This is a genomic window from Caulobacter sp. CCUG 60055, from assembly GCF_022750545.1.
Classification (GTDB): Bacteria; Pseudomonadota; Alphaproteobacteria; order Caulobacterales; family Caulobacteraceae; genus PUIC01.
Genome location: NZ_PUIC01000005.1, coordinates 438,067 through 520,202 on the forward strand (window position 1 = coordinate 438,067; position 82,136 = coordinate 520,202).

The 82,136-nt window shown below is 70.3% G+C and carries 69 protein-coding genes (1 of these 69 running past the window's edge); 31 read left to right on the plus strand and 38 right to left on the minus strand.

Translation table 11 applies throughout. The annotated features are described in order from the left end of the window. Positions 1 to 56 carry the 3' end of a helix-turn-helix domain-containing protein gene (locus C5708_RS11005; protein ID WP_242920951.1) on the plus strand. Its footprint begins 442 nt before the window's first position, so only the last 56 of its 498 coding nucleotides appear in the window; the start codon falls outside the window, past its left edge; its stop codon occupies positions 54 to 56. Between the two features lie 9 nt (positions 57 to 65). Here C5708_RS11005 and C5708_RS11010 read toward each other — a convergent pair whose 3' ends face one another. Further along, positions 66 to 596: a phosphoribosyltransferase family protein gene (locus C5708_RS11010; protein ID WP_242920953.1), complete on the minus strand. Its 531-nt coding sequence runs from the start codon at positions 594 to 596 to the stop codon at positions 66 to 68. Further along, complete coding sequence (locus C5708_RS11015; RefSeq protein ID WP_242920955.1) at positions 589 to 1,566, minus strand: DUF3426 domain-containing protein; 978 nt, start codon at positions 1,564 to 1,566, stop codon at positions 589 to 591. The genes C5708_RS11010 and C5708_RS11015 overlap by 8 nt, the downstream gene beginning before the upstream one ends. A gap of 73 nt (positions 1,567 to 1,639) precedes the next feature. Here C5708_RS11015 and ftsE point away from each other — a divergent pair, with 73 nt between their 5' ends. The 4 genes from ftsE to C5708_RS11035 are packed head-to-tail and all read left to right on the plus strand — an operon-like array spanning position 1,640 to position 4,632. Next, positions 1,640 to 2,365, plus strand: a complete 726-nt coding sequence (ftsE, locus tag C5708_RS11020; RefSeq protein ID WP_347567015.1) for a cell division ATP-binding protein FtsE — start codon at positions 1,640 to 1,642, stop codon at positions 2,363 to 2,365. Continuing rightward, positions 2,362 to 3,258, plus strand: a complete 897-nt coding sequence (locus tag C5708_RS11025; RefSeq protein WP_242920957.1) for an FtsX-like permease family protein — start codon at positions 2,362 to 2,364, stop codon at positions 3,256 to 3,258. Before ftsE ends, C5708_RS11025 begins: the two co-directional genes overlap by 4 nt. A gap of 4 nt (positions 3,259 to 3,262) precedes the next feature. Next, a complete protein-coding gene (locus C5708_RS11030; protein ID WP_242920959.1) occupies positions 3,263 to 3,898 on the plus strand; it encodes a YdcF family protein in 636 nt (211 codons plus the stop codon). Positions 3,899 to 3,918: 20 nt separating this feature from the next. Then, complete coding sequence (locus C5708_RS11035) at positions 3,919 to 4,632, plus strand: lysophospholipid acyltransferase family protein (RefSeq protein ID WP_242920961.1); 714 nt, start codon at positions 3,919 to 3,921, stop codon at positions 4,630 to 4,632. On the opposite strand, the gene C5708_RS11040 is transcribed toward C5708_RS11035, so the two are convergent. Further along, entirely contained in the window at positions 4,629 to 5,219 is a 591-nt protein-coding gene (locus tag C5708_RS11040; protein ID WP_347567013.1) for a gamma-glutamylcyclotransferase, read from the minus strand. The two genes, C5708_RS11035 and C5708_RS11040, sit on opposite strands and share 4 nt — an antisense overlap. A 40-nt stretch (positions 5,220 to 5,259) precedes the next feature. On the opposite strand from C5708_RS11040, the gene C5708_RS11045 reads away from it, so the two are divergent. The 4 genes from C5708_RS11045 (at position 5,260) to C5708_RS11060 (ending at position 9,182) form a co-directional block, all read left to right on the plus strand. Then, positions 5,260 to 6,210: a DUF2125 domain-containing protein gene (locus C5708_RS11045; RefSeq protein ID WP_242920963.1), complete on the plus strand. Its 951-nt coding sequence runs from the start codon at positions 5,260 to 5,262 to the stop codon at positions 6,208 to 6,210. A gap of 80 nt (positions 6,211 to 6,290) precedes the next feature. Beyond that, positions 6,291 to 7,085 (plus strand): chorismate mutase, encoded by a 795-nt coding sequence (locus C5708_RS11050; protein ID WP_242920964.1) that lies wholly within the window; start codon positions 6,291 to 6,293, stop codon positions 7,083 to 7,085. A 45-nt stretch (positions 7,086 to 7,130) separates the two neighbouring features. Further along, positions 7,131 to 8,237, plus strand: a complete 1,107-nt coding sequence (gene hisC / locus C5708_RS11055) for a histidinol-phosphate transaminase (protein WP_242920966.1) — start codon at positions 7,131 to 7,133, stop codon at positions 8,235 to 8,237. Between the two features lie 9 nt (positions 8,238 to 8,246). Continuing rightward, positions 8,247 to 9,182, plus strand: a complete 936-nt coding sequence (locus tag C5708_RS11060; protein ID WP_242920968.1) for a prephenate/arogenate dehydrogenase family protein — start codon at positions 8,247 to 8,249, stop codon at positions 9,180 to 9,182. Between the two features lie 222 nt (positions 9,183 to 9,404). Here the strand turns inward: C5708_RS11060 and C5708_RS11065 are convergent, their stop codons facing one another. The 5 genes from C5708_RS11065 to C5708_RS11085 all read right to left on the minus strand — a co-directional run bounded on the left by C5708_RS11065 (position 9,405) and on the right by C5708_RS11085 (position 13,962). After that, positions 9,405 to 9,887: an SRPBCC domain-containing protein gene (locus C5708_RS11065; protein WP_242920970.1), complete on the minus strand. Its 483-nt coding sequence runs from the start codon at positions 9,885 to 9,887 to the stop codon at positions 9,405 to 9,407. Positions 9,888 to 9,900: 13 nt separating this feature from the next. Next, positions 9,901 to 10,386, minus strand: coding sequence for an SRPBCC family protein (locus C5708_RS11070; protein ID WP_242920972.1), 486 nt, complete (start codon positions 10,384 to 10,386; stop codon positions 9,901 to 9,903). Further along, the gene (locus tag C5708_RS11075) at positions 10,383 to 10,691 is read right to left on the minus strand and encodes a metalloregulator ArsR/SmtB family transcription factor (RefSeq protein WP_242920974.1); all 309 of its coding nucleotides are present in this window, start codon (positions 10,689 to 10,691) and stop codon (positions 10,383 to 10,385) included. The genes C5708_RS11070 and C5708_RS11075 overlap by 4 nt, the downstream gene beginning before the upstream one ends. Positions 10,692 to 10,721: 30 nt before the next feature. Further along, positions 10,722 to 11,003, minus strand: coding sequence for a hypothetical protein (locus C5708_RS11080; RefSeq protein ID WP_242920976.1), 282 nt, complete (start codon positions 11,001 to 11,003; stop codon positions 10,722 to 10,724). 127 nt (positions 11,004 to 11,130) lie between these two features. Beyond that, entirely contained in the window at positions 11,131 to 13,962 is a 2,832-nt protein-coding gene (locus C5708_RS11085) for an ATP-dependent DNA helicase (RefSeq protein ID WP_242920978.1), read from the minus strand. Positions 13,963 to 14,043: 81 nt separating this feature from the next. Between C5708_RS11085 and C5708_RS11090 the strand changes: the two genes are divergently transcribed. Genes C5708_RS11090 through pdeM form a run of 3 tightly spaced genes read left to right on the plus strand, consistent with a single transcriptional unit; the run spans position 14,044 to position 18,202 of the window. Continuing rightward, positions 14,044 to 14,841, plus strand: coding sequence for an SIMPL domain-containing protein (locus C5708_RS11090; RefSeq protein WP_242920980.1), 798 nt, complete (start codon positions 14,044 to 14,046; stop codon positions 14,839 to 14,841). Then, positions 14,838 to 17,480, plus strand: a complete 2,643-nt coding sequence (locus tag C5708_RS11095; RefSeq protein WP_242920982.1) for a ligase-associated DNA damage response DEXH box helicase — start codon at positions 14,838 to 14,840, stop codon at positions 17,478 to 17,480. Before C5708_RS11090 ends, C5708_RS11095 begins: the two co-directional genes overlap by 4 nt. After that, positions 17,477 to 18,202, plus strand: coding sequence for a ligase-associated DNA damage response endonuclease PdeM (gene pdeM, locus C5708_RS11100; RefSeq protein ID WP_242920985.1), 726 nt, complete (start codon positions 17,477 to 17,479; stop codon positions 18,200 to 18,202). Before C5708_RS11095 ends, pdeM begins: the two co-directional genes overlap by 4 nt. On the opposite strand, the gene C5708_RS11105 is transcribed toward pdeM, so the two are convergent. The 4 genes from C5708_RS11105 to C5708_RS11120 form a co-directional block, all read right to left on the minus strand. Then, entirely contained in the window at positions 18,199 to 18,972 is a 774-nt protein-coding gene (locus C5708_RS11105; protein ID WP_242920987.1) for a TIGR02186 family protein, read from the minus strand. The two genes, pdeM and C5708_RS11105, sit on opposite strands and share 4 nt — an antisense overlap. Next, on the minus strand, positions 18,972 to 19,892 hold the full coding sequence (locus C5708_RS11110; RefSeq protein ID WP_242920989.1) for a sulfite exporter TauE/SafE family protein: 921 nt from the start codon (positions 19,890 to 19,892) through the stop codon (positions 18,972 to 18,974). Before C5708_RS11110 ends, C5708_RS11105 begins: the two co-directional genes overlap by 1 nt. 96 nt (positions 19,893 to 19,988) lie before the next feature. Beyond that, positions 19,989 to 23,144 (minus strand): peptidoglycan-binding protein, encoded by a 3,156-nt coding sequence (locus C5708_RS11115; protein ID WP_242920991.1) that lies wholly within the window; start codon positions 23,142 to 23,144, stop codon positions 19,989 to 19,991. Positions 23,145 to 23,358: 214 nt separating this feature from the next. Beyond that, positions 23,359 to 24,027 (minus strand): TetR/AcrR family transcriptional regulator, encoded by a 669-nt coding sequence (locus C5708_RS11120; RefSeq protein ID WP_242920993.1) that lies wholly within the window; start codon positions 24,025 to 24,027, stop codon positions 23,359 to 23,361. A gap of 96 nt (positions 24,028 to 24,123) precedes the next feature. Between C5708_RS11120 and C5708_RS11125 the strand changes: the two genes are divergently transcribed. Continuing rightward, a complete protein-coding gene (locus tag C5708_RS11125) occupies positions 24,124 to 25,203 on the plus strand; it encodes a zinc-binding dehydrogenase (protein WP_242920995.1) in 1,080 nt (359 codons plus the stop codon). On the opposite strand, the gene C5708_RS11130 is transcribed toward C5708_RS11125, so the two are convergent. Together C5708_RS11130 and C5708_RS11135 are read right to left on the minus strand one after the other, a co-directional pair. Beyond that, entirely contained in the window at positions 25,200 to 26,366 is a 1,167-nt protein-coding gene (locus tag C5708_RS11130; RefSeq protein WP_242920997.1) for a serine hydrolase domain-containing protein, read from the minus strand. The two genes, C5708_RS11125 and C5708_RS11130, sit on opposite strands and share 4 nt — an antisense overlap. Next, positions 26,363 to 26,518: a hypothetical protein gene (locus C5708_RS11135; RefSeq protein ID WP_242920999.1), complete on the minus strand. Its 156-nt coding sequence runs from the start codon at positions 26,516 to 26,518 to the stop codon at positions 26,363 to 26,365. The genes C5708_RS11130 and C5708_RS11135 overlap by 4 nt, the downstream gene beginning before the upstream one ends. 101 nt (positions 26,519 to 26,619) lie before the next feature. On the opposite strand from C5708_RS11135, the gene C5708_RS11140 reads away from it, so the two are divergent. Then, positions 26,620 to 27,192 carry a DUF2975 domain-containing protein gene (locus C5708_RS11140; protein WP_242921001.1) on the plus strand — a complete coding sequence of 191 codons (573 nt, stop codon included), beginning with the start codon at positions 26,620 to 26,622 and terminating at the stop codon, positions 27,190 to 27,192. A 20-nt stretch (positions 27,193 to 27,212) separates the two neighbouring features. Continuing rightward, the gene (locus C5708_RS11145) at positions 27,213 to 27,452 is read left to right on the plus strand and encodes a helix-turn-helix transcriptional regulator (protein ID WP_242921106.1); all 240 of its coding nucleotides are present in this window, start codon (positions 27,213 to 27,215) and stop codon (positions 27,450 to 27,452) included. 10 nt (positions 27,453 to 27,462) lie between these two features. Here the strand turns inward: C5708_RS11145 and C5708_RS11150 are convergent, their stop codons facing one another. Then, complete coding sequence (locus C5708_RS11150) at positions 27,463 to 28,275, minus strand: SDR family oxidoreductase (RefSeq protein ID WP_242921002.1); 813 nt, start codon at positions 28,273 to 28,275, stop codon at positions 27,463 to 27,465. A gap of 4 nt (positions 28,276 to 28,279) precedes the next feature. Next, entirely contained in the window at positions 28,280 to 29,494 is a 1,215-nt protein-coding gene (locus C5708_RS11155; RefSeq protein WP_242921005.1) for an LLM class flavin-dependent oxidoreductase, read from the minus strand. 175 nt (positions 29,495 to 29,669) lie between these two features. Here C5708_RS11155 and C5708_RS11160 point away from each other — a divergent pair, with 175 nt between their 5' ends. Beyond that, entirely contained in the window at positions 29,670 to 30,842 is a 1,173-nt protein-coding gene (locus C5708_RS11160; protein WP_242921007.1) for an acetyl-CoA C-acetyltransferase, read from the plus strand. Positions 30,843 to 30,863: 21 nt separating this feature from the next. On the opposite strand, the gene C5708_RS11165 is transcribed toward C5708_RS11160, so the two are convergent. Beyond that, a complete protein-coding gene (locus C5708_RS11165; protein WP_242921009.1) occupies positions 30,864 to 32,099 on the minus strand; it encodes an NAD(P)/FAD-dependent oxidoreductase in 1,236 nt (411 codons plus the stop codon). Between the two features lie 158 nt (positions 32,100 to 32,257). On the opposite strand from C5708_RS11165, the gene C5708_RS11170 reads away from it, so the two are divergent. Continuing rightward, complete coding sequence (locus C5708_RS11170) at positions 32,258 to 33,151, plus strand: dihydrodipicolinate synthase family protein (RefSeq protein WP_242921011.1); 894 nt, start codon at positions 32,258 to 32,260, stop codon at positions 33,149 to 33,151. A 63-nt stretch (positions 33,152 to 33,214) separates the two neighbouring features. Here C5708_RS11170 and C5708_RS11175 read toward each other — a convergent pair whose 3' ends face one another. From C5708_RS11175 to C5708_RS11195, 5 genes are all read right to left on the minus strand, one after another. Continuing rightward, on the minus strand, positions 33,215 to 35,215 hold the full coding sequence (locus C5708_RS11175) for an SPFH domain-containing protein (RefSeq protein WP_242921013.1): 2,001 nt from the start codon (positions 35,213 to 35,215) through the stop codon (positions 33,215 to 33,217). Between the two features lie 141 nt (positions 35,216 to 35,356). Further along, a complete protein-coding gene (gene nagE, locus C5708_RS11180; protein WP_242921015.1) occupies positions 35,357 to 37,123 on the minus strand; it encodes an N-acetylglucosamine-specific PTS transporter subunit IIBC in 1,767 nt (588 codons plus the stop codon). A 2-nt stretch (positions 37,124 to 37,125) separates the two neighbouring features. After that, positions 37,126 to 39,621 (minus strand): phosphoenolpyruvate--protein phosphotransferase, encoded by a 2,496-nt coding sequence (gene ptsP, locus C5708_RS11185; RefSeq protein WP_242921108.1) that lies wholly within the window; start codon positions 39,619 to 39,621, stop codon positions 37,126 to 37,128. A gap of 50 nt (positions 39,622 to 39,671) precedes the next feature. Next, positions 39,672 to 42,074 carry a family 20 glycosylhydrolase gene (locus C5708_RS11190; RefSeq protein WP_242921017.1) on the minus strand — a complete coding sequence of 801 codons (2,403 nt, stop codon included), beginning with the start codon at positions 42,072 to 42,074 and terminating at the stop codon, positions 39,672 to 39,674. Positions 42,075 to 42,278: 204 nt separating this feature from the next. Then, positions 42,279 to 45,017 carry a TonB-dependent receptor gene (locus C5708_RS11195; protein WP_242921019.1) on the minus strand — a complete coding sequence of 913 codons (2,739 nt, stop codon included), beginning with the start codon at positions 45,015 to 45,017 and terminating at the stop codon, positions 42,279 to 42,281. A gap of 267 nt (positions 45,018 to 45,284) precedes the next feature. Between C5708_RS11195 and C5708_RS11200 the strand changes: the two genes are divergently transcribed. The 7 genes from C5708_RS11200 to eda all read left to right on the plus strand — a co-directional run bounded on the left by C5708_RS11200 (position 45,285) and on the right by eda (position 52,945). Further along, positions 45,285 to 46,028 (plus strand): GntR family transcriptional regulator, encoded by a 744-nt coding sequence (locus C5708_RS11200; protein WP_242921021.1) that lies wholly within the window; start codon positions 45,285 to 45,287, stop codon positions 46,026 to 46,028. Positions 46,029 to 46,112: 84 nt separating this feature from the next. After that, entirely contained in the window at positions 46,113 to 47,129 is a 1,017-nt protein-coding gene (locus C5708_RS11205) for an SIS domain-containing protein (protein ID WP_242921110.1), read from the plus strand. Then, positions 47,129 to 48,259 (plus strand): N-acetylglucosamine-6-phosphate deacetylase, encoded by a 1,131-nt coding sequence (gene nagA / locus C5708_RS11210; protein ID WP_242921023.1) that lies wholly within the window; start codon positions 47,129 to 47,131, stop codon positions 48,257 to 48,259. Before C5708_RS11205 ends, nagA begins: the two co-directional genes overlap by 1 nt. 53 nt (positions 48,260 to 48,312) lie before the next feature. After that, the gene (gene zwf / locus C5708_RS11215; protein ID WP_242921025.1) at positions 48,313 to 49,755 is read left to right on the plus strand and encodes a glucose-6-phosphate dehydrogenase; all 1,443 of its coding nucleotides are present in this window, start codon (positions 48,313 to 48,315) and stop codon (positions 49,753 to 49,755) included. Next, entirely contained in the window at positions 49,752 to 50,456 is a 705-nt protein-coding gene (pgl, locus tag C5708_RS11220; protein ID WP_242921027.1) for a 6-phosphogluconolactonase, read from the plus strand. Before zwf ends, pgl begins: the two co-directional genes overlap by 4 nt. A 30-nt stretch (positions 50,457 to 50,486) precedes the next feature. After that, a complete protein-coding gene (gene edd, locus C5708_RS11225; RefSeq protein WP_242921029.1) occupies positions 50,487 to 52,292 on the plus strand; it encodes a phosphogluconate dehydratase in 1,806 nt (601 codons plus the stop codon). Between the two features lie 11 nt (positions 52,293 to 52,303). After that, positions 52,304 to 52,945, plus strand: coding sequence for a bifunctional 4-hydroxy-2-oxoglutarate aldolase/2-dehydro-3-deoxy-phosphogluconate aldolase (gene eda, locus C5708_RS11230; RefSeq protein ID WP_242921031.1), 642 nt, complete (start codon positions 52,304 to 52,306; stop codon positions 52,943 to 52,945). Positions 52,946 to 52,953: 8 nt separating this feature from the next. On the opposite strand, the gene C5708_RS11235 is transcribed toward eda, so the two are convergent. Further along, positions 52,954 to 54,810 (minus strand): ATP-binding protein, encoded by a 1,857-nt coding sequence (locus tag C5708_RS11235; RefSeq protein WP_242921112.1) that lies wholly within the window; start codon positions 54,808 to 54,810, stop codon positions 52,954 to 52,956. Positions 54,811 to 55,202: 392 nt separating this feature from the next. Between C5708_RS11235 and C5708_RS11240 the strand changes: the two genes are divergently transcribed. Continuing rightward, positions 55,203 to 55,544: a hypothetical protein gene (locus tag C5708_RS11240; protein ID WP_278253875.1), complete on the plus strand. Its 342-nt coding sequence runs from the start codon at positions 55,203 to 55,205 to the stop codon at positions 55,542 to 55,544. Positions 55,545 to 55,721: 177 nt separating this feature from the next. Continuing rightward, positions 55,722 to 56,081, plus strand: coding sequence for a hypothetical protein (locus C5708_RS11245; RefSeq protein WP_242921032.1), 360 nt, complete (start codon positions 55,722 to 55,724; stop codon positions 56,079 to 56,081). Between the two features lie 49 nt (positions 56,082 to 56,130). Here C5708_RS11245 and C5708_RS11250 read toward each other — a convergent pair whose 3' ends face one another. Next, positions 56,131 to 57,114 (minus strand): cation diffusion facilitator family transporter, encoded by a 984-nt coding sequence (locus tag C5708_RS11250; protein ID WP_242921034.1) that lies wholly within the window; start codon positions 57,112 to 57,114, stop codon positions 56,131 to 56,133. A gap of 249 nt (positions 57,115 to 57,363) precedes the next feature. Between C5708_RS11250 and egtB the strand changes: the two genes are divergently transcribed. Beyond that, positions 57,364 to 59,580, plus strand: coding sequence for an ergothioneine biosynthesis protein EgtB (gene egtB, locus C5708_RS11255; RefSeq protein WP_242921042.1), 2,217 nt, complete (start codon positions 57,364 to 57,366; stop codon positions 59,578 to 59,580). Here egtB and C5708_RS11260 read toward each other — a convergent pair. From C5708_RS11260 to C5708_RS11275, 4 genes are all read right to left on the minus strand, one after another. Beyond that, positions 59,577 to 60,764, minus strand: a complete 1,188-nt coding sequence (locus C5708_RS11260) for an AGE family epimerase/isomerase (protein WP_242921044.1) — start codon at positions 60,762 to 60,764, stop codon at positions 59,577 to 59,579. The two genes, egtB and C5708_RS11260, sit on opposite strands and share 4 nt — an antisense overlap. A 124-nt stretch (positions 60,765 to 60,888) precedes the next feature. Continuing rightward, a complete protein-coding gene (locus C5708_RS11265) occupies positions 60,889 to 61,512 on the minus strand; it encodes a TetR/AcrR family transcriptional regulator (protein ID WP_242921046.1) in 624 nt (207 codons plus the stop codon). Further along, a complete protein-coding gene (locus C5708_RS11270) occupies positions 61,496 to 62,686 on the minus strand; it encodes an FAD-dependent monooxygenase (protein ID WP_242921048.1) in 1,191 nt (396 codons plus the stop codon). The genes C5708_RS11265 and C5708_RS11270 overlap by 17 nt, the downstream gene beginning before the upstream one ends. Positions 62,687 to 63,024: 338 nt before the next feature. Further along, positions 63,025 to 63,306: a methyltransferase domain-containing protein gene (locus C5708_RS11275; RefSeq protein WP_242921050.1), complete on the minus strand. Its 282-nt coding sequence runs from the start codon at positions 63,304 to 63,306 to the stop codon at positions 63,025 to 63,027. A gap of 112 nt (positions 63,307 to 63,418) precedes the next feature. On the opposite strand from C5708_RS11275, the gene C5708_RS11280 reads away from it, so the two are divergent. The 3 genes from C5708_RS11280 to C5708_RS11290 all read left to right on the plus strand — a co-directional run bounded on the left by C5708_RS11280 (position 63,419) and on the right by C5708_RS11290 (position 65,702). After that, positions 63,419 to 63,643: a hypothetical protein gene (locus C5708_RS11280; protein WP_242921052.1), complete on the plus strand. Its 225-nt coding sequence runs from the start codon at positions 63,419 to 63,421 to the stop codon at positions 63,641 to 63,643. A gap of 255 nt (positions 63,644 to 63,898) precedes the next feature. Continuing rightward, the gene (locus tag C5708_RS11285) at positions 63,899 to 64,648 is read left to right on the plus strand and encodes an isocitrate lyase/phosphoenolpyruvate mutase family protein (protein ID WP_242921053.1); all 750 of its coding nucleotides are present in this window, start codon (positions 63,899 to 63,901) and stop codon (positions 64,646 to 64,648) included. A 208-nt stretch (positions 64,649 to 64,856) separates the two neighbouring features. After that, positions 64,857 to 65,702, plus strand: a complete 846-nt coding sequence (locus C5708_RS11290) for an alpha/beta hydrolase (RefSeq protein WP_242921055.1) — start codon at positions 64,857 to 64,859, stop codon at positions 65,700 to 65,702. Between the two features lie 95 nt (positions 65,703 to 65,797). Here C5708_RS11290 and C5708_RS11295 read toward each other — a convergent pair whose 3' ends face one another. Beyond that, entirely contained in the window at positions 65,798 to 66,946 is a 1,149-nt protein-coding gene (locus tag C5708_RS11295) for an acyl-CoA dehydrogenase (RefSeq protein WP_242921057.1), read from the minus strand. Between the two features lie 15 nt (positions 66,947 to 66,961). Beyond that, positions 66,962 to 69,259 carry an iron-containing redox enzyme family protein gene (locus C5708_RS11300; protein ID WP_242921059.1) on the minus strand — a complete coding sequence of 766 codons (2,298 nt, stop codon included), beginning with the start codon at positions 69,257 to 69,259 and terminating at the stop codon, positions 66,962 to 66,964. 53 nt (positions 69,260 to 69,312) lie between these two features. Here C5708_RS11300 and C5708_RS11305 point away from each other — a divergent pair, with 53 nt between their 5' ends. Continuing rightward, positions 69,313 to 70,227 carry a hypothetical protein gene (locus C5708_RS11305; protein ID WP_242921062.1) on the plus strand — a complete coding sequence of 305 codons (915 nt, stop codon included), beginning with the start codon at positions 69,313 to 69,315 and terminating at the stop codon, positions 70,225 to 70,227. Positions 70,228 to 70,270: 43 nt separating this feature from the next. On the opposite strand, the gene C5708_RS11310 is transcribed toward C5708_RS11305, so the two are convergent. From C5708_RS11310 to C5708_RS11345, 8 genes are read right to left on the minus strand one after another with little or no spacing between them, the layout of a single operon-like run. Then, positions 70,271 to 71,302: a C45 family peptidase gene (locus C5708_RS11310; protein WP_242921063.1), complete on the minus strand. Its 1,032-nt coding sequence runs from the start codon at positions 71,300 to 71,302 to the stop codon at positions 70,271 to 70,273. Beyond that, positions 71,299 to 71,970: a GNAT family protein gene (locus C5708_RS11315; RefSeq protein ID WP_242921065.1), complete on the minus strand. Its 672-nt coding sequence runs from the start codon at positions 71,968 to 71,970 to the stop codon at positions 71,299 to 71,301. Before C5708_RS11315 ends, C5708_RS11310 begins: the two co-directional genes overlap by 4 nt. Beyond that, positions 71,927 to 72,181: a phosphopantetheine-binding protein gene (locus C5708_RS11320; protein WP_242921068.1), complete on the minus strand. Its 255-nt coding sequence runs from the start codon at positions 72,179 to 72,181 to the stop codon at positions 71,927 to 71,929. Before C5708_RS11320 ends, C5708_RS11315 begins: the two co-directional genes overlap by 44 nt. Further along, positions 72,178 to 73,689, minus strand: a complete 1,512-nt coding sequence (locus C5708_RS11325) for an AMP-binding protein (protein WP_242921070.1) — start codon at positions 73,687 to 73,689, stop codon at positions 72,178 to 72,180. Before C5708_RS11325 ends, C5708_RS11320 begins: the two co-directional genes overlap by 4 nt. A 1-nt stretch (position 73,690) precedes the next feature. Beyond that, positions 73,691 to 77,053, minus strand: coding sequence for an amino acid adenylation domain-containing protein (locus C5708_RS11330; RefSeq protein WP_242921072.1), 3,363 nt, complete (start codon positions 77,051 to 77,053; stop codon positions 73,691 to 73,693). Continuing rightward, positions 77,050 to 79,359: a class I tRNA ligase family protein gene (locus C5708_RS11335; protein WP_242921074.1), complete on the minus strand. Its 2,310-nt coding sequence runs from the start codon at positions 79,357 to 79,359 to the stop codon at positions 77,050 to 77,052. Before C5708_RS11335 ends, C5708_RS11330 begins: the two co-directional genes overlap by 4 nt. Positions 79,360 to 79,386: 27 nt before the next feature. Further along, entirely contained in the window at positions 79,387 to 80,424 is a 1,038-nt protein-coding gene (locus C5708_RS11340; protein ID WP_242921076.1) for an FAD-dependent oxidoreductase, read from the minus strand. A 10-nt stretch (positions 80,425 to 80,434) separates the two neighbouring features. Further along, positions 80,435 to 81,751, minus strand: a complete 1,317-nt coding sequence (locus tag C5708_RS11345; RefSeq protein WP_347567014.1) for a SidA/IucD/PvdA family monooxygenase — start codon at positions 81,749 to 81,751, stop codon at positions 80,435 to 80,437. Between the last annotated feature and the right edge of the window lie 385 nt (positions 81,752 to 82,136).

Consider the following 82,136-nt stretch of genomic DNA (forward strand, 5'->3'; position numbering starts at 1 on the left):
GCGCCGAACTGCAGGCGGCCTACGAGGCGCTGGCCGCCGAGACCGGGGCGGCCTGAGCGGAGGCTTCAGTCCATCGCCAGCACGGCCGGCTCGCCGCGCCGGCGGCCGGCGACATCCATGCCGTAGCCGACCAGGAACCGCGCGGGCGCCTCCCAGGCGACGAACTCGGGGTCGGCGGCGCGCGGCTCGGGCCACGGCTTGCGGGCGAACACGGCCGAGACCACCTCGCGTGCGCCGGCGTCGCCGACGATCTTGGCCGCCTCGGCGATCGACAGGCCGGAATCGAACACGTCGTCGAGCAGCAGCACCTGCCGCCCTTCGACCGAACGCTGCAGTCCGGCCCGGACGATGACCCGGCCGGAGGTGCGCTTGTCGTCGCCGTAGGAGGCGATCCACAGGGCGTCGAACAGCGGATGGCGGCCGCGCCGCGCCAGGGCCCGCATCAGGTCGGCGGCGAACCACAGGCCGCCGGTCAGCAGGCACACCGCCACCGTGTCGTCGTCGATGCGCGGGGCGATGCGGTCGGCCAGGGCCTCGACGCGCGCGGCGATTTCGTCTTCGTCGAGCAGGACGGTCGGGACGGCGGCGTCAGCCATGCGGTCGGGCCTCGGCGGATTGCGGAAGGGCGTAGGGGGAATCGGCCGGAAGCGGCTGCGCCTGGGCCGCGGGCCGCGGCGGCGGTGCGGCGGCGGCGGCGGCGGCGGGAGGCGGCGGCGGCGGGGCGGGCGGCGACGTCCCGGGCGGGGCCGCATGGGCCTCGGCGTCGAGGTCGCGCAGCCGCACCTTGGCGCTCGGCGGCGCGGCGGCCGGGCCGGGCTTGTTGGTCATGACGAAGGTGACGTTGACCCCTTCGGTGCTCACCGGCGGATCGAACAGCACCACCGAGAAATGCCGCATCTCGCCCGGCGGTATCCTGGCCGCCTTGGGGTCGGCGATCTTGCCGGCGGCGACGCGGCCGTCCTTGTCGAGCACGTCGATGCGCACCGGCGGCGCGGCGATCGGCCGGCCCTCGATGTTGCGGATGGCGCCGGAGATCACCAGGGCGGCATGGCCGTCGCGCAGGGCCGGCTGGGCGCGCAATCCCTCGAAGGTCAGGCCGACTGGATTGACCGGCAAGCCGACGGCGGCGTAGGCGCCGGCCGAGCGCGGCCACATCGCCACCACGTCGACCCGGAACAGCACCGCCGCGGCGATCACCACCGCCAGCACCGCCGCCGTCGCCGCCCAGATCACCCCGGAGGCGGCGGCCTCGCGTTCGCGCTTGCGCGTCTCGGCCCTGGCGCGGAACGCCCGGGGCAGGTCCTGCGGCGGCGGTTCGAGCTCGGTCGTCGCCGGCTCGGCCGCCAACGCGCCTTCTTCAGGGGATTGCGCCAGCTCGATGGGCGCTTCGGCCGCCGCCGTCCAGCGCGCCCCGCAGTGGGCGCAGCGCACCGTCCGCCCCGCCGAGCCCAGCTTGGCGTCGTCGATGAAATAGCGGGTGGCGCACTCTGGACAGGTCAGTATCATGGCCGGCGAATCGGAAGCTTCAGCGTCCTCTTCTTCGAGGTCGCCGATTTCGGCCCCCATGTCCAGAACCGCCGGCGCACACGCGGCCAAGACCGCGGCACAGATCCTCGCGGACACGCCGAGCGACCAGGCCGTGGTCCGCTTCGACGGCGTGAGCATGCGCTATGGCCGCGCGCCCGAGGTGCTCCGCGACGTCACCTTCGACCTGGCGCCCGGCTCGTTCCATTTCCTGACCGGCGCGTCCGGGGCGGGCAAGTCGTCGCTGCTCAGCCTGATCTACCTGGCCCAGCGCCCCTCGCGCGGGCTGATCGACCTGTTCGGCCGCAGCGTCGCCGGCGCTCGCCGCAACGAACTGCCGTTCCTGCGCCGCCGCATCGGCGTGGTGTTCCAGGAGATGCGGCTGCTGGAGCATCTCAGCGCCTTCGACAACGTCGCCCTGCCGCTGCGCATCGCCGGCCGCAAGCCGGAAGGCTATCGCACCGACGTCGCCGAGCTGCTGACCTGGGTCGGGCTGGGCGAGCGGATGCACGCCATGCCCGCCACCCTGTCCGGCGGCGAACGGCAGCGCCTGGCCATCGCCCGCGCCGTGGTCGCTCGCCCCGACGTGCTGCTCGCCGACGAGCCCACCGGCAATGTCGACCAGGCCATGGCGCTGCGCATCATGCGGCTGTTCGTCGAGTTGAACCGGCTGGGCACCACGGTGCTGATCGCCACCCACGACGAGGACCTCGTGGCCCGCTCCGGCCGGCCGGTGCTCCACCTGGAGCAGGGGCGCCTGGCCAAGGCCGGGCCGACGCCGATCGAGCCGCCGTCGGCCTACGCCGCCGAGGCCCCCCCGCCGGAAGAGACGGCCCCGTGACCACGCCCGCCTTCGACACCGCCCGCTGGAAACCCGCCGCGCTGCTGCCGCGCGAGGACGCCCGCGACGGCGCCCTGACCTTCGTGGTGGCGGTGCTGTGCTTCATCGCCTGCCTGGCCGGCATGACGGCCCTGTCGGCGGATCGCGCCGCCCAGGGCTGGCGCGCCCAGCTGACCGGATCGGCCACCGTGCTGGTGCGGCCCAAGGGCGACGAGACGCCGGACGCCGCCGCCGCCCGCGCCGCCGAGACCCTGGCCGGGGTGCGGGGCGTGACGCAGGCGGCCGCGCTGGAGAAGGCCAAGGCCGAGGCCCTGCTGGAGCCCTGGCTGGGCCGCGACGGCCTGCTCGACGACCTGCCGGTTCCCCGGCTGGTGACGCTGGACCTCGACCCCAAGGCCCCGCCAAGCGCCGACGACCTGGCCAAGGCGCTGAAGACGGCGGGGATCGACGCCACGGTCGACGACCACAGCCTGTGGATGAAGGACATCGCCCGCGCCGGCCGCATGGCCGGCCTTGCGGCGCTGGGCGTCGCCGCCCTGGTCGGCGCGGCGGCGGCGGCGGCGATCGCCTTCGCCACCCGGGCCGGCCTGGCCGCCCGCCGCGACATCGTCGAGGTGCTGCACCTGTCCGGCGCCGAGGATCGCTTCATCGCCGGGCTGTTCCAGGCGCGCTTCGCCCGGCTGGCGGCCACGGCGGGCTTGTTCGGAGCGCTCGGGGCTGTGATCATAGGGGCCGCCGTGCGGGCTCTGGGGGGCGCGGACGGGCTGACGCCGGCCCTGCCGGTGTCCTGGCTCGACCTGCTGGCGCCGATCCCCTGCCCGCTGATCGCCGCGATCGTGGCCGCCCTGGCGGCGCGCTCGGCGGCCATGAGCCTGCTGAGGGGCATGAACTGACCGGATGAAGAGCATCGCCGCCCTTCTGATCCTGCTGATGATCTGGACCGTGGGCCTGGCGGCCTTCGCCGCCCGGGCCGACCGCGCGACGCCGGCCCCCGCCCCGCCCACGGCCGACGCCATCGTCTCGCTGACCGGCAACTCGTCGCTGCGCATCACCGCCGCCCAGAAGCTGCTGGAGCTGGGCAAGGGCCGGCGCATGCTGATCAGCGGCGTCAACCGCGAGGCCTCGCGCACCGACATCCGCGACGTCACCCGCGGCGCGCGGCGCATCTACGACTGCTGCGTCGACCTGGGCTTCCAGGCCGAGAACACCGTCGGCAACGCCCGCGAGATCGCCGCCTGGACCGAGGCCAAGGGCTACAAAAGCCTGATCGTGGTCACCGCCGACTACCACATGCCGCGCGCCATGCTGGAGATCCACGCGGCGATCCCGCACGTGAAGCTCTACCCCTATCCGGTCAAGACCGAGGAGGTCGACGCCCGCCGCTGGTGGCGCACCCGGCTGGGCGCCCGGCGGATGATCGTCGAATATTGCAAGTACCTGGCCATCCTGGGACGGGAGGCGATCCTCAGCCTCGGCCCCAAGGACGCCCCCGAAAGGGACGCGCCTGAAAAGGCCGAGCCCAAGCCGGCCTGACCTTCGGAGAGCCCCGCTTCGTGACCCTGATCCGCTCCATCCTGTTCATGATCGTCTTCTATGCCTGGTCGACGTTCGCGGCCCTGTGCATGACGCCGCTGCTGCTGTGCCCGCGCCGCTGGACCGTGGTCGCCATCGGCGTCTGGGCGCGGGTCACCATGGCGCTGCTCCGCGCCGTCTGCGGCGTGCGGGTCGAGGTGCGCGGCCGCGAACACATGCCCAAGGGCTCGGCCCTGATCGCCGCCAAGCACCAGTGCATGTTCGACACCATCGCCCCCTTCACCTTCCTGCCCGACATGGCCTTCGTGCTGAAGAAGGAGCTGCTGGTCATCCCGTTCTACGGTTGGTACGCGCTCAAGGGGGGCATGATCGTCGTCGACCGCGAGGGCCACGCCAAGGCGCTGAAGAAGCTGGTGGCCGACACCCGCGACCGCCTGAAGGAGGAACGCCAGGTGGTGATCTTCCCGGAAGGCACCCGCGGCCTGCCCGGCGCCGAGCCCGACTACAAGCCGGGCGTGGCCGCGCTCTATCGCGAACTGGGCCTGCCCTGCCATCCGGTGGCGACCAATTCGGGCGTGCACTGGCCCGCCAAGGGCCTGATCCGCCGCCCGGGCGTCATCGTCTTCGAGTTCCTGGAGCCGATCCCGGCCGGACTGAAGCGCGCCGCCTTCATGCAGGAGTTGCAGGCCCGCATCGAGACCGCCTCGGACGGCCTGCTGGTCGAAGGGCTCTAGCCGCCCGCCGTCGCCGGCTCGCGCGCCTCGACCATCGCCAGCAGCCGTTCCATGGCCGGGTCGCCGACCCCCTGCTCGCGCAGGTGGACGACGAGGTCGCGCAGGTAGTCGATGTTGCGGCCCGACAGGCCGCGCGCGCCGGCGATCAGTTCGGCCTGCTGCTCCAGCGTCAGGTCGCCGGCCCACTGGGCGTGGTCCTGGTCGGACAGGAAGACCAGGGCCTGAGCCTTGCCGTCGCCGTCGATGCGCACCGGCGCCCAGGCCTCGAAATAGGTCTCGGTCGGCTGTTCGCGTTCGCGCAGATAGGCGTAGGTCTCGGGCCAGGCCGCGGCGGCGACCCGGAAGGCCACGCCCCGCACCGCTCCGCCGGGCGCCAGGCCCAGCACCAGGCCCGGCCGCTCGTAGGTGCCCCGGTGATGCACCGAATAGATGCAGAACGCCCGGCGGCGGCCGTGCAGGACCGCGGGCCGCCGCTCGACGTGGGCGAAACCGGGCCGCCACATCAGCGAGCCGTAGCCGAACACCCATTTGTCGCCGTCCGCGCCTGTCCCCGACGCGACCGCGCTTGACTCTTGGCTCGCGCCCACTTGAAACCGCCGTACTGAAAACGCCCTTCCAGTCGAGACCATGCCCGAGCCCGACGCTCCCCGCAAACCGCCCAAGCGCTTTTGGCTCTACGCGCCCTATGTCCTCCTGGCCGTCGCCGCTGTCGGCTGGAGCGGCTGGTGGGTCTACGGCCGCGGCCGCATCGCCGCCGGCCTCGACGCGGCGGCCGCCAGCGCCCAGGCGGCGGGCGGCGAGCTGAGCTGGCGGACGCGACGGATCGGCGGCTATCCCTTCCGTTTCGACGTCACCCTCGAAGGCGCGCGGGCCGCCGAGGCCTCGGGCTGGTCCCTCGCCGCGCCCGAGCTGAAGGCCGAGACCTACGCCTACCGGCCCGACCGCTGGATCGCGGTCGCCCCGCGCGGCGTCGTGCTGACCCGGCCGGGCAAGGGCGCGGCGGCCATCGCCGGCGAGGCGCTGCGCGCCAGCATATCGGATCTCGCCGCCTCGCCGCCGCGCGTCGCCGTCGAGGGCGTCAACCTGACCTTCACGCCGCAGGCCGGCGGCGCGCCCCTGCCGATCGCCGCCGCCCGGCGGATCGAGCTCTACATGCGCCCCCAGGCCGGCGACCAGGCCGGGGTGCTGTTCAAGCTGGAGGGCGGCAAGGCCGCCGACGGCCCCCTGGCCCGCATCGCCGGGGACAAGCCGGTCTCGGCGGCCCTGGAGGGGCAGTTCGAGCGGTTCGGCGCCCTGCGGGGCGGCGGCTGGGCGCAGGCGGCGCGCAACTGGGCCGGCGCGGGCGGCGCCTTCACCCTGATCCAGGGCGGCCTGACGGCGGGCGACGCCTCGCTGTCGATGCGCCGGGCCACCTTGACCGTCGGGGGCGACGGACGGCTGCGCGGCGTGGTGCCGACCGACCTGCACAAGGCCGCCGGCGCCCTGCCGGGCCTCAACGCCTCGGTCAACCTGACCTTCGAGGCGGGACGCACCACGCTCGGCCCGGTGGCCGTCGGCGACGCGCCTCGCCTTTTTTGAGCAAATTCCTTTCTTGAAAGGCCGACTATTGCGCCTTTCGCGGCAATCTTTATGTTCCGCGGCTCCTCCCGGGGGATGAAATGAACGAGCAGTCCGCCCAGCCGGCGCAAACGCTGGACGCGGTGCGCGAGCGCATCGACCAGATCGACTCCGAGTTGCTGCGCCTTCTGGACGAGCGCGCCGACCTCGCCCGCGCCGTGGCCGCCGCCAAGCAGGCCTCCGGCCAGGGCGGACAGTTCGGCCTGCGCCCCGCCCGTGAAGCCCAGATCGTCCGCAAGCTGATCGACGCCCCGCGCAAGTCCGCCAGCGCCGCTCTGGTGGTGCGAGTGTGGCGCGAGCTGATGGCCGACAGCCTGTCGCGCCAGGGGCCGTTCCACCTGACGGTCTGGGGCGGCGCGCGGGCGGTCGAGCTGGCCCGGCTGCGGTTCGGGGCCGCCCCGCCCCTGCGCATCGCCGGCCGCCCCGAGGAGGCGGTCGCGGCCGCCAAGACCCAGGGCGGCGTCGGCGTCCTGGCCCTGACCGGCGAGAGCGCTTGGTGGGGACGGCTGCTGGCCGAGCCCCGGCTGCGGGTGTTCGCGGCCCTGCCGTGCCTGGCCGCGTGGGGGCCGCAGGCGGCCCTGGCCGTGGCCGAGGTCGAGGTCGAGCCCTCGGGCGGCGACGAGACCTTCTGGGTCACCGACGCGGGCGGCCATGCCGACACGGTGATCGAGGCCCTGTCGCGGCAGGAGGTGGCCGCGCGGCTGGTCTGCGAGGCCGGCGGCCTGAGGCTGTTCGCCCTCGCCGGCTTCTACCAGCGCGACGACGCCCGCCTCGCCCGCGCGCCCGGACGCCTTTCCGGCGTAATCGGGGCTGCGCCCGGCCCGTTCGACGTGTAAGAGGCGAGATCGTTACAAATGGAACTATCTTCGGAGCTCGCCCTCATGGATCGATCCGCCGCCGACCGCCCGCTGGCCAAGCCGGGCATCCTCGACATCACGCCCTACAAGCCCGGCAAGGCCCAGGCCGACGGCGTCGAGAACCCGGTCAAGCTGTCCGCCAACGAGAACATCCTGGGCTGCAGCCCCAAGGCCAAGGCCGCCTTCGCCGAGGCGGCCGGCAAGCTCAACCTCTATCCCGACGGCCGGGCGGGAATCCTGCGCGAGGCCATTTCGCGCAAGTACGGCCTGGAGCCCGAGCGCCTGATCTTCGGCTGCGGCTCGGACGAGATCTTCCAGATCCTCAACCAGACCCTGCTCGAGCCCGGCGACAACATGGTCCAGGGCGAATACGGCTTCGCCGCCTATTCGATCGGGGCCCGCGCCTGCCAGGGCGAGGTGCGGATGGCCAAGGAGACCAACCTGCGCATCGACGTCGACGAGATGCTGAAATGCGTCGACGAGCGCACGCGCCTGGTCTTCGTCGCCAACCCGGCCAATCCCACCGGCACCTGGCTGCCGGGCGCCGAGATCCGTCGCCTGCACGCCGGCCTGCCGGCCCACGTGGTGCTGGTGCTCGACGGCGCCTACGCCGAGTTCGCCGGCGATCCGAACTACGAGGACGGGATCGCCCTGGCCCGCGAGGCGGCCAACGTGGTGGTCACCCGCACCTTCTCCAAGCTGCACGGACTGGCGGCGCTGCGGGTCGGCTGGGCCTACGGCCCGACGGACCTGCTGGAGGCCATGGACCGCATCCGCCTGCCGTTCAACGTCAACATTCCCGCCCAGCTCGCCGCCGTCGCCTCGCTCGAGGACGCCGAGTTCCAGGCGCGGTCGCTGGCCCTGGTCGAACAATGGCGCCCATGGCTGGCCCAGCAGATCGGCGGCCTCGGCCTGGAGGTCGCCCCCTCGGCCGCCAACTTCGTGCTGGCGCGCTTCGCGGCCGTCCCCGGCAAGACGGCGGCCGAAGCCGAGGCCTTCCTGGCCTCGAAGGGGTTGCTCACCCGCGGCGTGGCGGGCTACGGCCTGCCGGATCATCTGCGCATCACCGTCGGCCTCGAAGAACACAATCGCGGCGTGGTCGACGGCCTCGCGGAGTTCTTAAAAGGATAACGACGGGTCATGTCCGGGGTGGTGTTCGAACGTCTTGCGGTGATCGGCTGCGGCCTGATCGGCTCGTCCGTGGTCCGCGCGGCCCGGACCCACGGGACGGCGGGCGCCATCGCGGTCTATGACGCCAGCCCCGAGGTGCGCGAACGGGTGCGGGCGCTGGGCATCGCCGACGCGGTGTTCGACGACCCGGCCGAGGCCGTGCGCGACGCCGACCTGGTGATCTTCGCCGTCCCGCCCGCCGCCATCGGCGAGGCCGCCCGCGCCGCCGCGCCCGGCCTCAAGCCTGGCGCCGTGGTCAGCGACGTCGGCTCGGTCAAGGGCGTCATCGGCGCGGCCCTGACCGAGGCGGCGCCGGCCGGCGTGTTCGTCATCCCCGGCCACCCCATCGCCGGCACCGAGCAGTCGGGGCCGGACGCCGGCTTTCCCGAGCTGTTCGACGGGCGCTGGACCATCCTGACCCCGCTGCCGTCCGACGATCATCCCGCCTACGAGGCGGCGGTGGCCAGGCTGGCGGCGTTCTGGCGCGGGCTGGGCGCCCAGGTCGAGCTGATGGACGAGGCGCACCACGACCTCGTGCTGGCGGCCACCAGCCACCTGCCGCACCTGATCGCCTATTCGATCGTCGGCACCGTCGCCGACCTGGAGCAGGTCACCCGCGCCGAGGTGATGAAGTACTCGGCCGGCGGCTTTCGCGACTTCACCCGCATCGCCGCCTCGGACCCGACCATGTGGCGGGATGTGTTCATGCTGAACAAGGATGCGGTGCTCGAAATCCTGGGCCGGTTCACCGAGGACCTGCAGGCCCTGTCGCGCGCCATCCGCTGGGGCGAGGGCGACAAGCTGCACGAGCTGTTCACCCGCACCCGCGAAATCCGCCGCGGCGTCATCGCCCTGGGCCAGGAAAGCGCCGAGCCGAACTTCGGCCGCGACCGCGGCAAGCACTGAGGCGCGGCGTCAGCGGTGCGCCTGGGGGCCGGCGCGCCGGACGGGGCCGTTGCCGACGCGGACGGCCAGCCAGGTGGTTCCCACCGCGGCCAGGACCGTTCCGGCCAGCATCAAGATGAGCATCGGGACCTCCTCAAAAGATCCCTCCCGACACGGTCAGTATTTACGGTGATTCGTAATATTCGATAAATTACGCCGAGCCGATTTTCAGCTTCGCCGGCGTCAGTCGATTTTATTCAGGCGCTCGCGGGTCGGCTGCCCCACCTGCGTCAATTTGCCGACGCCGCCGGCGCGTAGGTCGATACCGTATTCGAGCCAGGCCTTCATGCACAGGATCATGTGGGTCCAGCCCTGCGCCTGGCCCACGCAGGCGGCGAGGCCCGCCGCGCCCTCGCCCAGGCCGCGCTCGACGACCCCGACCGTGGCGGAGTCCTCGCCGCAGGGCTCGAAGGTCATCTCGACCTCGCTGCGCCGCGCGCCGCCCCACAGGAAGACCAGCCGCCGCCCGGTCTCGACGGCCGTGACCTCGACCGGGATCTCGACGCCGAACTCGGCGAAGCGCCAGTTCACGCGGGCGCCGGGGACCAGCCGCCCGGTGGCCGCGTCGGCGAAGTAGCGCGTCATGCGGTCGGGATCGACCACGGCCTCGAACACCTCCGAAGGCGGACGGGCGATGCGGGGATGAAAGTCTGCGACAAAGTCCATGACGACCTCCCGGTCAGTCCGCCGCGCGGACGTCGTAGTCGGGGCGCAGCTGGTGATAGACCGCCATGTGCGCCTCGAAATCGATGGGCTCGCCTTCGGCCAGGACCCTGGCCAGGATGTCGAGGTGCGAGTGCCAGCCGGCGCCGAAGCTGGCCGCTTCGCCCGCCGGCAGGCGCATGTGGGTCAGGACCAGCCGCACTTGCCCCGCCGCCTCGGGCGTCAGGTCGAAATTGACCAGCGATTCCGCGTCGGCCTCGCGCCAGATGTAGGCCAGCCGGCGCGGCGGCTCCCAGGTGACGACCTCGCCGCTCAAGCCGTGCTCGTTTCCGAAGGTCAGGGCGACCTGGCCGCCGGGCCGGCCCTCGAGCACGCCGCCGGCCAGCCAGCCGGCCAGCAGTTCGGGACGGGTCAGGTGGTCCCAGACCCGCTCGATCGGGCCGGGCAGCAGGCGGTCGAACCGCACCGTGCGGGCGGCGGGGTATTGGCCGAAATCGCTCATGCCTCATCGGCCTCCTTGAGCATGCGTTCGAGGGCGTCGAGCCGGTCGTTCCAGAAGCCGCCCATGCGGGCGAGCCATTCGGCCATCTCGGCCAGGCCCGCCGGCTCGACGGCGTAGAACCGCTGCTGCCGGACCGGCCGCACCCGCACCAGCCGCGCCTCGCGCAGCACCTTCAGGTGCTGGGAGACGGCGGGGGCGGAGACGTCGAACCGGGCGGCGATCTCGCCGGCCGAGCGCTCGCCGTCGGCCAGAAGCGTGACGATGCGGCGGCGGGTAGGGTCGGCGAGGGCGGCGAAACCGTGCATGGCGCTAATTTGCGCCATTGCTTATTTAAGTCAATTTTTAAATGACCGAGGCTCGGTCAGGGCGTCGCGGATGGCGGCGGGAGCCCGGTCGATCAGGGCGAGATAGGCCAGGAAGGCGACGTCGGGTTCGACGCGTTCCAGCTCGACGTCGCGCAGCTTGTCGGGATTGATGCGGTAGACGCGGGCGAACTCGGCCTGGCTGAGGCCCAGATGCCAGCGCACGCGCTGGACGGCGGCCTTGGTCGAAACCGCCGCCAGCGGCGCGGCCTGGTCGTCGAAGGAGATCTGTTCGGCAAGGGCGTGTTGGATCATCGGAGCGGCTGCCTTCTTGTCCGTGCCTGTCCCCCGCCGGCCGTTCTGATACCCCGCGAACTTTGCAGAATTTCGACGCCAATGCGTCATCGCCTGGGTTTGACGGCGGCGACGGCGCGGCGGCGCCTCACGCCTCCGCGGCCGGCGCGGTCCCCGAAGCCCCCAAGAAGGCGGCCGTCGCCTCGATGGCCTCGACCAGGGTGACGCGCTCCAGCGTCACCCCCTCGGGCAGGCTCGAGAACAGCCGCGTCGGCGCGGCCGCGTCGAGCATGACGAACACCCCCTTGTCGTCGGCCCGGCGGATCAGGCGGCCGAACGCCTGGGCGATGCGCCCCCGGGCGATGGCGTCGTCGTAACCCTTGCCGCCGAACCGCTCGCGGCGGGCCTTGTGCAGAAGGTCGGGCCGGGGCCACGGCACGCGGTCGAACACCAGGAGCCGCAGCGAGCGGCCCGGCACGTCGACGCCGTCGCGCACGGCGTCGGTGCCCAGGAGACAGGCGTCCTCCTCGGCGCGGAAGATGTCGACCAAGGCGCCGACCTCCAGCGGATCGACATGCTGGGCGTAGAGCGCCAGGCCCTTTTCGCCCAGCGGCCCCGCCGCCCGGTCATAGACCGCCCGCAGGCGACGGATGGCGGTGAACAGCCCCAGCCCGCCGCCGCCCGAGGCCAGGAACAGCTCGCGCATCGCCGCCGCCACCTGCCTGGGATCGTCGCGGCCGACGTCGGTGACCACCAGCGCCCGGGCGTTGGCGGCGTAGTCGAACGGCGAGGCCAGGCGCAGGGTCTTGGGCCGGTCGGGCAGCCGCGCCGCGCCGGTGCGCATCTCGGCCAGGGCGAAGGGATCGTCCAGGGTCGGGTCGGCCAGGGTGGCGCTGGCCACCAGCACGCCGTGGGCCGGAGCCAGGACGGCGGCCTGCAGCGGCTCGGTCGGGTCCACCCAGTGGCGGCGGCAGGCGGCGTCCACCACCCGGCCGTAGAGATAGGTCGCCTCGAACCAGTCGACGAAGTCCGGATCGTCGCCGAACTCGCCCGGCGCGTCCTCGTCTATGGCCCGCAGCATCGAGCGCCAGGCGGGCAGGGTCATCCGCGCACGCTTGTCGAGGCCGCGCAGCGCCCCCTCGATGCGGGAGCGGTCGCCGACGGGCAGTTCGCCCGCCTCGTCGTCGAGCAGGTCCTCCAGATGGCGGGCCAGGGCCAGCAGCGGTGCCTCGACCGAGGCCAGGGCGGCGGCGGCCTCGCGGGCGGTCTGGCGCACCAGGTCCAGGGCCGGGCGGGCGGCGCACTCCTGGCCGACGTCCGAGGGCGCGGCGCGGGCGCGCAGCTGCTCCAGCACGGCGGTGAGGAACTTCTCGATCGGCCCGATCGGGTTGACCTCGCCCGAGGGGGGCGCGATCCGTCCCGACCATCCCTCGCCCGGCAAGGCGGCGGCGGCGTGGACGGCGGCGTCCAGGGCCTCGCGCGCGCTCTCGCGGTCGCCGACCATGTCGGCCAGGCGCTGGGTCAGGCCCCGCCCCCGCCGCCCGCGCCCCTCGGGCCCGCGAATCCAGCGGCGCAGCTCGGCCGATTCGGCCCCCGACAGCGCCGCCGAGAACGCCGAGTCGGCGGCCTCGAACAGGTGGTGGCCCTCGTCGAAGACGATGCGCCGGGGCGCGGCGGTCTCGACGTCGGTCTTCAGGCCCTTGGCCGCCCGCGCCCCGTCGAAGGCCGCCTGGCTGAGCACGAGGGCGTGGTTGGCGATCACCAGGTCGGCGCGCCGCGATCCGCGCACCGCCTTCTCGATGAAGCAGGCGCGATAGTGCGGACAGCCGGCGTGGACGCATTCCCCCCGCCGGTCGACCAGATTGCCGGGCGAGGCCTGGGCCGCCGGCGCCACCGCGAACAGCCCCGGCAGCCAGGCGGGAAAGTCGCCGCCGGTCATGTCGCCGTCGCGGGTGGCCCGCACCCAGCGCACAGTCAGCGCCGTGCCGACCAGATCGCCGCCGCCCAGCATGGCGGCGTTGACCTGGTCCTGCAGGTTCAGCAGGCACAGGTAGTTCTCGCGCCCCTTGCGCACCACCGCCTTGCGGGCGCGCACTGCCGGGTCGGGAAAGACGGCGTGGCTCTCGCGCTCGATCTGGCGCTGCAGGGCGCGGGTGTAGGTCGACACCCACACGGACGGGCCGTTGGCCTCGGCCCAGACGCTGGCCGGGGCCAGATAGCCCATGGTCTTGCCGACGCCGGTGCCGGCCTCGGCCAGCATCATGCGCGGCTCGCCCTCGCGGTCGCGGGGCTGGAAGGCGTAGGCCGCCTCCATGGCGAAGGTGAGCTGGGCGTCGCGGACCTCGTCCAGGCCGGCGCGGCCGAGCAGCTCGCGCAGGCGCTCCGCCACCGCCTGGGCGTCGATGGGACGCGACCCGACGTCGCCCGGCGGGGCCTGATCCTCCCATTCGGGCACGCGCGTCCACACGTCCAGCCCCGAACCGCGATAGACGTCGCGCACGGCCTTGCTGCGCAGGGCCGCGACCACCGCCGCCCCCCACGACCAGCCGGCCCGCGCCAGGGTCTCGGCGATGGCCAGGGCTTCCTCGCGCGTCGGCTGGGGGGTCTCGGCCGCCTCGGCGAGCAGGCGGCGGCAGGCCTCGGCCAAAGTCGCGGCCTGCTCCATCGGCCCCTTCGGCTCCGGCAGGCCGAGCGCCAGGGCCAGCCCGGCCGCCGAGGGGGCGCAGAACCGCGCCGGCCGCACGAAGGCGAACAGCTCCAGGGCGTCGAAGATCTGCGGCGCGCGGCCGGGCGGCTGCAGGTCCAGCCGCTTGGCGGTCAGGCCCGCGTGCGCCACCACCACCGGCGCCGACAGGGCCAGGTCGCGCGCCTCGGCCGGGCGCAGCATGCGCGCGCCGGCGGCGTCGCAGACCGCCGCCCTCGGGCCCGGAAGGACCACCAGGGCGGGGGCGAGGTCGAGGCTGGCGACAGAAGCGTTCACGCCTGCTGATTAGCCCTTGCGCCCAAGAAACGGAACAAGAACATACAGGCGACCCGTCCGCAGACGTGAAAGGCCGATCGCATGAACCGTCCCGCCTGGCCATATGGGCTGCTCGCCGCGCTGGCGCTGGCGCCCGCCGCCCACGCCCAGACCCAGACTCAACAGCAACCCGAGCGACCGTCGGTGACGGTGATCGGGGTCGGCGAGGCCAAGAAGCCTCCGGAATACGTGCTGTTCAACTTCACGGCGCGCGGCGAGGGCGCGACCCCGGTCGAGGCGCTGAAGGCCATGAACGCCTCGCGCGCGGCCATCGAGGGCGGCGTGCGCGGCCTGAAAGGCGTCGACAAGCTGGAGACGCGCGCCACCACCCTGAACACCCAGGAGGTGCGCGACCGCAAGTGCGACGCCGGCCGGCCCGTCTACAGCCAGCAGCCGACGCTCAACAGCGGCGACTGCGCCGTGATCGGCGTGGTCGTCACCTTGCAGGAGACCCTGCGCCTGGCGCCGCCCAAGCGCCTGGGCGACGTGCTGTCGATGGCCGCCCAGCTCGGAGCCAAGAGCGCCACCGCCACCGGCACCGGAACCGACGACGACAAGCCCTTGGTCGACGAGGCCACGGCCAAGGCCTTCGCCGACGCCCGCCGTCAGGCCGAGACCATCGCCAAGGCCGCCGGCCTCAGGCTCGGCCCGGTGCTGCGGGCCCAGAACCAGCAGGCGGCCTACAGCCCGATCGGCATGATCGGCGGCGCGCGGATGCCCGATCAGGCGCCCCCGCCCCCTCTTCCGGTCCCACAGGTCCTGGCTGCGCCAGTCGACCTGACCACGCAACCGATCGTCCGCGAGGCGCGGCTGATCGTCACCTTCGCCCTGGAGCCGTGAGCGAGGCGCGGCGCCATATCGCCCCCGAGGCGGCGGCCGACGGCCTGTTGCCGCCGCGCTTTTCGGCGTGGTTCGCGGGGCGCGGCTGGGCGCCGCGAACACACCAGCTGGCCATGGTCGACAAGGCGCGCGAGGGCCGCGACGCCCTGCTGATCGCCCCCACCGGCGGCGGCAAGACCCTGGCCGGCTTCCTGCCCAGCCTGATCGAGCTGGCCGAGCGGCCGCCGCGCAACGCCGCGCCCGGCCTGCACACCCTCTACATCTCGCCGTTGAAGGCGCTGGCGGTCGACGTGCAGCGCAACCTGACGACGCCGATCGAGGAGATGGGCCTGCCCATCCGTGTCGAATCCCGCACCGGCGATTCCAGCGTCGCCAAGCGCCAGCGCCAGCGGCTCGACCCGCCCGACATCCTGCTGACCACGCCGGAGCAGCTGGCGCTGTTCTGCGCCTGGGAAGGCTCGCGCGGCTATTTCGCCGACCTGCGCCACATCGTCATCGACGAGATCCACGCCATCCACGCCTCCAAGCGCGGCGACCTTCTGGCCCTGGCCCTGGCTCGCCTTCAGACCTTCGCGCCGCAGATGCGCCGCGTCGGCCTGTCGGCGACGGTCAACGATCCCGACATGCTGCGCCGCTGGCTGGCGCCGCAAGTCAGCGTGATCGAACCCAGTCCTCCCCCGAGCCGCGACGCGGAACGGGGGAGGGGGACCATGCGCAGCATGGTGGAGGGGGCGCGACCGGACTCAGTAGATGCGGACGCCCCCTCCACCGCTTCGCGGTCCCCCTCCCCCGCCGCCGCGGGGAAGGACTTGGAGCCGCTGTTGGCCGACCTGGTGCTGGGCCAGCCCGGCGCGCCGCCGGTGATCGAGGTGCTGCTGTCGCAGAACAAGGTGCCCTGGGCCGGCCACACCGCCCAGCACGCCATGACCGAGGTGTATGAGGTCATCAAGCAGGCCCGCACCGCCCTGGTGTTCGTCAACACGCGCTGGCAGGCCGAGTTCGCCTTCCAGGAGCTGTGGCGGATCAACGACGAGGGCCTGCCCATCGCCCTGCACCACGGATCGCTGGCGCCCGAGCAGCGGCGCAAGGTCGAGGCGGCGATGACCCGGGGCGACCTGCGCGCCGTGGTCTGCACCTCGACCCTCGATCTGGGCATCGACTGGGGCGCGGTCGACCTGGTCATCCAGTTGGCCGCGCCCAAGGGCTCCTCGCGGCTGGTCCAGCGCATCGGCCGCGCCAACCACCGGCTGGACGAGCCGTCGCGCGCCATCCTGGTGCCGGCCAGCCGGTTCGAGATGCTGGAATGCCAGGCCGCCGCCGAGGCCGTGGCCGAGAACGCCCTCGACGGCGATCCCGCCCGCCGGGGCGCCCAGGACGCCCTGGCCCAGCACATCATGGGCTGCGCCTGCGGCGAGCCGTTCCTGGCGGACGACCTCTATGCCGAGATCGCCAGCGCCGCGCCCTATGCCGACCTTGGCCGGGACGAGTTCGACCGCGTGCTCGATTTCGTCTCCACCGGCGGCTACGCCCTGCGCGCCTACGACCGCTTCCGCCGCATCGTCAAAGGCCGCGACGGCCGCTGGAAGGTGCGCGATCCCCAGACCGCCCAGCGCCATCGCATGAACGTCGGGACCATCGTCCAGGGGGCCACGCTCAACATCCGCATGGCCGGCCGCCGCTTCGCCGGCCGCAAGATCGGCGAGGCGGAGGAGTGGTATTTCGAGCAGCTGACGCCGGGCGACACCTTCCTGTTCGGCGGCGAGGTCTGGCGGTTCGAGGGCGTCGTCGGCATCGACGCCCTGGTCAGCCGCTCGGGCGACACCGACCCCAAGGTCCCCAGCTGGGGCGGCTCGAAGTTCCCGCTGTCGACCTATCTGGCCAAGCGGGTGCGGCGGATGATGGGCGACGAAGCGGCCTGGGACCGCCTGCCCGCCGACGTGCACGAATGGCTGGCCGCCCAGCGCGACCATTCCGGCCTGCCGGGGACGGACGACCTGCTGGTCGAGACCTTTCCGCGCGGCGATCGCTGCTACATGGTCTGCTATCCGTTCGAAGGACGCCTGGCCCACACCACCCTGGCCATGCTGCTGACCCGGCGGCTGGACCGGGCCGGGATCGGGCCCATCGGCTATCTGGCCAACGACTACGCCCTGTGCATCTGGGGCTTGAGGCCGATGGACGGACTTGATTTCGACGAGCTCTTTCAGGAAGACATGCTCGGCGACGACCTTGAGGCGTGGCTGGAGGAAAGCTTCCTGATGAAGCGCGCCTTCCGGCATTGCGCCCTGATCTCGGGCCTGATCGAGCGGCGCTTCCCCGGCGAGCAGAAGTCGGGCCGCCAGGTGACCTTCTCCAGCGACCTTATCTACGACGTGCTGCACCGCCATCAACCCGACCACCTGCTGCTGGCCTGCGCGCGGGCCGACGCCGCCACCGGCCTGCTGGACGTCGGCCGGCTGGGCGAGCTTCTGGCGCGCATCCGCGGCCGCATCCGCGTGCTGAACCTGCCCAAGGTCTCGCCCTTCGCCGTGCCGATCATGATGGAGATCGGCCGCGAGCGCGCGCCGGGGACCTCGGCCTCGGAGATGATCCTCGAAGAGGCCGAGGCCTCGTCCCTGGTCGCCGAGGCGATGTCGTGAACGCCCCCGCCCGCCCCCTCGGCTTCGTCGCCGCCAGCCCATGCGGCGGGATCGCCGCCGCGATCGGCGGCGCGGCCGCCCTGCTGCGCCATTCCGGGGCCCTGTGGCTGGAGGCCGAGCGGGCCCTGGTGGTCGCCGACCTGCACTTCGAGAAGGGCTCGGCCTACGCGCGGCGCGGCCAGATGCTGCCGCCCTACGACACCCGCGAGACCCTGCGCCGGCTGGCCCTGGAGATCGAGGCCCTGTCGCCCCGGCTGGTGGTGCTGCTGGGCGACACCCTGCACGACGGCGGGGCGGAGGCGCGGATCGACGCCGAGGACGCCGCCGCCGTCGACCGGCTGGCCGCCGGCCGCACCCTGCTCTGGATCGTCGGCAACCACGACGCCGACGGCCCGCGGCGGCTGGCCGGCGAGGTCGGGGACGAGATCGCCCTAAACGGCCTCCTCCTCCGCCACGAGCCCCAGGCCGGCCTGCAGCCGGGCGAGGTCGCCGGCCACCTGCACCCCTGCGCCCGCGTGCGCGGCCGGGGCGCCAGCGTGCGGCGGCGCTGTTTCGTCACCGACGGAGAGCGGCTGATCCTGCCGGCCTTCGGCGCCTATGCCGGCGGCCTGAACGTGCGCGACGCCGCCTTCTCCGGCCTGTTCGCCCGCCCGCCGACGGCCGTGGCCCTCGGTCCGCGCAAGGCCCACGCGGTGGCCTGGGGCGCCTTGGGCGCGGATTAGGAGCGCCGGAACGCCGCCGAGGCCGCCCAGCCGGAGCCGAGGGCGATCAGCACCGAGACGATCCCGTAGGTCCACGGACGGTTCTGCGAGAACTGGTGCAGCGCCCGCTCGGCCCCGACCTTCTCGACGATCAGGTCGCGTTCGCGGACCGCGACCTCCTGGCCGTTCTGGAACAGACGGATCTCGGCCTGGTAGCGGCCGATCGGCGCCTCGGCCGGCAGGCGGATCTCGGCGCGGAACAGGCTCTTGTCGACGAACCGCACCCCGGCCGCGTCGGCGTCGTAGAGGCCGGCCTTCTCCTTCAGGCGCAGCACCGCACGCCGCCAGTCGAGATAGTCGGCGCCGAGGCGGCTGACCACCACGTCGCGCACGCCGTAGCGGGTCTCGGTGCGCTGTTCGAGCGGGGCGTTGATCGCCAGGTGGTCGAGGCCCAGGCCCAGCCGCCGCAGCGTCCCGAAGCCGGCGATCTGGTCGAGCGGCCGGGTGCTGGCGGTCATGTAGAAGCCGGGCGCGCCCTGGAACACCACCGGCCGGCTGTTCAGCCACAGGCCGGCGATGCGGACCTTGCGGGCGATGCGGATCGGCTGGTCGGGCCCGCGCACCACCACCACCACGTCGCTGGGCCGGTCGTGCGGGTCGAGCACCGCGCCATAGACCACGATGCCGGCGCCGCGAAAGCCCGAGGTGACGCGGACGTTGGTCTCGGTCAGCGCCGCCGAGACGGCTGCGGGGGCGGCCGAAACGGCCAGCGGCGGCGGAGCCGTGTCCATCAGCCGCCTCCCCCCGCCAGCACGAACGGGTCCTGCGGCGTGATGAACAGGCCAAGGCCCATGCGCAGCCCGACCAGCAGCACGATCAGGGCCAGGAGGGCGCGCAGCTCCTCGGCGCGGAAACGGGCGGAGGCCCGGGCCCCGAGCTGGGCCCCGATCACCCCGCCGACCAGCAGCACGGTGGCCAGCACGATGTCGACGGTCTGGTTGCGGCCGGCCTGCAGCACCGTCACCAGGGCGGTGGTGATGATGATCTGGAACAGGCTGGTGCCGACGACGATCCGCGCCGGCATGCGCAGCAGATAGACCATGGCCGGCACCAGGATGAAGCCGCCGCCCACCCCCATGATCGCCGACAGCACCCCGACGAACATGCCCAGGGCGATCGGCGGGATGACGCTGATGTACAGGCGCGACCGCGGGAAGCGCATCTTCAGCGGCAGGCCGTAGAGCCACATCGGCCGGCGGTCGCGCGGCGCCCGCGCAGGCTCGCCCCGCCGCCGACGCAGGATGGCGCCGAGGGATTCCGACAGCATCAGGGCCCCGATCACCCCGAGGAAGATCAGATAGGACAGCGCCACCGTCAGGTCGGCCTGGCCGAGCAGGCGCAGGATGCGAAAGGCCTCGACCCCCAGGAAGGCGCCGATGACCCCGCCGAAGGCCAGAACCCCGCCCATGCGGAAATCGACCAGCCGCTTGCGCCCGTAGGTGATGACGCCCGAGGCCGACGAGGCGACGACATGGTTGGCTTCGCTGGCCACCGCCACCACCGGCGGGATGCCGAGGAACACCAGGACCGGCGTCATCAGGAAGCCGCCGCCGATGCCGAACAGGCCCGAGACGAACCCCACCAGCGCGCCCAGCGCCATCAGCAGCGGCGCGTTGACCGAAACCTCGGCGATGGGAAGATAAAGGTCCACGCGGCCGGCCCGCTCCTAGCATCCGTCTGGTCGCCGCAGCCGCCGTCCAGGACGACGCCGAACGCCTTCAGCCCGCCCGAACCGGGCCCGCCGCCGTCAACGGGCGTAGGCGCTGAGCCTGTCGAACGTCGTCTGGTCCAGCGCGCCCGTCTGCGCCAGGCTCTGGTCGCGTTGGTAGGCCTGGATCGCCAGCTTGACGGCCGGCGAGGCGCCGCCGTCGGTCGGCCCCTGGTAGTAGCCCAGCACCGACAGCGCCCGCTGGGCGATGCTCAGATTGACCTTGCTGGCCGAGGCGGCGGCGGCCGCCGCCTGGGTCGGCGCGGCGCCGGCGGCGCGGTAGGCCTGGGCCGCGCGCTGAGCCGCGCTCTGGGCTTCCGGCGACAGCTGCGCCTTCACCCGCTCGGCCGAGGCGCGCGATTCCCCGTCGCCCTCGCGGCCGGCGATCAGATACCACTTGTAGGCTTCGGCGGCGTTCTGGCCGACGCCGAGGCCCTCTTCATACAGCCGGCCGAGATTGTATTGGCTGTCGATGAGGCCGAGATCGGCCGCCCGGCGGAACCACTGCACCGCCTGGCTGGTGTTCTTGGGGCCGCCCGTGCCCTCGACATAATAGAGGGCGAGGTTGTGCATGGCCCGCCGGTCACCGGCCTGGGCGGCGCGCTCGGTCCAGCGACGGCCCTCGACCGGGTCCTTGCGCAGGCCCGCCTCGCCGCTCTCGAACAGCTTGGCCAGATAGAACTGCGCCGCCGGCGAGCCCAGGTTGGCCGCCTTCTTCAAGGTCTCGAGACCGCCGGGCTGCTTGGCGGTGATGCGGCGCACGGCGTCGTTGTACAGCTCGTCGGCGCCCGGTCCCGAGGTCGGGGCCGGCGCGGCGGCGGTCACGGCGGCGGCCGGGACCGTGTGCGCCGTCGGCGTCGCAGGAGCGCTCGCGAGCGGCTCGGCGGCGGTCGTCGGCGTGGTGAGCAGGATCGCCGCCCGGGCGGTGTCCCCCGCCGTCGGGCCGGAGGCCACGGCCGCCAGCGCGCCGGGGGCGTCGGGCGCGGCCTTGGCCGGCGCATGGCCCGGATGCTTGAGCTCGACGCTCATCATGTAGCCGCTGGCGGCGACGCCGAGGGCGGCCAGGGTGCCGGACGCCAGCAGGGCGGTGCGCAGGGTGGTGCCGCCGCGACGCTTGCTCCCGAAGGCGGCGGCGCCGAACAGGCTGGCCCCCCCCTCGGCGGCCTTGGCCTTCTTGCCCTTGCCTTCGCGCTCCTGCGCCGCGGCCCGCGCGGCGGCCCGGGCCTGCTCGATCAGCTCGCGCGTCGAACGGCCGGCCTGCGGCGCCTGCTGGCTGTCGATGAACAGCCCCTGCGCCGGGATCGGCGGCGGAGCGGCGGGCGCGGCCTCGATCGGCTCCGGCCGGACGGGAGCCTCGCGCGCCTGGCTCTTGGCCTGGACGGCGGCGGCCTCGATCGCGGCCAGGGCTTCGAGCGCCGGTTCAGGAATCGGTTCGGCCGCCGGCTCGACGGCCGGGGCGATCAGGTCGACGGTCTCGTCGGCCAGGGGTTCGGACAGGACGTCGGATGGCGGCTCGACGGCCGGCTCGGCCTCGAAGCCGTCTGCGGCGGCGATGTCGGCGGCGGAAAAGCTCGGCGGCGACGCGGCGGGCGGCGCCTCCACGAACGGCGCGGCGGCGGCGAACACCGCCGGCGGCGGCCCGTTCGGGCTCAGGAACGAAGGCGCGGCCGCCTGGGGCGAATAGGCGTAGACCTCGCCCGCGAACGGCGCGGCCTCGTGGAAGGGAGCCTCGGCGAACGGCTCGGCCATCCGGCGCTGGGCCTCGCCCAGCCGGCGGTCGATCTTCTCGCGGGCCTCTTCGAGGATGCGGGCGGTGCGCTCCTCGCTCTGCCGGATGCGTTCGGCCAGGTCGAGCGACGCCCGCTCCTGACGCTGGCTGATGCGTTCGGCGACGCGGCTGACCTGTTCGCCGACGTCGTCGAGAGCTTGGGCGGAACGGCGCTCCGAATTGGAGATGCGCTCGGCCAGCCGCTCGGTGATGCGGTTGATCTCAGAGCCCAGCTTCTCCAGCGCCTGGGCCTGGACGGAGTCGCTGCGATTGAGGCGGCCCTCCACGGCGTCGGCGATGCGCGCCATCTCGCCGCCCATCTGCTCGGCGGCCTCGGCCGAGCGGGTCTCGACGCCCTGGACGCGGCGGCCCAGGGTGTCGGCCATGCGCAGCACCTCATGGCCCATGCGCTCGATGGCCTGGGCCGAGCGCGTTTCGGCGGCCTGGACGTGGGCGGTCATCTCGGCGAGCGCCCGCTCCATGCGGTCGAAGCCGGCGTCCGACGATTCCTTCAGCTTCTCCGCCATCTCGGACCGGACCGCCTCGACGCGTTCGGAAAGCGCCGCCGCCAGCTGTTCAAGACGCGGCGCGGCATCGTCGCGCACTCGGTCCTCGGTGTCGAGCAGGCGCTGGTCGAGGCTGGCGAACGAGGTCTCCAGCCCCTTGATCGCCTGGGTGGTGCGAGCCTCGGCCTGCTCCAGCCGCTCGCCGATGCGGGCGACCACGGCGTTGATCAGGGCGTCGCCGGCGGCCTCGCCGCCGCCCTGCTGGCTGGCCTCAGCGACCTCGACGCTTTCCAGGCTCTCCAGCCGGCGCGCCAGGTTCTCGATGGCGTCGCGGGTGCGGGCCTCGCCGTCGAACAGGCGGTTGCTGACCTGGCCGAGCGTGCCTTCCAGGGCGCGCATGGCCTCGATGGCGCGGGGGCCGTGGGCTTCCTGCTCAATCTTGCGCAGGCGCTCGCCGATACGGCCGTGATCCTCGCGGGCCTCGTCGACGGCGGTCTCGAAGCGGGCCGCGACGGCGGTCTGCTCGCGCTCGGCGGCCTCGATGCGGTGCAGCAGCCCGACCACCGACTGGTCGATGCCGCTGATGGCCAGGGTCGAGCGGCTCTCGGCCGCCTCGATGCGCGCCGACAGCCGCTCCAGGGCCGTGGTGATGCGGGCCAGGTCGCCGGGGCCGGGACGCGGCGGCTCGTCTTCATAGAAGCGATGATTGGCGAAGCGCGGTTCGTGCCGCGGCTCCTCGATCGGCGACGCGTAGGACGCGGACCTGGGCGGCGGATCGTCGAAGTCGGAAGCGGGGTCGTCGAGGATGACCTGGTTCAACCACTCGCCCAGCGTCATGCCGGACCGGCGCGCCAGGTCCTTGGCGACCTCGCGGGCTTTGGGGTCGATGCCCTTAACGCTCCAGGGTCCCCCCGCCGTCATGCGAATCGCTCTCCCGAGACTTCATCGGGACGCTAGCCACCGATTCCTAGCGTGTAAACGAACAGTTAACGCTAAATATAGAGGTGACCGACTAATCCTGTGGATGATCCGCCGTCCCGCGCCCGAAGAGGCGGCGGACGCCCTATCAGGACCGACAAGCGTTAACGAGCGGTTAAGGCTTAACAAAACATTGACGCGGGCCGAGGCGGGCCGATCAGACATCGGCGCCCGTCAGCCGGGCCTGGTCTTCGGCCATTCGCTCGGCCAGTCGCCGCCGCGCCGCCGCGTCGTCGGCCGCGCCGCCCAGTACGGCGGCGAAGCCGAAGCCGATGCGCGCCTCCAGCGTCGCCGCGTCGATCTCGCCGGCGATCCAGCCGGGCAGGGCCGCGCCGAACACGCCCTCCAGCGCCCGCGCCAGCAGGTCGGCGTCCACCTCGCCGCGCAGCTGGCCCGCGGCCTGGGCGGCCTGGATCATCTCGACCCACAGGGCGTGGCGCGGCGGGCCGAACAACAGGCGCAGCTCGGGCCCGCCGGCTCCGGCCAGGGCGGTGAACAGCGCCCGGTAGAAGCCGGGGTCCTCGTCGTAGAAGCGCGCCGCCAGGGCGACGTTGTCGAACAGGCGGCGCAGGGGATCGCCCGGCCCCGCCGCGTCGAGACCGGCGCGGAACGCGGCGAGGTCGGCCTCCAGCACGCCCAGCATCACCGCCTGTTTCGAGCCGAACAGATTGTAGGGCGTGGCCAGGCTGACCCCGGCGCGCTCGGCCAGGGCGCGCATGGACAGGCCGGTGTCGCCGGTGGCGCGGATCAGGTCGCGGGCGGCTTCGACGATGCGGGCGCGGCGTTCGGCCATGCCGCGCTCGCGCTGGGAAATCTCGGCGTTCAAGGACGGCCTCGGCTTGACGGCGCATCGGCGCGCCGCTCCTATAACCTGTTATAAAAATCGGCGCCCGCCAAGGGCGCCGCGCCTGGGAGGAAGCCGATGCGGGCCGTGGTCACACGCGACAAGCGCCTGACGTGCGAGGAGATCGAAGACCCCCTCCCGATCCAGGGCCAGACCCTGGTCAGGACCCTGTGCTGCGGCATCTGCGGCTCGGACCTGCACGCCCTGCATTTCATGGACAACATGGTCGAGGGCATGCGCCGCGCCGGCGGCGGCGACGGAATCGACCCGGCCAAGGACATGGTGTTCGGCCACGAATTCTGCGCCGAGGTGCTGGACCACGGCCCCGGCACGGACGGCCGCTTCAAGCCGGGGACCCGGGTGGTCTCGGTGCCGATGACCTTCGGGCCGGCGGGGATCGAGCTGGTCGGCTACTCCAACCGTTACCCGGGCGGATTTTCCGAGCGCATGGTGCTGGCCGAGGCGATGCTGCTGGAGGTGCCGAACGGCCTTCCGGCCGAGCACGCCGCCCTGACCGAGCCGATGGCCGTCGGCGCGCACGCGGTCGCCGAAGCCGCCGTCGACAAGGATTCGGTCTGCCTGGTGCTGGGCTGCGGGCCGGTGGGGCTGGCGGTGATCGCGGCGCTGAAGGCCAGAGGCCATGGCCCGGTGATCGCCGCCGACTTCTCGCCCAGGCGACGGGCCGCCGCCGAGGCCATGGGCGCCGACATCGTCGTCGACCCGGCCAAGGAGTCGCCGCACGGCAAATGGGCCGACCTCGGCGTGCCCGCGACCCTGACGGCGCACCGCATGGCGATGATGGCCGGCCAGACCTATGGCCGGCCGATCGTGTTCGAATGCGTCGGCGCGCCGGGCGTGCTGCAGAGCGTGATCGAGGGCGCGCCGCCCAAGGCCCAGATCGTGGTCGCCGGCGTGTGCATGACCCCCGACCGGATCGAGCCGTCGCTGGCGATCAACAAGCAGCTCGATCTGCGCTTCGTGTTCGGCTACTCGCCCGAGGAGTTCGCCGCCACCCTGCACGACATCGCCGAGGGCCGCATCGACGTCGCCCCGATTGTCACCGGCAAGGTCGGGCTGGCCGGCGTCGCCGACGCCTTCAAGGCCTTGGGCGACCCGGAGAACCACGTGAAGATCCTGGTCGAGCCGGGCCGGGCCTAAGGTTCCGCCAGCGCCTTGAGCAGCAGGTTGGCGGCCGCCTCGGCCGAGCCGTCGCCGGTCAGGGCCACGGCGACGAACGCCCGCTGGCGCGGCGCGTAGGCGACCACCGCCCTGACGCCGGGACCGCCGCCGCTGTGGCCGATCCAGTAGAGCGGCCGGGGCGTGTCGGGAACGTCGTACAGCATGACGCCCTGGCCGTAGAACTGGCCGGCCTGGAACATCGGATAGAGCCGCTCGAACCGGCGGCGGGTGGTCTCGGCCTTCAATAGGCGGCCGTCCAGCAGGGCCTGTTCGAAGCGGACCATGTCGGCCGCCGTCGCCGCCAGCGGCCCGGCCGCCCCCGGCGCGCGGACGTCCAGCGCCCGGTCCGGACCGGCGTCCGCCACGGGCGCGGCGATGTCGGCGACCGCGTCGCCGGGCGCGATCGCCCGCATCCCCGTCAGACCGAGGGGCGAGATCAGCCGGGCGGCGATGGCCCGGTCCAGCGGCCGGCCGTCGACCTGCTCGACGATCCGCCCCAGGACGGCGTAGCCGGAGTTGGAGTAGCGCCAGCGCTCGCCCGGACAGAACAGCGCCCCGTGCCGCCGCAGGACGCTCAGCTCCTCGTCCCAGGACAGCCGGCCGCCGCGCCGGCGCACCACCGCGTCCTCGTTGGCGCTGAACAGGCCGCCGACATGGTCGAGCAGATGCTCGACGGTGATCGCCGCGCCGTTGGGGAGATCGGGCTCCCACCGCGAGACCGGATCGGACAGCTTCAGCCGCCCTTCCTCGACCAGTTGCAGCACCACCGTCGCCGTGGCCAGCTTGCCGACGCTGGCCCAGTAGAACAGCGGCGATGAGGCGGCGTCCGCGCCCCGCCGGGCCTGCCAAAGTCCTTGACCCGGAACGCCGACGGCCGCCGTCAGGGCGTGCGCCCTGGTCGCCGCCGCGGCCGCGTCCAGGGCGGCGTCGAGGCGGGCCGCAGTCGCGGGGTCGAGCGATCCGGCGAGGTCGCCCGCCGCGCCGTCGAGATCGGCCGGCGACGGCGGCGGATGCAGCGGCGCGCCCGCATAGGCGACGGCGGACCGGCAGACCGCCGGCCGGTAGTCGGCGGCCCATGCGCCGCCGCTCCAGGCCCCGGCCGCCAGGAACGCGGCGAGGACAGCCGGCGCGGCCGGCCTCACGCCCGGCCCGTCCGCGGGATCAGGACCTGCGCGCCCCGCACCTCGCCCGGATCGACGCGATGGTCGCGGATCGGGCCGAGGCGCAGATCGGCGCAACCGCCGGCCGCCGAGGCGGCCAAAACCAGGATCACGATCGACAGGCCTCGCCGCATGGATGGCGCTCCCTCGGGGTTTCCGCTAATCGATGCCTGTATCGCAGATAATGTTTTTCGTAAAACAGAAAACATTGCTGATCAGTTGGAAGGACGCCCGCATGGACCGCCAGGAGAAGCTGGCCTCGATCCGCCGCTGGAGCCTGCTCATGCGCCACGCCTGCCTGGTCCTGGCGGCGGCGCTGCTCGCCGCCAACGCCGTCCATTGGCTGGTCCTGTCGCCGGAGGCGCTTCGCCTGGAGCTGGGGCTGCGCGCCGTGGACATGGCGGCGTGGCGGCGAGCGTGCGGCCTCGCCCTGGTCCTGGCCCCGGTCGCCCTGCTCGCCTTCGGCCTCGTCCGGCTGCGCGCCGCCTTCGCCAGCTTCGCGCGCGGGCGGATGTTCTCGGCCGCCGCGACGGCGGGCCTTCGCGACTTCGCCGGCCTGGCGGCGTTGTCGGCCGTCGCCGCCATCGTCGTCACGCCGGCGCTGAGCTTCGTCCTGACGGCGGGCCTGCCGCGCGGCCCGCAGATCGCCTTGCAGATCGGCTCGGGCCAGCTGACCATCCTGCTGGTCTCGGGGGTGACCTGGGTGTTCGCCAACATCCTGGCCTCGGCCAGGGACCTCGCCGACGAGAACGCCGCGCTTCACGTCGAGCGCGACGCCCTGGCCGGCGAAAACGCCCAGTTCGTCTGATGGACGCGCCCGCGCCCGACATGCGCATCCTGGTCACGCTCGACGTGATGATGGCGCGCCGCAAGGTCACCGGCCGCGAACTGGCCGAACACGTCGGCATCACCGAGGCCAACCTGTCGCTGCTCAAGCAGGGGCGCGTGAAGGGCGTGCGCTTCGAGACCCTGCTCCGGATCTGCGACTATCTGGATTGCCAACCCGGCGACCTGCTCGCCTTCGAGCGGGCGGCCGCCGCCGGCAGCGCGCCCGTCGAGGCCGCGTGAACGGAGGCGCCTAGCTCGCCTTGCCCATCTCGTCCGCCGCCGCCAGGGGGCCGCCCTGGGCGATGAGGTTGCGGGTGCCTTCCGGGTCGAGCGCCGAGGCGCGGTCGAGTTCGACCAGTTCGGCCGGCACGAACCAGTGCAGCTTGTCGGAGTGGTAGGCCTCCCATACCGCCTTGGCGACCTCGACCGGCGGGATCAGCCGGAACATGCCTTCCTTGGGCGCATGGTCCTTGGCTTCCTGCGGCAGGATCGGCGTGTCGATCAGGCCCGGCAGGGTGTCGGCGCAGCGCACGCCATAGGCGCGGAACTCGATCGACAGCGCCTCGGTCAGGCCTTTGACCGCGTGCTTGGTCGCCGAATAGACGGCGATGTTGGGCATGCCGTAGGTGGCCGAGGACGACGAGGTGGTGAAGCACAGCGAGCCCGGCGTCGCCTTCAGCAGCGGCAGGGCCAGGTGGATGCCGTTGAGAACGCCGACGAAGTTGACGTTGACCACGTCCATGACCTCGGCGAAGTCCTGGTCGGCGAACGGCCCGCCCCGGCCGATGCCGGCGTTGTTGTAGAGCAGGTCGAGCTTGCCTTCCGTCGCCGCCGCGAAGGCGTCGAGGGCGGCGGCGTAGTCGGCCCGGTCGGTGACGTCCAGCCGGCGGACCAGGCAATTGCCCACGCCCAGCTCGGCCTGAAGCTCCTTCAGGCCGGCCTCGTTGACGTCGAAGGCCCCGACGAACCAGCCCTTGCCCGCGAACAGGCGGGCGGTCTCGCGCCCCATGCCCGAGGCGGCGCCGGTGATGAAGATCGACTTGCGGCCGTTCGCCTGCGCCATCGCCCTACTCCGCCGCCGGCTTCTTGTTCAGGCCCATGGCCTCGAGGATTTCGGGGCGGATGTTGTCGGTCCCCTTCTCCTGGATGTGCTGGGCGACGCGCATGCCCACCGCCATCTGGGCCTGGCCGATGAAGGTCGGCCGATTGGTCCGCGCCCAGTCCAGCGAGGCCTGGCGGTTCTCGTTCAGCCCCTGGAAGCGCGGCGCGACATAGCGGGCGATCAGTTCGTAGGACGCCTGCTTGCGCGCCCACGGCGCCCAGTTGTGATCCATCATCAGGAAGGCGCCGAAGCCGCCCGACTGCTTTTCCAGCCGCTCGATCTGCGCCGCCGCGTCGTCCGGCGTGCCGATCACCGCCAGGCCCGAATTGATCAGCTGGTCGACCGGATCGCCGCCCTCGGCCGGGGCCAGCGGCAGGGCCGCCACCTCGCGGAAATAGTAGAGCCATTTCTCCAGGCCGAAGCGGACATCGGCCCTGGCCTGTTCGCGGGTTTCGGCCACGTGCATCGGCCCGACCAGGCGCCAGGCGTTGCGGTCGACGGAGGTTCCTACGTCGGCCGCCTGCTCCTCGGCGATGGCCCAGTTGGTGGCCAGGGCGTTGAAGCCGCCGGTCTGGGTGGCGCCGATCGACAGCAGGCCGAGGCCATGCTTGCCCGCCGCCCGCGCGCCGGTGGGCGAAACCTGGCTGGCCACCGCGATCTCGACGCCCGGCCGCGAATAGGGCGTCATCTGCAGCCGCGCGTCGTTCAACTCGAACCAGTCGGTCTTCTTGCTGACCGTCTCACCGCGCAGCAAGGGGACCAGCACGTCGATGGCCTCGTCCATGCGGTCGCGCTGGGCGGCCACGGGAATGCCCATCATGAAGGCGTCCGACGGCAGGGCGCCGGGCCCCACCCCGAACATCACCCGGCCACGGGTGACGTGGTCGAGCTGGTTGATGCGGTCGGCCAGCATCAGCGGATGGTGATAGGGCAGCGACGAGACGCCGGTGCCCAGGCGGATGTGCCTGGTCCGCTCGGCCGCCGTGGCGATGAACAGCTCGGGGCTGGCGATGATCTCGTAGCCGGCCGAGTGGTGCTCGCCGATCCAGGCCTCGTCATAGCCCAGTCGGTCCATGAGCTGGACCAGCTCCAGGTCGCGCTCGATGGCCAGGGTCGGGTTTTCGTCGACGGGATGAAACGGGGCGATGAAGGCGCCGAAGCGCAGCTTGGACCCGGCCATTGCAAGCCTCTCTCCTGTGGTTCCCTTGACGTCCGCGTCAACATTTCACTTGCCTGCCGCAAGGGCAGGCCGGGCTGACTCTCAAACGCCTGTTTGCAGGATAATTATAACGCGTTCTATTTGGCTAGCCGGAATCGGAACCGAGGCGGAACGTCAGGGACACGGGAGACGGAACATGGCGGAAGCATACATCGTGGCGGCGGCGCGCACCGCCGGCGGGCGCAAGGGCGGCAAGCTGTCGGGCTGGCATCCGGCCGACATGGCCGGCGCGGTCCTGGACAGCCTGATCGAGCGCACCGGCGCCGACCCGGCCGTGGTCGAGGACGTGATCATGGGCTGCGTCGGCCAGGTCGGCGAACAGGCCATCAACATCGCCCGCAACGCGGTGCTGGCCTCCAAGCTGCCGGAAAGCGTGCCGGCGACCAGCGTCGACCGCCAGTGCGGCTCGTCGCAGCAGGCCCTGCACTTCGCCGCCCAGGCGGTGATGAGCGGAGCCATGGACGTGGTGATCGCCGCCGGCGTCGAAAGCATGAGCCGCGTGCCGATGGGCCTGTCCTCGGTGCTGCCGGCCAAGAACGGCTTCGGCAACTACAAGTCGTCCAGGATCGAGGACCGCTATCCCGGCATCCAGTTCAGCCAGTTCGCGGGCGCCGAGATGCTGGCCAAGAAGTACGGCCTGTCCAAAGACCTGCTCGACGAGTACGGCTTCAACAGCCACCGCAAGGCGATCGCCGCCACCCAGGCCGGCCGGTTCAAGGACGAGATCGTCGCGCTGGAGGTCTCCACCCCGGACGGCAAGACCGAGACCCATTCGGTCGACGAAGGCATCCGCTTCGACGCCAGCCTTGAGGCGATGAAGGGCGTCAAGCTCCTGCAGGAAGGCGGCGCGATCACCGCGGCCACCTCCAGCCAGATCTGCGACGGCGCCTCGGGCGTGATGGTGGTCAACGAGCGCGGCCTCAAGGCCCTGGGCGTCGAACCCCTGGCCCGCGTCCACCACATGACCGTCATCGGCCATGACCCGGTGATCATGCTGGAGGCGCCGATCCCGGCGACCCTGCGCGCCTTGCAACGCGCCGGCATGACGGTCGACGACATCGACCTGTTCGAGGTCAACGAGGCCTTCGCCTCGGTGCCGACCGCCTGGCTGCAGGTCACCGGCGCCGATCCGGAGCGCCTGAACGTCAACGGCGGCGCCATCGCGCTGGGCCACCCGCTGGGCGGCTCGGGAACCAAGCTGATGGCCACCCTGGTCCACGCCCTGAAGCAGCAGAACAAGCGCTATGGCCTGCAGACGATGTGCGAGGGCGGCGGCCTGGCCAACGTCACCATCGTCGAGCGCCTGTAGCGACCACCGGCGGGCGGACGCTCAGCCCACCAGCTCCGGCGTCCGCTCCTCCAGCCGTCCGGGCTTCAGTCCCAGCGGCCGCAGCGGCGCGCCCGCCGCGCCGGCGACCAGCATGGCCTGGGCCCAGGCCGTCGGCCCGAAACGCCCCAGCAGGCCGACCAGCCGGTCGCGCAGGAACGGCAGCGCCCGGCCGTCCGACTGGTAGACCGGCGTCACGGCGGCGGTGATCGCCTGATAGAGGCGGATGTGCCCCCGGCGCAGGCGGACATAGTCGCGCAGGCCGGCCGACAGGTCTTTCCCGTCGCGGAGGGCCTGGGCCAGGGCGTAGGCGTCGAGCATCGCCATGTTCGCCCCCTGGCCGAGCTGCGGGCTGGCCGAGTGCCAGCTGTCGCCGATGTGGACGAGACCCGGTTCGACCGGGCGCGGAACCGTGCGGTGGGTGTAGCGCGCGAAGGTCATCTGCTCGGGCGAGGCGATCTGGTCGAGCAGCGGCGCGCAGGCCGGCCACAGGGCGGCGACATGGCTCTTCCAGGCCGCCAGCCCCGCTTCGCGCCAGGCGGCGAGCCGGTCGGCCCGCAGGCTCCAGAACAGGGCCGCCTGCGGCCGCGCGCCGCCGACGCCAGGCCCCAGCGGCAGGACGCCGACCATGATGCTGGCGGCGCGGTAGCGTTGCTCCAGGGCGCGCGGGTCGAACCCGGCCCCCTCCGGCCAGTCGAGGCTGGCCCACAGCGCGCCGTAGTCCAGGGCCCGGCCGCAGGCCGGCGCCAGCGGCGAGCCCGATCCCAGGGCGTCGACGACCAGGTCGAAGGCGTCGCTGCGCCCGCCGTCGGCGAACGACAGCCGGCGGGCGTTCCCCTCGCGGGCCGCGCCGGTCACGGCGCGGCCGGTCTCGACCGCGATCCCGGCCTCGACCGCCGCGTCATAGAGCACCTGGAACAGGCTGGCGCGATGCACGCCCAGACCGCGCAGGGCCCCGAGGGCGGCGTAGCGCACGTCGAGCACGACGCGCCCCGACGGCGCGGCCTTGCCGAACAGACGATCGACGCGGGCGCCGACGGCGCCGAGCCGCCCGGCCAGGCCAAGCTCGTCCAGCACCGCCAGGCCGGTGGGCTGGATCATCAGGCCCGAGCCCAGGGGCTGAGGCCGCTCGAACCGTTCGAACAGGCGCACCTCGTGGCCGTCGCGGCGCAGCAGCAGCGCCGCCGCCAGCCCCGCCGGCCCGCATCCCGCCACCCCGACCCTCAGCTTGCGTTCCATGCCGCATGCATAGCAGAGCGCGCCAACCGGTCGAGCCGTACAAACGGCAACCGAGTTTGATCGCCGGGGGCCTTGCCTGGGCCGGGCGCGCCGGACACCTAGGACGCGCCGGACGCCGGGAAATGGTTCCATGCGCCGCGCCCGGCCAGGGGATCGCCATGTCGCCGTTCAAGGGTCTTTCCGCCTTCCCCGTCACCCCGGCCGATCCGGACGGGCGGGTCGATGTCGACGCCCTGCGCGGGCTGGTCGCCCGGCTGGTCGAGGCCAAGGTCGATTCCATCGGCCTGCTCGGCAGCACCGGCACCTACGTCTATCTGAGCCGGGCCGAGCGGCGGCGGGCCGTCGAGGCGGCCGTCGCCGAGGCCAGGGGCCGGGTCCCGCTGCTGGTCGGCGCCGGCGCCCTGCGCACCGACGACGCCGTCGCCCTGGCCCGCGACGCGGCCGAGGCGGGCGCCGACGCCCTGTTGCTGGCCCCGGTGTCCTATACGCCGCTGACCGACGAGGAGGTGTTCGTCCACTTCCAGGCCGTGGCGGCGGCGACCGACCGGCCGCTGTGCGTCTACAACAATCCGGGCACGACGCATTTCACTTTCGGCGACGACCTGATCGCCCGCCTGAGCCAGGTCGACCGCGTCGCGGCGGTGAAGAACCCCGCGCCGCCGCAGCCCGAAGCGGCCGGCGCCGTCGCCGCCCTGCGCGCCCGGGTCGCCGACGGCTTCTCGCTCGGCCACAGCGGCGACTGGCGCGCGCCCGAGACGCTGCTGGTCGGCGGCGAGGCCTGGTACAGCGTCGCGGCCGGGCTTTGGCCCCGGACCTGCCTGGAGATCGCCCGCGCCGCCCAGGCCGGCGAGGCCGAAAGGACGCGGGCGCTCACCGCCCGGCTGGAGCCGCTGTGGGCGCTGTTCCGCCAGTACGGCGGCCTGCGGGTGGTCCATTTCGCCGCCGCCCGCCTGGGCCTGCATCGGGCCGAGCCGCCGCGCCCGATCCTGCCGCCGCCGCCGGAGGCGCAGGCCCGCATCGTCGAGGTCATGGACGAACTCGGCCTGGCCTGACGGCCTAACGAAAACGCCGCCGTCGCGAGGACGGCGGCGCTCCGTTCCGGGAACGGACGAGGGTTATTCGACCTCGGCCTCCTCCGGCGTCCGGACCACGGCGGCCAGGTCCAGCTTGTCGGCCATCAGCATGGCCAGCAGGCCCTGGACGATGGAGCCCCCGGCCTCGCCGCCGGCGCCGCCGGTGATCGACACCTTGGGCACCACGTCGACGCCGGAAGTCTCCAGCGCCTCGGCGAACCGCTCGGCGACCTGGCGGGCCAGCTGGTAGCGGGCGCCGCCGGAGGCCTCGACCTGGCTCTTGATCGCCTCGGCCTGGGCCAGGCCGACCTTGGCCACCTTTTCGGCCTCGGCGGCGGCCAGGACCACCGTGCGCTTGGCCTCGCCCTCGCCCAGCAGCCGCATGCTGTCGGCGTCGGCCTTGGCCAGGGTGCGGCGCTGGTCGGCCTCCTGCTCCGAGCGAGCCAGGCTGGCCTTGCCGGCGTTCTGCTGCACCTGGATCGACAGCTCGGACTCGGTGATCGCCGTCTGCTGCTTGGCGCGGGCCTCGGCCTCGCGCAGCTCGCGCTCCTTCTGGGCGGCGATCTTCTGCCGCTCGTAGGTGCCGACCTGTTCGTCGGCGATCTGGCGCTGCCGCAGCTGGGTCAGGATGCGCTCGATCTGGTCGTCGCCGTCGGCGCTGGGCCTGGGCGTGCCGATCAGCACCTCCTGCAGCTCGAGGTTATAGAGGCCGAACTTGGCCTTCATCTCCTCGGAGGACTGCTGCTGGATGGCGCTGCGGTCCTGCAGCAGCTCGATCAGGGTGCGGGTCTGGCCGATGTTCTTGAAATAGGCCGAGACCATCGGGTCGAGGGTCTGCTCGACCAGCTTCTTGATGTCGCCGAACCTCTGGATGACCAGCGGCGCCTTGCGGTAGTCGATGTGCACCACCACCGACACCGGCAGGGTCGGCTCGAAGGCGTCGCGGGTGATCAGCGACACCTCCGCCAGGTTCTCGTCGAACAGGTGCGAACCGACGATGCTCTTCTCCCACTTCAGGATGAAGTTGGTGGTCGGCACCATGGTCACCCGCCCGGCGTAGGTGTTGAAGGCGTACTTGCCCGGCAGCAGCGGGTCGCGCCACACGCCGCGCTGGCCGCTCGCCACCAGTTCGCCGTGGCGATAGGCCTCGCCCGAGGTGTCGGCCCCGGCGTCGCCGGTGTAGGACACCACCACCCCGACCTGGCCGACCTCGACCACCGTCTTGCCGATGCGCTCGACCGTGGCGAACAGGCGGTTGATGTAATAGGTCCCCTCGACCAGCACCTGCAGCTGCCGCCCCTTGCGGCCGCCGGCGGCCAGGAACCGCGACGGGTCCTGGAAGCTGTTGTGGAAGGTCGCCGCGTCCGACGGGTCGCCGCCGACCAGCGGGGCGATGATCTCGCCCGCCGCCAGGCCCGGCCCGTCATGGACGGTGATGATCCCGATCTGGTCGTCGGCGTCCTTGATCACCACCGGCTCGAACCCGGCCCGCGCCTCGATGACCTCGGCCATCTGGGCGAGCAGTTCGGCCTCGTCGCGGTCGAGGCTGAGGGCGAAGGTGCGGTCGCGGGTGATCACCACGAACTGGGCGAGGTTGAGGGCGTAGGCGCCTTCGCGCAGGACCTTGCGCTGCGGCCCCTTCTGCCCGCCGGCCTCAAGGAAGGCGCGGGTCAGCTGGAAGTCGGTCGCCTCGCCGTTGGCGGCCAGGGTCTGGTCGGGCTCCAGCGGCCGGCCGTCGCGGGCGAAGACGTAGCCGATCCGCCCCTGCGGGATGGTCACCAGCGGCTGGACGTGCAGGCGGAACTGGAACGGCGCGAAGAAGTGGAGGCCGCCGCGCAGCACGTCCGGCTGGAAGCCGGCCTCGCCGCCCAGCGCGATCAGGCCGCTCCGGATCGAGCCTCGGCGGCTCCAGAGTTTCTCGACCACGGCCACCCGGTTGTTGGGAATATAGCGGATCATGCCGGACACGACGACGAACGCCGCGGCGAGCGCGACGGCAAGCGCCGAACCGACCCACGGCCCGAACGCTCCTAGCGATGACATGGATGTAGCCCCGTGCGGCCGCCTGGAAGGCGACGATCGCCTCATGAAGGAGCGGCCTGGACCTTAGATGGGAATGCTGCGGCGCAGCAAAACCATGCCGCGCATTCGATCACGCCGATGTGTCCTTAAGGCGAGCTATTCTCAGCCCGCCGCCGGGACCAGTCCGCGCAACGCCTGGGCCGCCGCCTCGGCCGCCGGGCCGATCAGCACGTGGACGGCGCCGGGCTTGGGCTTGACCACCCCGCGCACGCCGAGGCCGCGCAGCGCCGCTTCGTCCACCGCCGCGCTCTCGACCACGGTCAGCCGCAGCCGGCTGGAGCAGGTGGCGACGGCGCGGAGGTTGTCGGGACCGCCGAGCGCGGCCAGCAGGGCGCGGGCGTCGGGCGCGGACGCCGCCGCGGCGGACCCCGCCACGACGGGAGCGGCGGGCGCCGACGGCGCGGCGGCGCGGGCCAGGGCCTCGACCGGCCCCTGGGCCAGCCGGGCGCGGATCTCGCCGGCCACCTGATCGGCGATCGGCCCCAGCACCACCTGCAAGGCTTCGGCCGAGGGACGGATGACGCCCCGCGCGCCCAACCCCTTTAACGCCGCCTCGTCGACGGCCGCCTGGTCGCGCACGACCAGGCGCAGGCGCGTGGTGCAGGCGTCGACCGTCGCCAGATTGGCTGAACCGCCAAGGGCGGCGGCGAAGGCCTCGCCCCGGCCGCCCTCGGTCCGGGGGGCGACGACGATGGCGTCCTCCGCCTCGCGCCCCGGGGTCTTGAGGTCGAAGCGGCGGATCGCCCAGCGGAACAGCCCGTAATAGAGCAGGCCGTAGGCGACGCCGAACGGCAGCAGCACCCAGGGCCGGGTCGACTTGTGGAAATTCAGCACGTAGTCGAACAGCCCGGCCGAGAAGCCGAAGCCCAACCGCACGTGCAGCATGTCCATCAGCGCCATGGCCAGGCCGGTCAGCGCCGCGTGGATGGCGAACAGCGGCGGGGCCAGGAACATGAAGCTGAACTCGATCGGCTCGGTCACGCCGGTCAGGAAGGCGGTCAGGGCCATCGACAGCAACATGCCGCCCACCGCCTTGCGCCGCTCGGGGCGGGCGGCGTGGTACATGGCCAGGCACGCCGCCGGCAGGCCGAACATCATCACCGGGAAGAAGCCGGACATGAACTTGCCGGCCGAGGGATCGCCGGCGAAGAAGCGGTTCAGGTCGCCGGTCGCCCCGTGATAGTCGCCCAGGATGAACCAGGCGACGTTGTTCAGGATGTGGTGCAGGCCGGTGAGGATCAGCACCCGGTTGAGCACGCCATAGACGAACAGGCCGACGTCGCCGGCCTGGGTCAGGGCGCGGCTGAGGCCGTCGATGGCCCCGGCGACGCCGTCGTAGCCGGCGCCGAAGGCCAGGGCCAGGACCAGGCCGGCCACGCCGCTGATGATCGGCACGAACCGACGGCCGCCGAAGAAAGCCAGATATTCCGGCAGCTTGAAGTCCGAGAACCGGTTGTAGAAGGTCCCGCCGATCAGCCCCGACAGGATGCCCAGCGGCACGCTGAGCTTGGCCATGGCCTTGTCCTTGAAGGCGCTGACCACAAGGTCGGCCTGGGCCTTGGCCACCGCTTTCAGCAACTCGGGCGGCGCGTGGATCAGGGTCTCGGCCCCCTTTGTCGCCACCAGGAAGCAGACCACGCCCGCCAGCCCGGCCGCGCCGTTGTTCTCGCGCGCGAAGCCCACCGCCACGCCGATGGCGAACAGCAGGCCGAGGTTGGAGAAGATGGCGTCGCCGGCGGCGGCGATGAACGGCACGTTGAGCAGGTCGTGCTGGCCCAGGCGCAGCAGCAGGCCGGCGACCGGCAGCACCGCGATGGGCAGCATCAGGGCCCGGCCGAGGGGCTGAAGCACGGCGAGCGGCGATTTCATGGTCAGGCCTCCCGGTCCAGGGCTTCGGCGCACAGGGCGCGCACGGCCTCGGCGGAATCTAGGGCCAGCGCCTTTTCGGCGAGGGCCCGGCATTGCGGCAGGGTCAGGCCGCGCACGCGCGCCTTGACGTCGGGGGTCTGGGCCGGCGTCGCCGACAGTTCGGCGACGCCCAGCCCGATCAGCAGCGGAACGGCGGCGAGGTCCGAGGCGAGGCCGCCGCAGACGCCCGTCCAGCGGCCGCTCCGGGCCGCGCCTTCGGCGGTGCGGGCGATCAGGCGCAGCACGGCCGGATGCAGGGCGTCGATGCGGGCCGCGACCTCCGGATTGCCGCGGTCCATGGCCAGGGCGTACTGGGTCAGGTCGTTGGTGCCGATCGACAGGAAGTCGGCCTCGGCCGCCAGGATGTCGGCCGTCACCGCCGCCGCCGGGGTCTCGATCATCACGCCCAGTTCGATCGGCGCGTCGAGGCCGAGGTCGCGCTTGGCCTCGTCGAGCAACGCCCGCACGGCGCGCAGCTCGCCGAGGCTGGCGATCATCGGGACCATGATCTTGCACTGGCCGGCCGGCGCGGCGCGCAGGATGGCCCGCAGCTGGGTGCGCAGGATGTGCGGCCGCCAGAGGCCGACGCGCACGCCGCGCAGGCCCAGCGCCGGGTTGTCCTCGGCCGGGATCGGCAGATAGGCCACCGGCTTGTCGCCGCCGACGTCGAGGGTGCGGATGATCAGCGGCCGACCCTCCAGCGCCTCGGCGATGGCGGCGTACTGGGCGGCCTGCTCGTCCTCGTCCGGCGGGGCGGCGCGGTCGAGGAACAGGAACTCGGTGCGCAGCAGGCCGCAGCCCTCGGCCCCCGCCGCCACGGCCGCGCGGGCGTCGGCCAGCGAGCCGAGGTTGGCGAACACCTCGATGCGCGCGCCGTCGGCGGTGCGGGCCGGCTCGTGGGCGGCGGCCCGCGCCGAGGCCCGGCGCTGCTCGCGCTGGGCCAGGGCGGTCTGGGCGCGGGCCAGCGCCGCCGCGTCCGGGCTCACCCGCAGCACGCCCTCGTCGGCGTCGAGGATCAGGCCGGCGCCGTCGGCGATGGCCATCACGCCGGGACCGGCGGCGACCAGGGCCGGGATGTTCATCGCCGCCGCCAGGATGGCGACGTGCGAGGTCGGCCCGCCCCGCGCCGTGCACAGCCCGGCCAGCCGCCCGGCGTCGAGGGCCATGAGCTGCGAGGGCAGCAGCTCCTCGGCCAGCAGGATGGCTCCCTGCGGCAGGGCCGGGCCCGCGCTCTCGTCCTCGCCGGTGATCGCCGCCAGCACCTGACGTTCGAGATCGACCAGATCGTCCACCCGCTCGGCCATCCGCGCGTCGCCCAGGGCGCGCAGGGCCTCGACATAGCCGCCGACCGCCTTGCGCCAGGCGAAGCCCGCGCTCTTGCCCTCGGCGACGAGGCTCTCGGCCGCCGCGCCCAGTTCGGGGTCGTCGAGGAAGGCCAGGTGCGCCCCCAGGATCGCCCGGCGCTGCCGGTCGCCCGAGGAGGCCGCCTCGGTCAGGCGCGTGCGCACCGCGTCGAGCGCGACCAGCAGGGCGGCCCGCTCCCGGGCGACGCCGGCTCCGGCCTCCGGCACGGCGATGTCGCGGGCGACCAGCCGCACCGCCTGGCCGATGGCCAGGCCGGGCGCGGCCTTCACCCCGCGCAGCAGGGCGAGGTCAAGCGGAGCCGAAACCGGCTCGCGCTCCAGCTCCGGGGCGGCGACGGCCGTCTTGGCCGCCGTCGGCGCGGCCTCGCCCATGCCGCCGGCGATCAGATCGGCGACGGCGGCGACGGCGGCCTCGGCGTCGGCCCCCACGGCCGAGACGGTGATCTCGTCGCCGTGGCGCACGGCCAGGGCCATCAGGCCGATCGGGCTCTTGCCGTTGGCCTTGCGGTTGAAGGCGGCGATCTCGACCTCGCTGTCGAAGCGCTTGGCCAGGTCGGCGACCCGGGCGGCCGGGCGGGCGTGCAGCCCGTGGGCCAGGGGCGTGACCAGCCGGCGCGAGGCGCGCGGCCCCGCCCCGGCCGTCGCGACCGCCCCGTCGCGGGCGAGCGGACGGACCTCCATCAGGAAGTCGCCGACCCGCGCCTCGCGGTCCTGCTGGCGGCGGACGATCTCGAAAGCCTCGCCGTTGGTGACGACGACGGGGGTCAGCAGGCTTTTGGCGCGGCCGGCCAGGAGGTCGATGTCGAAGCTGATCAGCGGGTCGCCGGCCTGGACGCTCTGGCCGTCGCGGACGTGGGTCTCGAAGCCCTCGCCGCCCAGCCCGACGGTGTCGAGGCCGACATGCATCAGGATCTCCGCGCCGTTGGCGCAGCGCAGCGTCACGGCGTGGCGGGTGCGGTGGACCGAAATCACCTCGCCCGCGCACGGGGCGCACAGCACCTGGCCGGTCGGGTCGATGGCCAGGCCGTCGCCCAGCATCCGCCCGGCGAACACCGCATCCGGCGCTTCGTCGAGCGGGGCCACCCACCCCTGCATCGGCGCGGCGATCACGAGACTCGACACGGGTATGCTCCCACTCTTCCTTGCTATGCGGCCGGCTTGCGGCCGGCGTCGACCGCCAGGGCCGGCGGCTTCAGGCCGACCCAGTCCAACAGCCACAGCGGCTGGTCGCCTTCCGGCGAGACCGGACGCTGGGCGAAGGTGAAGCACAGGCTATGCGCGCCGTCGCCGCGCGGCGATATCCTGGCCGACAGCCGCGTGACCCCCGCGCTGGCCGCCGCCGGCTTCAGCGGCAGCACCGCGATCGGCTCGCCGTCGCAGCCGTCCTGGCGCACCTCCAGCTCGCCCTCGGGCGTGCGGGGCCGGCGGAGGCGGTCGTTGAGCGACTTCAGGTCGTCGCCGACCTGGAAATTGTAGGGGATCTGGCCGACGCCGACCTCGATCTCGCGCACGCCGGAGAGGTCGGCCCCCTCGTAGATCCAGCAGGGATTGAGGATGTCGGCCTGGAACGAGGCCCGGTCGGCGCGGCCGTGGCCGCCGTCGCGCGCGGCGTCGTCCGGCAGGCTGATGGCCACCTTGTCCGAGCAGAGCTTCAGCTCGTGGCTGGAGCGGCGGCGCAGGCTGACGCGGTCGAAACGCCGCTCGCGGTCGGGGGCCAGGGCGCGGCCGTCGACGAAGGCGGCCGCCCGCACCGTGGCCGGCAGGGCGGTCTCGACCGGCCCGGCGTAGAGCGGCGACGTGGCGGTCGGCGCGCGCCCGTCCAGGGTGTAGCGGATCTCGCCCAGGCCGACCGGCGTGGTCAGGGTGACGCGGACGCGGTCCGGAGCGACCTCCCGCCCCTCGGCGTAGGGCTGCAACGCGGCCTGGTCGTAGGACAGGCCGAGGGTGCGGTAGCGCCCGAGCTCGACCGGCAGGCGCCGGCCGAAATCGCTCCAGTCCATGCGTTCCGCCGGGGTCCAGGCCACCTCGGCGACGGCCGCCAGCCGGGGAAACAACATGCGCTGAGCGACGGCGGCGTCGGGCACATACTCCGTCCACAGATTGGTCTGCACGCCGATGACGTGCTTGCGCTCCTCCGGACCGAGCGCGGCGGGGGCCGGGTTGAAGCGATAGAGGCTTTGCAGGCTGACCACGTCGCCGCGGCCCAGCGCCTCGACCTCCGGCGGGACCTGGCGATAGTTGAGATAGAGCGTCGGCGACGGCGACAGGATGGCGTCATGGCCGGCCTTGGCCGCCGCCACCGCCCCGTCGATCCCGCGCCAGGACATCACCGTGGCGTTCGCGGCGACGCCGCCGTCGAGAATCTCGTCCCAGCCGATCAGGCGGCGGCCGTGCGCCTCGAGGAAGTGCTCCATGCGCTGGATGAACCAGCTCTGCATGGCGTTCTCGTCCTTGATCCCCAGGGCCCGCATGCGCGCCTGGACGGCCGGGTCGGTCTTCCAGCGGGTCTTCAGGGCCTCGTCGCCGCCGACATGGACATAGCGGCTGGGGAACAGGGCCATGACCTCGGTCAGCACGTCCTCCAGGAAGCCGAACGTGCCGTCGTCGACATTGTAGAGATAGGGCATGACCCCCCAGTCGGCGCCCGGCCCGGCCGGCGCGGGGCCGGCGCTGAGCCTGGGATAGGCGGCCAGGGCGGCCTGGGCGTGGCCCGGCATGCCGATCTCGGGCACGACGGTGATGTTGCGGGCGGCGGCGTAGGCCACGACCTCGCGCACCTCGTCCTGGGTGTAGAAGCCGCCGACCATGCGCGGCTTGCCGGTCTTGGGGTCGATGTCCCCGTGCGCCGCCCCGGCGGGGACACGCCAGGCGCCGACCTCGGTCAGGCGTGGATACTTCTTGATCTCGATGCGCCAGCCCTGGTCGTCGGTCAGGTGCCATTGCAGGACGTTGAACTTCTCGGCGGCCATGGCGTCGATCAGGCTGCGGATGAGCGCGGGCGACTGGTAGTGGCGGGCCGAATCCAGCATCACCCCGCGCCAGGAGAAACGCGGCGCGTCCTCGACGCGCAGGCCGGGAACGACGGCCGGGCCCTGGTCGCCGTCCTGGGTCAGCAACTGCCAGACGGTGACGGCGCCGTAGAACAGCCCCGCCCCCTTGGCTGCCGAGATCGTCGCCCCGCCGGGGCCGGTCTCCAGGCGGTAGGCCTCGTCGCCGGCCGGGCCGTCGCGGCGCAGCACGATCGCCTTGCGGCCGGGCTCGGGCGCGCCCTCGTGCACGGCCAGGCGCAGGCCGCGCGCCCGCGCCAGGGCGTCGGTCAGGAAGACGGCGGCGCGGCGCGCCTCGGCGTCGCCCGCCGGAACATAGACGGCGACCTCGCCATCGACCGTGAAGCCGGCGCCGGTCTCGACCATCGAGGCGGGGGCGGGCGTGACCGCCGGCGCGGCCGAGGCGGCCGGGGCGGTCAGCGCCGCAGCCAGGGCGGCGGTCAGGGACAGGCCGATCGCCGCGGCGCGGACCGGCGATGCCTCGGGGACTTTGAAGGTCATGAAAAGCACTCCGCGCGCGCCTGAGGCCACCTTGCCCCGATCAGCGCGGTTAAGCGAAGAAAAGGCGGACGAGACAAGCCTCCGCGAGCGGGGCCGTCTCGTCCAGTCGCGCGATCCGCTCCGAGGGGTGGTTCGGTTCGCAAGGGGAAATCGGGAAGAGGCCCCCGTCGACGGCGCGCGTCCACGGGGGCGTTTGATGCGGGACTAGAACTTGAAGTGGATGGCGGCGACCAGCTGGCGGCCGGTCCGGTAGTTCGACCGGATCTGCTGCTTGACGTTGGCGTAGCTGTAATAGTCCTCGTCGAGCAGGTTCTGAGCGTAGACCGTCAGCTGCAGCTGCTTGGTGAACTGCCAGCTCGCCGAGGCGTCCAGCTGGGTGTACTCGTCGACGAACATGTTGTCGCCGCGGTCGATGCCGGTGAAGTACTTCGAGCGCCAGGAATAGCTCACCCGGGCGCTGAACGGCCCCTGCTCCCAGAACGGCGTCAGGTTGATCTGGTTCTTGGAGTTGTAGGGCAGCGGCGTGCCGATGTCGGTGCTGGCGTCCGAATAGGTGTAGTTGGCGACCAGGCCGAAGCCGTAGGCGTAGTTCTGCTGATACGAGACGGCGAAGCCCTTGACCTCGGCCGCGCCGGCGTTCGACGGCCGCGAGATGGTGTAGGGGTCGACGGTGCCGGTGGTGATGTTGAAGTGCTGCTCGCTCACCGTGCCGGCGACCACGTAGTTCGAGATGTCCTTGTAGAACACCTGGCCGGCCAGGTAGGCGCCCGGCTGGAAATACCACTCGACGGTCGCGTCGACGTTGCTGGCCTTGTAGGGCTTCAGGTTCGGATTGCCGCCGCTGCCGGTGTGCACCGTGTCCTGCAGCGACAGGAACGGCGTCAGGTCGGCGTAGTTGGCCCGCGCCATCACCTGGGCCGCCGAGAAGCGCAGGATCAGGTCGTCACGCAGGTTGTAGGCGACGTTCAGGCTGGGCAGCACGTTGTCGTAGCTGTTGGTGACCGAGACCGCCGTGGCCTTGTTGTTGGTGTCGACGTTGAAGCCCTGCGAGACCTGCTCGGTGTGGACGATGCGCACGCCGACGTTGCCGCGCAGGCCTTCCAGGTTGAAGTTGGCCTGGGCGTAGCCGGCGGTGACCTTCTCCTCGACGTTGAAGGTCGAGTTGTACTGCGGCGAATAGCCGTTGAAGCCGCCCGAGCCGGTGTTGAGCGGGATCTTCGAGACGAACTGCTCCCAGGCGCCCTTGTTCAGGGTGACGCGGTTCTTCATGTCCTGCGAGACGCCGCTGAAGCCGTCGAGATAGTCGCCGGGCGTCATGCCGGGCCCGATCTGGGCCAGGGTCGTGAACAGGTTGCTGATCGAGCCCTGCTCGGAGCGCTGCGAGGTCTCGTGGTCGCGGTACTTCAGGCCGACCTGGAACGAGGTGATCGGGCCCGACAGGCTCTTGGTGACGTCGGCCTGGGCGTAGCTTTCCTTGTCCGAGGTCGGCTGCCGCAGGAAGTTGCCGTCCCAGCCGGCGCCCAGCTTCCACTGGGTCGGGTCCTGCTGGACGTTGGTGGCGTAGTTCAGCGTCGGGGCGCCGCCCGGGGTCCCGGCGATCGAGTAGCTGTAGCCGCCCTGGGCCGCGAACTCGGCGAAGTACTGCTGCTTGGTGCCGCCGGTGGCCTTGGTGGTGCCCAGCTGGGCCGAGCCCAGCCAGCCGTCGCCGAAGTCGTAGCTGCCCTTCAGGTTGACGGCGTAGGTCTTGACGTCGGACTTGCGGTCCTGGACGTCCAGGTAGGACTGGCCGACGCAGTTGCCGGGCGCGCTGCCGGTGACCGCCCCCGCCGAGTTCTTGACCGGCACGATGCAGTCGGCCGGCGAGGTGTTGGCGAAGGTGGCCCCGGTGATGACGCCGTTCGAGACGGTCATGCCGGTCAGGGCGTTGGCCGACGGGCTCATGAAGGCGTAGTCGGACTGGTTGTAGTTGTCGTAGGACGCCTTGACGTAGAGGCCGTCCAGGTCGATCGCCAGCTTGTCGTTCGGGTGGTACTGGACGCCCAGCGTGAAGCCGTCGCGCTTGCGGTCCTGCTGGAAGAACGACGAGGCCAGCGAATTGGGGCCGCGGGCGGTGAGGTTGTTGCCGACGATGGCGGCGACGCGGGCCAGGGTCCCCGGCGTGCAGGCGGCGCCGGGCGTGGCGGGCGCCGGGTTGCAGCCCTGGGCGTTGGCCAGGTAGTCGGCGCCCGACATGGTGCCGTAGGTCTCGAAGCCGTCGCGGCGCAGCTTGTCCTCGGCGTGCTGGTACGAGGCGACGACCCCGAAGGTCTGGTCCGGGTTCTTCCAGCTGTAGAGCAGCGACAGGGCCGGATTACCGTCGCCCGAGCGGTCGTTGTACACATAGCCGACCTGGCCCGAGATGGTGTTGGCCGGCAGGTCGAGCGCCTTGCGGGTGTTGATCACCACCGTGCCGCCGATGCTGCCTTCGTCGACGCGCGCCTCGGGCGACTTGTAGACGTCGGCGCGGCCGACGACTTCCGGCGCCAGCAGCGTGTAGTTGAAGGTGCGGCCCGGAGTGTCGAGGATGAACCAGTCGGCGGAGGCCACCGTCTGCCCGTTGAGCAGGGTGCGGTTCAGGGCCGGGTCGGTGCCCAGGATCGAGACCTTCTCGCCCTGGCCGAAGGCGTGGTCGACGGTGACGCCGGGAATGCGCGACAGCGATTCGGCGACGTTCGAGTCCGGGAACTTGCCGATGTCCTCGGCGGTGATGGCGTCGACGATGGCGTCGGCGTTACGCTTGGTCTCCAGAGACTTCTGCAACGATTGGCGAATGCCGGTGACGACCAGCTCCTCGACCGTGCCGCCGTTGGCGGCGGGCGCGTCGGCGGCCAGGGCGGCCTGCGCGGCTCCGAGCATGGCCGCCAGACTGGCCGTGCCGATCAGCATGGTTCTGCTAAAACGCATGAGTTCCTCTCCCCTTGAAGCGCGCCGGCATCCCTCGCCGGGCTCTTCCATAAAGCCCAATACAAGACCGCTTACGCTCCCGACTTCGCGCTTAGGTGCAGCATTGAGCCGGGCTTGCCGTAACGCTGTCATCAAACCTGGATAAATTGCAAGCCCAAAACATCACCAATTGAAAACCACGCAATTATTGGTATGCAAATGGTAATAGACTATGGCATAGACCCCTCAACCGGCGCCGCAGAGCGCCAGATTCGCGGGAGTTGAGACGTGGCGTCATTCATCGAGCTGATCGGTCCGCTGGACGGGGCCAGCCACGCGCCGCTGTACCAGCAGCTCCAGCGCGTGCTGCGCGACGCCATCCAGAAGAAGAAGCTCGGCCCCGACGACGCCCTGCCGGCCGAACGCGACCTGGCCGAGGAATACGCGGTATCGCGGATCACCGTCCGCAAGGCGCTGGACGGCCTGGTCAGCGAGGGGCTGCTCACCCGCCGCCAGGGGGCCGGCACCTTCGTCGCCGCCCGTGTGGAGAAAAGCTTCTCCAAGCTGTCCTCGTTCTCCGAGGACATGATCTCGCGCGGACGCACCCCGCACAGCGTCTGGCTCAGCAAGGCCGAGGGCGAGGTCACCCCCGAGGAATCCCTGACCCTGGGCCTGTCGCCCGGCACGCGGGTCTACCGGTTCCACCGCATCCGTTTCGCCGACGGCGCGCCGATGGCGCTGGAATATTCGACCATCGCCGCCTTCTGTCTGCCTTCGGTCGACGCCGTGCAGTCCTCGCTCTACGAGGCCCTGGAGAAGACCGGCCACCGCCCCGCCCGCGCCCTGCAGCGGCTGCGCGCGGTGCTGTTCACCGCCGAGCAGGCCGAGCTCATGCGGGTCTCGGAGAAGGACGCCGGCCTGCTGATCGAGCGACGGAGCTTCCTCAAGGACGGCCGCGCGGTCGAGGTCACCCAGTCCTACTATCGCGGCGACGCCTACGACTTCGTCGCCGAGCTGAACGCCCTGTCCTAGAGTCCATCAGTGTCCGGAGCGCGCGCGTTGACCGCTGAAACACCAAGCCCGACGCCGTCGGGCCGCCCCCCCGAGGCCACGCGCATGTTCCTGGAGGCGTCCCAGGCGCCCGGCGCGGTCGCCGCCCAGCTGCAGGCCAACCGCGAGCGCGCCGTCCGGCTGGGCGCGACGCTGCGCGCCATGAAGCCCCGGGCCGTGGTCACCTGCGGCCGCGGCAGCTCGGACCACGCCGCCACCTTCGCCAAATACCTCATCGAGACCCGCACCGGCGTGCTGACCTCGTCGGCCGCCCTGTCGGTCAGCTCGGTCTACGCCGCCCCGACCCAGCTGGCCGGGACCCTGTGCCTGGCCATCTCGCAGTCGGGCAAGAGCCCCGACCTGGTGGCCGCCGCCCAGGCGGCCAAGGACGCCGGCGCCTATGTCGTCGCCCTGGTCAACGTCGCCGATTCGCCCCTGGCCGCCCTGGCCGACGAAACCCTGCCGCTGTGGGCCGGACCCGAACTGAGCGTCGCGGCGACCAAATCCTACATCGCCGCCCTGGCCGGCATCGTCCAGCTGGTCGCCGAATGGACCGGCGACGAGGACCTGCGCGCCGCCCTGGCCGACCTGCCGGGCCAGCTGGCCCAGGCCTGGACGCTGGACTGGACGCCGGCCGCCGAGCGCCTGCGGCTGGCCCGCAACCTCTATGTGCTGGGTCGCGGCGTCGGTTTCGGCGTCGCCCAGGAGGCGGCCCTCAAGTTCAAGGAGACCTGCGGCCTGCACGCCGAGGCCTTCAGCTCGGCCGAGGTCAAGCACGGCCCCATGGCCCTGGTGAAGGCCGACTTCCCGGCCCTGGTGTTCCGCCAGGACGACGAGACGGCCGAGGGCGTCGACGCCCTGGTGGCCGAGTTCGCCGCCCGCCGCGCCGACGTCATGCTGGCCGCCGCCGGCGGAAACGGCGAGGCCGGCGTGCTGCGCCTGCCCGCCCTGGCCGCCCATCCGGCCGTCGAGCCGATCCTGCAGATCCAGAGCTTCTACCGCATGGCCAACGCGCTCTCGCTCGCGCGGGGCTATGATCCCGACTCGCCGCCCAACCTCAACAAGGTCACCGAAACCGTCTGATGATTACCGCTCTGGTCAACGGCCGCGTCCTGACCGCGGACGGATTCGTCGAAGGCAAGTCGGTTGTTGTCGAAGGCGGGCGGATCGCGGCCGTGGTCGACGGCGTTCCGGCGGCGGACGATCTGCGCGACCTCGGCGGCGGCGTCCTGCTGCCCGGCTTCATCGACACCCAGGTCAACGGCGGCGCCGGCGTGCTGTTCAACGACGACCCGTCGGTCGAGGCCGTGGCCGCCATCGGCCGCGCCCATCGCCGCTTCGGCACCACCGGCTTCCTGCCCACCCTGATCAGCGACGACCAGGCGGTGATCGCCCGCGCCATCGCCGCCGCCGACGAGGCCATCGCCGCCGGCGTGCCCGGCGTGCTGGGCGTGCACATCGAGGGCCCGTTCATCAGTGAACGGCGCAAGGGCATCCACGACCCGTCGAAGTTCCAGACCCTGGATGAAAGCTGGCTGCCGCTGCTGACCTCGCTCAAGCGCGGCCGCACCCTGGTCACCCTGGCGCCCGAGACCATGCGGCTCGACCTGATCGGCCGGCTGCGCCAGGCCGGGGTGATCGTCGCGGCGGGCCACACCAACGCCGGCTACGAGACCATGCGGGCCGCCCTCGACGCGGGCGTGACCGGCTTCACCCACCTGTTCAACGCCATGTCGCCGCTGGGCAGCCGCGAGCCGGGCGTGGTCGGGGCCGCGCTGGAGGACCCGCGCGGCGTCTGCGGGATCATCGTCGACGGCCGCCACGTCCATCCGGCGGCCCTGCGCCTGGCGCTGCGCCTCAAGGGCGAGGCCGGCCTGATGCTGGTCACCGACGCCATGCCGACCGTCGGCCTCGCGGACAAGACCTTCGAACTGCAGGGCCGGCGCATCGTCGTGCGCGACGGGGTCTGCGTCGACGAGGCCGGCACCCTGGCCGGCTCCGACCTCGACATGGCCGCCGCCGTGCGCAACAGCATGGCCATGCTGGGCGTTGATCTGGCGAGCGCGGCGCGCATGGCCAGCCTGTCGCCAGCCCGTTTCCTGGGCCTGGACGGCCAGCTGGGCGTCATCGCGCCCGGATACCGCGCCGATCTCGTGCTCGTCGACGACCGCCTCGACGTCCTCGAAACCTGGATCGGCGGAATTCCCGCATAACGGAACAATGACAACGTTGTCATTGTTCCGGGCCGCCTGTAGAAGCAAGGGCCATGAAAGCTGACCGCGCCATCGTCATCTTCGGAGCCACCGGCGACCTGTCGCTGCGCATGCTGCTCCCGTCGCTTTACTTCCTGGAGTTGGACGGCCTGCTGCCCGCCGGCTGGGCCGTGCTGGGCGCCTCGCGGTCGGCGCTGAGCGACGAGGCCTTCGCCGAAAAGACCCTGGCGGCGGTCAAGGCCCGGGCCGACGGCCATTTCGACGAGGGGGCCTGGAAACGCTTCCGCGCCCGGCTGTCCTACGTGGCGGTCGACGCCGAGACCCCGGCCTCGTTCGAGGGGCTGAAGGCCGCGCTCTCGGGCGCGCGGGAGGCGATCTATTACCTGTCGACCTCGCCCAACCTGTTCGAGCCGATCTGCGCCAACCTGCAGGCGGCGGGCCTGGCCCACGACAACAGCCGCATCGTCGTCGAAAAGCCGATGGGCCACGACCTCGCCTCCTGCCGCGAGATCAACGACGTGCTGGGCACGGCCTTCGACGAGAGCCGCATCTTCCGCATCGACCACTATCTCGGCAAGGAGGCGGTGCAGAACCTCATCGCCCTGCGCTTCGCCAACGCCTTCTTCGAGCCGCTCTGGGACCACGTCTCGATCGAGCAGGTGCAGATCACCGTCGCCGAGACCGTCGGCGTCGAGGGCCGCTGGTCCTATTACGACGACTACGGCGCCATCCGCGACATGGTGCAGAACCACATCCTGCAGCTGCTGTGCCTGGTGGCGATGGAGCCGCCGGCGCACCTGGACGCCGATTCCGTGCGCAACGAGAAGGTCAAGGTCCTGCGCTCGCTGCGGCCGCTGTCGGGCCGGGACGTCTGGAACAAGACCGCCCGCGGCCAGTACGGCAAAGGGGTGGCCGACGGCCGCACCGCCATCGGCTACGCCGACGAGACCGGCGGCGGCGAGAGCGACACCGAGACCTTCGTGGCCATCCGCGCCGACATCGACAACTGGCGCTGGGCCGGCGTGCCCTTCTATCTGCGCACCGGCAAGCGCCTGCCGGAGCGGTCGTCCGAGATCATGATCCAGTTCCGGGCCGTGCCGCACTCGATCTTCTCGGGCCAGGACCTGCGCGCCAACCGCCTGACCATCCGCCTGCAGCCGGAAGAAGAGATCTCGCTGTCGCTGATGAACAAGACGCCCAGCATCGAGGGGGTCGAGCTCAAGCCCGTCAGCCTCAACCTGTCGCTGGACGACGCCTTCAAGCAGGGGCGGCGGCGCATCGCCTACGAGCGGCTGCTGCTGGAGGCGATCAAGAACAACACCACCCTTTTCGTCCGCCGCGACGAGCAGGAGGCGGCCTGGATCTGGGTCGACGGGATCGTCGACGGCTGGAAGCGGCAGGGCATGGCCCCCTCGGCCTATCCGGCCGGGGCCTGGGGCCCGTCGGCCGCCTACGCCCTGATCGAGCGCGACGGCCACAGCTGGGACGACCGATGAACCCGACCGAACGCCTGTTCCCCGACGCCGAGGCCATGACCGAGGCCCTGGCCGCCGAGATCGCCGGGGCGCTGTCGGCCGGGCTCGGCGCACGCGGCCGGGCCGGCTTCGTCGCCACCGGCGGCACGACGCCGGGCGGCCTCTACGACCGCCTGCGCCAGGCCGACCTGGCCTGGGACCGCGTCCAGGTCACCCTGTCGGACGAGCGCTGGGCCCCGACGGCCAGCGGCGCCAGCAACGAGGGCCTGCTGCGCGAGCGCCTGCTGCAGGGACGGGCGGCGGCGGCGGCGCTGGTCCCGCTCAAGACCGCCGCCCCGACCCCCGAGGCCGCCGTGGCCGAGGTCGACGCCGCCGTGGCGGCCATAGCCCGCCCCTTCGACGTCGTGCTGCTGGGCATGGGGGCGGACGGCCACGTCGCCTCGCTGTTCCCGCACAATCCGGTCCTGCCGCGCGCCCTCGACCCGGACGGCGAGGCGTTCGCCTGCGCGGCCGAGGTCGCCCAGGCGGCCGGCGCCTCGGCGCGGATGTCGCTGACGCTGCGCGCCCTGCTGGACACGCGGCGCATCGCCATATTGGTCAAGGGCCAGGACAAGCTCGACGCCTGGCGGCGGGCCCTGGCCGGCGACGATCAGGCCGAAATGCCGGTGCGGGCGCTGCTGCGCCAGGACCGCGCGCCCGTCGCGTTCTTCTGGGCGCCCTGATCCGCGCCCGGCCGTTTAGGAGAGACCCGCATGGCGACCTTGAACCCGACCATCGCCGAGGTCACCGAGCGCATCCGCGCCCGCAGCCGCGAGACGCGGGCCGACTATCTGGCCCGCATGGACGAGGCCCGCGGCGCCGGGCCGGCCCGCCAGACGCTGTCGTGCGGCAACCTCGCCCACGGCTTCGCCGCCGCGCCCCTGGGCGACAAGCTGCGCCTGCGCGGCGCCGAGGCGGTCAATGTCGGGGTGGTCACCGCCTATAACGACATGCTGTCGGCGCACCAGCCGTTCGAGACCTATCCCGCCGCCATCAAGGCGGCCGTGCGCGAGGTCGGCTGCACCGCCCAGGTCGCCGGCGGCGTGCCGGCCATGTGCGACGGCGTCACCCAGGGCCGGCCGGGCATGGAGCTGTCGCTGTTCTCGCGCGACGTCATCGCCGCCGCCACGGCGATCGCATTGACCCACAACATGTTCGACGCCGCCCTGTGCCTTGGGGTGTGCGACAAGATCGTGCCGGGCCTGACCATCGGGGCGCTGTCGTTCGGCCATTATCCGACGGTGTTCGTCCCCGCCGGGCCGATGACCTCGGGCCTGCCCAACAAGGAGAAGGCCCGCGTCCGCGCCCTGTTCGCCGAGGGCAAGGTCGGGCGCGAGGAGCTGCTGGAGGCCGAGGCCGAGAGCTACCACGCCGCCGGCACCTGCACCTTCTACGGCACCGCCAACTCCAACCAGATGATGATGGAGGTCATGGGCCTGCACCTGCCCGGCGCGGCCTTCGTCAATCCGGACACGCCCCTGCGCGAGGCCCTCACCCGCGCCGCCGCCCAGCGGGCCTGCGCCCTGGCCCAGGCCGGCGAGGCGCCGATGAGCCGGGTTGTCGACGAGAAGGCGATCGTCAACGCCGTGGTCGGGCTGATGGCCACGGGCGGGTCGACCAACCACGCCATCCACCTGCCGGCCATGGCGCGGGCGGCGGGCGTCCTGATCGACTGGCAGGACTTCGAGGACCTCTCCAAGGTCACCCCCCTGCTGGCGCGGATCTATCCCAACGGCTCGGCCGACGTGAACCGCTTCCACGCGGCCGGCGGCATGGCCTTCCTGATCCGCGAACTGCTGGACGCGGGACTTCTGCACGAAGACAAGGCGACCGTCGCCGGCGGCTCGCTGCGCGCCTACGCCAAGGAGCCCTACCTGCTCGACGGCGCCCTGGCCTGGCGCGAGGCGCCCGCCGCCTCGCTCGACGAGGACATCCTGCGCCCGGTCTCCAACCCCTTCGATCCCGAGGGTGGCCTGCGGCTGCTGACCGGCGACCTCGGCCGCTCGGTGATCAAGGTCTCGGCGGTCGCCCCCGCCAACCGCGCCGTCGAGGCCCCGGCCCTGGTGTTCCATAGCCAGGAGGACTTCCTGGCCGCGTTCAAGCGCGGCGAGCTGGAGCGCGACTTCGTCGCCGTGGTCCGTTTCCAGGGCCCCAAGGCCAACGGCATGCCCGAGCTGCATTCGCTGACGCCCTCGCTCGGCGTGCTCCAGGACCGCGGCTTCAAGGTCGCCCTGGTCACCGACGGGCGCATGTCGGGCGCCTCGGGCAAGGTGCCGGCCGCCATCCATCTCAGCCCCGAGGCCGTCGACGGCGGGCCGATCGCGCGGCTGCGCGACGGCGACCGCATCCGCCTCGACGGCGACGCCGGGGTGCTGGAGGCGCTGGTCGACCCGGCCGAGTTCGCCGCCCGGACGCCGGCCGTCTTCCGCCAGCCGCAACACGGCCTCGGCCGCGAACTGTTCGCCCCGTTCCGGGCCATAGCCGGCGCGGCGGAAGCCGGCGGCAGCATCTTCTTCTGAAAGGCCAAGCCATGAGCCGCGACATTGAACACGTCATGCGCCTGTCGCCGGTGATACCGGTGCTGGTGATCGACAAGGTCCAGGACGCGGTCCCGATGGCCCGGGCGCTGGCGGCCGGCGGCCTGCTGGCGCTGGAGGTGACCCTGCGCACCCCGGCCGCCCTCGAGGTCATCAAGGCCATGGCCAAGGTCGAGAACGTCGTGGTCGGCGCCGGCACCGTCCTCGGCCCGGGCCATCTGTCCGACGCCGTGGCCGCCGGCGCGCGGTTCGTCGTCAGTCCGGGGCTGACCGAGCCGCTGGCCAAGGCCGCCGCCAAGGCCGGCGTCCCGCTGCTGCCCGGCGTCGCCACCGCCTCGGACGTCATGCGCGGCCTCGACCTCGGCCTGACCCACTTCAAGTTCTTCCCCGCCTCGGTCAGCGGCGGGGCGGCGGCGGTCAAGGCCTTCGGCGGACCGTTCGGCGACGTGCGCTTCTGCCCGACCGGCGGGATCACCGAGGCCAATGCGCCGGATTATCTGGGCCTCGCCAACGTTCTGTGCGTCGGCGGCAGCTGGATCACGCCGCCGGACGCCGTGGCGGCGGGCGACTGGGCCCGGATCGAGGCGCTGGCCCGCGGCGCCGCGGCGCTGGGCCGGGCGGGCCGGAACGCCTGAGCCGCGCCTCAGGCCGCTTCTTCCTCCGGCGCCGGCTGGCCGGCGCTCAAGGCCCGCTCCAGCGCCTCGTGCAGGCTGGCCAGCTCGATCGGCTTGGCGACGTGAGCGTCCATCCCGGCCTCCAGATATTCCTTGACCTGGTGGGTCATGGCGTTGGCCGAGACCGCCACGATCGGCGTGCGCGCCCGCCCCGCCGCCAGTTCGGCCGCCCGGATGGCCCGCGTGGCGGCCAGCCCGTCCATCTCGGGCATCTGGATGTCCATCAGGATCACGTCGAAGTCGCCCAGGCCCCAGGCCTCGACCGCGGCGCGCCCGTCGGCGACCATCACCAGCTCGACGCCGAAAGTCTGCAGCACCGTGCTCAGCACCAGCTGGTTGGTGGCGTTGTCCTCGGCGGCCAGGACGCGGAGCGCCGAGGGCTCGACCGGCGCCGGGGTCCCCGTCGGGGTCGGAACGCGCTGGACCGCGGGGGCGGCGACCGGTTCGGCCGGTTCGGCCTCGGCGCCGATGCGCCTCAGCGGCAGCTCGACGGTGAAGGTCGAGCCCCGGCCCTCCTGGCTCTCGACGGCGATCGAGCCGCCCATCAGGTGGGCCAGCTCGCGGCAGATCGCCAGGCCCAGGCCCGTGCCGCCGAAGCGGCGGGTGGTCGAGGAATCGGCCTGGGTGAACTTCTGGAACAGGAACGGCTGCTTCTCCAGCGGCACGCCGACGCCGGTGTCGGCCACCACGATGCGCAGGCCCGCCTCGCCGTCCGGCTCCAGGCCTTCCAGGCGGACGGCGACCTCGCCGTGCGCGGTGAACTTCAGCGCGTTGGAGATCAGGTTGTTGAGAATCTGCGACAGCCGCGCCGCGTCGCCGACCCGGCGGCCGGCCGCGCCCGCGGCGATCTCCAGCCGGAAATCCAGTCCCTTGGCCTCGGCCAGCGGCGAGAAGCCGGCGTGAACCGTGCGGGCCAGGTCGGCGGTGTCGAACCCGGCCAGCTCGAGCTCCATCTTGCCGGCCTCGATCTTGGACAGGTCGAGCAGGTCGTTGAGGATGGCCAGCAGCGCCTCGCCCGAATGGCGGATGACGTCCAGCCGCTCCTGCTGGATCGACGACAGCTCGCCCATGGCCATGATCTGGGCCATGGCCAGCACGCCGTTGAGGGGCGTGCGGATCTCGTGGCTCATATTGGCCAGGAAATGCGACTTCAGCACATTGGCCGCCTCGGCGGCGTCGCGGGCCTGGACCAGCTGCTCCATGGCCGCGCGCAGGTCGCGGTCGTTGGCGTCCAGCCGCGCCAGGAGGTCGTTGAAGCTGTCGGTCAGCCGGCCGATCTCGTCGTCGGCGTCGACCTCGACGCTGCGGTCGTAGCGGCCGTGCTCGGTGACCGCCTGCATGGCCCGGGACAGCCGCTCCACCGGCTCGATCGCCCGCGCCGCCAGCCACTGCCCCATCAGCAGCGCCAGGCCGGTCGCGGCGAAGAACAGCGCCCCGCCCACCGCGAGATAGCGCGGGAACAGCGAGGCCAGGCGCACGTCGTAGGCCCGAAGCACCACCTCGCCGACCTTCTCGCCACGCACCATGACCGGCGCGCGGACCACGCCCAGGCGCGCGCCGCCGGCCGGCTCGGGATCGTTCGACCGCGCGAACCGGGCCAGGATGCGGCCCTGGGAATCGACGAATTCGGCCTCGGCCGAGCGCGAACTGCCCCGCAGCGTGTCGAGCAGGACCTGGACCTTGCCGGGCTGACCGGCGGACAGGGCGTCGGCGGCGTTGGCGGCGACGACGCCGGCCAGGGTGGCCTCCTCGCGCGCGAGCATCTCCTGCTCGGCCCGCCATTGGGCGAGGACGAAAACGAGGCTGGCGGCGGCCAGCACCGCCACGGCGGTCAACAACGCGACGCCGGCTATCCTGCCTTGAAAGGATAGTCCGCTCCGTCTTGGCCTGATCTGCGGATGTCGCGCCGTCATGCCTCTTCGCCGTTGGCGCCCGAGGGCGCGTGATCGGGGGGCCCGAGGACGCGTGATCGGGCTGTTTCATCCCTCTGGAGCACAAGCCTAGAGCGGATTGCCTAACGCTTTACTTCGCCGACGCATGTTTCGATCCAAAACGTCAACAACCATAATGACTTGTTCACCAAGTCCGCGCCGACGCCCCTGTCGAAACCGCGATTTCTCCAGAACAACCGGAGGGAAAACATGGTTAACAATTCCTTTTTAGATGGCGAAGGCGTTAGCTTTCTGTTTACCTTACCGCGGTCCTGAACCCATGGAGGATGACGGTGGACAAGACGCACGTTGCTCAAGGTGTTGCGAACCAGCTGTGGACGGCTGAGAACGCCGTGGACGCCGCTATGGTCGAAGCGTCCAAGCTGATGACGGATCTGATGCAGGCGCGCCAAGAACTGCGCCTCTCCGCCGTGGTGGCCGACCCGGCCTACGCCAAGATCGCCGAAGCGATCTCGGCCCTCTCGACCGCGCGCACCGCGATGGTCGACGCCCACAACGAGCTGGCCGAAGCCAAGCTCCGCGTCGGCATCCGCACCAAGCTGATCGGCATCTGGGGCAAGGACGCCGACCAGGCGCTCTACACGCCCGAAATGAAGCGCGCGGTCTAAAACCCCGCTTTCAGATTCCGGAAGATTTAACCGGAATGTGATATTCGCGCCCCTGACGACCTCAGGGGCGCGTTTTTGTTTACAACCATTCTTGGTTTCCTTGGGCTGATCCCGTTAATCGCCGTGGTCGCCTTCGCCATATGGCGCGGCGGGCCAGCGGAGCGCGGCGGCGCGATCATGGTCGCGATCGCCTGGCTGGGCGCGGGCCTGGCCAACGCGCTGGTCCCCCATGTCGCCCTGATCTACGTGCTGTTGACGGCCGACACCCTGCTCGCCGTCGGCTTCCTGGTGCTGGCCATCCGCTACAGCAGCCGCTGGCTGGCCGTGGCCATGCTGCTCCAGGGCGCCTCGCTCGGGTTCCAGGCCATCCGCCTGATGGGATCGGACCCGCGCATCTCGCACCACAACGACGGCTTCCTCATCGCCATCAACCTGCTCAGCATCGGCATATTGCTGACCCTGCTGGGCGGCGCCGTCGCGGCGTGGCGGCGACGCCGGCGCACGCTCGCCGCCGCCCGCGACGCGACCGCGCCCTAGCCGCCGCGCGCCAACCGCCGCGCGGAGGGCCCGCCTTGGCGGTCCCCGCCTAGTGAGGCTGGCAATGGTGCTCGTCGCGCGCCCGCTCGATCTGCAAGGTGGCGTGGCCGACGCCGAACTCGTCGCGCAGCACCCCCAGCACCTCCTGACGATAGGCCTCGTCGTCGGCCCCGTCCGGGCGGACGATGTGGACGGTCAGGGCGGTCTTCGTGGTGCTCATCGCCCAGACGTGCAGGTCGTGGACCTCGACCACGCCGTCGCCGCCTTCGAGATAGGTCTGCAGGCGCTTGAGGTCGACGCCGGCCGGCGCCGCGTCCAGGGCGAGATTGACCGACTCGCGCAACAGCCCCCAGGTGCCGATGAAGATGATGGCGACGATGACCAGGCTGGTCGCCGGATCGACCCAGTCCCACCCGGTCAAGGCGATGACCAGGCCGGCGACGATGACGCCGGCCGACACCGCCGCGTCCGCGGCCATGTGCAGGAAGGCGCCGCGGATGTTGACGTCGTTCTTGCGGCCGGCGACGAACATCAGGGCGGTGGCGGTGTTGACCACCACCCCGGCCGCCGCGACGGCCATGACCAGGCCCGGCTTGATCGCCTCGGGCTCGCCGAACCGGCGCACGGCCTCCCAGACGATGCCGCCGCAGGCGAAGATCAGGAACAGGGCGTTGGCCAGGGCGGCCAGGACGGTGGCCTTGGCGTAGCCGTAGGTGCGCCGTCCGCCGGCCGGCCGCCGCGCCAGCCACGCGGCCCCGCCGGCCAGGGCCAGGCCCAGCACGTCCGACAGATTGTGGCCGGCGTCGGCGAGCAGCGCCGTCGAGTGCGCGATCAGCCCGGCGATGGCCTCGACGACCACGAAGGCGAGGTTGAGCCCGACGCCGAGCGCATAACGCCAGTCGTCGGGCGGCGCGTGGCTGTGGCCATGCCCGTGGCCGTGACCATGCCCGTGCGAATGACCGTGGCCGTGGCCATGGCCATGGTGGTGATCGTGACCATGGTCGTCGTGATCGTGGCTGTGCGCTTTGGCCATGCGGCGGCGATCCCGTCTGGAACGGGCCGACGCGGTCCCGCAGCCGGCCGGCCCCAGCCTATAGGCGGGCGCCGGCCGGCCGCCAAGCCGGAACACGCGCGGCGGCCCGCGCGTTGGCCTGGAACGGGGCGAGGCGCCGACAGGGAACGAGATGGACGCTGATCTTCCTCGCCGCGGCTGTCATCATCGTGGCGGCAGTCGTCGCCAAGGCGGTTACCGACCGCCGCGGCTTCTGGCAGAGTGCCGGTCATGAGCGCATCCTCCGACGGGGCCGCCCCGATCCAGAGCCGGACGCCGGTGGCGACCCCGGCGCCGTTGCGAGGCCAGGACGCCCTGGCGCGCCTCGCCGCCCGCTATCTGGCCGTGCGCCAGGCCAGCCTCGACCTGGCCGCGCCGCTGTCGGCCGAGGACCAGGTGGTCCAGTCCATGCCGGACGCCAGCCCGGTGAAATGGCACCTGGCCCACACCACCTGGTTCTTCGAGACCTTCGTGCTCTCGCCCCATGCGCCGGCCTGGAAGCCGTTCGACCCCGGCTTCGCCTATCTGTTCAATTCCTATTACGAGGCCGTCGGCCCCCGGCAGCCGCGGCCGGCGCGGGGCCTGCTCACCCGCCCGCCCCTGGAGCGAGTCCACGCCTATCGCCGACAGGTGGACCGGGCGATGCTCGACCTGTTGGCCGCCCCGCCGAAGACCGGCCGCGACGCGATCGTCGATCTGGTCGCCCTGGGGCTGGCCCACGAGGAGCAGCATCAGGAATTGATCCTGATGGACGTGCTGCATCTCTTCGGCCAGTCGCCCCTGCGCCCGACCTACGACGAGGCCGCGCCCGGGGCCGGCCTCGCGCCCGAGCCGGCCGGCTGGGTCGGCTTCGACGACGGCGAGGCCGAGATCGGCCACGACGGCGCCGGCTTCGCCTTCGACAACGAGACGCCGCGTCACCGCACCCTGCTCGCGCCTTTCCGCCTCGCCGACCGCCTGGTCACCAACGGCGAGTGGATGGCGTTCATGGCCGATGGCGGCTACGAGCGCCCGCAGTTCTGGCTGTCCGACGGCTGGGCCTGCGCCCAGGCCGAGGGCTGGACGGCCCCGCTCTACTGGCGTCGCGACGGCGAGGCCTGGACGGCGTTGACCCTGGCCGGTCCGGGCCCGGTCGATCCGGACGCCCCGGTCGAGCACGTCAGCTATTACGAGGCCGACGCCTTCGCGCGCTGGGCCGGCAAGCGGCTGCCGACCGAGGCCGAATGGGAGCGCGCCGCCGCTCATCCGGACCTGCGCCAGATGTCGGGCGACCTCTGGCAATGGACGGCCAGCGCCTATGCGCCCTATCCCGGCTTCCGTCCCGACCCGGGCGCGGTCGGCGAGTACAACGGCAAGTTCATGGTCAACCAGATGGTGCTGCGCGGCGGCTGCTTCGCCTCGCCCCGGGGCCATGTGCGCGCGACCTATCGCAACTTCTTCTATCCGCACCAGCGCTGGATGTTCTCGGGCGTGCGGCTGGCCGAGGACGCCGCGCCCCCGGCGCGGCGGCGCGGCGGGGCCGGCGCGCGCCTGGACGCCCCCTTCGCCGCCGACGTGCTGAACGGCCTGGCCCAGCCGCAGAAGACGATCCCTGCCAAGTACTTCTACGACGACGAGGGCTCGCGCCTGTTCGAGGCGATCACCGCCCTGCCGGAATACTACCCCACCCGCCAGGAGACGGCGCTGCTGGCCGACATCGCCGACGACCTCGCCGCCGCCCTCTCGGACGGCGCGGCGCTGGTCGAGTACGGCAGCGGGGCCAGCACCAAGACCCAGCTGGTGCTCGACGCCGCCCCGCAGGTGGCGCTGTACGTGCCCATCGACATCAGTCCGGACGCCCTGCGCCAGGCGGCGCAGCGGCTGGCCGACCGCTATCCCGGCCTGCAGGTGGCGCCCTTGGCCGCCGACTTCACCCGGCCGCTGCACCTGCCGCCCGAGGCCCTCAAGCGACCGCGCACCGGTTTCTTCCCCGGCTCGACCATCGGCAATTTCGACCCTGAGGACGCCATCCGCCTGCTGGGCGTGATCCGCGGTCAGCTTGGCGAAGGCGCGCAGTTGATCGTCGGGGTCGACCTGGCCAAGGACGAGGCGACGCTGACGGCCGCCTATGACGACGCCCAGGGCGTCACGGCCGCCTTCAACAAGAACCTTGTGGTCCGGATCAACCGCGAGCTCGGCGGCGACCTCGACCCCGACGCCTTCGACCACCGCGCGGTGTGGAACGCCGCCGCCAGCCGTATGGAGATGCATCTGGTCAGCCGCCGCGACCAGACCCTGCGCGTCGCCGGCAAGGTTTTCGCCATCGCCAAAGGCGAGACCATCCACACCGAGAACTCGTACAAGTTCACCATCGAGCGCCTGGCCCAGCTGGCCGGGCAGGCCGGCTGGCGGCTGCTGCGCCACTGGCGCAGTCCCGCCCCGTCGGTGGCGATCGCGCTGCTGGGCTAGGGCCGTTCGGAGGGGAAAGGCGGCGCAGCGAACTGGCCACGCCAGCGAGCCAGTTCCTCGATCGCGCCGACGATGTGGTAGAGGCTGGTGGCCGGCGCGGTCCCGGCGACCAAGCTCCCGTCGACCACCATGCGGTCGCGCCAGAGCCCGGGCCCCGGCGTGTCCAGGTAGGGCCTCAGTCCATCAACGCCGGCGGCGGCTTCCCGTAGGGCGGACTCGGAGTCCCCGACTTCGGCCATGGCCAGCGCCGCCTTGATCCGCTCGGTCTGCGGCCAGAGGCGGGCGGTCGGCGTCAGGACGTCAAGATTGCTATCGAGCTCATCGATCGCGACGTTGCGTTCAGGGTCGACGCCGTGTCGCACGCCAATTTCGAACAGGCGGCGGGCTTGGGCTTCCAGGGGCGCGCCCGGCCGGCGTTGCCCCCAACGGCGCAGCAGCCAGCACCATTCGAACTGATGACCCGGTTCGACGACCCGCCCCGCCTCGCCGCCGGCCGGGGTCCAGTCCGCATTGAAGAACTCGCGCAGGAAACCGCGGTCGGGGTCGATGAACCGTTCCGCCGCCAGGGTCGCCACCTCGTCGGCCAGCGCCGCCCAGGGCCCGTCCGGCTCGGCCGCCTCCCAGGCCAGGGCCGCCTCCAGCAGGTGCATGTGCGGATTGGACTGATACGGCCGGTCCCCGCCCTCGCGGAAACCGCCCTGGCTCAGGCGGCGTTCGGCCATGTGTCCGTCCAACAGGCGATGCGCGGCGAGGCGAACGTCCTGGCGGCCCGGCTGAACCGCCGCCACATGGGCCATGGCCAGCAGGCTGAAGGCTTGTTCGTAGAACATCGCCTCGGGGTTTCCACCGTCGTCGGGGCCGATGCTGAAACGGAACGCGCCGTCGGACCGCTGGAAGCGGGCCAGGAAGAAGTCCATCGCCCGCGCCGCCATCTCGGCCCACGGCCCCTGCCAGCCGAGGCGCCCGGCGGCGCAGAGCACATAGATCTGGCGGGCCTGGACGCGGGCGCGCAGCACGGTGCTCGTCGGACGCCGCTCCTGATCCAGCGCCTCCGCGAACGCGCCGGTCCGCGCATCGTAGCCTGCGCCGGTCCAAACCGGCATGGCCTGGTCCAACAGCCAGCGATAGAGCCCGTCAGTACGCGCCGCAAGGGCCTGCGCGGGTTCAACTGTTTGGAGCGTCACGTCGCCTCCCATGAGTTCCGAAACTATCCGCCCCGAGGGACCCGACGACCTGCAATAGACGCCGTCCGGGGTATTTCCAAGGGGGCCGCGATCAGGGCCGATCTCGCCCGTTCGGCAGGTGCTCCTAAGGGCGCGACGGCGACAGGACCGCGCCGGCGCCGGCTTCGACCACGTCCAGCGCCTGCCCGGTCAGCGCCAGCAGGTCGGCCTCCCCGCCCCCTTCCAGCCACGCCTCGAGGGCGGCGGTCAGGGCCTCGACGACCAGCACGCTGACCACCCTGAGCTCGAACGCGTCCGGCGCCAGCCCGCCTCGGCTGGACAGCACCGCCCGCAACGCCTCCGCGCCCCTGGCCCGGTCCAGGCTGGCGGCGGCGCGCAGGGCCGGCGCGGCCAAGGCCAACCGGCCGCGGGCGACGAGGAAGGCGCGATCCTCGGCCAGCACGGCCTCCAGCCCGGCCTGCAGCGCCTTGCGGATGGCGACGAACGGCGGCTCGTCGAGCGGCCGCGCGGCCAGGAGGTCGAGGAACAAGGGGTCGTAGTCGTCGGCGACCAGATCTTCCTTGGTCGGAAAGTAGTTGAACAGCGTCCCGGGCGAGACGTCGGCGGCGCGGGCGATCTCCTGGGTGGTGGTCTCGTCGTAGCCCTTGCTCAGGAACAGCGACAGCGCGGCCTGCTGGATGGCCGCGCGGGTCGCCCGCCGCTTGCGCGCGCGAAGGCCTTCGGACGCGGGATCAGGAACATTGCTCATGGGATGGCAAACTAGGCCGCCGGCGGCCGGAGGCAAGACGTCCGAGCCGGGCGCCGGCCGCCGCCAGGGGCCACAGGCCGGCGGCGGCGTTGCGCATGGCGATGCCGGCCCGGGTCCTGGGCGCCAGGGCGAAGGCCCCTTGCCGCACGCCGCGCTGCCGGGGGCCGGCCAGGGCGCGGTGCTTCTCCTCGTAGCGATGGAAGGCGCCCCGGTGGTCGTCGGGGCTGGCGGCGAGCTCGCGGGCCAGGGTGAACGCCCCGGCCATGGCCAGGGTCGAGCCGTCGCCGAACAGCGACACGCAGGACGCGGCGTCGCCGACCAGGGCGACGCGGCCGCGCCGCCAGTTGTCCAGGCTCACCCGGCTGACCGCGTCGAAATACAGATCCGGCGCCGCCTGGACGCGCCCGATCAGCTCGGGCGTGCGCCAGCCCGCGCCGGCGCAGGCCATGGCCAGCAGCCCTTTGTGCTGCGCCAGGTTGCGATGGTTGAACGGCATGGCCGGGGCGTGGAAGATGAAGGCGGCGAGGGCCCGGCCCTGGCCGGGATGGACGGTGACCGCCCGGCCGGGCGTGTTGTAGATCGTCACCTCGTCGGCCCGCTCGACGCCCTCGTCCAGGGCCAGGGTGGCGATATAGAGCCCCATGTGGCTGACGAAGCCGGCCTCGGGTCCGAAAGCCAGCCGGCGCACCCCCGAATGCAGGCCGTCGGCGCCGATGACCAGGTCGAAGCGCCGCGACGCGCCCTGCTCGAAGACGACGTCCACGCCGCCCTTGTCCTGGCTCAGCGCCGCGACGGCGTCGTCGAAGAGGTATTCCGCATGGTCGCGGCCGGCCTCCCTCAGGATGGCGGCGAGATCGCCGCGCGGCAGTTCGACGTCGCCGCCGCCGGCGGCGCGCTGGATCGCGCCCATATCGACCGTGGCGAGGCGCCGACCGCCGCCGTCGACGAAGCTGAGCCGGGTCACGGCCGTCCCGGCGTCGCGGATGCGCGCCATCACGCCCATGCGCTCGGCCACCTCCACGGCCGGCCCCCGCACGTCCACCGGGGCGCCGCTGGAGCGCGGAGCCGCCGACCGCTCGACCACCGTCGGGACGAACCCGGCCCGCGCGAGCCAGTAGGCCAGGACCGGTCCGGCGACGCCGGCGCCCGAGATCAGCACCGAGCGGCCGGTCATCGGAGCGCTCCCGACCGGAGGGCGAGCAAGGGCTTTGACATCGGGCGACCTCGAAACAGCGTCGCGATATGTATCGTCACTATAATTTTATAGTCAATATAAATTTATAGCCACATTACCCTAGAGGCGCGAAGTTTGGGTCGATGGCGTCGTCCAGCGTGACGATCACGGGCGGCGCTTCGACCTCCGGCATGCGATGCGTCCACACCCAGGCGAAAACCCGGCCAGCGCCGGGTGAACCGGCCGCTCCGAATGGGCGCCGATACGGCGCCCGGACGGCCATCTGTGGGGGTTGGTGTTCAATCCCGCCCCTTTTCCCGCCGATTGATCGGCGCCGATCACGAGGGCGCCTGCGCGGCGATCATCGGCTCGGACACGTCGACCCCGACACGTCGGCCGCCGGCGCCCGACGCCCGCTCGACCGCGAGCGTCACCCCGCCTGTCCCGCAGCCGACATCGAGCACGCGGCGGCCCGAGGCCGCCAGAACCTGCCGGACCAGAAAATCCTGCAGCGGCTCGAACAGCCGGTCGAGCAACACCTGCATATCGACCCAGGCCCGCCCGGCCGCGCCGTTCCACCGCGCCGCCTGATTCTCGCCGACCCGTTCCGTCTCGGCCATGGCCGCCTCCTGTCGCCCGCCCTGGAGCGTGGCCGACGCCGGCCGAACAGCCCGGCTCGGTTGACCCATTGCTTGAAACACGTCCCAATAGTTCCGTCGAACAGGGACGAGCATGATCGAGACGATGATCCAGCTTATTCCAATCACGCTAGTGGGCCTGGTCTATGCGGCCATCGTCTTCGTCGTCGCTCGCAAGCGGCGCATCAATCCCTGGGGCTGGACGATAGGCTCCCTCGTTCCGGGGATCGGCCTGATCGTCGCCGGGATTTTCTGGATCCTGACCCTGCTGTCGGTCCTTGACCGGCTGGATAAGCTGGAGACCAGCGGGCAGTTCTAGGCGGCGCATACCTTGCCGCTCCCAGGGCTCCAGCTTCATTCTCCAAATCGAGTTGACGGTCGATCAGTTCGCGTGGCGACTCGGTCAATGGAGGCTCCAAGAACGAAGACAGACCCCCGGCCGGTGGGCCGAGGGCTCTGGGATTGGGCCCGCGTGTATCAGCTAGAGATTGGGCGGCATGACCTCGGCCAGGATGAACCCGAAGAGGCCGATCCCGATGACCGACGATGGCGAGGAAGCAGAGGAGAGACGGCCATGCCGACGATCGCCGAGAAACGCGCCACCTTCCGCAGGCTGCATGACAGCGGCTTCTTCATCATCCCCAACGCCTGGGACGCGGGCGGCGCCGTCCGCCTGACGAAGCTAGGTTTCAAGGCCGTCGCATCGACCAGCGCCGGAGCGGCCTGGGCCGCCGGCGAGGACGATGGCGCTCTGAGCCGCGACGCGGTGCTCGCGCATCTCAGGATGCTTGTCGAGGCCACCCCTCTCCCGATCAACGCCGATTTCGAGAACGGCTTCGCCGATGCCCCCGCCGCAGTCGCCGCGAACGTCGCGCTGGCCATGGAGACGGGGATCGCGGGTCTTTCGATCGAAGACTGGTCGGGCAGCGAGATGTATGCGCGCAGCCTCGCGGTCGAGCGTATCGCCGCCGCGCGGGCCGCTATCGATGCGGTCGATCCGACTGTGATGCTGATCGGCCGCAACGAGAATTTCCGCGTGCCCGACATGCCCGTCGCCGAGAGCATCGCCCGCGCGGTCGCCTATGCCGAGGCCGGCGCGGACTGCCTGTTCGCGCCCTTCATCCTTGACCCTGGCGCCGTCGCCGAATTGGTGGCGGCCGTTGCGCCGAAGCCAGTCAACGTGGTCGTGCACGAGTATGACGCGAGAATCCGCGCCTTTGCCGAACTCGGCGTCCGTCGGTGCAGCGTCGGCGGCAGCCTAGCCAAGCGGTCATGGTCGGCGTTCGACGAAGCGGCCAGGGCGCTCAAGGATTGCGAGGCGTGACGCCGCACTGAAGGGCTTGGCCGTCCCCTTCGACCCGTCCAACTCGCAGCCGCTTCAGGCGCTCGGATCTGTCGCGGCGATGTCCGGACCCGTGCGAATTACAACCGCGACGGCCACGCACATGAGCCGGGCCTCGTGATCACTTCGTCATGCCTATACTGAACGCCAGATAGTATATATGGTCCGCAGAGCGGATAAGGCGGTCCTTATGAATGAGCAATTCTTGCCGCACGCGCCGGCGCTTGGGGCGGATCGCTTCCCTTTCCACGTTGAGGAATATGGTGGTGGGGACGCGATCTGCATACTTCTTCATGGGTTCGGCGAAGGCGGCTACGTATGGCGCGACTTGGCGCCTCGCTTACCGAAAAAATATCGCTCCATAATTGTAGATTTCAGGGGACACGGAAACTCCCGTGAAGATCCGACGGCGAACTATAGTGTTGAAACCTATTCCGGAGATGTTCGGAATTTAATTAATTCTGGCAACTATAATAACGTCACTATTATAGGCCATTCTCTTGGCGCGGGGGTGGCGATAAGGGTCGCCGCGGCGGCGCCCCATACTGTGTCGAACTTGATCCTGGTGGATTGGCCTTTGAGCACGACATGGACCGCTCACGATAATATTTTCTCGCAATTTCACGAGCAATGCGACGGCTACAATTCGCTTGCCGAGTATGCGGCCTGGATATTGGACAGGCGGCCGCTGACGCATCCCAGAATGCTCCGCCACATTGTCGGCAATGCCTTGCGGGAGACCGCCGGCGGAAAATTTGCGCTCAAGGCCGATCGGCGAGTTACAGAGATATTCGGCAAAATATCGACGGATACAAATAATCCGCAAGATCTTTTACATAGAATATCATGCAGAACATTGCTGGTGAGGGGAAAGGGGTCCGCGATTTTATCTAAGAAGGAAGCATTAAGCATAGTGGAGATGTTGAAAGATGGCCATCTATGCGAAATTTCCGGCGCCGGCCATGCCGTGATGGTCGACGATCCCGACCAATTCGCGGATGCCGTTAATCAGTTTCTCCTCGGGTCGCGAACCTAGCCCGATATCACGACCGGCCAGGAAGTTCCGGCCGCCAGATCCCCCTCATTCCAACGCCAGGCGCCAAATCGAGACGGCTCTCCGATTTCAGGACTCTAGAGATACGCCGCGATTATTAGACGCTGGATCTCCGAGGTTCCTTCGTAGATGCGCAGCGACCGGATCTGCCTATAGAGACGTTCCGGCACAGCATCCTTCACGATCCCCGCGGCGCCGAAAATCTGCACCGCATCATCAACAATTCGCTGGGCTTGCTCCGTGGCGAAGAGCTTGGCGATGCTGGAGTGTTTTCCATAGCCACGGATCTGCTGGTCGATCTCCCACGCCGCCTGAGCGACCAGCAACGCGCTGCCGGTCAACGCCACCTCGCTGTCGGCGAGCTTGGACTTGGTCAGTTGCATGTCCCACACCGTGCCGGTGGAGAGGCGCCTTGAGCGCGCCCAGCTTAGCGCCGCGCTCCGCGCGCGGCGCGCGAAACCGGTCGCGGCGGCGCCGACCGTCGTCCGGTATAGTTCAAGGACCTCGCCCGCGATCTTGAAGCCATGCCCAGGCTTTCCGATCATCTGTTCCGCGGGCACGGTGCATTCGTCCAAGGTCAGGCTCCCAAAGGAGCGCGGCGCCATCGCCTCTATCGTTTCGGAGACGTGCGCGCCGGGCGTTTGCGCGCTCACATAGAACAGGCTCAGCCCCAGCGGCCCGCCCCCTTCCGCCGTGCGGGCCAGGACGATCGCGAAATCAGCGATGTCGGCGTTGGAAATCCAGGTCTTCGTCCCATTCAGGACATAGGATTCGCCACGACGTTCCGCGCGCAGCGATACATTGGCGAGGTCCGAGCCGACCTGGGGTTCGGACATAGCCAGGCACCCGATCGACCGTCCCGCCAATATATCGGGGAGTAGAGCCCCCCGCTGCTCCACGGAACCGTACTGGATCAGCGACGCAGCGGCGAGCGCCTGGATCGAGAACGCGAAATCGAACAGGTCGTGGATGAACGCGAAGCCCTCGCGGATCAAACATATGCTGCGGAAATCCGGGGGCGTGTCGACGCCGCCGACAGCGGCGTACCAGCCGGCTTCTCCGAACAGCGCGGTCAGACGGCGTCCCATCTCGGCTGGCGGCAGACGTTCGATCTCGCCGAGTTCCGACGATATCTCGTCGGCCCAGCTTTCAATGCGCGCCGCAAGCCGCCGATGCCGTTCCTCGTAGAGCGGCAGCCGCAGAACCGATGTATCGAATATCTTCACGTCTTCTCCCAGGGGTCAGAGCGTAAAGGCGCAATGATCGCCGGCCTCGTCGTGAAGCATGGCGGAGGGCGATGCTTCCAGCGTCCCGCCTTCGACGAAATAGGCGAAGGACGCATAGCCGTTCCAGATGCGGCGCCATTCGACGGCGCATGCAGCGGCGCCGTATCGTCGCTCTGTTTCGGCGAGATGGGCCTGGATCATCGTCAACGCCTGCCGGGCATGCCCGGCGGAGAGGTTGTCGATAGACAGGTGCACCGCCTCATAGATGGGGTCGAAGCCCCAGTGCTTCAGCTTCTGGATCTCATGCAGCCGCACCTCGCCCAGGCCGAACATTTCGACGCCCAGGGTATAGCCTAGTATTTCTGGATAGAAGCGGTTCGGAAACAGGCCGAATGACAGCTGATTCAATGGAAACGTATAAAAGATGTCGGGAATTTCGTCCTGATCGATGAACGCTTCTTCGCGGATGTGCGGCTGATCGATACCCAGGCTTTTCAGGACGCGATAAATCAGCGTGATGTGGTTCTTCTCAAGGTCGCCCAGCCCCATCTCATCGGCGTAGATGGCGAACAACCCCGTATCCGCAACACTCTCGACGCGGCCCGTGCCGCCGCTGCGATAGGCCCACGCGCCGTCCACCAGATTGCCCAGCGCGTAATACTTCTGACCGAACACGACCTCGTCGCGCGACGGGATTTCGCCAAGTGGCGCATAGGGATCGACAAGCTTTCCCCAATAGATCGACTCGATCCGGGCCACGAGGGCTTCGGGCGAATATTCGAAGAAGCGCGCGTCCGTGTATCGCCCCGCAGTCTCGGCGTCGAAAAGGAGCTCCGCCTGAGCCAGCCCGGCGCGCACGCGATCCAGCGCGACCGGCGATGTGTTGGCGAAGTTCTCGATATTCACCAGCCGATAGAACAGCGTCCGGTCATCGAGATCGGCGGCTGGCTCAAATACAGTGTCACGGGGTGGACGCGTCCTGATGTTGGCTAGCCACAATTGCGCCAGCGGTTCATCACGCGCCTCCGGCAGGAGGATTGGCTCGTCGGCCGTCTGCGCCGCGCCCTGGAACCACGATTTGAGGATGGATGCTTCGTGTTCGGAAAAAATGCCGAACATCGGCCCGCCGAACTTGATGGCGTCGAGAAAGCGGCAGCCGCCTTTCGCGTCGGCTCGCAGATAGCTGGAACGCTTGAAGTCGCGCAGGAAGCCGGCGAGGTCCTGATCGGTTTCAACGACAACTTCCGAGAGCGGCTTGCCGCCGATCCGGACAAGCTTGTGCTGCTTCCCGGCAAAGGGCGCATGACGCCGGACAATCCCGGCGACCTGCAGATCCAGCGAATGGCCAGGCGATCGCCCGCAGCGTTCCGCCAGCATGGACACCTGGCGCCTTTCCAGGCTGACGAAGACGCGCATCGCCTCGACGAGGCGACGGGACAGGGTTTCCGCTTCCGGGTCATCCTCCAGCGCATCGAGATAAGCGCTGAGCGCCTCCCACGCGGCTTCGCGGGTCACAACGGGGGGCAGCCCCGCAAGATGGTCATCGATCCCCAGGGCGTGGCAGGCGGCGTGGATGCCGACCACCTCGGGGAGGTACGTCGCCGGATAGCGGGACAGGGATAGTCGGAAGGCCGCCTGCAACGATGTCATCGCGTCGGGTGCGGCCGCGCGAAAGAAGCCCGCCTCGGAGATCGGCGGAAGGAAAACGCCTTCCGTTTCCAGGGACCGCCGGCGCATGGCGACACTGGACCGGGCCGGACAGCCCTCGCCTAGCAGCAACCATCGCTGGCCGAACAGGATGTTGACGACGGCGCCGGGTTGGGACGCGGGTTGCGACACGGTGTCGAGCCAGCAATCGCCGAGCAATGACAGCGCCGCCCGACCGCGAAGGAGCTCACGTTTCGCCGCCGTTCCCAGGGCCGCCACGCCGTCAAATGCCGCGGCGACGGCGATGCGGTGCGTGTCGAGCCATCGCCACAACGCGGTTCGGTCGACGCGGCCGTCGCGGAGCGCGGGCGTGGGAGCTATCGTCTCCGCCGCCCCATCGTCCCATTCCGCAAGGCTGAGAGTGGCGTCCAGGATCTGCTTGGCGGCCAGCAGATGTTCTTCGCTCTCGCACGCCTTCAACAAGGACGCGGCGATCTCGTCCGGCTCCGCGGTCAACAAGGTGTCGGCGAGCGGCCGGGCCTCCGGAGTGAAATGAAACTTGCCGATCCTGCCGCCAAGAAAGCGATGTATGGGCGCGCGTTGAAATTCATTCACGCCGGCAGGCGATTTCGGCGAAATATCGGTTGATTGTAGCAGGCCTTTCATTTCGCATTCCCGCTGCAAAGACTTGCATCACACCCACTGGCGATCGGCGCGGCATGGAAAAATCGACGGTGTACATACACGGCTGCCACTATTCCCTCGGGGAAGAGGAACGGCGCGTAGCGGAGATTCCTGGGCTGGCCGGCTGGCTCGCGCAAAATCAGATGATCGACGACGCGGACTTGTGGGGCTGGGACCGCTTTCGCGTTTCGGACAGGCCGGCGGTTGAGCTGATGGCCGAAACGGCGCGCCGGAGCTTGGCGGATTTTGACGCGCGTCAGCCGCCGGTCGACGCCGTGATCCTGTGCGCGACGCGCTTTCCAACCGATGTCGACGGGCATGCCGATTTCATCGGAGGGCTGCTCGACAGGCTGGGCCTGCACCACGCCATCCCATACGGCTTCACCCTGAATCGCTGTGCGACGCTCACCGCCGCGCTCGGTCTGGCCGCGACGTTGGTCAGCAGCGGGCGGCACCGTTCCATCCTGGTGACGGCCGGCGATACGAACGGCGCGGATGATGAAAGGCTGCGCCCCTTCGCCGTGTTCAGCGACGGCGCGGCGAGTTGCATCGTCAGCGCCGGACAGGGCGGCGAATTCCAGCTGCTCGGCGCCGCGGCGGCGGTCGACGCCAGGATGATGAAGCGCAATGGCGAGATCTCGGCCGACCTGACCCGGAAGGCGAACGCCGAACTCTTCGAGCGGGCGCAGGTTGATCTGCGCGACATCAAGCGCCTCGCGCACAATAACCTGTGGAAGCCGATCGTCGTCATGAAGGAGCAGCAGGCCGGATTTCGCCGCGATCAGCTCTATCTCGATAACATCCCGCGGATCGGTCACGTATTTTCCTGCGATCCGCTGATCAACATGATCGACCTGGCGGCGAGCGGTCTCGTGGCGCCGGGAGAACTGCTGGCCCTGGGATCGAGCGTTTCCGGAGCTCGCTTCGGCGCGTTGCTGCGGAAGACGTGATTTCCGACCTGGTCCGGCTGCAACGGGGCGGTGACGGGCCATATCACACGGCCACACAGTATTTTTCGGTCCGAGCCTGCGCGGGATTCCCACGCCGTAGATGGAGCTCGCCATCCTTTGGCAACAACACCACGGCGCCGACGGTCTTCTCGCGGCGGATATTGCCGCTGTCGGGCACGTTGATCGGTTCCCGGCACAAAAGAGCCATGAAATCCTCCACGTCCCCCTCCTGGCCCAGGCGATCGAGCTGCGCGACGCACGCATCCAGTCGGCGCACCGAGCTGTTGCGCGAGAACGGGTTCATCTGGTCCATCGCCGTCAGGTCTTCCGACAGGAAGTGATTGGTGTGCGCCAGCGTCGCGCCCTCCCGGAGGGAAAGCCTCCCGTCGCACAGTTCGACGACAACGCTGCGGCGTGCGTCACACAGCAGCAGAGAGCGCGAGCTGGCCAGCCGCGCCTCCGACAACCATTCCAGGCACGACTCTATGTCGCCGCAGGTGTCGAGCAGGTGCCGGATGGCGAGATAGGGCGGGACGCCGGGGCGCCACGCGCCGCCGAGCACCAGGTTGAGCCCGATCGCGAGACCGTCGCTGTTGAGGCCGAGATAGCCTAGCAACCCCGTGAAGCTGAGCAGCAGGACACGGCGCGAACCGCCCCTATGGGCGATCCGGAGAATGACTATCTGATCCTCAAGATCGCCATTGAGGTCGATCGTCTGGGCGAGCACCGGGCCGCCTTCGCCGCGCCGGCAAAGGGTCGTACAGTCCCCCGCCGTGAAACGCGAATAGCCCATCACTTCACGGCGCATCTGCAGCAGCATCGCTTCGTCCGGCGAAATCCCGGCGCCCTCGGCCAGGCCTTCGATCTCCTCGGCGAGCGACGGCGTCGCCGCGGCGATCTCGCGGCGATAGGCCGCGATCTCCGGCTTCAGCGCCGTGAGGCTGGTCGGCCGCGGCATGACCCGGTTGAGCCGGGCCAGATCGTCATCGAGAAAGCCGCGGATCTGCTGGCGTAGCGCCGCGCCATGAGCGCGTCCGAGCTCGAACGGAGCGCCCTCAAGGCACAGCGGTTTCACGGGCCCGCACCAACCAGCTCGCTGGCGGCCCGGGTCAGTTTCGCTTCCTGGAGGAGACCGGACCGGACGAACGGCCATTCGCGGCGCAGGATGCTGTAATAGATCGCGTCGCGGCGCCGTTCGTCGGGCATGTAGTTGAAGCTCCGCAGCACGCCCTCCTCGGTCGCGCCGATATTCTGCAGGCCCTTGCGCGCCTGGAGATTGAGCACGTCAGTCTTGAATTCCACGCGTTCGCAATCGAGCTGTTCGAAGGCGTGCTGAAGCAGCAGGAACTTCGCCCAGCGGTTGACCCCCTTCCCTCGATAGGCGCGCCCGAGCCACGACCAGCCAATTTCCAACCGCCGGTCGGCCTCGGCCAGATTGCCGTACGCCATGCTGCCGGCCACCGCGCCCGTCTCCTTGTCGATGACCGCAAAGACCACCCGGCGGTTGGCGGCGGTGTCTTCGACCGCGAGCTGGATGAAGCGGTCGAGATCCGCGTCGTTGTCGATCCGCTGCACGAAATAGCGCCAGATATCGGCGTCGAAGGCGATTTCGGCGAGCGCCGAACGATCGGCGAGGGCGATCGGCCTCAGCCGGACATGCTCGTTTTCGAGCTCGACGCCGGCGAGGTCCCTGAACCAGTCAGGCGTCCTGGCCGGCGGCTGTTGTGAACATGGTGATGACATCACGCAAAGTCCTCAGATTGGCGATATCGGCGTCGGTAAAGTTGAAAACAGGAACATCTGTTTCTTCGCAGATATTTGTTATTAGAATTACTAGATTTAGAGAGGTCAGACTATAATCATCGAAAATACTCAAATCGATGTCAATGCGGCTGGCGTCGATATCGATCAAATGAGATAGATTATTTTTTACTATAGATTCGATATTCTTCATGGAGCCCCTCTGGTCGCATGAGACATTTCGTCGGAGAATCGGGCGAGAATTTCCCTGCGCTTCGGCTTGTACTGTGATGTAAGCAGCCCGTTCTCGATGCTGAACGGCTCGTCCACAATCAAGAACCCGCCGATCCGCTCATCCGGTCCGTTCAGATGGTTGAGATCGGCGATATGACGCTTGATGGCGTCGCGGGCCGCCTCGCCGCGTGGCGCGCAGAGGATCGCCGAAAGGCAGTCTTCCCCCGAGCCGACGACGATGCAGTTCTCGACCTCGGGACAGGTCCGAAGCCTTTCCTCGATCGATCGGACGAGCACGTTGCGGCCATTGGTGAGCACGACGACATCGTCGGCTCGGCCCAGTATGTAGAGAAACCCATCCTCGTCGAATCGGCCGAGATCGCCGGTGCGCACCGAGCCGTCGGGCTGAAAGATGCGCTCCGAGTCGCCGGGCGCGCAGAACAGGTAGCGCGTATTCACCGGGAAGGCGCTGTGCACGACGATAACGCCGTCCTCGCCGATCGAGAGACGTTTGCCGTCTATCGGCCGGCCGACACTGCCACGCCGATGCGCGCCTGGCGCATTCTTGGTGACGATGCAGGTCTCGTTCATGCCGTAGCCTTCGAAGATCGCCATGCCGCAATCTTCGAAGAAGCGTAACATCTCCGGGGAAGCCGGAGCCGAGCCGGTCCAGAGATAGCGGATCCGGGGCCCCATGGCCTCGATCGCCGCGCGGCGCAGCGCCGCCGGATCATCGCCCTCGACGCGCGCCGCGATCGCCTTGCGCAGCGTCTCGAAAAAGGCGGGCACCCCCATCACGACCGTCGGCGCCTCGCGCGGCAGGGCGTAATAGGCCAGCTGGTATGTCGACAGCACGACATCGTGCCCAAAGACGAGCGCGGAATAGACCCAATAGCGCTGTTGCAGCAGCGACAACGGTAAGAAAATGAACAGCTTGTCGTCGGACGAATGGTTGAACAGCACCTGCGTCGCACTGATCGAGCTGTCGATACTGCCGACCGTGGCCGCCAGCCCCTTGGGCTCACCGGTGCTCCCGGACGTGAACTTGATCGTCGTCACGTCGTCCGGGGCGTAGACGACGGGGCTAAGGTCGCTATCTTCCGGCAGCGCCTCCAGCGCGGCGAGCAGGCCGTCCATCGGCAGGATGCTGGGCGCGTCCGACGCTTCATCGCTGAAGACAATGCGGAGCGCGTATCGCTCGGCGAGCGTGGCCGTCGGCGCGAACTTCCCAGCTTCGAAAGCGGCGGTGACCGCCTTGATCTTCAACGCGCCCAGATCGAGCAAAAGCCATTCGAGCCGGTTCTTGGCCACGATGCCGATCCGGTCCCCGGCGGAAACGCCGAGGCTCTTGAGATAGACGGCCGTCTTGCGGGCAAGCCGGTCGAGGTCGGCAAGCGGCAACACGGCGCGCCCGCCCGGGCCATAGATGGTGATCGAATGTGCGGTCGACGGCCGGCCATTCGCGACCTGGTTGATGATCTGTTCCATCTCAGGCCATCTCCGCCTGGGATAGCGCTCGATCGAGATGGCTGGCCATCTTACGCGGCGTGTCGAGGCGCGGCAGGTTGGCGATGGGCACCGAGACGCCGAATTCCTTGCGTATGCGCGCGAGGAGCCGGACGCCCGACAGCGACGTGCCGCCCAGCTGGTAGAAACCACTGACCGGATCAATCGCGTCGTTGCGCAATATGTCGGACCAGATGTCGATAATCTTCGCTTCGATTTCGGCTGGCGGAGCGGGACCGGCTGCAGCGGTCGCGGCGGGGGCGTCGTCAGGCATCGCGGTCTTGGTCAGGAAGGTCCGGTCGACCTTGCCGTTGCGGGTCAGCACCAGACGCTCCAGCCAAACGAATTGGCGCGGCACCATATAGGCAGGCAGGGCCGCTTCGAGCGCAGCGGTCAGGGTGCATTCGCCGACCACGGTTCCATCGCCCGTCTCGACGAGGAAGGCGACGAGGCTGGGACCGTCCCGCGTGTCGCGGCCGACCACGGCGGCGGCGGCGACGCCGGGCTGGCTGACCAATATGGCTTCGATCTCCGCGGGGTCGATGCGATAGCCGTTGAGCTTTATCTGAAAATCGACCCGGCCAAGGATTTCGATGTTTCCATCCGGCCGATAGCGGGCGCTGTCGCCGGTGCGATAGAGCCGTTCGCCCAGCGGCTCGTGGTGGAAGAACTTGGCGGCGGTCAGCGCCGGATCGTCGAAATAGCCCTTGGCGACCCCCTCTCCGGCGGCGTGAAGTTCGCCGGGAACCCAGTCGGGACACTCGCGACGCTGCGCATCAAGGATATAGGCGCGGTTATTCTCGTTCGGCTTGCCATAGGGGATCGGCCCGTCGATCGCGTTGGGATCGTCGATGGGATAAAGGATGTTCCAGACCGTCGTCTCCGTCGGCCCGCCCAGGCTGACGATCCGGACGTCCGGCTGGAGCGCCGCGATCCGGGCCGGCAACGTCGCCGGAATGCGGTCGCCGCTCATCATCACGCAGCGCAGCGACCGTGGCAGCATCCGACCGGACGCAACGGCCTCTTCCACCAGCAGCTCCACGATCGCCGGCACCGAGTTCCACATCGTAACGCCGGCGCGCGTCGCCAGATCGAGCCAATGCGCGGGATCGGCCGCGCGGACGGCGTCGGGAATGACCAGGGCGGCGCCGGCCGAGAACGCCCCGAATATGTCGAAAACCGAAAGATCGAAGCTGCAGCTGCTGACCGCGATGATGCGGTCCTTGGCGGAAATCGCGAAGCGCCTTGTCGTATCGGCGATCAGGTTGATCAGGTTGCTCTGGGTGACCATCACGCCCTTCGGCGCGCCCGTCGAGCCCGAGGTATAGAGGACGTAGGCGAGATCGCTTTGCGCCGCATCGGCCGGGGCGAAATCCTCGGGCCGGGTATCCGCTTCCGCGTGCTTGGCCGCCTCCAGAAAGGCGTCATCGATCGTCAGCGTCGCCGTGCCCTCGCGGCGCAGCGCCTCTCCATGCTGCACGAGCGCGCACCGTATCGCCCCGCTCGACAGCAGAGCCTCGATCCGGCCTGGCGGAAGTCCAGCCTCGATCGGCACATAGGCGGCGCCGGCGAGGCCTATCCCCATGATCGCGACGATCTGTTCCCATCCCTTGTGCATCACGACGCCGACGAGGTCGTCGCGGCCGATGCGATTGTGGTTGAGCCAGCGCGCCACCGCGCACGCACCGGCGCACAGCTCGCCATAGGTCAGGCGCCTCGCGCTGCAATCGATGGCCAGAGCGTCCGGCGCCGCCGCGACATGCCTGAGAAAGCCGGCGTGGGGCCGCCCGAGGGGAAGGGGGACGGCCGTATCGTTGGCCGCCCGGCGTTGCGCCCGTTGATCCCTCGGCAGGAGATCCTGATCGATGCGGGACCAGGCCGCGTCGCCGGCGGCGAGCGCGAGGAGAAGCCGCTCATAGGCCTCTGTCAGAGCGTTGATCAGCCCTTCCGGAAATAGCGCATCCACCGAATCCATCTGGATGACGAGGGCGCCGTCGCTCTCCAGCGCGAAGGCGTTGAGCCATACCTGCGGCGTCTGGCTGACCGAATAGACTTCGTTCCCCCAGGCGGCGATCGCCGAACCGTCCGGAAACGCTCCGAGCGTGCTGTTGAAGGTGAATGGCATCGGCGCCGCCTGACCGGCGCCGGCGCGCCGGCCGAGTTCCCGCATGACGTCGAGACCGGAGAACTGGCGATGATCCAGCCCCTCGCGCAAGCGGGTCTGAACCGCGGCGGCGCGCGCGCCGAAATCGGCTCCGGCGTCGATCTCGATCGGCAGCAGCAGGCAATCGGTGAAGTTGCCGATGACGCGGTCGATGTCGTCATGGGCCGGCAGGCGGTTCGCCAGGGTGACGTTGAGCGTAAAACGGTCGCCTGCGCCCCAAAGCGACAAGACCTCCGCATAGGCGGCGGCGAGCGCGGCCGTCGGCGTCAGGGCCCGATGGACCGCCTGCGCCTTGAGCGCGGACCAGCGCTCAGGCTCGATGCGAAATTCATGGCGGACCGAAACCGGCCTCCCTATCGTCTCCGGGTTGCCGGCCAGCGGCAGCTGCGGATGGGGCGGAATCGCCTCCAGCTGGCCCAGCCAGTAATTGCGCGCACACCGGTATTCCGGCGCGAGTTGCGACGCCGCGAGCGCGCGAACATGGTCGAAGAACGATACCCCCAGGGCGCCGCGCAAACCCTGACCGTCGGGCTCGACATAGGCCTGACGCCAGTCGTCGAAGAACAGGAACGCGCTGCCGCCGTCGATGATCAGCCCATCGTGACTGACATGCAGGATCATTTCGGCGTCGCCGAAGATGCTCAGGCGCACATCGATGAGCGGCGCCTTGTCGGCTGGCAACACCTGGTGGGCCATTTCCGCCCGCGTGCGATCCCGCGCCGCCTGCTGGGCGGAGGGGGAGAGGTCGCGCAGGTCCGCCACCGCGATCCGCACCGGCGACCGCTCCGCCGGGCCGTCCTCGACCTGCGTCGCATCGTCGGCGAAGCGGGTCCGCAGCATGCCATGCCGCTCGACGACCGCGGACAGAGCCGCTTCGAGCCGAACGGCGTCGAACACGCCCTCAATCTCGCGGTAGACATGCGAAGACACGCCCCCCATCGAGAAATGGTCCTGGCGGCCATAATAATAGCTCGCCTGCATCGGCGTCAGGGCGATCCGCCCGTCGTCGTTCGTAGGCGCGGCCTGCAAATGCTTGAGCAGCTCGGATTTGGACTCGCGGATCATCCCGATCAGCGCCGGGTCGATCGCCGAGCGCGGCCCCTCCAGACGCAGGTTCGAGCCGTTCCGCAACAAGACGAGGCCGCGTTCGGCCACAGTGCTCAGAATGCGCTCGACGCTCATATCGAGACCCCCTCTTCCTCACGGGCGGCGCTCCGCTCGACCGTCAGGGCGAAGAGCGTGTCGATCGTCTCCGCTTCCAGAATGTTGCTGACCAACAGGTCGACGCCCCAGTCGGTCTGCAGCTTGCGTTGCAGCGTGATCGCGCCGAGCGAGGTAAGCCCAAGATCGCGCGGCGATTTCGACCGGACGGGCGCATCAGGCTCAAGGCGCAGGATCGCCCGGAACATCGTTTCCAACGCCGCCTGTTTGATCGCTCCGGGATCGGATGGAGGCGGATCCCGAGCCTCCGCCGGCCCGGCGTCGCCAGACGGTGCGGTCCTCGGCACGGCGAAGAAGGACGCGCCGGCCAGGCGTATCTCGACGCCGGGCGGCGCCAGCGTTACACGATCGCGCCAATGCGTCGTGGCGTTATCGGCGCCGATCGCCTTGGCCAGCTTGCCGGCAAAGCGCGGCATGACCGGCGCAGCGCATTGAGCCAGCAACCGCGCCGCCGCCAGCTCGAGCGCGATGACGGTCCGCCACTCGTCATAGAGGCTGGGATCGCCGAACAGGCTCTGATGCGCTTTTGAGAAACGGATGACGTCATCGATCAACGCGCTGAGCTGATGCATCACGCCATTGAGCGAAAAGCCGTCCGCGCCATAGTGTATCGCGATCGCGTCGAGCCTGGCCTGCAGCTGCGCGAGGAACGCGCTCTGGATCGGGGACCATACGCCGGCGTCCGGGGCATGGCCGTCGAACTGCGCGGCGATGCGGTCCCCCAGCCCGTTCAGCCAACCCTGCCACCGCCCGATCAACGTCTCCTCAATGACGGCCTGGCAGGTCTGCAGTTCGAAATTGGTTCGCTCCGTCTCGCCCCGCGTCAGGCAGAGATAATAGCGGACGGCGTCCACCGTCTCGGACGACAGGATATCCTTGCCCCAGATCGCATGGCGCCGGCTGGTCGAAAACTTCGCGCCGTCGAGCAGGTAGAATTCGTTGACGTTATATTCGATGTCGCAGACCCAATCCGGGTGGGCGAGGGCGTACAGCACCGGATACAGGATCGTGTGGTAGAAGCTGTTGTCGTATCCGAAGAAGTGGACGATCTTCCAATCGCGCTGCGGCTGGTCCGCCGACCAGTCCCGGCCGTGACGGCGGCCAAGCTCGGCGATGCCATGCAGGAATCCGTAGGCCATTTCGGGCCAGACCCAGATGACTTGGCGCCCTTCGACCGGCTCCACCGGCGGCACCCCCCATTCGGACGGGTGGGTGACGGGTAGATGGAATTCCCCGCGCGCAAAGACACGTCGGGCGAGGTCCTGGAGCCGCGGCGAAACCTTGCCGGCGCGATGATGCGCCAGCACGGTCTCGCGGAAATCATGCAGCGGCAGAGAGAAGCGATCGGCCGCTCCTCGCACCGGCTCCGCACCGGAAAGCTTGGACTTTGCGTTGACGAGGTCGACACAGAGATTGGGCTCGCCGCATTCCTCGCAGATATTCCCTCCGGTCGGCGACGAGCAGTTCGGGCAGCGCCCGCCGACATCGACCTCATAGAGGTATTTCCGGGTCTCGGCATCGAAGAGCGCCGGATCGGTCCGCCGCTGCACGGCGCCCGAGCGAACCAGGCGCGAGAAGAAATCTTGCAGCCCTTCCCGGTAGGCTGGATCCGTTCCGGTTACGGTGAACTGGTCGACCGGGATGTCCATGAGCGAAAGCGTCGCGCGGATCTCCGCGGCATAGTGCGCGGCGACCTGCAGCGGTTCGCTGTTCTCCTGTTGGGCGCGCGCAACCACATAGCTTTGGAAATCGTCGCTCCCGGTCAGGTGATAGGCCGCGACCCCGTTCATGCGCTGGAAGCGAACGAAGACGTCGGCGCCGAGATAGGGGCCGGAGAGATGGCCCAGATGCAGATCGCCATTGGGCGTCGGCGGCGTTGAGAAAACGAAGACCGGCCGATCGATAAAGCGCTCCCTGCCGGTATTCCTGGCCGCTTCGGTCGCGCGAGCCGGGTCGCGGCCATAGAGATCCAGAAACTCCAGCGGGATGTCGCCGGTGTTGCGGAGCGTGTGCGTTTCGAAGGGCTCGAACACCGCCACGGAACCTGGGCGGACAGGGTGGACGATGTTGTCGACCACCAGTTCGCCCTCGCCCTTCAAGATGACAAACGCCTCGGCTTCGTCATGCTGGTGCGCGGTGGTCTCGCCCCCGGGCGCCACGCGGCCGAAGCTCGCGGCGCCGGCTGGACCGGCAAGGCTGTCGATCGCCGCCATCCCGATGCCGAATGCAGCCGAGTAAACACCGTCGTCCAAGGTCGTGATTTTCATCGCGTGCGATCTCCTGAGGCCGGGTGATCAGTCATCGAGCAGGCTCAGCGCTTCAGCCGCGATGGCCGGCGCCAGGCGGTAGCCTGATCCATTCGCAGCGCCGGCGAAGATGATCCGCCCGCTTCCGCCAATCTTGGCGACGATCGGTTCTCGGCTTGGGCTATAGGCGTCGCAGAACACTCGGCCGGACCGCAGTCTGTCGGCCAGATCCGGCGCGTAACGCCGAAGCACCGCCTGCGCCTCATCGAGATTCTGTCGCGTGACGCCAGGCGGCGGCGCGTCGGGATCGACGTCCCAGTCGAGGCAGGTATAGCTGAAAAGCCAATGGCCACGATGCTGGAGGGGCAGCAGGAAAGCGTCCTCTTCCGGGAACAGGACCGCGGCGTCCCCCTCGTCCACCGGAGCGTTCAGGTGGAAGGCGACGATCTTCTTCACGCGGACGCCCAGCGGCGCGACCATCGCGCGCCACGCGGCTGCATTCACCCACGGCCCCGGCGCCAGGACCAGCCTGTCCGCCCTCACCGTCTCGCCGGTCGAGAGCACCGCTGCGGCGACGCCTTCCTCTTCCTCGATACGAGCGATGGTGACCCCTTCGAGCATCGAGATCGCGGGCCGGAAATCGCGGACAAGGAAATCCGTCAGCGCCCCCACGTCGGAATAGTGGCACGCCGGGACCGACCAGACCGAAGCGCCCTGCGGCTGGCCCCTCGCCGCCTTTGCGCGGATCGGCGATGTTTCGATCGGCCCCGCATTGACGAACCTGGATCGCGCCGACTCCGCGGCCGCGCCGAAAGCGACCGCATCCAGCGCCACCGGGTAGATCGGCAGGCGGGGATCGTCAGCCGCGAGCGCCTGATAATAGCGCTCGCTTGTCGCGGCCATGGCCCGCGTGCGATCGGTTCGGCCGGCCGCGAAATGCAGACCTGCGGAACGTCGTGTCGCGCCCGAACCGGCCAAGTCCCGGTCGATCGCAATGATCTCCGCGCCGGGCCGCGCGGCCAGAAGCTCTTTGACGATGACGGAGCCGATGATGCCCGCGCCCGCGACTATGATCCGTTCACGCATGGCTGCACCGTCACCCTGCGCGATGCTGCTGCTCGGACCAGGCGTGGCTCGGCTGCCAGGTCACAAACGACCGCTTCTGCGCGGCGCGCGCGCCGCCGCCCCCGCTCAGCATCGCATCGATCACGCATTGGCTGCGCCACGCGATCAGGCTTAGATTGGGCTCGGCTAGGCCGCGTTGCTGTCGCGCGGCGTTCAGCATGAAAATGCGCCGATCAGCGGGACCGTCCCACACCGCCGCAAAATTGGAGTCGATGCGGACCTCGACGTCTTCATACTCGAGACGCGGCGCGAGCGGTGCGAGGAACGGCATGGAGTGACCGCGGAAGCCTGTCGCCCATATGACGATGTCGGCATAGACGGGCTTCTCTTCCGATCCCGCCGCATGATGGGTCACGGCCAGCTCCCACTGCCGCCCGTCGTGCCGCACCTGGTCCACCGTTCGGCCCGGCATCATGACGGGCATGTCGCCGCGGTCCTCGACAAAGCGGAGCGTGTAGAGGCGCTGATAGATATCTCGTATCGTCTTTTCAGAGATGCCGTCGCTCGCCAGAATATTGCGTTCCAGGAACGCCTTCTTGAAATTCGCGTCCTTATCAAAGAAGTATTCGGAAAAGCACGGCATGAAATAGTCGTTGACGAATGGGGAATCATCCAATGGAAAGAAGTTTTCCCGGCGCGATATCCAGGTGACTTGCTTCGGAAGCAAGTCGTTGTCGCAGGAGATCGTGTCCAAGAAGGCCTCGGCCCCGGATTGACCGCCCCCGACGATGGCGACGCGCTTGCCTTTCAACGAATTTGCTCTGAGGCCATATTCGCTGACATGGAACTGTGTCGGCCCGATATGCTTCCGGGCGAAACTGGGGACATGCGCCTCGGTGCCGACGCCGACCGCGATATTCTCGGCACGGATGGTGCGCTTCTCCGTCTCCACGACGAAATGCCCGTCGAACCGGATCTCGATGACCTCTTCACCGAAATGGACGTTCTCGTTCAGGTCGGAGGCCCATTTCAGGTAGTTCCGGAATTCCCGCCGCGGAACCGCATCGAACTGCGCATTGAGAAAGTGGTGAATCTTTCCTTCTGAGAATAAGTAGGAAATAAACGAGAATGGATTTGTGGGATCCGATAGCGTCACCAAGTCTTTGAACAGCGCCACCTGCAGCGTCGCTCCGGGAAAATACATCCCGTCGTGCCACGCGAATTCGGGCTTCCTGTCGACGAACACACAGTTCACGCCCTTGTACGGGTAAAGCAAGGACGCAAGACTAAGATTAGACGGCCCGACGCCGATACCGATGCAATGATATATCATGGCCCCTCTCGGCATTAAGATCTCAGTCGACTACAGCCCCAACATTTTAAGAAAAATGCACGCAAGCAAGCTCGAACACGACTGACGAGTTGGCGACTTTATTTCCATGTCGCGGCGAGAACATCGCAATTACTTAACGATGATCGCATACTATTATTTCTGAAAAACTCGACGCATTCTTGAGCTGCGCGGCCCCAGGCGTAGCAGCCTAAACTTGCAACGCCGCAATCACACGAAATCGGCGCCCCATGCAGCGCTCACCCCGCGAACTACAGAGTGTTGGTGTGGACGGCCTCTCATCCCAACGGTTTGATGGCGCTTAGCGTCAACAAACCAGTCGAGAGGAGAGCCACATGGTCACACCAGTGCGTATCGGCATGGATGTGAATCGGCGTGGAAA

Bases quoted from the DNA above. Each gene is read 5' to 3' on its own strand.
- C5708_RS11125 (WP_242920995.1), top strand. From the start codon at position 24,124: ATGCGGGCCGTGGTCACACGCGACAAGCGCCTGACGTGCGAGGAGATC.
- C5708_RS11010 (WP_242920953.1), bottom strand. From the start codon at position 596: ATGGCTGACGCCGCCGTCCCGACCGTCCTGCTCGACGAAGACGAAATC.
- C5708_RS11030 (WP_242920959.1), top strand. From the start codon at position 3,263: ATGAAGAGCATCGCCGCCCTTCTGATCCTGCTGATGATCTGGACCGTG.
- C5708_RS11345 (WP_347567014.1), bottom strand. From the start codon at position 81,751: ATGCCGAGAGGGGCCATGATATATCATTGCATCGGTATCGGCGTCGGG.
- zwf (WP_242921025.1), top strand. From the start codon at position 48,313: ATGAAAGCTGACCGCGCCATCGTCATCTTCGGAGCCACCGGCGACCTG.
- C5708_RS11300 (WP_242921059.1), bottom strand. From the start codon at position 69,259: ATGAAAGGCCTGCTACAATCAACCGATATTTCGCCGAAATCGCCTGCC.
- nagE (WP_242921015.1), bottom strand. From the start codon at position 37,123: ATGAAATCGCCGCTCGCCGTGCTTCAGCCCCTCGGCCGGGCCCTGATG.
- C5708_RS11315 (WP_242921065.1), bottom strand. From the start codon at position 71,970: ATGTCATCACCATGTTCACAACAGCCGCCGGCCAGGACGCCTGACTGG.
- C5708_RS11285 (WP_242921053.1), top strand. From the start codon at position 63,899: ATGCCGACGATCGCCGAGAAACGCGCCACCTTCCGCAGGCTGCATGAC.
- egtB (WP_242921042.1), top strand. From the start codon at position 57,364: ATGAGCGCATCCTCCGACGGGGCCGCCCCGATCCAGAGCCGGACGCCG.
- C5708_RS11335 (WP_242921074.1), bottom strand. From the start codon at position 79,359: ATGAAAATCACGACCTTGGACGACGGTGTTTACTCGGCTGCATTCGGC.
- C5708_RS11330 (WP_242921072.1), bottom strand. From the start codon at position 77,053: ATGAGCGTCGAGCGCATTCTGAGCACTGTGGCCGAACGCGGCCTCGTC.
- C5708_RS11290 (WP_242921055.1), top strand. From the start codon at position 64,857: ATGAATGAGCAATTCTTGCCGCACGCGCCGGCGCTTGGGGCGGATCGC.
- pgl (WP_242921027.1), top strand. From the start codon at position 49,752: ATGAACCCGACCGAACGCCTGTTCCCCGACGCCGAGGCCATGACCGAG.
- C5708_RS11080 (WP_242920976.1), bottom strand. From the start codon at position 11,003: ATGATCCAACACGCCCTTGCCGAACAGATCTCCTTCGACGACCAGGCC.
- C5708_RS11280 (WP_242921052.1), top strand. From the start codon at position 63,419: ATGATCGAGACGATGATCCAGCTTATTCCAATCACGCTAGTGGGCCTG.
- edd (WP_242921029.1), top strand. From the start codon at position 50,487: ATGGCGACCTTGAACCCGACCATCGCCGAGGTCACCGAGCGCATCCGC.
- C5708_RS11105 (WP_242920987.1), bottom strand. From the start codon at position 18,972: ATGGACACGGCTCCGCCGCCGCTGGCCGTTTCGGCCGCCCCCGCAGCC.
- C5708_RS11050 (WP_242920964.1), top strand. From the start codon at position 6,291: ATGAACGAGCAGTCCGCCCAGCCGGCGCAAACGCTGGACGCGGTGCGC.
- C5708_RS11175 (WP_242921013.1), bottom strand. From the start codon at position 35,215: ATGTCATCGCTAGGAGCGTTCGGGCCGTGGGTCGGTTCGGCGCTTGCC.
- C5708_RS11140 (WP_242921001.1), top strand. From the start codon at position 26,620: ATGGACCGCCAGGAGAAGCTGGCCTCGATCCGCCGCTGGAGCCTGCTC.
- C5708_RS11090 (WP_242920980.1), top strand. From the start codon at position 14,044: ATGAACCGTCCCGCCTGGCCATATGGGCTGCTCGCCGCGCTGGCGCTG.
- C5708_RS11265 (WP_242921046.1), bottom strand. From the start codon at position 61,512: ATGAGCAATGTTCCTGATCCCGCGTCCGAAGGCCTTCGCGCGCGCAAG.
- C5708_RS11205 (WP_242921110.1), top strand. From the start codon at position 46,113: ATGTTCCTGGAGGCGTCCCAGGCGCCCGGCGCGGTCGCCGCCCAGCTG.
- C5708_RS11115 (WP_242920991.1), bottom strand. From the start codon at position 23,144: ATGACGGCGGGGGGACCCTGGAGCGTTAAGGGCATCGACCCCAAAGCC.
- C5708_RS11165 (WP_242921009.1), bottom strand. From the start codon at position 32,099: ATGGAACGCAAGCTGAGGGTCGGGGTGGCGGGATGCGGGCCGGCGGGG.
- C5708_RS11135 (WP_242920999.1), bottom strand. From the start codon at position 26,518: ATGCGGCGAGGCCTGTCGATCGTGATCCTGGTTTTGGCCGCCTCGGCG.
- ptsP (WP_242921108.1), bottom strand. From the start codon at position 39,621: ATGCAGGGGTGGGTGGCCCCGCTCGACGAAGCGCCGGATGCGGTGTTC.
- C5708_RS11155 (WP_242921005.1), bottom strand. From the start codon at position 29,494: ATGGCCGGGTCCAAGCTGCGCTTCGGCGCCTTCATCGCCCCGTTTCAT.
- C5708_RS11060 (WP_242920968.1), top strand. From the start codon at position 8,247: ATGTCCGGGGTGGTGTTCGAACGTCTTGCGGTGATCGGCTGCGGCCTG.
- C5708_RS11270 (WP_242921048.1), bottom strand. From the start codon at position 62,686: ATGACCGGCCGCTCGGTGCTGATCTCGGGCGCCGGCGTCGCCGGACCG.
- C5708_RS11340 (WP_242921076.1), bottom strand. From the start codon at position 80,424: ATGCGTGAACGGATCATAGTCGCGGGCGCGGGCATCATCGGCTCCGTC.
- C5708_RS11195 (WP_242921019.1), bottom strand. From the start codon at position 45,017: ATGCGTTTTAGCAGAACCATGCTGATCGGCACGGCCAGTCTGGCGGCC.
- eda (WP_242921031.1), top strand. From the start codon at position 52,304: ATGAGCCGCGACATTGAACACGTCATGCGCCTGTCGCCGGTGATACCG.
- C5708_RS11145 (WP_242921106.1), top strand. From the start codon at position 27,213: ATGCGCATCCTGGTCACGCTCGACGTGATGATGGCGCGCCGCAAGGTC.
- C5708_RS11250 (WP_242921034.1), bottom strand. From the start codon at position 57,114: ATGGCCAAAGCGCACAGCCACGATCACGACGACCATGGTCACGATCAC.
- C5708_RS11275 (WP_242921050.1), bottom strand. From the start codon at position 63,306: ATGGCCGAGACGGAACGGGTCGGCGAGAATCAGGCGGCGCGGTGGAAC.
- nagA (WP_242921023.1), top strand. From the start codon at position 47,129: ATGATTACCGCTCTGGTCAACGGCCGCGTCCTGACCGCGGACGGATTC.
- C5708_RS11075 (WP_242920974.1), bottom strand. From the start codon at position 10,691: ATGCACGGTTTCGCCGCCCTCGCCGACCCTACCCGCCGCCGCATCGTC.
- C5708_RS11015 (WP_242920955.1), bottom strand. From the start codon at position 1,566: ATGGGGGCCGAAATCGGCGACCTCGAAGAAGAGGACGCTGAAGCTTCC.
- C5708_RS11320 (WP_242921068.1), bottom strand. From the start codon at position 72,181: ATGAAGAATATCGAATCTATAGTAAAAAATAATCTATCTCATTTGATC.
- C5708_RS11070 (WP_242920972.1), bottom strand. From the start codon at position 10,386: ATGAGCGATTTCGGCCAATACCCCGCCGCCCGCACGGTGCGGTTCGAC.
- C5708_RS11065 (WP_242920970.1), bottom strand. From the start codon at position 9,887: ATGGACTTTGTCGCAGACTTTCATCCCCGCATCGCCCGTCCGCCTTCG.
- C5708_RS11170 (WP_242921011.1), top strand. From the start codon at position 32,258: ATGTCGCCGTTCAAGGGTCTTTCCGCCTTCCCCGTCACCCCGGCCGAT.
- C5708_RS11150 (WP_242921002.1), bottom strand. From the start codon at position 28,275: ATGGCGCAGGCGAACGGCCGCAAGTCGATCTTCATCACCGGCGCCGCC.
- C5708_RS11305 (WP_242921062.1), top strand. From the start codon at position 69,313: ATGGAAAAATCGACGGTGTACATACACGGCTGCCACTATTCCCTCGGG.
- C5708_RS11190 (WP_242921017.1), bottom strand. From the start codon at position 42,074: ATGACCTTCAAAGTCCCCGAGGCATCGCCGGTCCGCGCCGCGGCGATC.
- C5708_RS11045 (WP_242920963.1), top strand. From the start codon at position 5,260: ATGCCCGAGCCCGACGCTCCCCGCAAACCGCCCAAGCGCTTTTGGCTC.
- C5708_RS11160 (WP_242921007.1), top strand. From the start codon at position 29,670: ATGGCGGAAGCATACATCGTGGCGGCGGCGCGCACCGCCGGCGGGCGC.
- hisC (WP_242920966.1), top strand. From the start codon at position 7,131: ATGGATCGATCCGCCGCCGACCGCCCGCTGGCCAAGCCGGGCATCCTC.
- C5708_RS11325 (WP_242921070.1), bottom strand. From the start codon at position 73,689: ATGGAACAGATCATCAACCAGGTCGCGAATGGCCGGCCGTCGACCGCA.
- C5708_RS11240 (WP_278253875.1), top strand. From the start codon at position 55,203: ATGACGGTGGACAAGACGCACGTTGCTCAAGGTGTTGCGAACCAGCTG.
- C5708_RS11245 (WP_242921032.1), top strand. From the start codon at position 55,722: ATGGTCGCGATCGCCTGGCTGGGCGCGGGCCTGGCCAACGCGCTGGTC.